This is a genomic window from Treponema primitia ZAS-1 (assembly GCF_000297095.1).
Taxonomy (GTDB): Bacteria; Spirochaetota; Spirochaetia; order Treponematales; family Breznakiellaceae; genus Termitinema; species Termitinema primitia_A.
Genome location: NZ_AEEA01000058.1, coordinates 55,838 through 171,180, shown reverse-complemented (window position 1 = coordinate 171,180; position 115,343 = coordinate 55,838). Strand labels below are relative to the sequence as shown.

Here is a 115,343-nt window from a genome sequence, read left to right as displayed (position 1 = left end):
GCGGCTTCTACGCGAAGATGGCGGAGCTGCAGCGGCTGGAGCAGGGAGAGGGCCATGGCTGATTATTTTGAAAGCGAAGATGTGGTGAAGGGCTACGACAGCGGCCTGGTCCGGCGCATCATGGGCTACATAAAACCCTACCGTCTTTTGAGCTTCGCCATGCTTTTTACCCTGGCCCTTTCTACCCTGGGCGAATTGGGCATCCCCGTTATCCAGCAGCGGCTCATAGACGATTCAATCCTGGCCCGGTCCCTCCTCCTTCGCCAAGACGGAAACAGCGGTCTCTCTCCGGAGGCGCAAAGATCCTTGGAGCAGCTCAATAATACTAAGCGCAGTATTGCGGTTGGGACAAATCTCTTTATACCCCAGGGCCGGTCTTTCCTTGCCGGTCCGTCCCGAAGCATCACCGCCGCGGCGGAGGGGGAACTGCGGTCTGCGGGTATCCTGGACAGCGGCCAGTGGTATGCCTTTACCCTGAAGCCGGATGATCCCGCCATGGCGGTAATGGAAAGCCGGGGTGAACTTTTCCTCCGGGGCAAAACACCCGCCGGCGCTGAAACTGCGGCCATAAGAACCGCCGACCTCTACGCCCTGCCGGTTGACCAAATCCGGGCAGTGCGGAGCAGGGACTTTTCCCGCATACTCCTTACGGTAACGGAGATGTTTATCATCCTTACCCTGGTCTTTGTCTGTACATTTTTCCAAACCTGGACTACCTCCCTCATAGGACAGCGGGCCATGAAGGAAATGCGGCTGGCGCTGTTTAAAAAAACCGCCTCCCAGTCCACCGCGTTTCTGTCCCGGCATCCGGTGGGCAGGATCGTTACCCGGCTTACCGGGGATGTGGAAACCCTGAACGAATTTTTTACCACCGTCCTCGTGGCCTTCCTCAAGGACCTTTCTGTAATGATTGGGGTACTGGCGGTCCTTATTATGCTTTCCCCCAAACTGGCCCTGGTGGTTCTTCTGCTCCTGCCCCCGGTACTGGGGATCACCGCGGTGAGCCGCCTAAAGGCCAGGGACGCCTTCCGGCAGCAGCGGGTCGCATCTTCCCGGGTAAACTCCTACCTTTCGGAGCGTATCTCCGGAATCCAGGTGGTGCAGCTTTTCCGGGGCGGAAAAAAAAGCGGCAGGGAATTTGCGGAACGGAATAAGGAACTCCTGGACGCCAACCTGGGAGAAATGTACGTTTTTGCTACCTTCAGGCCCCTGGTAGAATTCCTCTCCACCCTTACGACAGCGGCGGTGATCGTGGTTGGCGCCAACATGGTCTTTAACCTTTCCCTTTCCCTGGGGGTGCTCATTGCGTTTATCAATCTGGTGGCCATGTTCTACGCCCCGGTGATGGATATTTCGGAAAAGTATACCCTCCTCCAGTCCGCCATGGCCGGGGGGGAGCGGGTCTTTAAGCTCCTGGATACGGACGAACACATCCCCAATACGGGAACCCATTCCGTTGAAGGTTCCATACGCGGGGATATTGCCTTTGAAAATGTGCAGTTTTCCTACAAAGACGGGGAAGCGATACTCAAGGATCTGAGCTTTACGGTGAAGGCCGGTGAGATGATAGCCATTGTGGGCTATACCGGCGCGGGGAAAACTACTATTACTAATGTGCTTGCCCGGCTCTGGGATATCAATTCCGGGCGCATTACCCTGGACGGCATCCCCATTACCGACATCCCCCTGGGGGAGCTGCGCCGCTCGGTGCTTCCGGTTTTGCAGGATGTGTTCCTGTTTTCAGGCGCCGTGGCGGATAACATACGCCTGGGGCTGCCCCTCACGGACGAGCAGGTGGAAGAAGCCGCCAAGGCTGTCCATGCCCACGAATTTATCTCCCGCCTCAGTGAAGGCTATCAGACCAAGCTTTCCGAAGGGGCCGCCAATATATCCTCGGGCCAGCGGCAGCTCATCAGCTTTGCCCGGGTCATTGCCCACAACCCCGCAGTGGTTATCTTAGACGAAGCCACCAGTTCCGTTGATACGGAAACGGAACATCTGATCCAACTGGGCCTTCAGCGGGTCCTGGCAAACCGCACCTCCATTGTCATCGCCCACCGGCTCTCCACCATACGCCACGCCAACCGTATCCTCGTCCTTTCCGGCGGCCGCCTGGTAGAGCAGGGGACCCACCGGGAACTGATAGCCCAAAATGGCTTGTATGCGGGGCTGTACAGGTTACAATACGAAGGGGATTAACCGCGGACCTCACGGATGAAGAAGGAAGAACTGACAGGCGGTTTGGTAAAGACAGTGGGAGGGATGCCCCCGTTATTCTTAATTTAGAACTGGCAGCCCAGCCCCGAAGACCCTATACTTAAACCATGCGTGAACTACTATGGGTTGCCGCCGGTACGGGCTTCATTTTTTTCATGACCTGTCTGGGCTCAGCTATGGTTTTCCTCTTCCGCAAGCAGACCGGCAGGATCCTGCAGACCCTGTTCCTGGGATTCGCGGCGGGCATCATGGTTGCCGCAGCGGTGTTTGGCCTCCTGGTTCCGGCCATTGCGGAGGCGCAAGCCAAAGGCGGGGTAGGGTGGGTTCCTGCCGCCGGCGGCTTCATTATCGGGGTCCTTTTTCTGTTCCTCCTTGACCGCCTGATCCCCCATTTACACCCCGAAACCAACACCCGGGAGGGACCTTCTTCTTCCATGAAGCGGACCACCCTGCTTGTTTCTGCGGTAACCCTGCACAATATCCCCGAAGGGATGGCGGTGGGCCTGTCCTTTGCATTAGCGGCCCAGCATAGCGAGGATCCCTCCATGTATATCTCCGCCATTGCCCTGGCCCTGGGGATTGGTATACAAAACTTTCCCGAAGGCGCAGCGGTGGCCCTCCCTTTAAGGCAGGAAGGGATGAGCAGCGTTAAAGCGTTCTTTGTGGGTTGTCTTTCGGGGGTGGTGGAGCCCATCTTCGGTCTTCTCACGGTATTCATTGCGGCCCTTATCGCACCCTACATGCCCTGGCTCCTGTCCTTTGCCGCGGGGGCCATGTTTTATGTGGTGGTGGAGGAGCTCATCCCCGAGGCTCACCTGGGGGAACATTCCAACGCCGGAACCATGGCCGTTATGGCCGGTTTCCTCTTAATGATGATCCTCGATGTGGCCCTGGGGTAGTTTCCCCGTTACCCGTTGATACCCTTTACCCGTTCCATTTTTCCCCGGTAAAAGGCGGAACTGCCCCCCCGCCGGGTAATTTCGTTCTGCATGATCCGCCGTACCGCTTCGGCAAATTCCCGCACCGAAGTTTTTTCAATTTCCCCCGCTTCGTTCCGCCGGATGTATTGTGAAGGATAAACCGGGTCCAGGGTCACCAATGTTTCCTTGGGCCGCTTTCTGCTCCAAAACGACGGAGCTTTAAAGAGTCCCTCGGACATCACCGTTACCAGGGGGACCACCGGAAGATCCAGTTCCGCAGCGATAAGGAAGGCCCCGGGCTTAAATTCATTGATTTGCTGGTTATAGAGGTAACATTCCCCTTCGGGGTAGAAATGGATAAATTTCTTGTACCGGAAAGCGGTATCGCAGGTCTCCAGGATCTGTTTTAAACCCCGGGCTCCCGGCGCCAGGGGAATACCGCCAAGCAGCCGTGTAAAGGTACCCACCACCGGGGCTTCTACGGTCGCTTCCAGAAGGGTATGCCAGGTACGGTAGGGAAGAATCATACCGGCAACCATGAGGGGGTCCAGGGGGGTGGTATGGTTCGATACCAGGATAGCCCGCTTAAGGCGAAACAATTTCACCCGGTTTTTCCAGGCGGTAGAATAGAGCAGGGAATTAATGAATTGAACCAGCGGCCAAATGATACTAAAAACCAGCGCCGAGGCAATACGAAAGGGAAGGGATGTATTGATTAAAGGTCTGCCCCGTTGATACCGCATGATCTCCCTTCGCAGCCGGGCTGCTAACCAACCAACCGGTCTTTCCAATAAAAACCCTGGCCGGAAACGGTCTTAAACCAGGACCAGATTATCATGTAAAAAAGGTTCAGGAAAATGCAGGGCCAAAGAAATCCATAGTACCAGGGCTGCTGCCGGTCAAGGAAAAGCAGGGTCCAGGTCAGGGTGTAGATAAAATCAATGGTGATAAAGTTCAGCGCCCAATGGCTGCCCCGAACAAGGCTGACAAAAAACATAGGAGCGGGAAGGAAGAGGAAGAGCAGTACCAACACCGCTACTATCGAAACAATGACCGGGTTTTTTCCAAAAAAATCGTAGATATTTTTGCCGATCCCCTCTACCGCCGCGGTGTATCCCGGGTACATCCGGCATTGAATATGGCCTTTTATGTCCAGAAAAAAGGTCTTGTACCCCATTTCTTTGACATACCGGGCCAGGTATACATCCTCGGTGGTCTTGTGTCTCAGGGGCTCATAACCGCCGATTTGGTCAAAAACCTCTTTTTTAATGGCAATAAACTGCCCAACGGCGGTGGAGAAACTTCCCATTTTGGAAAACTTGTTCATCCAGAGGGGAATAATAAAGCCGGTCATAAAGAACAACAGGGAGCCGACTATCGTCTCTCCAAAGGATTTAAAAACCTGTCCGGTAAAACCGGAGATTAAATCCGCCTGGAGGGTAAACATATTGGTCACCGTCCAGGAAACACTGGTAGGGCTGTGGACCGTGTCCGCATCGGTAAACATAAGGATTTCCCCCCGTGCTTCCCGGGCTAACTGCTGCATAGCATAGGGCTTACCGAACCAGCCCTCGGCCAGGGGCATACCCTGATAGATATGTATCCGTGTATCCTCCCGGGCCATCTTCTGTATCAGTTCCAGGGTACGGTCGGTGGAATTATCATCAATTATCAAAATCTCATAATTCCGGTACGTCTGTTCCCGCAGAGAATTGATACAGATTTCTACATTATGTTCCTCATTCCGCATGGGGACCAGGACCGATACCATGGGCCCGTCGATCAATTCCGCGGGCTTGGTATTTTTCCGTATTTCCAGGATATTCGATGTGGCAAGTACGAAAAAATAGAGGGCGAGAACCCCAAGTATGGGAAAATACAATCTGATGGCAAAATCCAATACAGGTTGAAGCATAATTCCTCCTCAAAAATTAAAACTTCATCAGCAAACTACGAATAAGCACTGACGTTAAGGGTCAAATTTATCTCATCTATACATAACACCGGTGAGGTGCAGAATTTTACCGGGCAATTTGGTTTTGCAGGATACATATCAAGGGTTTTTTAATCCATGACAACTTTCTTATGATAAATCAATTTAGTGACATTGATCTAGCCTTCGTTTTTCGAAACTAGCCAATGCGCCCACTTGACTATCCAAAGCCCTTTGTAGTATAAACTACTATTACTCGTATTTTGAAGAAAGGATGACATATCATGTACGCTTTGGTTGAATTTAAGGGAAAACAGTACAAGGCCGAGAAAGGGGCCATATTAAAGGTTGACAAGATCGACGCCGAACCCGGTTCCGCAGTGGATATCGATTCGGTGCTTTTGGTTGCCAATGGAGCTTCAGAAGTGACCGTGGGGGCGCCCTATGTAAAGGGCGTCAAGGTGTCCGCGGTGGTGGAAAGCCATGGAAAGGACCCTAAAATTATCGTTTTTAAGTATATGCCTAAGAAGGATTACCGGCGTAAGCAGGGGCACCGTCAGCAGTATTCTATCATCAAGATTGAGGATATTATCGGGGCCTAGCCCTCGAACCAAGGGTTAGATGATACGTGTCGAGGCGGCTTTGGATAAGGCGGGACTACTGAGGTCCTGCCGGGTCGAAGGCCACGCCGGGGCGGGGCCGAAGGGCGGCGATATCGTATGCGCCGCCGTATCGGTCTTAACCAGGACGGCCTTGCAGGTCCTTTCCCAGCGGGAGGGGATCACGGTTCGGGGGGAAGCCCCTGAACGGGGAATTGTCAGAATAGAGATCGATTATACCGGCCAAGGGAGGGAGTTCCTTTCCGCAGCCGGCGCCTTCCTGTTGGAAGGGTTAAAATCGGTCGCCGGGGAATACCCGGATTATTGTACCATGCATATATCAACGGAGGAATGAAATGGCTCGGAAAAGGGGCGGCAGCGGCGCTAAAAACGGAAGAGATTCGAATCCCCAATACCTTGGGGTTAAGGCATCCGATGGGAAGCCGGTAAAGGCGGGAACCATTATCGTACGGCAGCGGGGAACCAGGGTTCATCCCGGCGCAAATGTGGGCTGCGGAGGGGATTTTACCCTCTTTGCCCTGGCCGATGGGACCGTGACATTTACTACCCGCCGGGGCCGGAAACTAGCCGGGGTAGTACCTGCGGTAGTGGAATAGCAGCCGGTAACCCTCTTCTGAGATTTTCTCAGACGGTTCCCGGATTGTCGGAAATGCGGATTGGAGCTTCGATGACAATGATGAACGCGCGGCGTGCCGGGGGGTACGCCGTTTTTATTTATGATTGATAAATTTGCCGATGAGGCGTTGATCGAGGTTTCCTCCGGCTCGGGAGGTAACGGCTGCGTAGCCTTCCGGCGGGAAAAGTACGTCCCCCTGGGCGGGCCCTCCGGTGGCGATGGCGGCCGGGGCGGGGCGGTGGTCTTTGAGGTCCGCCGTAACCTGCGCACCCTGGTCCATCTGCGCTACAAGCAGAGTTTCAAGGCCGAAAACGGCCGGGACGGAGAGGGCTCCCAGCGTTATGGCCGCAACGGGGAAGATACGGTGATACCCGTACCCCCGGGAACGGTACTCAAGGACGCGGAGACCGGGGAGATTATCCGGGATTTTGGCCGCCAGGAAGGGTCCTTCCTGTTCCTCAAGGGGGGCAACGGCGGCTGGGGAAACATCCACTTCAAGTCTTCGGTAACCCAGGCGCCCCGGAGAGCCCTGCCGGGAAAGCCCGGCGAAAAGCGGCGGCTCCGGGTGGAGATACAGGTTCTGGCGGATATCGGCCTGGTGGGCTTCCCCAACGCGGGGAAATCATCCCTCCTGGATCGGTTCACCAATGCCCGGCCTAAAATTGCCCCCTACCCATTTACCACGAAGATACCAAACCTGGGGGTGCTTACCCTGGGAGACCGGGACATCATCCTGGCGGACATACCGGGACTCATCGAAGGAGCCTCGGAAGGGGTCGGCCTGGGAATACGGTTCCTCAAGCATATTGCCCGTACCGCCGCCCTGGTTTTTCTTATCGACCTGTCCCAGGATAATTACCTCACCGCCTTTGATATTCTTTACAAAGAACTGGATGCCTTTTCGCCGGAACTGGTCAAGAAGCCGCGGCTCCTGGTTGGAACTAAGACCGATCTGGGAAATGGCGGGGATATTTCTACGGCGGAACGGCTGGGGGAACTAAGGGCCCGGTATCCCGAAGAGACGGTGCTGGGGATTTCGGTGTTTTCCGGGGAAGGGCTGGAGGAACTGGCCGCCAGCCTGGGACGATTGGCCGCCGCCGGGGAAAAGGAAAATTGAAATTCGCGATTCTGGGGGGCAGCTTTAACCCCATCCACATGGGCCATCTTTTTCTGGCGGATGCGGCCCTTTCCTCCCTGGGGTATGATAGGGTCATTCTGGTACCCGCCTATACTTCCCCTTTTAAGCTCGATGCCCAGGGCGCCTCCGCTAAGGATAGGTTGGATATGCTTATCGCCTCCATACCTGCGGATTCACGGCTTACTATTGAAGACGGTGAAATCCGGCGGGAAGGGGTTTCCTACACCATCGATACTATTAAGGATATCCTGGAACGATACCGGCCCGAGGGAAAGCCGGGACTTATCCTGGGGGACGATCTGGCCCGGGATTTCCACAAATGGCGGAGCGCCGCCGAGATCGTATCCCTCACGGATATCATCATTGCCCACCGGCTTTCTGCGGAGGATCTGCCCTTTCCTTTTCCCCATAAACGGCTGGGAAATGAAATTATGGAGCTTTCTTCGGGGAAGGTCCGGGATCGTATCCGGAACGGAGAAGCCTGGAGCTATCTGGTCCCCCAGGGGGCGCGGCTCATTATTGAAGACCGGCTGTTATACGGCCTGGGCGAACCGGTAAAGAGCCGGGACGGCATCTCCCTGGAGCTTATTGCGGGTATAGAAAATGCGGTACATACCATGATAAGCCCCTCCCGGTTCCTCCATTCCCGGAATGTTGCCCTCCTTGCAGAGGATCTTTGTCGGCGCTTCGGCATAGATCCCCCCTCGGGTTATCTCGCCGGAATCGCCCACGATATGTGCAAGTCCTTTTCGGAGGAAGAATTGATTCGCCTGACTAAGCAGGACGGCCAATCGGTATCCAAGCTGGAGAAAAAAAAGCCCTCCCTGCTCCATGCCCGCTCTGCGGCGGTATTGCTTAGGGAACGCTTCGGCATACATAATAAGGATATCCTTGAGGCAGTACGGCTCCATACCATGGCGGACACCGAAATGGGCCCCCTGGCAAGGGCGGTGTTTATTGCCGATAAAATTGAGGTTTCCCGGGAACATGTAAGTCCCGGCCTTCGGGACTTCCGGAGTTTTGCCAGCCTGGATGCTCTGTTTGCTGCGGTTCTGGATGAAACCGTGGCGTATCTTCGCTCCCGGGAACTTAGCCTTTCCAAGGGAACTCTACGCCTATTAGAAGTCATTAAAGGAGAGGCTTTTGAGAAAAACAAAGGCTGACGCCAGTGCTTTTCTTTTGGTATTGATCCTTCTGCTCCTTGGGGGAGGGATTTCCTTCATCATCCTGGCCATGCGATTCGACCCGATTGAGGAAGCCCTTTCGGGGGACCGGGTAATTTCGACTCTTTTTATTATTGAGGGGAACAAAAAACCCCTGAGTTCCTATGTTCTATTCTATTATCCGGCAACCCGGCGGGCGGCTGTCTTTGATATACCCGGTGAAGTGGGACTGATTATCCCGCGGATCAATCGGGTGGACCGGATTGATACCATGTACGAGCCCCAAAGGATAAGCTTATTCGAAGGGGAAGTAGAAAAATTTTTAGGGATCGAGATAAATTTTTCTGTCGTGATAGAGCTGGAGAGCCTGGGTAAGGTGGTGGATTTAATTGAAGGGGTGGAACTGTTTATCCCTGCACCGGTGGGAATATACGAAAAGGGAAATACGGTCCTCTTCCCCTCCGGTGTAACCCGGCTGGATGGGGACAAATCCCGAAGTTACCTCACCTATGAGCTTCCCGAGGAGGATCGGGAACTGGCCCACTTCCGCCGGCAGCGTTTTTTCATTGGGTTTATTAAACGGCTGGGGGAAAAGGCCGAATACCTCAAGAAAACAACCGTGGCCCAGATATACCGGCCCCTGCTAAAAACGCCCATGGATCCCCGGACCCGGATCCGGCTTTTTGACGAGCTGGCCAAGATTGATATGGATCGGGTAAACATTCAGTCCGTGGGGGGTATTACCCGGGAGGTTTCGGGGCAGGTACTCCTCCTTCCCCTCTATGACGGCAGCCTTATCAAGGAAATTGTCCGCCAGTCCCTTGCGGCTCTGACGAGGCAGGGTGAGGGGACGCTTTCCGAGCGGGTCTTTACCGTGGAGATCCTGAACGGAACCGCCACGGCGGGACTTGCGGGAAGGACTGCGGATCTACTCCGGGGTTTTGGGTATGATGTTATTACCATCGGGAATGCGGACCGTACTGACTACGAAATTACGGAAATAGTGGATCGGTCCGGTTACGAGGACATGGTCAGGACCTTTGCGGATATCATCCGGTGCCGGAATATCCGGCGTGATTCACTGATGCCGGAAAATATTGAACTGGGGATAGAGATAAATATCCAGAATCTGGAGTATCGTTCGGATTTTACCCTCATTATTGGAAAGGATTTCAATGGAAGATACGTTTCGGGCGGATGATAAAAGCGCCGCCCTTGAATTGGCTGCCCTTCTTAAGGAGCACCGTGGGGAAAATGTTATTGTGATGGATCTGCGGGAGATCAACTACTGGACCGATTTTTTTGTGGTAGCCACCGTATCCAGCAATACCCATTTACAGGGTTTGCAGCGGCATATCAAGGATTATGCCCGTGAAAAGGGCATAGAAATACTCCGGCGGCATCGAAAAACCAGCGCCGATGACGAATGGAATCTCACGGATCTGGGAAACATCGTGATTCACCTTATGTCGGCGAAATCCCGTTCATTTTATGAACTGGAGCGGCTTTGGAGCGCTGCGGTGATAATAAGCCCCTAGCCCCAGCTATTCGTCAAAGTCGTCATCGAAATCCATGTCTTCTTCATAGTCGTCAAAATCATCATCGTCGTCATCGTCGTCATCAAAATCGTCGTCGTCATCGTCGAAATCGTCATCGAAGTCATCTTCAAAATCGTCTTCCATGTCATCAAAATCGTCTTCTTCCTCCAGATCGTCGTCGTCATCGTCATCCAGGGCAAGGAAGGAGGGAAACCTGTCATTGTACGTACTGCTTAGAACCATAGCATTCTCCGTTAGAATATGTGGATTCCCTTGAAACATAAGGGGAAGGTTCAGTATCTGTCAACTGGTTTTTGTTATGTATTGTATTTTTTTTTTGTATCCCCCGAAAAATACCATTATTTGATAGAAAATTGCCCCATAGACTCTTGACATGATCAACTCCCTGTAATACACCTTGTATTACAGGAGAAGAATGTCATGACCAGCGCCAGGTTACCTGAAGAACTAGAGCAGCGTCTCGATATCGCCGTCAAGGCAAAACATGTTACCAAGACCGAATTCGTACGGGAGGCGGTGGCTGTCTATCTAGCCCGGGAAGAGGCCGAAAAAAGCTCCTGGGAGCTTGGGGAATCCTATTTTGGAAGATACGGCAGCGGAGACGGCGGTCTGTCCGCAAACTATAAAACCCATATAAAGGAAAAGCTCCATGCTAAACACCATCCTCATTGACGCGGGCCCCCTGATAGCCCTCTTTGACAAGGATGATACCTACCACGAACCGGTAATAAACTTCCTTCGCGGCAAAAATTACCGGTTTATCAGTACCTTGGCGGTACTTACCGAAGTTTGTTATATGCTTGATTTCAGTATCAAGGCCCAGATGGACTTCTTTGAATGGGTAAACCGCCATGGCCTTATCCTCCACGAAATCCCCCAGGAAGACCTTTTACAAGTATCATCGCTAATCAATCAATACCATGATCTACCAATGGATTTTGCCGATGCAACCCTGGTGATAGCCGCAGAAAAGCGGGGCATCAGGTCCATCATCAGCATCGACTCTGATTTTGACATCTACCGCCTGCCCGGGAAGCGGATGATCAAAAACGTATTTACCCAAGAATAACCACGGACGATAATGTAAAATAGTATACTTGACTTTTTTCAATCCGCTTATTATGCTATTAAAACTTATGGGGGTGTAGTGAAGCTGGTTTATCACGCTGGCCTGTCAAGCCGGAGATCGCGGGTTCAAGCCCCGTCGCTCCCGTCGGACCAAACGGTCCGCTAGCCCGTCCTATGGGACGGGTTTTTTTTCGGGTAATAGCGCAGCTGGTAGCGCGCTTGGTTCGGGACCAAGAGGTCCCCGGTTCAAATCCGGGTTGCCCGACAAAATAAATTCTTATCCACAAAAGGCCGGATTTGAACCGGGGACTTGGGCCGTTCGAAAGGCGAGAGCCTTTTGAATGGTCGCGAAGCTGGAAACCGTCGGCGTCAGCCGCAAATCCGTGCCTTCCCCTAAATCAACTTATTCCAATTTGAAGGCGCAATCCCGGTCTTATTCTTAAAAAGCCGGGAAAAATAGTACTGATCCTCAAACCCCAGACTATAGGCCACCTCTTTTACCGACACATCCTTCTGCTCAAGCAAGCTTTCGGCCTTAAGTATCTTTATATGGATAAAATACTGATAGGGCGTCATGGACGTATAGGTTTTGAATATTTCATTCAGCTTAGAGGTGCTTACCCCAATCTGCTCGGAGATATCCGATAGGTTGACGGCGCTAAAAATATTCGTTTCCATAAGATATTTCGTCTTTTCCACTATCTTTTGGTACGAATTTGGCTGATCCTTCCGCCGTTCCCGGGTCAGGATCTCCGCAAGCAGGGAAATAATCCCCGAACAGGCCTTTAACTGAAAGAGGGGTCGCTGGTTTTTGACCTCATCAATGATCTGGTTAAAGGTGGATATCATAAAATCATAGAGACCGACTTCAAAAAAGATCCGTTCCTTGGACAGAACGCCCTTCTCCATCAATTTGATAAAATATTCTCCCTGGAAACCAGCCCAATATTCATGCCACCCGGTCTCAAACACCGGTTTGTACCGATGTTTCATCCCCGGAAGGAGGATAAAAGCAGAACCAGGCCTAAGGGTATAGGAGGTCTCCCCAACCTCAAGGATGCCCTGCCCGGCGGTGATGTATATTAGCTGAAATGTGGGTAACACACGGCCTTCCGCGACCGACCGGAATAGGGCGGGATGGTCGTTTTTATAGGGGGGATACACGGTATTCGGGGGCGCCTCCATGCTGCCCACATTGGTGCATACCATCCCCAGTTTCTCGTCTTCTTCGCTGTAGGGGAGGTAGTGCCAAAAGGGCCCCCGGGCATTGCCGGATTTTGATTTCACTATTCTATAATACTGGAAAAGATGGTTTTTTTCCATCCTCACAGGAGAAATATCCATTTACGCCATGAAAAATCCGGGAGAAACTAAAGATTAACGCTCATTAAGGAAGGAAGCTATGGAACGATTTGCGTGGAAGGCTAAACTACTCCCGGGGGCTAAGGCGGAATATATTCGTCGGCACGATGAGATTTGGCCGGAAATGACCGAACTCCTAAACAATGCGGGGATCCACAATTACACCATCTGGTGTGTGGGGGACGAGCTTTTCGGCTATTATGAGGCCGAAAAGGGGGTTGATTTTGCCGCAAAAGCGCAGGCAGGGAGTCCCGTGGTTGATCGCTGGAATGAGCATATGAAGGACGTGATGCGCATGGAAATTGATCCCCAAACCGGAACCGCATACCAGTTGGAACAGGTTTTCTTTCACCGGTAATTTTTTCAAACTTTAATTAAGAGGTAGGAATGAGCCAGATAGCCCTGGGTTTATCGTCGATTGTAAAGACCTTTCCCGGAATCGTTGCCCTGGATGACATGAATTTTGAGCTCCGTGTCGGGGAAATTCATGCGATCTGCGGGGAGAACGGCGCGGGGAAATCCACCCTGATGAAGGTGGTCTCCGGGGTTCACGCGCCGGACCGAGGAACTATCTCCCTGTTCGACAGGGAAGAAAAGATTACCAGCCCCCTGGACGCCTTTTCCAAGGGCATCGCCATTATTCACCAGGAAACCAGCCTGTTTGAGGAAATGACCGTCCTGGACAACCTCTTTCTGGGCCGGGAGATCATTAAAAAGGCGGGGCCCTTTACGGTGCTGGACTATAAGGCCATGGCGGAAAAGATGGGGAACATCCTCAAGGGTCTGCATATTTCCATTCCGGTGGATGAAAAAATCAAAAACCTCGGGATGGCCCAAAAACAGATGGTGGAGATTGCCAAGGCGCTGACCTTTGAATCCCGGATTTTGATTCTGGATGAACCTACCGCCTCCCTGACCCAGGAAGAAGTGGATGCCCTCTTTACCATTATCCGGGGCTTGCGGGACCAGGGGGTCAGCGTGGTGTACATAAGCCACCGGCTGGAAGAAATTTTTACCCTCTGCGACCGGGTCACGGTGATACGGGACGGGCATTATATTTCTACCCGGAAGGTTTCGGAAACCAATAAGGACGAACTGGTGGCCGATATGGTAGGCCGCAGCATGGACAGCTACTACCCCAAGGCGGAGGTGGAAATTGGGGGGGAGCTCTTTTCCGTAAAAGGTCTTGGGGCACAGGAACTGCTCCACGATATCAACTTTACTATCCGAAAGGGAGAAATACTGGGCTTTGCGGGTCTGGCGGGTTCCGGAAGAACGGAGCTGGCCCTGACCCTCAGCGGCTTTACCCCCCCGGTACGCGGAGAAATTACCCTGGAAGGCCGGCCGGTGCGTTTTAAGAATTATCGCCAGGCTATGGAACAGGGCCTGGTGTACGTATCCGAAGATCGGGGCAAGTACGGTATAATTGTTAACATGAGCGTTAAGAACAATATTGTCATGCCCCAGCTGGAACGGATAGCCCGTTGGGGAGTAATAAACCACGAGCAGGAATATACGGTGGCAGAAAAGATGCGGGAAAGCATGGGCATTAAAGCCCCGGACACGGACTTTCTGGTGATGAACCTTTCCGGAGGCAACCAGCAGAAGGTGTCGGTCAGTAAAGCTTTGGCGCTAAGCCCTAAACTGCTTATCCTGGACGAGCCGACCCGGGGGGTCGATGTGGGCGCCAAGGCGGAAATTCACCGTATCATCAGCAAGATGGCCGTTTCGGGCTTAACAATTCTGATGATCTCCAGCGAACTGCCGGAGCTCATCGGTATGTGCGACCGTATTTATGTGATGAAGGACGGAACCATTGCGGGATGTTTTAACCGGGACCAGTTTTCCCAGGAAGAAATACTGCGCATCGCCCTGGCTTCCGAAGGAAAAAAAGAGGCAGCCCTATGAAGCAAAAGATTCATTTTTCCGCCGAAGCCTATCTGGGCTTGTTTCTTTTGGGGATACTGGTGCTGTTGGCAATTTTTACCCCCGGATTTTTCGCTACCAACAATGTGATGAGTATGCTCAACCGGTTCAGTTATATTCTCATTGCCGCCATCGGCATGAACCTCATCATTCTAACTTCCAATATTGATGTTTCCGCAGGGAATCTGATATCCGTGGTCTGTCTTACCATTGCTGCCCTGGGGAAATTGAACGCGGGGCTCCCCATCCTGCTGCCCGTGGCCATGGTCATGGGGGCTTTACTCAGTTTGATAAACGCCCTGTTCATCACCAAGTTCCGTATCCCCGCCATAGTGGCGACCCTGGCGACGGCACAGCTTTTTTCCGGCGTGCTGCCCCTGATCGTGGAGGGTTCCCTCTACGATCTGCCCCGCAGCTTTACCTGGCTGGCCTTTGAAGCCAAATTCCTCGGGGTAATACCGGGGAGCGTGCTTATCATGATCGTGATTACCATCATAGCATTGCTGTTTATGAAGTACTCCCGGTTCTCCAAAAAAATCTACGCCATTGGTAATAATGCCGAGGCTGCCCGGTTGACGGGAATCAATGTTAATAAGGTTGTGTTAGTCGCCTATGCCATAGCCGGAGCGCTCTTCGGGGTGTCCGCCACCATTATTGCCACCGCCAGCCAGCGGGTAACCACCACCATGGGCACCGGGCTGGAGATGACCTTTATTGCGGCGGTTGTCCTGGGGGGTACCAGCGTTGCCGGGGGCAGCGGCAAGGTACTGGGAACCGTGTTCGGCGCAGCGGTGCTGTCGGTCATAGCTCCGGCGGTGAACTACCTGGGGATCAGTTCCGATTGGTCCGATGCGATCATGGGCGCCATCATCATCTTTGCGGTTATCGTAAGCGCCCTGCGCCTGGAAGGGCGGAAACAGGCGGCGCCCGCAGCAACAGGGGGGGCTTCCCTATGAAGCAGAAAAAACTCAAGTTTACCTTTACCTGGGCGCTCATAATACTTCTGTTGGCGCTCTTTGTGGGTATTGCCTGCATCAACAATGTTTTTCTTTCCTTCGACTATCTTGTGGGGGTTATGCTCCGCAATATTGTTGAAATCGGTATGATGGCCCTGGCGGTTACCCTTATTGTTATTACCGGGGGGATCGATCTTTCCGTGGGGTCCATCATGGTCCTATCCGCCATGATAGGCGGCATTGCGGCGGCCAAGGGCGGAAATGTCCTGGGGGTTTCCGCGGCGCTGCTCACCGGGATTGCCTGTGGGTTCTTTAACGGCTTTTTAATTGCCCGGATAAAAATTTCACCCCTGGTGACCACCCTGGCCACCATGTATTTGTACATGGGACTTGCCCGGAGCTTCTCCCACGGGGACAGCGTCTATTCCTACCCCGCAAGCCAGTGGCTGGGTACCACCGATGTGGGCGGCTGGGTTCCGGTGCAGATATTCTTCTATCTAATACTGGCGCTGGTGTTTTGGTTCATCCTGGCAAAGACCACCCTGGGCCGCAAACTTATCGGCATCGGGCTTAACGAAAACGCCACCATGTTCAGCGGCGTAAACACCCGCCGGGTAAAGATGATCATCTACGTTGTAAGCGGCCTGATCTGCGCCTTTGCGGGGCTTATCTGGCTGGGCAGGTTTACCAGCATCAAATACGATGCCGGTACCAGCCTGGGTTTAAAGGTTGTTACCATAATTGTGCTGGGGGGTACCAGTATTATGGGCGGTATCGGGGATATGAAGGGCACCATCCTGGCGACCCTTATCATCGCGGTTCTTAACAGCGGCCTTACGGTGCTTAATATTCCTATCGCCGCCCAGACCATTGTGCACGGTCTTATTTTGGTAATAAGTCTGGTAAGTTACTTCATCCTGAATAACAGGGTGACCAGGAGCCGCATTGTGAAAATAAAGCCCCAGACCGGGGCAGTATAAACAGGTATTTTTGGCGGCGCTGTGCCGCTGATTATAAAACTAGTTCAGGAGGAAGATTATGAAGAAAGGTTTGGGAGCAGTATTGGTACTGTTCGTAGTGTGTTCGGCCATAGTGTTTGCAGGCGGCGGCAGTGATTCGTCATCGGGAACGCTCAAGATCGCCATGATGCCGAAGTTCAAGGGCGAAAACTATTTTGACGCCGTTAAGATCGGCGCCCAGGAAGCGGTTGACGAACTTAACAAAAGCGAGAAGGTAGTAGATTTCCTGTACGACGGTCCGTCCCAGGATCAGGCCACCAATCAAAAACAGGTGGATATCCTTGAAGGATGGATTGCCCAGAAGGTCAATGTTATCCTCGTTTCCCCCAACGATCCCACCGCCATTGCGCCGACATTGAAGAAGGCCCAGTCCCGGGGTATTAAGGTGCTTACCTTTGACGCCGATGCACAGGCGGACGCCCGGGATCTGTTTATTAACCAGGCCGTCTCATCGGGCATTGCCCTGGGTCTTGTCAAAAGCGCCGCGGATAACCTGAAGCTTAAGGGCTATGGCCCCAGTGCTCCGGTGAATGTGGCCCTTGTTTCTTCTGCAAAGACCGACGCCAACCAGCAGGAATGGCTTGCGGAGATCAAGAAGCTTCTGGCCACCAGTGATTACAATTGGTTGAAAATCAAGAATGAGGACTCCGATGTGTACTACCCCGGCCCGGACGAGACCGCCACCCAGGCCCAGAGCGGTACCCTGATTGGCCGGCTTGGTCCCGGCGCGGATCAGATCCAGGTAGCCATTGGACTGACCTCCATGGCGGCCCCGGCCCTGGGTTCCCAGTATGAAGCGGCGTCGGTAAAACCGGATGTTACCAAAACGGTTATCACCGGCTTGGCCACGCCGAACGCGCTCAAGTCCTATATCAAAAGCTCCTCCAATCCCCTGGATGCGGGAGTTCTGTGGAGCTGCATGGACTTAGGCTACCTTGCCATACAGAGCGGCTATCAGCTGGCGAAGGGAACCATCACCGGTTCCTCAGCATCCCTGACCGCCGGACGCATTGGCCAGCGGGACATATCAAACAAGACCATAATCCTCGGTCCTGCGTTGATATTCGACAAGAACAATGTGGATCAGTATAACTATTAATTATTCTGCGTAACAGAAGGGCCTGTCCGTATTTCGGGCAGGCCCTTCCCCTCGCTGCCCCAGGAGGATAGCCCGATGAATTCCAAAGAAAGAGTTTTTTCCGCATTCAAAAGAGGAGGCCGGGGTTCCCCTCCGGACCGTGTTCCCTTTCAATTTGATCTGTGCAGAAGCCTGACGGATCACTTTGGTAAAAAACTCGGCATAAGCCCAAGCTATACTCCGTCTTACTACGAAGATTTGAGTTATCGTATTTCTGCGAACGAAATCCGCACAAAAATGGGCAGCGATTGTGTGGTGGTGGGCGGGCAGGTTGCAAAGGGCTTTACCCCGAAACCGGTCAGGGATGATATTACGGCCAATGAATTCGGTATGCACATGAAGCCCACGCCCCTGTATGTGGAGGTGGTAAAGTGTCCCCTGGAGGAAGCGGAAACCACGGCGGATGTGGAGGCCTACCCGTTCCCGGACCCCCATGCGCCGGGCCGAATGGAGGACGCCAAACGGGATATTGAAAAGTTCGGGAAGGATTATTTTATTATCGGGGATTGTGAGCTTTCCCTCTTTGAGCTTGCCTGGCATTTAACCGGGCTTGAGAAGTACCTTATCGGCATGGCTTCTGAAGATGAATGGATAGAAACGCTGAATGACAAGGTTGAATATTTTACCACCGGCATTGCGGAACAACTTGCCCGCGCCGGGGTGGACGCGATCTGGTTTGGGGAAGATCTGGGCAGCCAGATTTCAACCCTGATTTCTCCGGATATGTGGCGGAACGTTTTCAGGCCGCGCCACGAGCGGATCATCAAAAGGGTACGGGCCATCAATCCTGATATCCTGCTTATTATGCACAGCGACGGCGCCGTCGCCCCCTTGCTTGACGATTTTATCGAAATGGGCATTGATATTTACAACCCCGTTCAGCCCAATGTTCCCGGATCGGACCCCCAGGAACTGAAGAACAAATACGGCGGGCATATCAGCTTTTTCGGCGGCATAGACCAGCAGCGGCTGCTGCCCGAGGGGGATCTCAAGAAGATCGAAGCGGATATGCGGAACCGCGCCGCGATTCTGGGTAAAAACGGCGGCTACCTCATGGCCCCGGCCCATATCATTCAGGCGGACGTGGCCCCGGAAACCGTGGAAGGTATGCTCCGTATTGCCGCCGCTCTCTGAGTGGTCCAATTCCGGTTCTTTTTGTAAGCTAGTATACATTCATCCCCCTTTCAGGTATAAATTCCTAAGCAAGTGTATTTTAAAGGAGTATATATGCCCACTTTCAATATTCAGATCCTAGTCGGCATGGGCGCTTATCTGGTGGCAATAATTGTCATCGGGCTATGGTTTGCCCGGCGGAGTAACAGCAACCCCGAAGAGTTTTTCCTGGGGAAACGGGGACTTGGGCCCTGGGTCGCCGCCATGAGCGCCGAAGCTTCTGACATGAGCGGGTGGCTTCTGATGGGGTTACCGGGGGTGGCCTATTTTACCGGGATGGGGGAAGCCTTTTGGACCGCCGTGGGCCTTTTTATCGGGACCTGGGTTAACTGGCAAATCGTAGCTAAACGGCTCCGGTCCTATTCCCAGGTGGCAAATAACGCCATCACCCTGCCGGATTTCTTCAGCAACCGGTTCCACGACAAGAAGCGTATCCTCATGTCCATCGCTGCGATAATGATCCTGGTATTCTTTTCAATATACGCGGGGGCGCAGTTTGTGACCTTCGGGAAGCTCTTCGTCAATGTGTTCAATGCGGAAAATTACTTTACCGTCATGGTTATACTGGGGGCGGCCCTGGTTATGCTTTACACCCTCCTGGGGGGCTTTCTAGCGGAAAGTACCACCGACTTTATCCAGGGCATTATGATGATCTTCGCCCTGCTCCTGGTGCTGGGTTTCGGGTTCTTCCATGCAGGGGGCTTTGCGGGGGTTTCGGAAAACCTCGCGCATTTCCCCCGGTTTACGGATATTTTCGGTATTTACGAGCCGGGAAAAGGTACCGGGACGGATTATTCCTTCCTGAATATCCTGTCCTGCCTGGCCTGGGGACTTGGGTACTTCGGTATGCCCCATGTATTACTCCGGTTTATGGCGATTAAGAAATCCTCCAAAATACCGGAATCCCGGTTTATCGCCGTAACCTGGTGTTTCATCTCCCTCGTTGCGGCGGTGGCTATCGGCATTGTCGGCCGGGCCTATCTACCCGGTTTGCTGACCACCGCGGGAGACGCGGAGACCATTTTCCTCCACCTGGCGGAAGAATTCTTCCCACCCCTGCTGGCGGGCCTGGTAATTTCGGGGATCCTGGCGGCGTCCATGAGCTCCTCCGACTCCTATATGCTTATCGCCTCATCAGCCCTGGCAAACGACCTTTTCAAAGGGCTCTTTAAGAAGGACGCCGGGGAACAATTGGTGATGTGGGTGGCCCGGATCACCATGCTGCTGGTAACGGTTTTCGGGGTGTCCATCGCCCTTTCGGGGAACCAATCGATATTCAGGATCGTGTCCTACGCCTGGGCAGGTCTGGGCGCCACATTCGGCCCGCTGATTCTCTTTTCCCTTTTCTGGAAACGGACCACCCTGCAAGGCGCCATCGCGGGGATGCTTACCGGCGGGATCATGGTGTTTGTGTGGAAGGAAGGGATCAGCAAAATCGGCGGAGCCTTCGCGGTATACGAGCTTCTCCCCTCGTTCATACTTTCCGGTCTGGTTATTTTCCTGGTGAGCCTTGCCACCCCGAAGCCTTCCGATGAAATTGAACAGGAGTTTGAGGCTGCCAAGACCGCCGAATTCTGATACCATGGCAAGGGGAATACTAATCGCCGGTAACGAATCTACGCTCTCCGCCGCAATTGCTGCGGAGGCCGGCAAGCGGGCCGAGCGCTTTGCTGCGGCCCTTTTCCCCAATCGTCTTTCCTATCCGCTGGAAAATTTCCAATCAAAAAACCAGCAACCTTCCTCCCTAGTCTGGAACCCCGGAAGCCCCGTTTCCACCCGCGCCATGGTGCTGGCCGCAGAAAATCAGCTTGGCCGGATCGACGACGCAGTTCTTGTGTGCACCCCTCCGGCGGTTCGGAAGAATGCGGGGGATCTAAAAAGCGCCGACATTGAGATCATTGTAAACGATCACATCAAGGGCTGGTTTTTTCTGGTAAAGGAACTAGCCGTGATTTTTAAGGCCCATCAGGCAGGATCCCTTGCGCTGGTGCTTTCCGATACCGTAAACGGCGGAGGCCGGGACGACACGGATCTTATCGGCCCTTCGGTATCGGCATCCTTCCGTTCCCTTGCACAGGGGCTCATGGCCTCGTCCCAAAATGAACCCTATGGGGTGTACGGCTTCTCCATTCCTGCGGGGACCTATCTTGGAACAGAGGACGACAATAATGTTGGCGCCTTTGTGTTTAAGACCCTGGAGGATGGCAAGCGGAATGTTGGGAAGTGGCATAAATTTGGCGGGAAGCTGACGTTTCTTAAGCATTAATCGTGTTTTATCTTTTCCACTGTTTTGTTGGCAAAAACGGGCGGAGGAGGGGAATCCCCGGCGCTCGTGCGCATGTAGAATTCACTTACGGAGCCCCTTCGGGTCTCCTCCAGTGAGGAATTCCATATGCACTCGGTCGGGGATTCCCCTCCTCCGCCCGCCTGTGTCAGTAATACTGTGGGGAAATGATTGTGGGGGTGTAGGTAAATGGAGTTAGGCGCAATAAAAAAGCCGAAAAACTTATTGGCATAATGTTACCTGTGATATAGATTAATTTTATCGGAATGACAAGGGGCAAAAAATGGCAAAGCAATTTTTTTCACATAGGGAAAATTGGCAATAAATTAGTATCAATCCCAGTTAAAAAAGACGGAGAGGCGGCTTTGCCGGCCCCCACCACCCATTGGGCAATATCATTTTTTTCATAATTTTGGAAGTTATTGACAAATTTTCCGTAAGTATTACAATATACTCATGTTTCAGACAATAGCTCACGGCTCACGGCTCACGGCTCACGGCTCACGGCTCACGGCTCACGGCTCACGGCTCACGGCTCACGGCTCACATTATACTTTAGCAAAACCCCAGCGTGTCAAGTACCCAATAGTTAAATCCCCATTCTCATGTAAACTCATAGCGGATATAGGCAAATTCACTCCAAAGGGGAGTTTCTACGCCCTAAAGGGGGAACCCCTTTGCCTTAAAGAGAAGCCCCGGGTATCGGTATTGATCCTATACACAAAGGTGTTCTCCGCTTATGCGGAGAGCATACATAATTTTGACAGCAGGGAAAGACCGCAGGAGTTTTCACTATGAAGAAAAATCATTTTTTTGAGGTAATATCGGCAATAGTGCTGATATTGGGTTTTCTGGTTATCGGTTGTGATAACGACACCGGTGGCGGTGGGCGTATCGACAGCGCTATTGTGGGGAAATGGCATTCGACGCAGACTGCCGCTGATAGCGGTACAAGCGTTGTGTTTGAAATTACATCTGACGGTCATATAACCGGCGAGGCATTCAATACGGAAGTCAAAATCACCACATCGTCAGGGCGAATCAAGGCAACTACTAAGGTAAACGGAAAAACCGTTGACGGGGGATCGGCCGATTATGTTGTCCAGGGTACAACATTGAAGTTTTCCAATGCGAGCGCTGGCGGAGGTTACTTTACCTCGTTGATCGCCGGCCAAGAGTTATCTATCGACTTATATGGTGATGGTAAATATCATAAGAGAGCTGGGAATGGAACCGGTGGGAGTGGAACCGGTGGGAGTGGAACCGGTGGGAGTGGAACCGGTGGGAGTGGAACTGNTGGGAGTGGGACTGGAGGAACCGGTGGGAGTGGGACTGGAGGAACCGGTGGGAGTGGGACTGGTGGAACCGGTGGAACCGGTGGAAGCAGTATCGGTTGTAGTAGCCTAACTTCAGGTACAAAATGTACCGCCCAGTCTAAATGTAGTAGTCAGTTTCTGTGTCTTACTGGTCAAGGCAGTGACAACGACTGTACTACCTCTTGTTCTTGCCAATAGATTACGTAAACATATTGTGAGCGCAAATGGGTCTGGCGCTTTTGAACATTAACAAACATACGACAGGGACAGTTGCTATGCAACAGACCCTGCCGTATGTTTTGTCTATATAAATATGTTGCATATCAAGATGATTCCGTCCGTGGGGTACATACTTCGCTGCTTGCGGCGGGGTTCTTCATTGTCTGTCACGAAATAAAAAAGCGTAATGCAGAAATATTAACCGAAGTATCGCACGCCGGCTTCGAAAATCCTCTGGTACTTATTTCCCGGTATATTGATATGCACATACTCTCCGCAGCGTTCCGAGTGGGCCATCTTACCAAGGATCCTGCCATCAGGACTGGTGAGTCCTTCGATGGCGAAATCCGAACCGTTGGGGTTGTCCGGTTCGGCCATGGTAGGATTCCCCCGCTCGTCGGTGTAGCAGAAGGGGACCTGGCCTTTGGCGAAGAGCGCCCTGCCTTCTTCTTCTCGAATAACGATGCGGCCTTCGCCGTGGCTTACGGGGAGGATGTGGATGGTTCCCGGCTCTTCCAGGACGCACCAGGGGGATGTGTTGGAAATAATTTTAGTGCGGACCATACGGGAAACATGACGGCCTATGCGGTTGAAGCTCAGGGTGGGCATGGAGCTTTCCGCATCCAGATATTTGCCGTAGGGGACCAGTCCCAGCTTGATCAGCGCCTGGAAGCCGTTGCAGATACCCAGGATCAGGCCGTCCCGCTTTTCCAGCAGTGTTGTTAACTCCTCCGCAATGGCGGGGGAACGGAATACGTTGGCGATAAACTTTCCCGATCCGTCAGGTTCGTCCCCGGCGCTGAAGCCTCCGGAGATGGCCACGATCTGGGCTTCCCCTATGGCAGCCGCCAGTTCCCGCCTGGATTCCAGGATGTCCTCCGAATTCCGATTCCTGAAAATAACCAGCCTGGTTCGCGCTCCGGCTTTGCGGAAGGCCCGCTCCATATCCCACTCACAATTCGTCCCGGGGAATACGGGCAGTACAACCAGGGGCCGGGCGGTTTCGGCCGCCTTCCCGGCAGCGCTTTTTCTGTGCCCTTGATCTGCTTTGCCCGGCTGTCCGGCGGAAGCTTTCCCGCCTTGGATAGCCGCTTCCAGGGCCTCGTCACTTGCAGGTATGGAACCGGCAGGCGAGGCCGGGGGGTCGGCAACCGTAGCGCCCGAGGAGGTTTGGGGGAACACCTGGGCCAGGGTACGCTCGTAGACCCGGCGCAGTATCGCCAGGGATTTTTCGGCAGACTTCTCAGCAGAATTTTCGACGGACGGATCCTTTTGGGCTATGCGGCCGCAGGTGTCCCGGCAGGGTCTCCCACTTGGATCCGCCCACCGGAAGACCGGTTCCGGCACGGTATGGGCCGCTATTGCCCAGCAGGGCGCGGTTCCGTCCACGGAGATTCCCCACAGTAATACTGTGGCTTCGCCCAGGGTGGCGTCGGTGATTTCTACCAGTACCGAACCCTGATGCAGGCCCGGGGATACCAGGGATAGAGCCGCGGCGTTCACCTCAAGGCCGACCATATTTCCAAAGGCCATGAGGGCCAGGGCGGCGCTTACTCCGCCGGGCCCCACGGGATAGGCGGCGCAGACCAGACCCTTGGCGGAAAGGGCTGCCAGGGCGTTCATGTTGGCCTTGAACACATCCCATTCCCCTGTTTGATACAGGAGGATCACGGCGTTGCCGGGCTTACCGCTCAGGGCGCCGGAACGGACAGCGGAGGCCGGGGCAGTTCCGGCGGCAAAGGCGACCAGGGTAGGGGGGACCGCCAAGTCAATATGGTTGGCGTCGTCCCTATAGCTGCCGGACATGGAATCCTTGCCGCCTATGGCGGGAACACCCAGGGCCAGTTCAGCCTCCAAAGCGCCCAGCAGGGCTCCCAGGACTTTGCCCCAGGATTCAGGCGCATCCATCCGTTCAAAGTACTCCTGAAGGGAAAGCCGGGCAGTCCATGGATTGCCCCCCAGGCAGGCGTATTTGGCCAGGGCTTCCCGGATTGCCCCCTTTGCCCCTTCGTAGGGGCTGCACAGGGCCAGATCCGGATCGTAACCAAAGCTCATGAGGCCGGCGGTGAGGCTCTCCTTGTCCGGCGAGGGGAGCAGCGCCGCCATACCGCACTCCGGGGTACCCTGTTCTGCCCCGCCCCAGGGGTAGAGCGCCGAGGCCGCCCCGATAGAACCGTCGAACCGTTCCTGCAGGCCCCGGCGGCTGCCGGTACGGAGGGAACCCAGTTCCCGCTCCAGGCTGTCCAGCAGGCTCTCTGCCGGTTCCTGCAGCGGAGTTCCATTCCGGCGGGTTTCAATCAGCGCCTTGGCCGAACGGGGAGCGCCGTTGGAGTTGAGGAAGCGCCGGGAAATATCAACGATGGTTTTTCCCCGCCAACTCATCCTGAGCCGGGGACCCGTATCGGACGCCGCCGGGGTAAAGGCCGATTCGTCCTCATCATCACCTGCGGTGATGACAGCGATGACCACGGCGTCCAGGTTTTCCGCTGCGGCGTATTCGATCAGCCTGTCGGCGTCTTTAGCGGCAACCACCAGGGCCATCCGTTCCTGGGATTCGGAGATGGCCAATTCTATACCGTCCAGACCGGCGTACTTCTTAGGCGCCCGGTCAAGGTTGATGTCCAGGCCGGCGGCCAGTTCCCCCACCGCCACCGCCACTCCGCCGGCGCCAAAGTCATTGCAGCGTTTGATCAGGGCGGTGACATTGGGGTTGCGGAAGAGGCGCTGGAGTTTCCGCTCCTCCACGGCGTTCCCCTTCTGAACCTCCGCGCCGGCGCTTTCCACCGACTCGCCGGTATGCACCTTGGAGGAACCGGTGGCGCCGCCTATGCCGTCCCGGCCGGTCTTACCGCCCACCAGGATCACTAGATCCCCGGCGGTGGGTTCCTCCCGGCGTACCCAGGCTTCGGGAACCGCCCCGGCAACTGCGCCCAGTTCCATACGCTTGGCGAGGAAGCCGGGGTGGTAGAATTCCGATACCTGCCCCGTGGCCAGTCCTATCTGGTTACCGTAGGAGGAGTAGCCCGCCGAGGCTTCCCGGGCGATTTTCAATTGGGGGAGTTTCCCCGGCAGGGTTTCCGAGAGACTGCTCCGGGGATCTGCACCCCCGCTTACCCGCATGGCCTGGTACACGTAGGCCCGGCCGGAAAGGGGATCCCGGATGGCCCCGCCAAGACAGGTGGCGGCGCCGCCGAAGGGTTCTATTTCCGTGGGATGGTTATGGGTTTCGTTCTTAAAGAGGAAGAGCCAGGGCTCGGAACTTTTTTCTCCGGCCGCACCGCTAAATTCAGCTTTGACCCGGATGGAACAGGCGTTGATCTCCTTGGATTCGTCCAGATCCCCCAGAAGGCCCCGCTTTTTCAGGACCTTGGTTCCGATGGTAGCCAGATCCATCAGGGTCCGTTTCCGATTTTTCGCCCCCTCGCCGTAGACTTCCCGGCGGGCTTCCTCGTAGAGGGCAAGGGCTCGTTTCAGGGCCGGAGCGGAGGATGCGGCGTCATCAATGCGGATATCTTCCAGGGCGGTGGTAAAGGTGGTATGACGGCAATGGTCGGACCAGTACGTATCCAGGACCCGTACTTCCGCCAGGCTGGGGTCCCTGCCTATGCTGCGGAAGTAGTCCCGGCAAAAAAGGAGATCCTCCGCGGACATTGCAAGGCCGTATTGTTTGGCAAGATCCGCCAGGGCTGGTTCGGCGGCGGTGGAAAAGCCCGTAAGAACCGGCACGTCTCCGCCTTCCACTCCGGCATCCTCCAGGCTCTGGGGCAGTTCCAGGGCGGCTTCCCGGGAATCCACGGGGTTGATCAGGTATCGCTTAACCGCTTCCAGGGCGGTATCGCTGATGGCGTGTTCCCCGGCCTCAAGGATGAAAATACGGGCGGTCCGCACCACCGGCCTAATCCCCACCGCCAGTTCTACACACTGTTCCGCCGAATCGGAACGCTGGTTGTATTGGCCGGGTACATACTCAATCCCAAAAACCGCGCTTCCCTTCGCCGGAACATCTTCGCCGTAGAACACCGTATCGCACTGGGGTTCGGAAAAGACCAGGTTCACCGCCAATTCGAACTGTTCGGCGCTGAGCCTGGCAGCATCGTAACGCTGCAATAGCCGGATCCGCCGCAGTCCCGCCAATTCGGGGTACTGGACGCCCAGAAAACCGGCGATATCCGACTGCAAACGCCGGGCCTCAATATCAAACCCTTCTTTTTTTTCAACAAACACCCGTCTGATGAGGGTATCTCCATTATTCGGCATGAACGCTCCTCAATACGGATCTATTTTAGCCCAGGGACGCAGTTTTCGTTTCCAGCTTTTTCAGGGCGCCGAAGCCCGGGTCTGCGTTGAAGGACCAAGTTCCTTTGCTTCCTGCGCAAACCAATTTGGAAGCCCCCGGTTCAATGGTCCGTATACCTTCGTCCAAAGCGGATTCATAGGGGGCAAAGAGAGTGCCGTAGCGGAGAACCCGTTCGCTCCGGGCGGGGATGATCACCGTAGTGGGCGCGCCTAGCAGGGTTTTTACTTTGCGGGAGTATTCAAGGCCATTGGCGTAGGCGCTAATCGCATTTTCCGTACCAAGACAATAGGTCTGATCCGTGCCGCCCTCATAGGCGGCCCAGGGGGTAAAGCGGCGTCCGCCGTATTGCATCCAGAGTTCATTAAAGCGAAGGATAATATCCTCCGGTCCGGCGGCTGCCTGACCGGTAAAAAAGCAAATATAGGCCAACTTGAGCGCCGGGTTCACCAGGGCGGACCAGCCGAGCTTCGCCGTGGCGGGGATGACCCCGGCGGTAAAATCCGTATACCCCAGGGGGCTGGGAACCAGGGAAATATCCGCTGTACCGCCCTTGGCCAGCGGGGCCTTATCCAGTGAGGGGAATTCCTTCCCCAAGGCAAGCCGGGTAGTGGCGTCAAACTCCCCGCCTGCGGGCGCCGTGGCCCACCGGTCGGCGGCGCCGCTGAGACGGCAGCCCGCCTGGAGGAACGGGGCGCCCACGGTATTATGCCAGGCAGCGGCAATTTCGAGATCCCGGTCTCCCCGGTTTATAACCCGGATAGCGGTGTAATGAACCGCCTCTGCAGGAAAAAGAGCGTCAATTTTTTTAAAGGACAGGGGCATCTTTGGGTCCGGGCTTTCCAGGGTAGAATACGCCCAGGCGGCGCCGGATTCGGCATCAATGCCGCTGTTCACGAAGCGCCAGGTTTCATTGGCGGTCCAGCCATGGGCAGGCAGGGCCACCCCATCAACGGTGTGGTCCGGGCCGAAATTTGGCAGGCAGGGAAAATTACCGGCAATATTGTTCACCAGGCCATCCCTCCCCGGATTGCTCCGGAACCAGGGAACCCAATGGGCGTTAATTGCCTGATTTTCCCCGTGGTACGAAAATTCGGGAACCACTCCCCCTTGATCATCCACCAGGATACGGGAGTGTCCATTTTCCAGAACTGTTGCGTCCCGTTTGCCCCATTCGGCAACCCGCGTTACAGAAACTGTGCCCTTGCTTTCCGCCATATCAAACCTTCCTTACGGGAAGAATAGCCTAAGACGCCTATCCAATGCTACACCTGCTCGGGCCACACGGACTAAAAGGATAAGGAAGAGAAACCACAGAAAATGACGCATGTAGTTGGTGGTTAAATTTCTCATTGCCCATTATAGTGATGTTTTCAGGGCACAAAGGAAATGGAGGAAGACGAAGAGGACGGCCCCGGAGCTAAACTTCTTATCCCCTTTAATTCCCCTTTCTGTCCTTTGTGGTTATTGAATCTTAATAATACGGTAAAGCCACCCAATTGACGGTTACCGCATAAGATGATAGGGTTTAACACTGTCTAAATTCAGCGTTCAATATAAGAGGTTTAACCGTTATGGCTCCCAGGCAAAAAAAACAGCTTGTCCATGAAGATAATTCTACCAAGGGGGAATGGATCCGCCGGTTTAAGGCAAATCCCTTTGTTTTTATCGGGACTATCGTCGTTCTGATCATTGTTATCGTCGCCTTTGTGGTGGTACCCGCTATAGTCCCCGAGGCAGGCGGACGATCGGTGGATCTCAACTTTGGTTCCTACGACAAGATTCCCATAAGTTATGTACCGGGCAATTATTTCGCCACCATGCAGGGAAATATCGCCCGGTGGTATCAGAATTACCTCAACGAATCTAATGCCCAGACCATAAACCAAATGGTCTGGCGTCAGGCCTTTGAAGAAACGGTGCTCCATATCGCCATGCTTCAGGAGATGAAACAGGCGGGCTATGTAGCGCCGGAGGCGGTGGTGGACCGGGAAGTTGCACAGCTGCCCCAGTTTCAGGAAAACGGCCGGTTTTCCGTAGCCCGGTACCGGCAGATGGACAAAATCTCCCGGCTGGACCTGTGGCGGGAAGTACAGGAGTCCATCGCCAAGCAGCATTACCTGAATGATGTTATGGGCCTTAGAATACCCTCCGGCGAAGGGGCTTTTGTCGGGAATATGACGGCCCGGGTACGGAGTTTCGGCATGGCGGTTTTTCCCCTGGACAGCTACCCCAACGAAGAGGTCATTAATTATGCCCTTTCTGAACCGGATCTGTTCAGGATAACCCACCTGTCCCGGATAACCATCAATTCCAGTGAGCGGGAAGCCCGGCAGGTTCTGGATTCTATCAAAGAGGGGACTAAAACCTTTGAAGAAGCCGCCCGGGAACTATCGGCGGATAGTTATGCGGACCGGGGCGGGGAAATGGGGGTTCGTATGGCCTTTGAATTGACCAGTGATGTGCCGGATAGCCAGGAGCGGGAGACCGTAATAAGTGCCCTTCCCGGCGATTACAGCCCCGTGGTCAAGGTCCCTTCGGGATGGGCTTTTTTCCGGGCTGAGGAAGCGGTCCGTCCCCTGGATACCGTGGATACGGCAAACATTGACAAGGTCCGATCCTATATGCGCTCCTTTGAGCGTGGACGGATAGAAAATTGGCTCTTCGATCAGGCCAGCCTCTTTACCGCTGCCGCCGGGGAAAGCGGTTTTGACGCCGCAGTGGAAGAGCAGGGTGTACAGAAGCGCGATTTTGGTCCTCTGCCCCTGAATTACGGCGGGGTAAGCATGGAAAACCTTTTTACCACCCTTTCGGCCCAGTCGATTTCGGAGCTGATACCCGCGGAATCCGACGAAAAATTTTGGCGGATCGCCTTCTATACTCCCCTGGAAACTCCCTCGGAACCCCTGGTTGTGGGGGACAACGTACTGGTTTTATATCCCCGGGAAGAAACAATAAAGGAAACGGCGGATACCGAGGAGATTAATACCTTCTATTCGACCTTTGTCAGCAGCAACGCTGAAACAAGCCTGCGTTCCCATTTCCTCCATAGTGAAAGACTGGATGATAAATTCGTCGCAACATTCCTGCAGTATCTCTTTTCATTTAATTAGCTATGATTGATGAAACGCCCCGGGAGTTTGCATCTCGCCGGGGTTTTTCTGTTTCCTATAAAGGTAAGACCCTTCTCTCGACCATGGACCCCATTGCATTGGCGGATAGAACCGTGGAGGCCCTTGGGACAGGCTCTGCTCAAGGTACTCTCTACTTTTGTCCTTCCCCCCTTTTCGGTTACGGTCTCAAGCTTCTTCTTGAAAAGATACGTCCCGATTCTGCGGTCCTCTGCGTGGAGATCGATGAAAAACTGATGGCCCTGTCCATGGAGCGGATCGACGAATCCATACTGAAAACCCCCCGGTTCCGCCTGGTACAGATCGGTGATCCGGCTCTGCTCTGTACCTTTGTCCGGGAAACCTGGGGGGGCCGCAGTTTCCGCCGGGTGGAACAGCTGCGCCTAAGCGGCGGCTGGCAGCTACACCCGGAGATCTACGACCGTCTGGCGGACGCGCTTCGGCGGGATATCGCCGTGGATTGGGGCAACGCCATGACCCTGGTAAAACTGGGCCGCCGATACGCCCGGAACGCCCTGCGGAACCTGGTCCTGCTTCCCCGCTCGCCCCCAATGGCGGCCCTCAATTTTGGCGCCCCGCCGGTCCTGGTCCTGGGCGCCGGCCCTTCTCTGGATGGCGTTTTGGATGGGCTTTCCGCCGTCTTCGGAGATCTTTCACAGGGCGCCCGCCGGCCCTTCAGGATAATCTGTGTGGATACCGCTCTTTCCCCCCTCTTTGAGCGGGGGATCAGGCCGGATCTGGTGGTTGCCCTGGAAAGCCAGCACTGGAACCTCCGGGATTTTATCGGCCTCTTTCCCTGGGAAGTTCCGGTCGCCATGGACCTTTCCGCGCTCCCCGCCACGGGAGAAATTCTTGGCGGGCAACCCCATCTCTTTTTTACACCCTGGACCAGGCTCAGCCTCTTCGACCGGCTTAAAACGGCGGGTCTCCTTCCGGAAACCCTGCCCCCCCTGGGCTCCGTGGGACTCAGCGCCACAGCCATTGCCTGCCGTCTTTCCACGGGTCCGATAATCCTGGCGGGCATTGATTTTTCCTTTACCCTGGACCAATCCCACACCCGATCCTCCCCGGCTCATCTTGAACGGCTCAGACGACAGACCCGTTTTTTCAGCCTCGTCGATCCGGCGGCGGCGTTCCGTAAGGGCTGCTTCGTTACCCCTTCAAAAACCGGCGATCCCATCCGGTCTAACCAGGCAATGAAGACCTACCGGGATCTCTTTCAGCGGGAATTTGCCGGAAACAACAGAATCCGGGACATAGCCGGTTCGGGACTTCCCTTGGGGCTCCAAACCCTTAGCCCGGAAAAGGCCTATGCCCTATTAGCCGCCGGGGAAGTCCAAAATACCGGAAACGGAAATAGGGCAAATACAACAGGCGCTATTGGAATTACAACAGAAGCGGTAACCGCCTTTGTCCGGGAAGAATTGGCATCCCTGGTACAGCTCCGCAGTATCCTTACGGGAGAAATTACCGCTTCCCCGCAGCACTTAGAAACGCTCCTGGACAAGTGCGGCTATCTCTGGGCCCACTTTCCGGACTGCGCCGGCGCGGAGGGCAGACGACCCGGGTTAAGTAATCTGGGCTTCCTCAAGCGGGTACGGGCGGAGATAGATCCCTTTGTGAAACTGCTGCAAGGCCTATAGCCGGGTGAAGACCCATGGCAGCCACGCCAGTATTACTGCGGCGGCAAGGATTATCCGCCCCACCGTTGTGGATCCCCGCCTTCCGGCAGCCGCCGTTTCCGTATTTTGCAGCGAAGTTCCCGGCGCCTCGGTTTCGCTCAGCTCGAACATTAGGTTGTCGATATCCATGGCAAAGTTTTTCCTCGTAATGGTGTGTTTCCGTTCCTGGACAAGGGCGAGGATGCGGAAGGATTCGCCCATGAGTTCCCCGAACGGGCCGGGGAGCCGCAGGTCTCCCCGTATTGCCGCCCGGGACAGCATGATCAGCCCCTCCAGGGTTACTGCCCGCTGGAGCCCCGCCAGGAGCGCCCCCTCAGTAATTCTGACTGGTCCCAGGGAAAACAGTACCCGTCCGTAGGGAACCGTAAGGTTGAAAGCCACAATCCCCAGGATGATAAGGATAGTGATAAGGGGATTATTTTTTTTACCCGAAAGCCATGCAAGAAACCAAAAAAACAAAAACTGAATTACCCGAAAATAAGGATCCGGGTTAAAGACCATGGCGGGCATCATAAGCAGCCCCGCCAAACAGAGCTCCCCACTGTTAAAGAGCTTCTCGTATGCCCCCCGCCGCTTCTCCCTGAATCGGAACCGCAAGGAGGATAAAAACCACAAAGGAACAGACGGTACAGAAGGAGAAGAGGAGGGCAGAAATTCTCTTTCCCCTTCCCCCTTCTGCGACTTCTGTACCTTTGTGGTTTGAAATTCTGCGTACCATCGTGATCGTCGTATAAAGTATTCGCAGAAGATGCCCAAGCCGAGGCCGGTGATTATTCCCATGGCCAGGAAGGGGGGGGTGATGTACCGGGCGCTCTCTCCGAAGATGAAGATCCGCGCCAGGGCAAGCTGTGCGCCGTTGGATAGGAGCGCTCCCAGGACGCTGATCCCAATCAGGCTGATCCGCTCCCGCCCCAGGAGCCGCCGGAGGCCGAACATGGAAAGGGCGGATATGCCGCCGCCGGCCAGGGAAAAGAGCAGGATGTAGGAGAAAAGGGTCCCGGTGATCAGCGCTTGGCCTATGACCTTGACCCCCAGGAGGGCCAGAAACGCCGTAAAGGGAAGTATGTCCAGGGCCAGCAAAAGGGGCAGGTTGGCAATCCCTATCCGCATAAAGGGCATAGGTTTGGGAATCAGGTATTCGATGGTAGAAAGGAAGATGCAAAAGGCGCCCAACAGGGCCAGGGTCCGCCGATGTTCCGCCTTACCAGGCGATGCTGTCAAGCTCGGTGTTTTCATCCCCGGTTCCTTCTATATATAAAAATACTTTGTTAGGCAGACACGCCACCCATTGTCCCTGGCGATGAATATGCCCGGCGGCTACACAGATCTGGTTGTTACAGGGAGAGGAGAGGATCCTGCTCCTGCCCCCGCTGATCTCCACCACCGTATCCCCCACGGGGCCGGGGATGCTTACGGTTTCTTCGGCGTCCGAGGGGAAAACCCAGGTCCGGCCCTCTCCCTGGATGAACACCTGTGCGGCGTCCCGGGGACGGCCATAGACCATGAAGGCGGAAAAAACAGTCAGGGCGGCAGAAAAAAGTATGGCGGCAAAATCCAGTGGTTTAAGGGGAAGTGTTCCCTTCATGCCGGCTCCTTGATGTACGGTATGGTGTATGATAGTCGGGTTTTATGGTTTTCTCAATAGATAAAGCTAAAATTGGGGAGCGTTATTTTTAAAAAAAAAGAAATAAATTTCAAATTGTTAGTTGACATAAACTTATATATGTTATAGCCTCAAAACATAGTTATACTTAACTAACTATAAACGTACTCAACCTTTAAGGAGGTCTTTATGAGTTTAAAGTATCTAAAGTGGGCCGTACCGGTCCTCTGCGGGTTATTGGTATTTACCGGTTGTCCGACCGATGATGTTACCAATGTGTATTATACGGATGATGTAGGCGATTTAAGCGTATCCGTGAATGGGTCCTATGGTGTGGCGCATCCGGGTAGTGAATCGATAACTAATTACATCCTATTAAATGTGAGGGGAGGGGATTATACGAAGGGCGCCTACACCCTGGACGATGCTGCGATAACGCCGACACCCGTTCTGATTGAAGGCGGAAGGACAACCCTCGTAAAAATTGCAGTGCCGGCCGGCTCTACTACAGTTGCCTTGGGCGTTGAAGTGGACAAAGAATCCATTCTGGATGAAGAAGTAACTTTTGATGCAGCCGGCGCGGCGCCGCCGGCTGTTCTGTACGGCGAAGTACCCATGCAATTCAGTGAATTTTTTCATGATATTACGGCAGATATCACGGATATTCATCCTGCAAGTACTACTTTTAACAAAGCAGACCGGGCAGCGGCGCCGCAGTTATTAATCACCGCAGGCACACGTACCGGAAATGACAGCACCGGCACTGCCAATAAGCTGCCCAAGTGGACGGACAAGGACGCATTCGATAAGGTTGACGCTATTTCCAGCGCTACCTTTGGGGATGGTGTACACTTTCCCCCAACCGCAAACCTTTCTACAAACTACTCGCCCGTGACGACTAAAGCAGATTGGCACGAAATTACGGGTATCAAAAAAGTAGACGTTGGCGTGGACTTTGATTTGTACGCCAATGCGGTGCTTTTGGATGCGGCCGACAGGTTTGTAACCACATCAACGGCGGTGTTGGAAAAAGTGGAAGCCATCACTTGGAAAGCGGAGAATAATATTTATAAGGCTAAATACTTACGGCCCGATGCGGCATGGGGTAAACGCGAAGATACGCCCAAGGCGGCGGCGGCTGGGTGGCCAACACCCGCCAGCGGTACCGCGCCTACGCCAAGCGTTTCTTACGGTGGTAACTGGGGTGATAAGGTTATATCTTATAATTTTGGTGAAAATCCTAAAGCTCCAAACGGGAACACTGTGATAAGCAATGACGTGTTCAATCTGTATTTTGAAAAAATATACGGTGGCTATGTTGAAGATTCCACAGGTCACCGGGAACCCATCGTCTGGTTGCAACAGTTGTTTTCCCATCGACCGCACACTAATCTTGAGGTCTGCATTCAACGCCCGGGTATTTCCCGAACAGACAATTTAACCCCAAATGGTACCATAAAAGTGGTGGTGTATGCCGATGGTTTGGAAGACCTTACTTTTAATGCGGCTGTAGGAGAATACGCAACCTCCTTTACAATTGAACAGGGAAGTGTCTTCTATACAACAGGTACGGGCGTCAGTGCTACTCTCCAAGAAAGTGACGGCACCGATGTTCCTAATAGGCAATTGCATGTAACTAGCTTGAGTGCGGCAGCGGTAGAAGATTTTGATACCTATGGTGGCGTACTCAGAAAAGGAAATGCAGCTCTCGCCGCAGGTACTTACACTGCTGAACTGGAAGATAACGAAATAGCCATTACGCTAAAGGATACGTTCTTTGCCGGACCTTTCCAGGGCGATTATAATTTCCTGATAAGTACCGCCAATGCCAGCGCCATATCCGCAACCGCCTCAAGGTATAAGGCAGTTCCCTTTACGGTGAACCGCCTTGCCGCCACACGCCCCCAAGTGTTGAGTATTGATGCGGGGGTAGCGGCTACTGATGCAAACACTGTAGCAACGGCTATTGTTGTGACTAAAGGTGATAAAATTACCTTTGAAAACAACGGAGTTGCACACGGTTTCGCGCTGACAGGAGCCAGCCCAAGTACGATATTGGTAAATGACACCACCACAGCATTAACCATAGCAACAGTACTGAAGCGGGATACCCCCGCCGATCCGTACTCTATCGATACCAGCAGTTTAACCGCGGGTACTCTTTACAGGCTCCACATTGTGACAGCCAACGTCTTCCGTGCGGATCGAGCCGCTCTTCCGATAGCTGATTACTACATTAAAATAAACCCGTAACAGCGGAATAGCAGAGAAGTCGTCTAGCGTCTTTTCAAAGCGGCCTGATCAGCCATCGGCATTGCCGGTACTGGTCAGGCCTTTTTTTGCTTTGGAGGTCTGTGGTTATTCCTAAATTGGAATTCCTGAGCCCGATAGGCATATTTGCATAAATTAAATAATTCTTGTATAATTTTCCGGGTGGTTGCCATTAAAGGGGTTTTCGTATGAACGGGCTTGTGCTGCTTATTATTTCCGTTGTAGTTCTCGTTTTTGCCTATCTTTTATACGGGCGCTACCTGGCCCGTACCTGGGGGATAGAGCCGTCAAAAAAGACTCCCGCCCTGGAATTTGAGGATGGAGAGGAGTACGTGCCCAGTACCCCTGCGGTGGTGTTTGGCCATGAATTTGCCTCCATTGCCGGTGCGGGGCCGATTAACGGGCCGATTATTGCCGCCATGTTCGGTTGGCTGCCGGTTATGCTCTGGTTGTTGGTGGGGACCGTGTTTTTTGGGGCGGCCCATGACTTTGTAGCCCTCTATACCTCGGTAAAAAACAAGGGAAAATCTATAGGGTATGTGATCGAAATTTATGCGGGAAAGGCCGGCAAACGGCTTTTCCTCATCTTTGTCTGGCTTTTTTCCGTACTCATAGCCGCCGCCTTTTCGGACATTGTGGCGGGAACCTTTGCGGGAATTGACGCCGCGGGCAGTGCTAACCGGACCAACGGATCGGTGGCAACCGCCTCCGGCCTGTTTATCATTGCCGCCGTGCTTATCGGCTTCCTCATCAGAAAAAGAAAGGCCTCCGATTTGGCCAGCGGTATTATCGCGGTGGATCTGCTCATCGTTTGCATAGTCCTGGGGATTTTTCACCCCGTCTTTCTATCCCAGTCAATCTGGCTCTATCTGGTATTTGCCTACATATTCGTCGCCTCCGTCGTCCCCGTCTGGCTCTTAGGGCAGCCCCGGAACTACCTCAGTTCCTTCCTGCTCATCGCCATGATCTTGGCCGCATTTATCGGGGTGATATTTACCGCCCCGGAGATAGCCATCCCTGCCTTTGTCGGTTTTGAGGTGAACGGCAGTTACCTTTTCCCCGCCCTTTTTATAACCATAGCCTGCGGGGCCATATCCGGGTTCCACAGCCTGGTCGCCACCGGGGCGGCTTCCAAGGAAATCAGTAACGAAAAGTACATGCTCCCCATTTCCTACGGGGCCATGCTGGTGGAGACCCTGGTGGCCATCCTGGCGTTAATTGCCGTGGGTTCCCTGGCCCATGGGGGTAAGTTTCCTTCAGGAACCCCGCCGGTAATTTTTGCCACCGCTGTTTCCGGTTTCCTGCACCAGATCGGCCTTCCTAATCAGATCTCCTTTACCATTGTTTCCCTGGCGGTTTCTTCCTTTGTGCTCACCACCCTGGATACCGTTGCCCGGTTGGGGCGTCTTTCCTTTCAGGAACTCTTTTCCTCGAGCAAAATACTGGCTTCCAAACCGGCGGCCTCGGTGTTTACCCTGTTACCCGCCTACCTTCTCGCGGTAACGGGGTATCAGAATATCTGGACCCTCTTCGGCGCGGCGAACCAGCTTTTAGCGGCACTTACCCTTATTGCCTGCATACTCTTCCTAAAAAAATCAAAACGCCGGAGCTTCATGCTGTATATCCCCACCTTTATTATGCTTGCGGTTACCTTCAGTTCCCTGGCCCTGACCATCAGGAGCAAAATTGTACGGCTGCAAGGCGGCAGTTTCATTTTCGCCATCGACGGTCTGCAGTTGATCATAGCCGTCCTGCTCTTTGTCCTGGGAATCATGGTGGTCATCTCCTGTACCGTAAAAATATGGGAGAAGGATGAGTCCCTTGAAGTATCCAAAGCAGAGAGAGGGGCGTAGGCATGGTATCTATCAGGGATCGGCTCTTCTTATTGTTAACCAGCGGTAAATACTCTGGTATGCGGGATGAGACGGCCATGGACGAAATAATCCGTCTGATCGTCCTTAATATTACCTATACCATCGTTACGGTCATTATCCTCGCCGTGGGTGTATCGGATATGCAGAGGGGATTCGTCGAGCAGGGGCTCATGCAGATGATCATCGGGTTTATGATCTTTGCAAACCTTCTTCTCCTGCGCACCGAATTCCCCTTCATCGTGGGGGGGCTCATTGTTACCGCCATCTTCGGCGTATTCTGCGGGGCAACCATATTTACCGAAAACAGTACCCAGGGTTTTGACAGTGTGTGGATCTATTCCTATCCCCTGATGTCCATCTTTACCCTGGGTCTGCGCCTGGGGCTTATCCCCGCGCTGCTCCTCTTTGCGGTGGCCCTTGTGGGGACCTTTGTGCCGGGATTAGCGGCGTTCAACTTTACGGTGTCCGAGGCAATGCTGATCTGCGGGGTGTATTTTTTTGTCATGATCCTGACGGTGATCTACGAAGTGGTCCGTTCCTTAAAGGACCGGTGGCTCATGCGCCAGGACAGTTACATGAACATGGTTTTTGCTAACAGCCCGGATATTATCATCCTTCTTGATGAAAGCGGCGGTTTTATTTACTGTGCGGACATATTTCTCCGGCGGATACATGTAAAAAATTTTGAAAGCATCAGGAGGCAGAATTATCGGGATGTTTTTTCCCGGTTTGGCGCAGTAAAACTGCTGGATGCCCTGGACTCGATGTTTCAGCTTTCCATAGAAGAAAAGAGCCCCACGGTAACCGAGGAAATTATCGACATTGGCGGGGACGGCAACCTGCGAAATTACGAAATACACTTTACCCCCATGTATAACAGCGCCGAAATTTATCAGGGCGCCTTTGTGCTCTTCCATGACACAACCGAAATTAAACATGCTAAACAGCGGGCGGAGGAGGCCAATGTCGCCAAGTCGAGCTTCCTGGCCAATATGTCCCATGAAATACGCACCCCCCTTAACGCTATCATCGGCATGACCACCATCGCCAAGGGGACCCACGAAACGGAGCGCCGGGATTACTGCCTTGAAAAAATTGAGGGCGCCTCAACCCATCTTCTGGGGGTGATAAACGATATCCTGGATATGTCCAAGATAGAGGCCGATAAGTTTGAATTATCCGACACGGAATTTGAATTTTCCAAAATGCTGAACCGGGTGGTCAATGTGCAGGAATTCCGGGTAGCCGAAAAAAAGCAGAACCTTACGGTTACCGTGGAGCCGGATATTCCCCAGCGGGTTATTTCCGATGAACAGCGGCTTGCCCAGGTTATTACCAACCTCCTTTCCAATGCGGTCAAGTTTACCCCCGAGGGGGGGAGCATCACCATCGCTGCGCGGAAGCTGCCGGACAGCGAGGCGGGGCTCCGCATGGAGATACCGGCGAAGTATATGAACGCAGCCTTTCCGGACCGGCTGCCCGGGGCGGAAACCGGGGAAGAAAGCGAAACTGCGCTGCGGTGTACCCTGGAAATCCGGGTTACCGATACGGGCATAGGCATCTCCCAGGAGCAGCAGGCCAATCTTTTCCAGTCCTTTCAACAGGTTGATGGCAGCATATCCCGCAAATTCGGCGGTACCGGACTGGGATTGGCCATTTCCAAGCGGATTGTGGAGATGATGAACGGAACCATCTGGATTGAGTCTGAACCGGATAAGGGCTCGTCCTTTATTTTTACCATACAGGCGGATTTACCGGCGGCGGCGCTGGTAACGAAGCTTCCGGGCCAAACCCCGGCGATCCCATCGGAGACCGGAGCCCTACCTGGGACAGCGCTTCCAGCGGCGTCTTCAGCGGAGCTTCCCGCGGAACATCCCGCGGAGCTTCCCGCGGATGATTTCACCGGCCGGCGTATACTCCTGGCGGAGGACGTGGATATCAACCGTGAAATCGTGATAACCATCCTGGAACCCACGGGGCTGGTTATAGAGGAGGCGGAGGACGGGAAGATAGCCTACGATAAGTTTAGCGCAAATCCCGAAGGCTACGATCTAATTTTTATGGATATACACATGCCCGGTATGGACGGCTACGAAGCCACCCGCCTTATCAGGGCCCTGGATAATCCCCGGGCTAAAACGGTCCCCATTATCGCCATGACCGCTAATGTCTTTAAAGAGGATGTTGAAAGATGCCTTGCCACCGGTATGAACAGCCATGTCGGAAAGCCTATTGATTTTGATGAAGTGATGGACCTGCTCCGAAAATATTTGGCCGGATGAAAAGGCTAAACTAGCTAAGGGGAGCAGTATCCTGTATACCCAGAAGAAGGTCGATCTGCTTTAGGATATAATCCTGGTACTTAGGATGGAGTTCCTTATAAAGGGATACCAATTTGGTAAATTCTTTGTCAGGATCAATACTGAACATTTCGCCTTCGCCGTTCCTGAGCCATTTCTCATTAACCCCAAAGGAAGCGCAGATCAGCTTGATAATCCGGTCGTTGACCTTCCTCTTCTCCACTTCTACCCCCGCAAGGTAGCCGCTGGAGAGAGAAATAACCTTAGAGAATTTCATTTGGGAGAGACCCAGCGCTTCCCGGGCCAGTTTGATGCGGCGGTTAACTGTAGTTGCTATAGTGCTTTTCATAACCCTTAAATACTACCATAAATCCTAATAGTTTTACAAGTGTGTTTGTATTAAGGATGCTAAATAGAATCAATAAATTCGGAAATAAAATGCAACGCCGCCCCGGCGGCAATGGAATAGGTCTTATACCGGCAAATATCAATGTAATCCGCATCCTTTTCAAAGGAATTAAGCAGGGTCGTGCGTTTTTTCAATTCCGGTATAAATTTATCGATATATTCAGCCACATAGCCCCCCAGGATGACCTTACCGTCAAAGAGGGACTGAATATCATTTAAGGTCAGGGCCAGATCGTTCAAATAGGTGTCCCAGATTTTCACCGCATTTGGGTTCTTTTCCTCCAAAAGCTGGAAAAAATCGGCCAACTTCCCATTACTCAGAGAAGATAGATTGGTTGCCGCTAAATAGGGATCCACACAGCCCTTCTGGCCGCAATAACAGGGCTTCCCGTTGGGATAAAGGGTTAAATGGCCTATTTCCCCGCTATGAAAATGACTTCCCGTAAGAATTCGGTCATTGATAATCACTATTCCGCCTATATTATTGCTCAAACTGACATAGAAGGCGCTTCCGGGATTTTCTCTGATCCAGAATTCGCCGAATCCGGCGGCGTTGGCATCATTGAGCAGGGCCGATTTATAGGGTATGTACTTTGAAAACTCCTGGCAGGTGGCGCCGGTAAATTTAAGTATTTCCCCATAAAAGACCGTCTGATTGTCTTCGGTAACCAGGCCCGGCACCCCCAAACCAACCCCTAAAATTCGCTTTTCATCAAGGGAATTCTTTTTAACCAGGTCGTTTACCACGGTTCCAAGGTATTTATAGTACCGGTCGGATCGTTCAAATTTGTACCATACCTGATTCCGGTAAATAACTTCGCCGGTTAAATCCACCGCCACCGCGATAATATAATCCCTGGTTATATCCAAACCTATGGCGATTCTGGCGTTATTCACCATACTATAGGTTTTTGCCCGCCTGCCGCCGGTATAGCCGACAGAACCTTCTTCATGTATATACCCCTCGTCTTGAAGCTTGTTGATATTCTGGACAACCGTGGGGAGGGATAAGCGCAGGTGGTTAACAACATCCTGCCTGGTCAGCCCCCGTTCCCGCCGGAACAGCTGATAGATGTTCCTCCTGTTCATCCTCTGTATACTCAAATTCGCCGAATGGGGGAGGAATTTCGTTGAAACTTGCTTGTCTTTCATTTTTTCCCTTTCGGATACTATATCGGTTTTCCCCGGTTTTGTAAAACCGTTTATAAAAACATTTTTAAAAACTTTTTGTTGACAGGTCCCGGGACCCGTGGTACCATAAATTAAAGTTGTTTTTGAAAATGGGTTCATAAAACTTTTTTAAAAGGAGATTTATATGAAACGGGAAAGAAAATTAATCGGGCTATTCATTCTTGTGGTGGCAATGGGCGCCATGTTGCTTGGTTGCAAAAAGAAGGAAGATGCCCAGATCACGGTAGGTCTGGGGTTAACGGGAATTCAGACCAATTCGATTTTTATTGATGTTCGCCGGGCCATTGAGGCCAAGTGTCAGGCGGAGGGTTACCGGCTTATAACCGCCGATTTTCTTGAAGGGCCGACCAAGGTAACCACCTTCCTGGAAAATTGTATTAACGCCAACGCCAAGGTAGTACTTTTCCAGAATATCGCGGAGGATTCCTATGCCGATCTCTTACAGCAGTTAAAAGCAAAGGGAACCATCCTGGGCTCCTATGACAACCCATCCGCAATAGCCCACTATATCGGCCGGGTTTCCAATTATGATCTGGGAAAGGTCATTGGACAGGAATGCGGCAAGTGGGTGGCGGCGAATCCGGGGAGCAAGAAGGTGGGTATTTGCGGATATCCTACTCTTGATTTTCTTGCGGTTCGTGAACAAGGGATGCGGGACGGTTTTGCCGAAACCTGTCCTTCCGGTCAGGTTGTAATCTCCGTTGAAGCTGGGTATGTGCAGCAGGGTGTAGACGCGGGAGAAAATTTCCTGCAAGCCTACCCGGATCTCCAGGCGGTGATGGGGATCAACGATTCCGGTCCCTTCGGCGTGGGGGAAGCCTATAAGGCCGCCGGTAAATCCTTTGCAAAGGATCATATCGGCCTTTTTGGCTGCGATGCCAGCGAGGATGCGATTCGCGCCATAAAAGAAAACGATATGTTCCTCTGCACCATCGATCTGGATTTGGTAAACCAGGCGACGGGGCTTTTTGAGCGCTGCCTTACGATGTATAAAACCGGTGAATTTGACGCCAGCAAGGCGGATGTTTTATTCCCTCCCCGGCCTATTTACCTGAGTAATATTGCGCTGATTGATAAGAGCGCCCAGTAAACAAGAAGGAAGGGTTGATGCAAAACAACATTCTTCTGGAGCTGCGTCATATTTCCAAGCAGTATCCCGGTGTGCTGGCGTTGGATGATATTTCCGTAAGTTTTAGAAAAAGTGAAGTTCATGCGCTGATCGGGGAAAACGGCGCCGGTAAGTCTACCCTTATCAAGGTACTGTCCGGCGCTATCAGCCCCGATTCGGGTGAAATTGAATTTGACGGAACCGTTTATACCGGCATGACCCCCCATATTTCCACGGACTTAGGCCTGGCGGTGATCTACCAGGAATTTAACCTGCTGCCCTCCCTGAGCGTGGCGGAAAATGTGTTTATCGGGAACCTCCAGGGGAATACCGTTTTTATTGACCGCAGAAAATGTGAAGACCAGACCCGGGTACTTTTTAAGCGGATGGGGATAGACATAAATCCCAGAACAGCGGTACGGGACCTGTCGGTGGCCTACAAACAGATGGTGGAAATTGCCAAGGCGCTTTCCAAAAATGTCCGGGTGCTGATCATGGACGAACCTACCGCCCCCCTTACCTCAAAGGAAACAGACATACTGCTGGAAATTGTGCGGACCCTGAAGGAACAGGGGGTAACGGTTATCTTTATTACCCACCGGCTTGCGGAGGTGTTCCAGATTGCCGACAGGGTTACGGTTATGCGGGACGGCCGTTTTATCCAGGTGACGGATACAAAAGACATAAACCGGGATGATCTGATTAAGGCGATGGTGGGTCGGCAGATCAGCGACGCCTATCCTAAGCGTAATACGCCCATCGGGAAACCCGTGCTGGAGGCCCTGGAGATAAAAGGCCCTGGGGTCGAAGGGGTCAGTTTTGAGGTGCACGAAGGGGAGATCCTGGGTTTTGCGGGTCTTGTCGGCGCGGGCCGGACAGAAACAATGCGGTTCTTATTCGGTGCGGACAGGAAAAAATCCGGAACCGTGAAACTTGATGGCAAAGAAATTTTGATAAAAACACCGGAGGACGCCGTTACATTAGGCATAGGCCTGATACCGGAGGACCGGAAACTCCACGGCGTGGTGTTAGGGTTTCCCATCCGCTGGAATATCTCTTTGGCGATACTGGAAAAGATATCCCATTTTTCTCTGCTTAATAAATCTAAGGAGAAAAAGATTGCCGACGGCATGGTGAGTTCCCTGGGAATTAAAACGCCCCATATCATGCAGCAGGCAAAAAACTTATCCGGAGGGAATCAGCAAAAGGTGGTACTGGCAAAATGGCTTGCGGCCAACTGCAAGGTGCTTATCTTTGATGAGCCGACCCGGGGAATTGATGTGGGGGCTCGGTATGAAATATACAAACTGATGAATGAATTATGCGAACAGAAAAAGGCGATCATCATGATCTCTTCTGATATGGAAGAACTGTTGGGAATGTCCGACAGAATAATAGTGCTCTGTGAAGGCCGTCAAACCGGAAGCCTTACTAAAGAAGAATTTTCCCAGGAAAACATATTAAACCTGGCTTCCGGGCAGGCATAAAAGGAGAAGCAGTACGATGGCTGTACATAAAATCAAACTCAATCTGCGTAATCAAGCGGTTTGGATTATGCTTATCGCGGTGGTATTGGTATTTTCCATCGCTATTCCGAATTTTGCCACATCGGGTAACTTTATCACGATCCTGCGGCAGGTATCGAACATCGGAATTCTGTCGGTGGGGATGACCTTTGTACTGATTGCCGGAGGCATAGATCTTTCTATCGGGGCCATGATCGCCCTAATCGGCGTGGCCAGTGCATTATTTATGACGAAATTCGGGCTCCATCCCGTGCCCGCCTGCGTCCTGGGGCTTTTGTTGGGGGTTCTTATCGGGCTTATCAATGGCCTCTTTGTTACCTACACCCGTATGCCCCCCCTTATTATGACCCTGGGTATGAGCTACGTGGTTAAGGGTATGGCCTACATCATTAACGGCGGCTATCCGGTATACGGCCTGCCGCCGGGAATTAAAGTTCTAGGCCAGGGCTATATCCTGACCTATGTGCCGGTTTGTGTGCTGATCATGGCGGGCATTATCATCCTTGGGGCCATCATCATGAATCAAACCCATCTGGGGCGGCAGTTTTATGCCCTGGGGGGGAATGAGGAAGCGGCCCGGCTTTCGGGGATCAATGTAAAACGGGTACGGGTAATTTCCTATATCATCTGCGGTTTCCTGGCGGCGGCTTCGGGCATACTGATGATGTCCCGGGTTAATTCCGGGCAGCCCCTGAGTGGAACCGGTATGGAAATGGATGCCCTGATTGCCTGTGTGGTGGGGGGAATCAGTGTCGCCGGAGGGGAAGGCCGGGCCACGGGAATGATCGGCGGCATGCTGGTCATGGGGGTCCTGGCCAATGGCTTGGCCGTAGGCGGTATGAGCGAATATATGCAGACCGTCGTAAAAGGCGGGGTGCTGATCATCGTTGTTGCGGTGGATTGCCTTTCTCGAAAACAAAAGATATAAGTATACTAAGGGGGAAAAATGAGTAACTATCCGAAAACTATGAAGGCCTTGGTCGCGTATAGCCCGACCGATTACCGTTTTGAGAAAGCGTATCCGTCTCCGGAATGCGGTGATGATGATATCATCATTAAGGTTGAGGGCTGCGGTATCTGCGCAGGGGATGTGAAATGTCAGCACGGCGCGGCCATGTTCTGGGGTGATGATGTTCAGCCCTCATGGGTACGGCCCCCCTTTATTCCCGGCCATGAATTTTTAGGGTTCGTGGTTGAAATGGGCAAGAACGTCAAGGGGTATGAAATTGGGGACCGGCTTACCGCAGACCAGATAGTTCCCTGCGGCGAGTGCCGGTTCTGTAAAAGCGGGCAGTACTGGATGTGCCAGCCCCACGGTATGCACGGTTTCCATAAGGAATTTAACGGCGGTATGGCGGAATATGTGCGCTATACGAAAAACGCTATCCTGCACAAGGTCCCCAAGGATCTTCCCCTGGATAAGGCACTGCTTATCGAACCCTACGCCTGTTCCAAACACGCCGTTGACCGCGCCAAAATCCAGTGTGAGGATATCGTTGTAATCTCCGGCGCCGGTACCCTGGGGCTGGGTATGGTAACCTATGCGGCCATGAAGAACCCCAAGGCCCTCATCTCCCTTGACATGGTTGATGAGCGGCTTGCCAAAGCTAAGGCCTTCGGCGCCACCCATGTATTTAATCCCGGCAAGATAGATGTAATAGCGGAGATCATGAAAATGACCGATAACTACGGCTGTGATATTTATATTGAGGCCACCGGCCATCCCTCCAGCGTTATTCAGGGCCTGAGCGCTATTCGTAAGCTCGGGACCTTTGTGGAATTCAGTGTGTTCTCCGGCCCCACCAGTGTGGATTGGTCCATCATCGGCGATCGTAAGGAGCTGGATATCCTGGGTTCACATCTTTCCCCCTACTGTTTCCCCTTTGTTATTGATGGTATTGCCAAAAACACCCTGAAGACCGATGGGATGATAAAGACTACCTTCAAGTTGGATGAATGGGAAAAGGCCTACGATTACGCCACCGGTAAACATGGGGACTTCAAAGTAGCATTTATTCCCTGAGGGGGTTCAGCGTGGCAAAATATGTAGTTGGTCTTGATAACGGCGGTACCATGATAAAGGCTGCCGTTTTTGACCTCCAGGGAAAAGAAATTATCACCAAGGGGATACACACCCCGGTTCAGAGCCCCGCGCCGGGATTTACCGAACGGGATTCAGAAGAACTGTGGCAGCATAACTGCGCCTGCACAAAGGAAGCCCTGGCCGCCGCGTCCATCGATCCTGCGGACATCATCGGGGTTTCCGTATGCGGCCATGGTAAGGGGCTGTATACCTGGGGGAAAAACGGTAAGCCCGCCTATAAGGGCATAGTTTCCACCGATGGCCGTGCCTGGGCCTATCCTGAAAAATGGTACAAGGAGGGGATAGTGCAGAAATACTACCCCCGGCTTTGCCAAAAAATTCTCGCCTCCCAGGAAATATCACTGCTGGCCTGGCTGAAGGATAATGATCGGCCGGCCTATGACAATATCGCATGGGTATTTTCGGTAAAGGACTACATACGTTTCAGGCTGACCGGGGAAGCGTATTCCGAGGCCACCGACTTCTCCGGTTCCGGGCTTATGAACATCATTGACGCGCGCTTTGATAGGGATATGCTGGAAGGCTTTGGTATAGGCGAGGTGTACGATAAACTCGCCCCCATACGGTACTCCTACGAAAAGTGCGGCAGCATAACTGCCGGCGGCGGCGGCCTTGACGGGGCTGCGGGAGGGTACGCCGGTGGCGGGGGGCATGTTCGACATCGATTCCTGCGCCGTGGCCATGAACGTTACCACCCCGGAGGAGTTCTGCACCATCGCCGGTACCTGGAGTATCAACGAGTACCCCTCAAAGACGCCGGTAACCGATGGCAGCATAGCCATGAATTCCCTCTTTGCCATCCCGGGATATTTTCTGGTGGAGGAGTGCAGCGCCACCTCCGCGGGGAACCTGGACTGGTTCACCGAACATTTTATCGACAAACATGAAATACCCGAAGGGAGAAAACTCTACGAGTATCTTGACGGGGAAGTTGAAAAGATCAAGCCCGAAGACAGTGATGTATACTTCCTGCCCTTCCTGTACGGCTCCAACGATAATCCCCTGGGCCGCGCCGCCTTTGTGGGGCTCAGTTCCTACAACGAAAAGATACACAGCATACGGGCCATATACGAAGGTGTCGTTTTTTCCCATAAAACCCATATTGACCGGCTGCTCAAAACCCGCAAGCCCCCAAAGACGATACGCATGGCCGGCGGAGCGGTAAATTCCGTGGTGTGGGTACAGATGTTCGCCGACATTCTGGGTTATCCCATTGAGACCATCGCGGTTAAGGAACTGGGCGCCCTGGGCTGCGCCATGGCGGCGGCCATAGCGGCGGGGGAATTCAAAGATTATGGGGAAGCGGTAGCTTCTATGGTAAGGGTAGATAGGACGGTAAACCCGAATCCCGATAGGGCCGCGATATATAAGAAAAAATATGAAAAGTATTCCGCAATACGCGATGCCCTGGGCGGCGTGTGGGATATTTTTAAGTAGGAGCGCAATAAACTATGCTGGAAGAACTAAAAGAAAAGGTGTGTGCGGCAAATAAAAAGCTGCCGGATTATCATTTGGTTACCTTTACCTGGGGTAATGTGAGCGCCATAGATCGGAAAGCCGGTCTCGTGGTTATTAAACCCAGCGGTGTTGAATACGATGATATGAAGGCCGAACACATGGTGGTGGTGGACCTGGATGGCAAGATTGTTGAGGGCAAGCTGAACCCATCGTCGGACACGGCAACCCACCTGGTCCTTTACAAGGCCTCCCCCGATATAGGCGGTATCGTCCATACCCATTCAAGCTATGCTACCATATTTGCCCAGGCAAATCTGGATATCCCTGCCCAGGGTACTACCCAGGCGGATTACTTTTACGGCGACATACCCTGTACCCGGCAAATGACCGAAGCGGAAATAAACGGCGCCTATGAATACGAAACCGGAAAGGTGATAGTTGAGACCTTTGAAAAACGGAAACTTTCCTTTGCCCAAATACCTGCGGTTGTTGTGGCAAGCCACGGCCCCTTTGCCTGGGGGAAGGACCCCTTTGAAGCGGTCCACAATGCGGTGGTGCAGGAAGAAGTTGCAAGGATGGCCCTGTTTGTATTACTGCTTGACCCTAAGGGCGGCAAAATCCAGCAAACCCTGCTTGATAAACACTATCTGCGCAAGCACGGTGCAAACGCCTACTATGGGCAGAGGTCCGGCGGGGAACATGCATGAAGCCCTACCAGATAGGTATTTATGAAAAGGCTATGCCCAAGGAACTATCCTGGAAGGAAAAACTCCAAACCGCCAAATCCTTTGGGTATGATTTTTTAGAGATAAGTATCGATGAAACCGACGAGAAACTTGCCAGGCTGAAGATGTCTGCGGCGGAGAGGCTGGAACTGCTGAGCCAAGGCTGCGAAATAGGACTCCCCATACGGACCATGTGTTTAAGCGGCCACCGGAAGTATCCCCTGGGCAGCGAAAAGGCCGCAGTAAGAATGCGGAGCCTGGAGATCATGGAAGATGCAATTAACTTTGCCTGCGATACGGGGATCCGGATTATCCAGCTGGCGGGCTACGATGTGTACTACGATTCCTCCACACCCCGGACAGAGGAGCTTTTCTACGACGGGCTCCTCCAATCCGTACAAATGGCCGCTGCCAGGGGTGTTATCCTTGCCTTTGAAACCATGGAAACCGAATTTATGAACACCGTGGAAAAGGCCATGCAGTACGTAAAGCGGATCGATTCTCCTTACCTCAAGGTATATCCTGACTGCGGTAACCTTACCAATGCGGCGGAGAGCTATGGAAAAGATGTAATAGAGGATCTGCGCAAGGGCAGGGGATCCATCGCCGCTCTGCATCTAAAGGAAACGGTCCCCGGTAAATTCCGGGAGATCCCCTACGGAACCGGCCATGTTAATTTTGCCTCCATTATCAAAACCGCCCTGGAACTCAACGTCCGCACCTTTGTTACCGAGTTCTGGTATACCGGCGAGGCGGATTTTCGGGAGACCATCAAAACATCCAAATCTTTTATTGACCGGCAATTTACCAATTAAGCGGGGGGCCTATTCAAGGGGCTATGTCCCATACCACACCCTGTCGGGAGGCGATGGTCCGCATCTCCCCCAGGGTTTTTTGATTTACCGGAATAACTCCGTTAATGCGGGCGGCCATGGTTTCCCTGGCCTTTTCGCCGTGGGTATAGATACGGTCCTTTCCGTCCACCCTTGGGGAAGAACGTAATTCTTCTAAGAAAACGGACAGGGCACGCTTCTGCTCCTGCTTATTACCAAAGATGCCGTAATCAATGGCGGCAAAATAATGGCAAATACCGGTTTCCCCGGGTTTTATGTTTATATGATTCGAGGTGAGTCCCCCGGAAAGGATGCCGCAGCAGATATCCACCATGGTGGCCAGACCGTAACCCTTATGTCCCCCCCCTATTTCGGAACTTCCCCCCAGTGGGGCGATGCCTCCGCCGAATTTTCCGATGATGTTTCTGACAACTTCCCCGGCGTCGGTGGTAGGATGCCCCTTGGTATCCACCGCCCAGTTATCCGGTACGGGCTTGCCGCTTTTTTGGTATACCTCCATGGTCCCCCGGGTTACCATGGTGGTGGAGGCGTCAAAGGAAAAGGGCAGGGGATCCGCGGGCATGGCAAAGGCGATGGGGTTTGTTCCCAGCATGGCCCGCTTACCGTTGGTGGGTACACAGATCGCCTCGGTATTGGTCATGGTTATGCCGATAAAATCCGCCTCCAGGGCGAGCCCGGTATAATACCCCGCTATGCCATAGTGATTTGAATTACGTACCGTAACCATGCCGATTCCGGAATGGGAGGCCTTTTCAATGGCCAAGTCCATGGCCCGGACCGCCGTAAGCTGCCCCATGGCTTTATGACCATCCATTACGGCAGAGACCGGGGTTTCATGGATGATTTCCGGTTTTGCCCGGACCGTAACCATACCGGTTTTAATCTCCTCGTCATACCGGACCAGCCGGTGTATGCCGTGGGATTCTATCCCGAACAGATCGGCCCGCAGGAGTATCTCCGTAATGGTTTTGCCTTCCTCCGCGCTGAAGCCGTAGCTTGGGAATAGTCTGCTGCAAAAATCCCACAACCGGGGATAGGGAATTTCGGTATACTCCGCCATGATGGTTCCAGCTACTTATCATAAAGTAACAGGCCAGGGCTGTCAAACTATTACCTTGACAATAGGGCGATTCGGCTTAATAGTGTTATGTACGAATGAGCTCCGCCTATCCCCGTCGTCTAAGCCAAGGTTTACTGCTCCTCTACGAAGACCGTGATCTCCTGGTTGTGGATAAACCGGCGGGGCTGCTCTCCATTGCCGCAGGCGCCGAGCGGGACAAAACAGCCTACTGGATACTTTCGGAATACCTCCGTAAAAAGGGGGAGAAACGCCGGCCTGCGGTGGTACACCGGCTGGACCGGGAAACCTCGGGGGTCATGATCTTCGCCAAGTCTGATACGGTTAAACGGAAGCTCATGGAACATTGGGATGCGACCGTACTGGAACGGTGTTACATAGCCCTGGCGGAGGGCGAATTGAAAGAAGCCCAGGGCTCCATAGACGCGCCCCTGGGGGAAGACCAGCGGGGTAGGGTGGTAGTGGTTCCCGGCGGGCAGCGGGCTGTTACCCATTGGAAGGTCCTTAAAACCGGCCGCCGCTTTTCCCTGCTTTCCCTGGAACTGGAAACCGGCCGGCGCAATCAGATCCGGGCCCACCTTGACTGGCTGGGTCATCCCGTGGCGGGGGATAAAAAATACAGGGCAAAGACCGACCCCCTGCACCGGCTCTGCCTCCACGCGGAACGCATCGTTTTTCATCATCCCCATGACGGACGTGTCCTGGAGTTTGAAGTAAAGGCGCCCCTTACGTTTCAGCAAGCCCTGAAGACGGATTAAATATTTCTAGGAGTAGTCCCATGGAAACCCGAAAAGTTTATTACGAAATGCCCGCCGCCGAATCTTTTGCCGCCAATATTCTGGAACTTCGGCCCTATACGGATAAGACGGCGCTGATCCTGGATGCCACGATATTTTACCCCGAGGGGGGCGGACAGCCGGGCGACCGGGGGACCATCAATGGGATTCCGGTGCTGGATGTTCAGGAAAAGGATGATGAAATTTTCCATATAGTAAATAATGGGGATGGGCAAAAGCTCAGTCCCGGACCGGCGGAGCTGATCCTTGACCGGGCACGGCGCCGGGATTTTACGACACTCCATACCGCCCAGCACCTTCTTTCGGGGACCATACTCCGTATGACCGGCGCGTACACGGTTTCCATGCACCTTGGGGATGAGGTCTGTACAATTGATGTGGATACTAAGGAAATGACCGATGAAACCCTGATTGCCGTGGAAGAGGCGGTGGCGGACGCCATTGAAGGGGATCATCCGGTGATTATCCATCTTTGTCCGCCCGAAAGGGTTGAGGATTTTCCCCTGCGGAAGATCCCCCCCAAGGGGGAGGATGTGATCCGGGTGGTGGAGATCCGGGGGAATGATTTTTCGCCCTGCTGCGGTACCCACCTGGCCGCCACCGGCGATATCGGGATGCTCCGTATCTTGGGAGCGGAAAAGTACAAGGGCATGATCAGGGTCAGCTTTATTGCCGGGCGGCGGGTACTCCGGGACAGCCGGCTCCTGCGGCATAACGCGGAGATAGCCTCCCGGGCTCTCAAGGTCCCGGTGACGGAAACCGGCGCCGGGGTGTTGGCCCTGCTGGAAAAGACTTCGCTTTTGGAACGGAGACTGAAGGACCTGGAAGAGGACGCCGCCCTCCGCCGGGCTAAAGCCCTGATCGCGGGGAAGCCGGGGTTTGAAGCCCAGGCCGGTGAAGGGAAGGTACTGACAGAGTGCTTAAGCGATACGGATATGGAGGAGGTCCTGCGCATAGGCCGGGCTGCCCAAAAACTAAGCTCCGCAGTGTTGGTGCTTGCCTCCCCTGGTGACCTTAAATTCGCCGGTCTCTGTTCAGTTAAAGCCCTGGACATCCGGCCCTTGTTAAAGGATACAATGGAAAAGCATGGCGGGAAGGGCGGCGGGGGGCCATCCTTCTTTCAGGGCCAGTTTTCCCGGGCGGAGGATTTAACCGCCTTTCTAAAATCAATCCCCCAGGAGGCAGCGATATGAGTATTTCCACCGGTCTTGGCGATGACGGCAGTACGGAACTCTTTTTAGGAACTTCAGTTCCGAAGGATCATCCCCAGGTTGAATTTATCGGCGTCCTTGATGAGCTTAACTCTTTTTTAGGGGATGCGAAGGCCGCCGCGCACCTGGAACGGACTAAAACCCTTATCGAATCGGTTCAACGGGACCTTTTCGCCGCCCCCGGGCTGCTGGGCTCCTCCAAAGCGGAGACGGCTATTGACCCGGAATGGCTCACCGCGTTGATCCACGAGATTGAGGAACAGTACCCCATGCGGGGCTTCATCATCCCGGGGAAAAACCCCGCCTCGGCGAAACTCGACATTGCCAGAACCGTATGCCGCCGGGCCGAACGGCGGCTGGTAACCCTTAACCGCCAGGAACCGGTCTCGCCCCATCTGCTCCGTTACATGAACCGCCTGTCGGATCTGCTCTTCATGCTCGCCCGTTCCGAGGAGCACGGCGAAGAAGAATAGGAAGAATTTTTAACCACCAAGGACTCGAAGGTACAGAAGGCGAATAAGGGGGGATAAAAAAACGGGGTTGTCCGGGAATCATCCCAAACAACCCCGTCTGCAGCTTTTAAAAAAGTTCTACCGGAACTGCGAAGAATTCGCGCTGGTCACTACGGTGACGCCGGAGTCTACATTCTTATCGGCAATGGTTCCGCCGGTATAATCGGTGTAGGCGTTCTTTACCCCTAACTCACCCATCATTCCGGGATTCTGGGCCATGGTACCGATAATTACTCCCTGGTCGATCAGGTCGAGTACGGATCCGCCGGTATCAAAACCAACGCCCAGTACCTTTCCACCGGCTTCTTTGATAGCATTGGCGGTACCTACGGTGGCGCCTTCATTGGCGCCGAAAATACCTACCACACCCTGGGTGATGTAGTTGGAGGCAATTTCCTGGGACCTTGCGGGGTCGCCTTCAGCATACTGGGTGGGGAGGATAGAATAACCCTTGCCTTCAAAGGCAGAGCGGAAACCCTTTTCACGGGCTACGGTGGAAGCGGTGGCAATGTTTACATTGACGATACCGAGATTACCGCTGGTTACGCCGTTGGCCTGGAGCTTGGCAAGCAGCTGCTCGCCTGCTGTTTTACCGGCGGCTTCGTTGTTGGTCGTGATCGTCGCGATGGCGCCGGACCAGCTTGCGGGGGCGTCAACAAAAATAAACTTAACCCCCTGTTTGGCGGCAGCCGCGATAGCGCCGTTCTGGGCTTCCGTGTCGTTGGCGGCTAACAGGATGTAGTTAGCGCCGTTGGCTGCAGCGTTTTCGATCTTGGTGATCTGGGCGTTGTTGTCCTTCCGCTCCGGCGAATCAAAAAGATATTCGATTTTGTCCGCGCCGATCTCTGCAATCGCCTTCTTACAGCCCGCATCGATAAAATTCCAATACGCATCCATCTGGTCCATGGTGATTAAGTAAATCTTAACCTTTTTTGAACCCGCGGCGCCGCTCTCGCTTCCGCCCTTGGCAAACACACTACCCGCTGCTATCAGCAGAACGAGCGCCGCAATTACCGACCTTTTAAGTAATTTCATACTCTTCCTCCAAAACTTGATTTTATTTCAAGGCATACTGCCTGAAACTGCTTACTTGCTGCGCCGCCTGATAACGACATCGGACAACACAGAAATTATAACAATAATACCGACGGTTATATTCTGGATCGCTACGGGGACATTTGCCAGGGAAAGGCCGTTCGAGAGGGTCGACCAGATGGCCGCTCCTACTATGGTTCCCACCAGCAGACCCTGTCCGCCGAGGGTACTTACCCCGCCAATGACGCTTGCGGCGACCGCATACAGCTCGTAGGTGTTTCCGGCGCTCATATCACCGGTACCGCTCTGGGCTGTTTGAATAAGGCCCACAACCCCGGAACAGAGGGCGCTGACCACATAGGCCACCAGGGTAACCTTCAGTACGCTTATACCGGACATCTTGGCTGCCTCAATATTGCTGCCCACCGCATACAAATGACGGCCGGTCTTGGTACTGGTAAGAATAAAGTTAAAGATGATCCAGAGTACCAAGGCAATGACCATGGTGGAGAATAAAAACCCAAATAGTTTGTGGTAGTAGAAAAAATCCCGAAAGACCTCTACCTGGGACTTTAAAGAAGCCGCAGCGTCGGAACTTATCAATTTATAATTCTCGGTGGAGTCAATGGCCCGGGTATTGCGGCTGCCATTGCTAATCTGGGCTATACCCCTGGCTATGGTCATGGTACCGAGGGTTGCAATGAAGGGCGGAAGTTTGAATTGGGCAACGAGGAAGCCGTTGGCAACGCCGATGACGAGACAGACAATGAGCGCAATAGCCGCGGCAAATAGGGGCGGCACCGTCTTGGTCATAAGGGTTGCAGAAATCATGCAGCTCATACCAAGTACGGATCCTATGGAAAGGTCAATGTTACCGGTAATCAGCACAAAAGACTGGGCGATCCCGACAATAATGAAAGGCGCGATCTGCCTGAGCAGGTTCTGAATATTTCTTGGACCCAGAAAGTTGTTGTTCAAGGTCTGGAAGATAATAAGCAGCACGATCAGAAAGCCCGTTACAACGATAACCTGTCCTACCCCGCGTGCGCGGAACGTCTTTTGAATGCTATTCACACTAATGCCCATACTGTTTCCTCACTTTTTCCCAATTTTAATAATCCCTACGCTATCTTTTTTTCGAACCGTGTCGCCAGGTCCAATATGGTCTCCTGGGTGGCTTCCGCCCTGGACATTGCCCCGGTTATTCTGCCGTCGCACATAACGATGATCCGGTCCGAGATTCCCAATATTTCCGGCAGCTCTGAGGATACGAAAAGGATACCGACGCCGTCCTGCTTAAGCCGGTTAATGATATTGTAAATTTCTATTTTGGCGGCAACATCAATACCCCTGGTGGGTTCGTCAAAGATCGCAACCCGGAAGCTCCTGGACATCCATTTGCCTACCACGACTTTTTGCTGGTTCCCGCCGGACAGATTTGCCGCATCGCTTTCCAGGCCGGACAGCTTTATCTTCAAATCGTCCACCGCCTTAAGGGCCATCCCCTTTTCCTTGCCCTTGTTTACAATCCCCAGGGCGTCGGAAAGCAGATCCAGGTTCGGCATACCGATATTGCTCTTTATGGAAAGCTTGGTAAAAAGCCCGTCCTTCTTGCGGTCCTCCGGGATAAGCACAATCCCCGAACGAATGGAGTCTGCGGGCTTGTTAATGGTGATACTCTTGCCGTCAAGGATAATCTCCCCCGACTGTTTTGGGTCTATCCCGTACAAAGCCCGGGTCGTTTCCGTTCTCCCTGCGCCCATGAGGCCGGCTATTCCTACGATCTCCCCTTCATGCAGTTCAAAACTGATGTCCCGGACCAGCCGGCCGGCATTGAGATTTTTTACCTCAAGCACGGTCTTCCCCACCGGGCACTCGACCCGGGGGAACTTTTCTTTAATGTCCCGGCCGACCATGTGGGAAATCAACTGCGGCTGGGTAGTTTCTTTGAAGTCCGCGGTGATGACATAGGTCCCGTCCCGGAGCACGGTAACCCGATCAACAATATGCTGCAGTTCTTCCAGCCGGTGGGATATGTAAACAATCCCGTGGCCTTTTCCCTTGAGAGTTTTGATTATCTTAAACAGTTCTTCAATCTCGGTCGCCGTAAGGGCCGAAGTAGGCTCGTCCATGATAAGCACCCGGGCGTTTTTCGAAAGGGCCTTTGCAATCTCTACCATCTGCTGCTTTGAAACCTGCAGGTCGCCCACGAGCATTTCCGGGTTTAAATCAATATTAAGGCTTTTGAGAAGTTCCCTGGCCTTTTCGTTGGCGGTCCGCTTGTCCAAGAGCCCGTGTTTGGTCAGTTCTTTGCCGAGGAATATATTTTCCGCAACCGTGAGGTGGGAACACAGGTTCAGTTCCTGATGGATAATCGCTATACCCAGTTCCGCCGCTATTTTTGGGTTGAGGGCATCAACGGTTTCACCGAAAACCTTGACCGTACCGGAGTCCTTGGTATAGACCCCGCTGAGTATTTTTACCAGGGTGGACTTTCCCGCCCCATTCTCCCCCAGAAGCGCATGTACTTCCCCAGCCTTGAGATTGAAATGGACATCCTTGAGGGCTGGAACACCGGAAAATGCCTTATTTATATTTTCCAGTTCAACGATATAGTCACCCATTATGCCTCCCACTGTCGTATTCCCCTAATCTAACCGGACAAAATGAAACCGGTTTCATTTAGGGCTTAAATTTCAAAAATTCGATAAAATATAAAAAATGATACCCCCTATTTGAGGTTTTGTCAATTAAAATCTTCTATAATGCTTTAACTTGATAGATATTGGAAAAGGTGACATGCTGGTTATACATGAAACCCATGACCATTGCCGATATTGCCCGGGAGGCCGGAGTTTCCAAAGCCACGGTTTCCCGTGTTTTGTCCAAGTCCTCTCTGGTACATGAAAGGACCCGGAAAAAAGTCTCTTCTATTATAGATAAGTATGGTTATACTCCCAATATCCTGGCCCAGGGCCTCGCGGGGATGCCCACCAAAACCATCGGCGTGGTGGTGGATGAATTCCCCAATAATTTCTATATCGATTTGGCCGACGGTATCGACAGCGTTATCTCGGTAAATGATTATTTTTTTCAGGTCATGAGTTCCCACTGGATCCCTGAGCGGGAATTACAGGGGGTTCGTTCTCTGATAAACAACCGGGTGGACGGTATTCTGATAACCCCCGCGGCTTCGGATTCCGCAACCGTGGAGGCGCTTAAAAAATCAGGTATTCCCTTTGTGCTGATGAATTGTCGGTCCGATGACCCCGAAGTTTCCTATGTGAGCTGCGATAACTACAAGGGCGGAGCCCTGATGGCGGAACACATCAATTCATTGGATCATGAGCAGATTATCCTGGTTTCGGTATTTGACCACGAATCCGTTCGGGACCGTATTAAGGGTTTTGATGATCATCTCAGGGCCGGCGCGGTACGGACTACCCGATATTCCGACGCCAAGACCTACCAGGACGGATATGTACTGGCCGCGCAGATCGCGGAATCCGATTCCATTAAAACAAAAAAAACCAGCCTTTTTGTGACCAACGATTATGTGGCCATCGGCTTTATCACTCGGTTTCTGGAAATGGGTATCGCCATCCCCGAACAGGCTGCGGTGGCAGGTTTTGACGATATCCGTCTTTCCGCTCTCTGCCAGGTTCCCCTTACGACCGTTTCCCAGCAGGTATTTACTATGGGCCGAACCGCAGCGGAGGATCTTATGAATATCATAAAAAAGAACGGAACCCCCCCCTTCAGGCGGACTCTTGACCCCCATCTTATTATCCGAAAGTCCACCGGCAAGTGAACTCAGCCGGGAAATACTTCCTCTTCATGTTATAAACACCGGCGGGAGGAGGGAGGGGCATCCCCGGCCGAGCACATAGGGAATTCCCTGCTGGAGGAGACCCGAAGGGGCTCCGCAAGCAGACTCTACCTGCGTGCGAGCGCCGGGGATGCCCCTCCCTCCTCCCGTCTTTGCCGATTTGCATATTTTGTGAAATTATTTACGAAAACCCTGTTGCTTTTTATTTTGAGATTCGTTATTGTATATGTTAACGACCGTTCGGTAACATACGGTAATACCAATGAATAAAACAGATATAATAGAAACAGCGTTCCAGGTATGGGGCCGGGAACTGTTTAAAACTACCAGTCTTTCTCAAATTGCGCAAGCCCTTGGGGTTACTAAGCCGGCTTTGTATCGTCATTTTGAGAGCAGGGGCGCCCTTCTGGATGGTATGTACGGGTATTACTGCGATCACTATGTGGGCTTTATGAAGGCGTCCTACGAGAAGGCGGTGGAAAGCCGGGATATTAACCAGGGGATACTCCTCATGGCCCGGAATTTCGCCGAATATTACGCTCGGCATAAGTATATTTTCATTTTTTCTTTAATCGAGGTCTACGGCGATAAAAACCGGGATAAGGATATTTTGCGGCAATTCGCGATCCGCGGAATGGATGTAAAGAAACACTGGTTTTTCCTTGAGGCAGGGGATGATCATCCCAGCAAAGCCCAGTTGATTGTTACTGCCATTTTCTTTTTGGTTACCCTTTTTCATAAAAGCAGGCACGGAAAAACCGGGGAACCTACAAATGAAGAAATCCAGCAGTTTATTTCCTTTGCCGAGGGGGTTATTTCCCATGGGCTTGGTTTTGATAAAAACCTGGTGAATGCCCTGGATTTTGAAAAATTGGAGAAGTCCGGCGGCCATCAGATTCCCCCGGAGGGGGAGAACGAAGGGCTGCTCAAGGCGGTTGCCGGGGCGGTTGCCGAGGCGGGACCCTGGAACGCTTCCATGGATATGGTTGCCCAGCGTTCGGGGCTCTCCAAAAGCGGCCTCTATGCCCACTTCAAAAGCAAGGCGGATATGCTGGGCCAAATGTTTATCGCCGAATTCGATAGGATAGTGGATTACGCTGAGTTGGAGCAAAGCCGATCCGAGCTGCCGGAGGAGCAGTTTTACCTGGCCATAGCGGCCATAGCCAATTATCTCCGGTCCCGGCCGGAGATCCTTATCACCCTGGATTGGATCAGGACCCGGCGGCTGGACCTGGGGGTTACGGTGCCGCCGCGGATTTATCGGATCTTTGCGGATATCAAATTGGAAGGCGCCGGGGAGAACCCGGGCGGATTGGCACTTTCAGGGGAAACCCTGTCCCAATGGATACTCTTTCTCGTCGTTAACACCCTTATGAGGAGGCCCGAGAGGTTCTCTTTTTCGGATGTGTCTAATACAAGTTTTCAAATTCTATATAAATTTATTGTTTTAGGAATAGAAGGATGGTAAAAAATGAACCAAAAGCAGTATATTCTAATGTATGGTAAGAAACGGCAAGAAGCCGTAGGAAGCCGCGCGGATAGCGGGCTTGAAATACAGGTTAGCCTTGCGGATTCGGTGTTTAAGCACGTTCCCCAGGTTAATAGAGAAGGAGTCCTAATATGAAACACCCCTGTCGTGCCGGTCCCTGCGTCCGCCGCCTTTTGCGGCTGCCGCATTCCCCCGGCTTGGTTCTAGCCTTTTTCCTCTGTGCCGCAGCGGCCTTTGGTCAAGCCGGAAATTCCGCTGAAAGCCCGGCAGCGGGCCAAACGGTCCGGCGTATCACCCCGGACGAGGCGGTTGAGCTGGCTGTACAGAACAACCTTAGCTTGGAATCTTCCCGGGTAGCCCTGGATACCAAGAAGCGGCAATTCAGTCTGGTATGGAATCAGTTCCTACCGGAGTTTGATGTGCGGGGAACCCTTAGCCGGAGTAACGAGGAGGCTTCTCCGCTTCAACCGGAGCTGTGGAGCTTCAACGGGAACCTTTCTGCATCCCTCAACTTCAGTTTTGCCCTGATCGAAGGTATCAATAGCGTTAAGGTGAATTATCAAAGTGGACTATTAAGCTTTGCCAAGGCCCGGGCGCAGATGGAGCGGGATATACGAAAGTCCTACTACCAGATGCTCCTGCTCCAGGAGAATATCGCCCTGCTGCAGGGAAGTTTTGCTAATGCGGAGCGTCAGGTTACTATGGCTCAGGCGAATTATCGGAACGGTCTCGTTCCCCAGCTTACGTTGCTCCAGGCCCAGGTATCCAGGGATAATTTGAAGCCCTCCATCGACCAGATGGAAAATGGATTGAAGGTTGCTATGGCCAACTTCGCCATGAGCCTTGGCTTGGATTACGATACCCAGTTTGAGCTTGTACCGGTGACCGGTGACCTTAATTATATCTCCCTGGATGTAAAGGATTTGATTACCAAGTCCGCCAACGGGAAGCCGGATATTTTGGAACTGCGGCAGTCCGTTCTTGCCATGCAGAGCTTAAGGAAAGTTCAGGCGCTGCAGCTCTATACACCGTACATCAATTTTGCCTGGAATTATTCTCCCACCTTACTTGGACCTTGGGACAACAGCTGGGGTGACGGGGATAACTGGATGGATCGGGGCGCCTTTTCTATCACCCTGGGTATGAGCCTGAACAGCCTCTTTCCCTTTACCAAACAAGGGCAGGGGCTAAAGGATACGGACAATAATTTACGCGCTCAGAACATCTTGCTTGCCCAGGCCATACGGGGGACGGAGATTGAAATCTACAATACCGTTTTCTCCCTGGAACGGGCGCAGATCTCCGCAGAAACCCAGGCCCAGACCGTAGCTTTGGCGGAACGGAGCTACCAGCTGACCGAAGAAGCGTACCGGGCGGGGCTCCAGGAATTGCTTCAGGTGCAGAATGCGGATCTGGCCCGGCGTCAGGCCAGGGTGCAGATGCTGGAACAACAGTTTAACTATCGTACCGGTCTTATCGACCTGGAATATTCCATAGGAGTTCCATTCGGAACCTTAAGTAATGGGGGAAACACAAAGTGAAAAGAATACAGTATAGGGGCGCCATCGTTGTGGCGCTTGTTGTCATAGCCATGGTTTTTTCGGGATGCAGCCAGATCAAGGCCTCTCAGGATAAGAAAAAGGCAGGTCCCGGGGGTGCAGCTGCGGCGCCGGCGGTTCCGGTATTTGCGGTGAATACCACCTTGGCGGTTCAGGGGCAGATCCTGGATTACCTCGCCTTATCCGGGGATATCGTATCCGGTACGTCGGTGGACACCTATTCCGATGCCGCCGGGAAGATAACCCGGGTTTACGTTGCCGTGGGTGACCGGGTTAACCGGAACGATCCGGTGGCGGCGGTGGACCCCTCCAAGCCGGGGATGACCTACCAGGCTAATATCGCCCGGGCGCCCATTGCGGGGATTGTAACATCCCTGCCCGCCCAAATGGGGATGACCATAAGCCAGGCGGTGCCCCTGGCAAGGATCGCCGGGGGGAATGCCCTGGAGATCAAGCTCTATGTGGCGGAACGGTTTATTTCCAAGATAGCCCTGCGGCAGCCCTGTCAGATTACCCTGGACGCCTGGCCCGGGGAAGTTTTCCGGGGCAGTGTTACTGAGATATCTCCGGTGGTAGATGCCGCTTCCCGAACCATGGAGGTGCGGATCAATGTGGAGAACCCCGGTTCAAAACTGAAAGCGGGGATGTTCGCCAAGGTACGGGTCATCACCGAAGAAAAAAGTAATATTGTGAAGATCCCCGCCGGCGCCATGCTCCAGCGTTCCGACGAAAACTATGTGTTTACGGTGGCCACGGATCCTACGGACCCCGCTTTCCGCATTGCCCGGCGTCAGGTAATAACCCCGGGTATTCTGGTGGACAGCGTTCTGGAAGTGCAGCAGGGGCTTACCCCTAATCAGGAAATTATCGTCCGGGGCCAAACCCTTCTGGAGGATGGTTCACGGATCAACGTGATTGAACAGGTTGCGCCCTTAAGCGCCGCCAATTAAGGAGGTCATTCATGAGTATGGCTAAAATGGCGGTCGGAAGGCCGACGACAATATTTATTATTTTTGCGCTTCTCATTGGGCTGGGTGTCTTTGCCATGGTAAATATGCCTATCGACCTGCTTCCTGAAATAAACCCCCCCTATCTGATAGTATACACATCCTATCCCGGGGCTGGCCCCGAAGAGGTTGAACGCAGCGTAACCCGGACCCTGGAGGCGGCGCTATCCAGTGTGTCCGCCCTTGAAGAGCTGACATCCACTTCATCCAAAGGTACCAGTATGGTGATCATGGAGTTTACCTACGGCACCGATTTGGCGGATGCGGCCAACTCCGTCCGGGACGCCCTGGAACGGATCAGAAACTATATGCCCACCGGGGCGGATACTCCCATGATGTTTAAAATGGATCCTTCCATGCTGCCCATCATGGGGCTCCAGGTTACGGGGAACCGTTCCCCGGAGGAACTGCGGGAGATTTCCGAGGACACCATCATTCCCCGGATAGAGCAGACTCCCGGTGTGGCCACCGCGTCGATAAACGGCGGGCGGGAAAAGATCATCCGGGTGGAGGTGTCCCAAAACAGGCTTGAAGCCTACGGCCTTACGGTAACCCAGATCCAACAGATGCTGGCGGGGAACAATGCCCAGGTATCCGCAGGGTCCATCACCGAAGGGGGGATGAACTATATCCTCACCACCATGGGTGAATACACCTCCCTGGAACAGATTCGTAATACGGTCATCTCCTACAAGGGCGGGGGCGTGGTAAACGGCCAGGTGGAGATGCCCCGCACAATTTATCTTAGGGATATTGCCGATGTCTTCGAGGGTTACAAGAGCCAGGAATCGGTAGTATTGGTGAACGGCCAGCCTTCGGTGATGCTCATGGTCCAGAAACAGAGCGGAAAGAATTCGGTGCAGACCGCCAAGGAACTGCGGGCCCGGCTGGTCAAGATCGCCGGTGAGCTTCCCCAGGATATCAAGATAACAGAGAACTTTAACACCACGGATCAGATAGAAAATTCCCTTAATGAAGTAACAAGCAGCGCCCTATCCGGGGCGGCCCTGGCAATTATTGTGCTCTTTATATTCCTCCGGTCCATAAAACCGACCCTGATCATCGGCATCAGTATTCCTGTTTCCATTGTTGTTACTATCATGTTGATGTACTTCTTAGGCCTTACCCTGAATTTAATGACCATGGCGGGGCTGGTCCTGGGTATAGGTATGCTGGTGGATAACTCCGTTGTTATCCTGGAGAATATCTACCATTACCGGGAAAAGGGAGCAAAACTTCAGCCTGCGGCTATTTTGGGCACATCGGAAATGATCGTTGCCATTGCCGCTTCCACCCTGACCACCATCTGCGTATTTGCCCCCCTGGTCATGTTCCAGGGCCTGCTGGAAATGGCCGGCGAAATGTTTGCGGGCTTGGCCTTTACGGTGGTAATATCCCTGACCATCTCCCTGCTGGTGGCAATCTTCCTGGTGCCCGTGTTGGGCAGCCATTACTTCCCCCTGGTAACCCGGAAGCAGAAACCCCTGAGTAATCGTTTCCTCGCTTCCATTGACAAGGCCTTCGAGAATTTCTTCACCGGCCTTGACAATGCATACCGTAAGGCGGTAGATCGGGTGCTGCGGCACAAGGCCATTGTGATAGGGTTCCTGGTCCTGCTTTTTGCCGGAAGCATCATGCTTATCCCCAAAATAGGCTGGGTTTTTATGCCCGAACAGGACGCTGATTCGGTAAGTATTACTGCCACCCTTCCCATGGGAACCCCCCTGGTGGAAACCGAGGCAACCCTGCAGAAAATGCAGCTCATTGTGCAGCGGGAAGTACAGGGCTATGACCGGATCGTTCTGAACGCCGGAGGCGGCAATATGTTCGGCGGTTCCTCGACCAACTCGGGTTCCCTGCGTATCAACCTTCCGGATTTTGAGCAGCGGATCGACAGCGCCGAGAATATTAAAACCAAGATGCGCGCCCACTTTAACGAATTTCCCGGGGTTTCCTTTAGTTTCTCCGGCGGCGGATTTGGCGGCGGCGGCGGTATGGGCGGCAGTAGTCCCGCAGTTGACATCATCCTCCGCACAGATGACCTCGTGAAGGGCAAGGTCTTGGCTGAACAAATTGCACAACTTCTTCGGGATAACGTTCCCGAGGTAAAAGAACCCCAGGTAAGCCTGAAAGACGGACTGCCCCAGATCGAGATTGAACTTGACCGGGACCGGATATACTCCATGGGTCTTAATGCGTACACCATTGGTAATGAGATAAAAGCCGCAGTGGACGGCATCACCGCCACCCGGTACAAAGACAATGGCATCAATTACGATGTGGTGCTGGTTCTGGCGGAAGCGGACCGGAGTACCCGGCCTGCACTGGATCATATTTTTGTGAACAGCCAGATGAGCGGCGGGCGGGTGCCCCTTTCCAACTTTGCCACCTATAAGGAAGGCACCGGCCCTATGTCAATCAACCGTGAAAACCAGAGCCGGGTCATCCATATTACTGCCAGCGGCGCTCCTGGGGCTAAGCTTAATACCCTGGATGAGAAGGTCCGCAACTTGGTTCAGTCGTCAATACCCGCCGATGAGGATGTGGTCATTGAATACGGCGGGGGCAACTCGGAGATGATGAAGATGATGGGTAATTTCTTGCTGATCGTCGCGGTGGCCATTTTCCTGGTCTTCGGGGTTATGGCAAGTTTGTTTGAATCCTTCAAGGATCCCTTCATTGTTATTCTTACTATTCCACTTTCCCTCATCGGTGTGGTGGCAATTTACTTCATCTCCGGCGATGTCTTTAACATCCTTACCGCAGTAGGACTGTTAGTACTGGTAGGGGTTATTGTTAATAACGGTATCGTCCTGGTGGACTACACCAACCTGCTGCGCAAGCGGGGGTACTCTTTGCACGATGCCTGTGTGGAAGCCGCAGGGAACCGGCTCAGGCCCATCCTGATGACCACCCTCACCACCATCCTGGGACTGGCCCCCATGGCATTCGTCCCCGGCGAAGGTTCGGTAATGACTGCGCCTATTGGCAAAACTGTATTGGGGGGCCTTGCCTTCGGCACTCTCATGACCCTGTTCCTCATGCCCACGGTGTATTACATCATGAATAGGCATTCGGACGAACAGGCAGCCCGTGCGGAAGCGCGCCGTAACCGGATTGCCCAGGGTTTAACCCGGAGACAGGCTAAAGCCCAGAACGCGGCAAGGACCGCCCTGGAAATCCTGCCGGATTCCAAGATTCAGACCCAGGAGGCCGGAGTATGATCCGGATAGAGATAATAGCGAACCACTCTGTTGAGGAGAACATTCTGGAAGCTTTTGCTTTGGAGAATGTAGGTAAGTACTACACCAGATATCCCAATGTTATGGGGGTCGGCAGATCCGGCCCCAAGATGGGGGACGCCATTTGGCCGGAAGAAAATTTTGTTCTGGTGGTATGGTGCGAAGAAGATGAAGCCCGCGGCATAGAGCGGGCGGTTGCCCAGGTTAAGGAGCGTTTTCCCGGCGAGGGAATAAAGCTCTTCGGCCTCCGTTCCGCCGACTCCCAGCCCCGGGAAGCTTTGCCGGCTCCGGCCGAAGAAGCCCCGCCCCCGGAACCGGAGGGCGCCGAAGGGCTGGCGGGCTTGGCCGGGTTGGAATAAATAGAAATGCTAGGTGCCGGATCCGGTTAGTTCCCGGATCCGGTTATCAAGCTCCGTGTCATACCGTAATTCCAGAAATTTGTTCAGAAAGAGTACCGCACGGTCCTTATCTCCGGTGTAGTATTGATACAGATCCGCAATAAACAAATACAGGTATGGAGCCTTTTCCTGTTCCGTTAGCTTAATCAGAATACCCAGCGCATTATCATATTCGCCCCTGTGGAATGCCATGATACCCCGGAGGTATTGGATGGACGGGTAATCTCCGTGGGCATACTCGGTTCTGGACAAAAGTGATTCGGTCTGTAACCAGTCCTTATCCCGCAGGGCCTGTTCCGCCAGGTTTAAAAGCTGATCCACATGGTATATGTTGATGTATAGTACATTTTGGGGATCCAGATAATCAATTTCCAATTCTACCGCTTCATAATTCTCTTTACAGGCCTTGATGCGGTACTCTTTACCGGGCTTCAAACCGGGCAGGGAAAAATGGCCGTTAATATCGCTGATGGCGCTGAATTTATCTCCCGCATATATTTTAACTTCCTTGACCGGCTTGTTATCTCCATCGTAGATCATGCCGTACAGACCGGCCGCTGTTCTTTTCTGAATGGGACTTGTTGCACAGGAAAAGAAAACTGCCATAATGATGCTTAAACAGATTAAATAATTTTTCATGCTAATTTCTCCTTATAAAATATTGTGTACCGTCAATATTAATCACAGAATATTCTGCGTCTGCCGATACCAGACCTGCGTTTATTGAAATGATCCTACCGGATTCCCTGTCTTTTAGGTATAACCACTCCTGGTTATCGGTTTCACGTATTAAGCCAAGGTAGCTGAATTTTTCTTCTCCCGGGATTGGTATAGGATCGGTGTTTCCATCCCCAGGAACCGGATTCTCCGGCACAGGAGTCTTCGATGCCGGTTTATTGATTGGTGGACGAAAAATAAGGGCAAGCTGGTCCGCTCCGGTTTGTGGCTGCTTCTTTTCCGGTATATCCGGCAGGGTAACAGGAATAATTACATTCTCCGCTAATTCTTCCCGTGGGATGGGCGGCCTGTTTTGGGAAGCATAAAATAGGGCGCCCAGGGGAAACACCGGAATTCCAAGGGCAAGTATAATTTTGGCGATAAACAGTTTACGGTACATGGTTAAACCTCACAGTGGCGTTGATTTTTGAAAAACCGGAAGTCGGTTTTATGCTGATATAGTTCAGGGGGAGTTGGATTTTTGGCGCCTCCTTCAAAAAGTTAAAGAAATTAACTCCTTCGCCGTTCAGGATAAATTCGGATGCTGAGATTCCCTCCTTTCCGATAGTTCTGAAACGTTCAACTTCTATTTTATGATTCCGCAGTAAATCGCGTATCATACCAATGTGTTCTTCCGGGCCCTGGGGATCCTTGGTTTTAAGCCCTTCCCCGGAAATTTCCCGGTTCCGCAGGTTTTTTACTTGATTATCCAGATCGGAAAGATAACTTAGTGGAAGGACGTGTGTTTCATTTAGGATATTACGGTATTGATCCATGGACTCCAGGGTACTGCGGATTTCCAGAATTTTACCAATAAAGATAATAATAAAAACTACGGAAATGATCAGCCCAAAAAAAGAAATTAAGAAATCAGCTTTATTATTTTTCATGATCCTTTACCCTCCCTGAAATAGTGAATTGTTCCATCGAATTTTTTAATGGCGATGCCTGATGGATGGTTAATCCGCTGAAATAACCCGATGCCTGCATCGATTGCAATACGCCGATTGAATCGGGTCCCTCGGCTTCCATATTGAAATTTTCCTCCTGTATTGCCAAAGATCTTATCCAGGTACCGGAAAGGCAGTCTCTGATTTTTGAAATAATCTCGTAGGGATAAAGATCCTGCACCTGGGGTTCCCGTGTTTGATGTGATAGTAGTTCATTTATTTCCCCTTCCAGCCTTTTTACTTCATTTTGTCTCCGGTTTTGTTCCTGATAGTAGTTTTCAAGCCGGGAAAGTTCCGTGTTTTTTTCTCCGGAAATTAAATGCAGGGATAATAATAAGGAAATGCAATTAAGGGCTGCCAGTAACTTAATGTCCCTTTTCCGGCGGATTAGGGTGCGGCCTTTGTTGTCGCTAAAGATTCCCAATATTTTTATTTTTTTCTTTATACTAATTTCGTTAATGTCAATGTCAATTAGCCGCTTAAAAAGCTGATTCAATGCTTTTTTTGTATTCCTATTCTGTTCTTCACCGGAACCGGCAATGATAAGAAGCGCCGGTATGTCCCCGGACTCAGGACCGTCCAGGAAGGGAGTTATCAGGGTGAGGGGAAGCCCGTCGGCTCCCATTGGGCAGGATCCATAGCGGCGGATCACATCATCTTCAAAAAAAGCGGCTTCGATCCACTGGGGGGTGCAGAGGATGGTCAACATAGTTTTTTCATTAAAATTATGCATACCCTCTGCCATAAGGGCAATTCCGGGAATAAGGGGACGTTTGAGATTTCTGTAAATTTCATGTACCGGACGGGAACACACAAATACCGCTACGGTGTTAAACTGCCGGATTCTGTCCCGTTTTTGGGGGCGGTATAATGTATAGTCCATAATGGTGTCCGCCGGTGTTCCGGGATACAGCGCCTTTAGCTGGTTACCTATCTCCCCTTCAATGAATGTCTCTTCCGGAAGCGGACCCTTCGGGGTTGATGGAAGTTCCAGTATATATACCGGAACTTCCAATGGGGAAATCAAAAAAGCACGATCGTTACAAATAGATAGGGGCGGCATTATTTAAACCTCCGTTCAATGATTTTATATTCCGGTTTAGAATCTACCGGATACGCCCCTGGGGGCAGCCTGCATACCACGGCGTTGAGGGAATGACTTTTCTGGTCTCCGGTATTTGTTGCTATTGCGATTTCCCAAAACCATGTTATAGAACCAAAATAATAGAAAAGTGGATTTGATTTATCGATTCCAAGAATTGAACACATATTTTCTGCGCTAAGACCTTCCGTTTGCCGCAGATATACTATGTCGCCTGCAATTTGTTCCGGATGCCGAATATGGTAATCCGGATAGGCGAGAAGTTCTTCCAGGATCAGGGGTTCCACAAAGTTAATATTCATCAAGGGTTCAGCGTTAATAAAGGGATAGAGTTCCCTAAGAGATACCCCAAGAAATGCCGAAAGATTTTCCCGATCCATGAGCCGCTGGTCCATGAGGAGTATGCGTATTTTTTCACGGAGCGCCTCCCCTTTTATGGGGTCATTCGTAAGGGATGTCCCCAATTGCCGGGCTGCGAACTCGTCGGTAAGGTTGATATTCGCCCAGCCATAGGGCGAAAAATATTTTTTAAATAGGCTCTCTTCAAAAAAATCCTGAAAAGTTTCGTACCCAAGGAAAAGCCCGAAATCCTCCCGAAATTGCTGTAATTCATCCGCATTTTTTTCCGGGCGAAAAAGAAGGGAGAGCCGGGTTTTATCAAAAATATTTTTTCGTACTAAATTTGGGTTAATCCTGTCTGAAATTGGCGCCAGGGATACGGTATAACCCCGTATATTTTTTCCGTTCCATGCCCAGACCGGATCATCAAAGCTATTTACCCCCGGACTTGGATCGGATAAGAGGGTTTCCATAATATCTTCCAGAAACGTATCCATTTCAACCCTAATGGAAGTATTAGTCTTTTCCCGGCCTTCAATTGTAATTGTTGAAGAAATATAAATGGCTGCCCCAAGTGAAAGAACCGACAGGAAGAATAGGGAAAGGAGGAATATCATTGATACGAATCCTGCTTCCCAAGTGTCAATTAATTTTTTCATGGAAGGCCTCTTATGAGAGAAGAAGTTGAGAAAGCCGACATGGTATGGTAGGTTTTCTGCCTATGTAAATAGATAACATCGATACCGTAGGGAATATGCTGTTCATCCCGGAGTATGGAGAGGTTCGTTCCGTCGAGTCCGGAGATCAACACAATCCTTTCTTTTTTTCTTTTATCCTCAGTCTCCATAATCAGGGCATCCTTTTCTGTCAGGAGCCGTATATAGCCGTTCCGTTCTCCCTGGTACCAGGAGATCCGAACAGAAGACTCGCCGGCTTCCAGGACAGGCAATTCCCAGTAGGGGACAGCCACTGCGCCGATCCTGTCGCGGATTAGCGAATCGGCTCTGAGAAGTTTTATCCCAAATAGAGCCCTGTCCTTTGATTTTTCCAGGGCTGCAGCTGATGAAGTCATGGAAATAGTAAGGATGGTCATAATAAGACTTACCACGCCAAGGGCAATTAATGTTTCTACCAGGGTAAACCCTGCCTGGGAATTATTTTTCATACGATTTTCCTATATTGTTGTTTCTTTCTTCAATAATACTAATGCCATCTGCAATTATTTTTGAAGAATAACTCACGACAGTTGAAACGCTGCTTGAGATTAGTAGGAGTATCAATGCTGCTGTAAATAGGCAAAATAGGGCGTCCAATAATACAAAGCCGCCTTCACTCCCATGAACAGATATCCGCGTCATTTCCGGTTCCTCCTTCCTTTCCATCCCTGCCGAAACAACGGATGCCATAGGGCATATCATTGTATCCCGGGATGATATATTCATATTCATTACCCCAGGGGTCTCTGGGAACAGGTTTGTTAATATAGGGTCCGTTCCAGGCAGCCAATAGGCCGCCGGAATCCGGCTTTTCCCAGAGTGCGCCCAGACCCTGGGTATCCGGGGGGTAGTGGCCGCAGTCAAAAAAATAGGCGTCCATACCCAGGGTGAAGGTTTCTATCTGGCTCCGGGCGGTAACCATCTTTGCCCTGTCGAGGTATTTTACCGCGGTAAATCCCACGGAAGATGTTAGGATCAGGATGATACCGATTACAATCAAGGTTTCGATAAAGGTCCATCCGCCCTGGGGGTCTTCCTGAAGTTCTTTCTCGTTCATACTATTCCTCCTGTTTATAAAATAGTTCCGTATACTGAAAATAATGGGAGTAATATTCCTGCTACTAAACCGAGGATTAGTATCCCGATAAGCGCAATCAATGCGGGCTCTATAAGCAGGATGAATTTGGCGGTCCTCCGGTCAAGCTCATCCTGAAAATAGGAACGGATCTGGGCGAATACCCGTTCGGTTTTCCCCGCCCGCTCCCCAAGGGCGATCCAGTGCCCCAAGCAAGGGGGAAAAATGTTATTTTCCAGGAATGAGCGGGCCAGACTCCCTCCGTTTAATACCCTTTCCCGTACCTGGAACAGGGACTGACGGTAGAGTTTGTTGGAGACCAGGCCCGCTGCTTCCAGGATGGCGTCCTCCACGGATATGCCGCCCCCGGTTAGTACTTCCATGGCAAAGGTAAAGTTAAAGCTTTCCCAGGATGTGACAAACCCTCCTATCAGGGGGATCGTTAATAATAGGCGATCAATAAAACTATTAGGATCCGCATAGGATGCTTCCATCTTACGGAGTATTCCCAGGACGCTCGGGAGAAAAACGGCGATGGATGCGGGGATGATAAGTCCCAGTTCTATGGTACGTACATTGCGGCGTATACTGTCTCCCGCGTTTCCTCCAAAGCCGGAAAAGATGAGTTCCATTTTTGGCATTACAAAAAAAATCAGACCCAGGGTTCCAAGAAACGCGACGATAAGGACAAGTACGGGGTATGCCAGGGCGCCTGAAATTTTGTCCCGTAATTTTTTTCGGTCCCTGAGGTAATTACCAAGCCGGGGAAATATCCGTTCCACCGAACCTACCGCATCCCCAACTTTAACCATCCCCCGGTAAATCGGAGGAAAGATATCATCCATACATTCCACGGCCTGGGCAAAAGAAGCGCCCTTGTGGATGTATCCCAACAACGCTTTCCCCAACGCGGATGTGGCGGAATCACTGTTAATAATGACGAAGGCTTCCAGGGCATCCCTGATGGATAAGCCCGATTCCAGGAGTAATTCCATCATCTCCGTAAATTCCAGAACCGTTTTTTCATAATTTTTTTTCATTGGTAGTATTATCCCCCTCTGCGGAAAGTACGATTTCCCGTTCCACTTCTCCAAGGGTGGTGATCCCCAGAACGGCCTTTTCCAGACCGTCCTCCAGCAGGGTTCTCATGCCCTGTTTGCGGAGATACGCAGAAAGGACGTTAATGTTTGCCCGGTTAAGGATCAATTCTTCCAGTCCGGCGTCGGTGGTGAACGATTCGGACGCCACAATTCTTCCGGCAAAGCCCGTGTGTCCGCAGGCGGGACAGCCCCGTCCCTGGTAGAGTTTCTCTGCGGTGATTCCCGCCGCCTCCAGGAGCCGGCGCTCCTCCGGCGCAGCTTGACGCTCCTCTGCGCAGTGGGGGCAGATACGCCGGACCAGGCGCTGGGCCGCCGCTCCACGGAGTACCGATGCGATAAGGTAGGGCTCAATGCCCATGTTGATCAGCCGGGGTATGACAGAGGCGGTATCATTAGTGTGGAGGGTAGACAGTACCAGGTGTCCCGTTAAGGCAGCCCGGAGGGTAATCTCCGCAGTAGCGGAATCCCGGATCTCCCCGATCATGATCACATTGGGATCCTGGCGTAGGACCCGCCGGAGTAACACATCAAAACCAAGGCCGATCTGTTCGTTGATCTGTATCTGGTTAACCCCCTCCACTAGAAATTCTACGGGGTCCTCAATGGTTATTATTTTTAAGGTATCCGACACAAGTTCCCGCAGCATGGCGTTCAAGGTGGTGGTTTTACCGCTTCCCGTAGGACCGGTTAGGAGGATCAGCCCATGGGGCATCCTGAGCAACCGGCGTAGGATAGCAAGCTGTGTTACGCTGAACCCCAGTTCTTCCAGGGAAGAAGCCGAAGCCTTTCTCCCCAGGATACGCAGGACAATTGATTCACCACCGGCCACCGGTACAATGGATACCCGGAAGTCCACCTGGTCATCCCCAAGTTTTACGGTTATCCGCCCGTCCTGGGGCTGCCTCCGTTCCAGGATATTCAGGTTGGCCATTATTTTTATCCGGGAAGAAATTGCCGGGAAACGGCCGCCCTCCAGGGTCTTTACGGTTCGCAGAACCCCGTCCTGCCGGTAACGGACACGGAGCCCTTCCCTGGTAGATTCCAGATGTATGTCCGAAGCGCCGCAGCGTATCCCGTCTATGCAGATGGAATTAACCAGGTTTATAATCGGGGCGTCATTGGCCAGTTTGTCCAGCAATACCCGGTCATCCACGGCGGGGGTTCTTTTTTCATCCGCCGCCGCTTCTCCCATTCTGTTTCCCAGAAAGGCGGAAAGTTCCGCAGCATCCATGGGTATAAAAACTACGGGCTTTTTATGAAAATTACGAAGGCTGTCCTTTATGGCCGCATCAGCCTTTTCTGTAAACCCAACTTCCACAAGGTTTTCATCCTCCCGGAGTTTGATCAATCCCCGAGCTTCAATAAATTCTATCGGATACTGGGAGGCGCCTTCGGGGATGGGGCCGTAGTCATCCATGCTCATCAGTTTCATTTAAGGTACCCCTCTACAAGATCGTGATAGTACCGTTCCATCCTGAGGGAGCTATCCTGTTCTTCATATGTAGTATCCCGGGAAAGATAGGGGACGATGTAGATGACAATCTCTGTTTTCTCCTTTGTATCAGTCTGATCCCTAAAGAGTCTTCCCAAAAAAGGAATGTCGCCTAAAAGGGGTATCTTCTTGATATTTTTGTTGATATCCTCCTTCATCAGGCCGCTCAGTACCACCGGTTTTCCTGAGGGTGTACGGATCTGGGTATTCACCACCCGTTCAGAAGTTGTCGGCAGGGCAGTTGAATCGTTTGAAGCATTGTTATTCTGCTTTGACACCGTGGCATTAACAGAAATGGTGATCATATCATCACCGGAAATCCAACCGTTCAGGGCAACGATGAGCCCCGAGGTAATTTCCCGGGTTACGCCGGTACGGGAAATATTTCCCGTATCGGCGTCTACCTCAAATTCCTGGTAACGGTAGGTATCGGTGTTCTGGAACTTAATTTCCTGGCCCGAGAGGCCGTTCAGGGTGGTATTGGCGTATACTTCGGCGGTATTGTCGCCGAGCTGGACGCTCAGGTTTGTGGCGAACTGGTAACCAAACTGGGCTACCACATCAAAACTCAGGTTCATAACATTGGAAAGGTTCCCAAGGAAGGATGTGCTGCTGTCTTCCCCGGCAGGACTGACTTGGAGACCCCGGCTTATGCGGGCTTCCTTGTTTTTCATGTATTCGATAACAAGCAGTTCATAACGGATCTGCGGTTTAGGCCTGTCGATAATCGTAAGATCCTTTAGGAAAAGTTCCCGCTTTTCCTTGGGGCCGGTATAAAAAACAAGGTTGGGAAATCCCGAATCGGCAAGTTCTTCCTTTATCACCGAGGGAGGAAGGGTTTTGATAAGTTCATCGGTCTTTATATATTTCAGGGTGATAGGATAGTTTTCCCCGGGTCTATCGACCCTTTCAATAAAAGTGATAACCGGTTTTATTTCTTCCAGGGTGCCGGTAACAATGGCAGTATTGGTTTTCTTATCAATTTTGATATTGTTCCCTGTTCCCATATCTGCGGGCAGCAAAGCCGGGAGTTCCTGAGCTTGGATATAACTTAAAGGAATAATTCTGGTTTCCCGAAACTTTTTGATAACATCCCTGCGCTGCAGTTCTACAATATAGTAGATATTATTGTGGATCGCATAATCCGCATTTCCCTGTTCAAGGATAATACGCAGCAGGGTATCAAAGTCTTTACCCGTATAGTAGAGATTTTCCAGCGTAGTATCTGTCTTGGTGAGGACGGCGTATTCCCGTTCAGCTTTTTTGAACAGTTCCGGGAGGAGTTCGAGAAACCGCGCGCTTTCCAGGGAGAGCGAATAGGTGTCCCCGTCCCGGTTTATCCCACGGGCGAAGGAAGCGGATATCCTTACGGCGCCGGCCCCGGTGTGACGGATATAGTAGTAGGCGTCTTTTTTTTCGAGGGTAAACTCCTCCAGGCGCTGTATAAGAATATCCAGAACCCTAGTCGGGTCAAGGCCGTCTATATCCACCGAAAGGTTTATACGGGGCAGGGGATCATGGAGGATCGTGGTATTCCAGATTTTTGCCAGGGTCCGTATCAGATTTTCCACCGCCACATCCCTGGCCCGCATGGTAACCAGCCCAGTCGATTCATCCAGGGTTCCCTGTATGCGGGAGACACGAAAGGTATTTCCATCCCGTGTATAGAAAAGATTGTATGATGAAAGGAAAATTTCCAGGGAATCCTCAAATTCGGAATCGGTAAAATGGAAGGATGCGGCGCCTCCCACGGTTTCATCCGCAATAATGGAGGTCCCCGAGATTTCCGCCAGGGCCATAAGGATATCCGTTATCTGCTGGTTCCGGAAATCCATACTCTTCATCCGCTGCCCGTACAGTCCCTGGCTCAGGAATAGTACCGCCAGGATAAGAAAACAATTCTTTTGATTCATAGTGTCACCCATATCCTCTTTGATATTTGTCCGGCCTTATAATTCCGCCGGAATAACCCCTTTAGGGTGAGAATGTTGAATTTTGCTTTAGTCATTTGAAAAAAAAGTTAAAAAAAAGTGCTTTTTTTATTTTCTTTTTTAAAAAAAGTATAGTACCTTGGAAAACAAGGAGGATGCATGACGATTCCGGTATTTCTGCTTTTTCTTATTTTTGCCCTGCCCATTTCATGGATAGATTTTCGGACCTATCGCATCCCCGACAAACTCATTTTCCCCGGCCTTTTGGCGATTTTTATTCTTCTATTAATTGTAGAAATTAATTCCCTTCCCCATAGGGTGATTGCGGCGTTTCTCAGCTTTTTTTTCTTTCTTATTACCCGCAGCATTACCAAGGGCCTTGGCTTGGGGGATGTCAAATTTGCGTTTCTGATTGGACTCTGCTGCGGTCTGCCCTGGACCTGTATCGCCTTCCTCGGCGCCGCCCTTTCGGGTATCCTGGCCGTCCTGTTCCTCCGCCGGGGCGATAAGGAAACACTCCGCCGGCCCATACCCTTCGCCCCCTTTCTGACCCTGGGGGTCATTGAAGCCTACACCGTATCGATTTTTTTCCATTTTTTCCCGGCCTACTAAAGCATTGGCGGCAGGAATACCACCTTGCCCGGCTCTTTACTACCCAGGATATCAAGGGCAAGGAGTACGACTACAGCGACCTGCGGCAAACCTGGCAAATTTCTTTTCTGAGCAAGAATCTTCATAGTGACAATGTTCTGGTCCACCGGTTCCGGTACTATGACCAGGAAAATAACTTGCCATTTGATGGGCTGACCGCTATAATTGACGTTGAACTACTGAAGGCGAAGCAGTTTCTGGCCAAACCGGTTTTGGAAATGACGACCATAGAACGGTGGGCGGTGTTTTTCCGGTATGTCCAGGATCCCACATATCGGGATTTGATTAACGAGATACTAAACTACGAGGAGGCAATATCCATGGCAGCGGAAGAACTTTTAACCGTAAGTGAGGACGAGATACTGCGGGCGCGGTATGAGTACACGCTCAAGAACGAACTGGATTGGCAGAGCGGCATAGTAAGCGCAAGACGGGCTGGATATAAGCAGGCTGCGATGGAATATGAAGGGAAACTTCAGGCTTTGGAACAGAAACAGCAGCAGGCGGAACAGGAGATAGCGGAACTAAAGGAAAAACTCCGCAGACCGTAGCCGGATAAAAGTGGTGACTGTCACCTTTTCTGATGAAAAGCCCGGGGAGTGCCCGGGCCTTCGTTTTCTAGCATAGGTTGTATATATTAGGCGCCCATTACGTGCGAGCGCCGGGGATGCCCCTCCCTCCCCCCGTCTTTGCCCGTGTCGTCCGTGGTTAAATTTAGAATTCAAAAAAAAATCACTTTTTTTCACTTTTTTCATTTTGACTAATGCAAAATCCATAAAAGCTCCCTAATGCCTGGGAAGGGGAAAAACTCATACCCTTAACAAATTTTAAATCCGGGCCGGAGGTCCGTGTTTGGGAGGCTGATATGAAAGGATTTATTGCGGGCTTTGTTTTTTTAATCACCGGTCTGATAGTGGGCGGACAGGAAAATGCCCTCATAGCATTGCCGGTGGGTTCCCGGCCGGAAAGCGGAGACGTTACCGCCCTGGAGCTGATTCAGGATTTTCGCGGAGGAATGTATATCCTCTCTATTACTGACGGGGAATTCCGGATTTTAAAAGGCGGTCAAGGGGAGGAACTCAAACCGTATATAATAGATGGTTTTGATGGGAATCTGCTTAAGGCCCGGGATCTTGCCATGGTAAGCGGAGGTCCTGAACAATACTCGGCTTTTATTGGAACCAGGGACGGCGTAGAGGGGATTTACCTTTTCGGCCTTTCCTATATGGGTGAATTGGCTTATTACCCCCTTAGGGAAACAGAAAGTCCTGCTGGCATTGCTGCTTATTCTCTTATCTCCTCCAATGACCAAGGACTCCTGATTTTTATCCTTACAGACGGCAGGCTTAATTATATTTCAGGAGGCGGCAGGAACGATAGGATAACGAGCTCCCGGGAGATTTCCCTTCGATCCGAGAAGGTGGAGGATTTTGAGGTTTTTCATGACTGGGGGCGAAAAACAAACTACGGATGGTACAGGGTATTCCGGGAGGATCATTGGGAAATAAACTTCTTTTTGATCGGCGAACAGGGGCTGCTGATCCGGGAAGAAACCGGACCGTATGAGACAATGCCCCGGATCGAACACCGGGAATCTCAGGATGGGAATCCGGCCTTTACGGTACTGGATAATAAAAGTGTATCCGTATATCAGATCAGCGGCGGGGGCTTTGTTCGGAGCTTGGATTTTGACGCTCCCCTGAAGGTACAACGGTATATTCCCGGTCTGTTGATAGGCGATACGGATACGGGAGAAATTATTTATGGAGTATCCTTTGAACAATCCGGTATTCCGGTATTAAAGCAGTTGTTTTCCCTGCCCGGCGCTTCTCTTATTGATATATTTTCTACCGGAACTAATCAAATTTCTCTTATATATTATCACGATCGAACCTGGCGTTTTGCGCTCATTGACTTAGCGGAGGGGCTTAAAAAAGAAGGCCCGATACAAACCCTGAATGAACCGGCCCGGATGTTCTATACGGCTGGGTTTCTATCTCCCCGGTTTTGCGTCCTGAAGGGCAATGAGGAAAATGGCATCCTGGCTTTTTTCCGGTTTGAAGATGAGAACTGGAAACTTTTACGGGAAATACCGGCTCCGCGGGGATCATTCTTCCAAGGAGAGAAAAATATCCTGCTCAATCCATTCTATATGGAAAATGAAATTATCACCATGATTTCCCCGGATATGCTTGTACTTATTGATGATAAAAATGGAAAAGAACAATCACTGGATCTCGGTACATATACCTGGAGCCGCAGAATTAATGGGGTTATTTACCTGGCGGTATACACGGGAAATGAAATTACCCTGTATCGCATGGAGGAGTAGAAAATGAAAGATACGTTTCGATCTGTCATTTTTATATGGCTTCTCCTTTTTGGCTCCCTGGTTTCAACCAGGGCTGATCAGTGTGTTGTTGATAATTTTTTTGATAACTATTTAGTGCTTAATGTTACTGTTGCAGGTGAGGCCTATTTTTATAAAGGTAAATATGATGTTTATTATAATGCTCCCCGCAGTAATATATCTCTGGCTATAAGTGCGACGCTAAAGATAAGTAAGGCGTACACCATACCTGCAACGATAGAGATATTTGATCGCGATACCGGCCAGTGCGTGGAAACGTATTATCATACCGGCGATGCTATCAATTATTCATTTCCTTCTTTGCCAAGGCACGCATTTCTTAGAATTTTTCTTGCACCCAAGGCAGATTTATATAATTTCAGTACTTACGGTTTTTCTTATTATATAGATTGTGATACCAGCGCCCCATCTGTTACTGCGGAGTATAAAGGTTCCGTAATAAACGATACGCTTATTACTAATACTACATCGGAAAAAATAAAATTGATCGCCACTGATGATTTATCCGGGGTAAACGAAAAATCATGGATGATCAAGGATAGTAATTTGGAATGGTTGGAGTACTCTGAGCCGAATGTATACCCCATAGAAGGAATTCATAACTTTAGAATCAGTGTCATGGATAATGTAAATAACATGACATCAAAAACTATTATGGTAATAGCTGACATGACCGGGCCGGTGGTAACTATCACGGCAAATCCACCAAACGGATGGACCAACGGATCCGGGGTGGAACTGACTGCTGCAGGATATGATCCGCTGTCGGATGTAGACCCAAAAACATGGCAGTTCTCAACAAATTATGGCAGTTCGTGGAGCCCCGAGGGTGAGCTTAATAACCAAGTGACCATTACTAAGGAAGGATCTACCGAAGTCCGGTTCAGAGTAAAAGACAAGGTCGGGAATATTGGAAGCGGATCCATTATTTGCGGGGTTGATAAAAGAATCCCAACTGTGCGTGTAGTATCGGGAAACATAGGTGATGCATGGAGCGCTAATCCCCAGGGGGGAACCCTGGTATTTTCTGCAAGCGACTTGCTTCCCGGGCTGGCAAGAATTGAATATTCCCGGGACGATGGCGCTTCATGGACCTCCTTGAGCGTTGACGATCCTTCGCCAAGGGTAACTATCATCGAGGAAGGAAGGAATAGGGTTATTTTCAGAGCCATAGACAAGGCTGGTAATGAGGCAATGGTTGAGGGGAATATTAATATAGATACCCGTCCGCCGGAATATACCCTTTCCATTGACGGGTGTGCCCGCAAAGAGAGTAATGGTTGGATAATCCCGCTAAGGGTATCGGATATTTATGATGCGAGCAGCGGCTTTAATTATGATTCATTGAAATATACCCTGGACGGAGGGTCGCCAACCAAGCTTTCAGGTTCCGTATCAGGATCGGTATACAACGCGCCCATTCTCGCCCCTTTCCTTTCGGGGCGTGACCATAGCTTGAAAATATCAGGGGCGGATAGACTTGGAAATACCCGGGAACAGACCCTTGCATTTTCTTCCGATTTGACAGCCCCGGTTATCCGGGCCGGATCGACACTGGGGAAAACTGCAGAGGAGTGCTCCTGGACTAACCGGGATCGTTTTGAATACCTTATTACGGATACGGAAAGCGGGGTAAAGACGTATTCAGTTGAATTAAGCGTCGTACTTCCCAACGGGTTCTTATCCGCCACTAACGGGTATACCGTTACGGAAAGCGGAGTTATTTTTAAAGGTGAGGCTCCGGATGGGATATACAACGTATTGATTAAGGCTGTGGACAATGCAAATAATATCGGTGAAGAGGTCTTCTTCTATAAGTTGGACAGGCACCCGCCGGAGATAAGCCCCCTATTGATAAAATCCATCGCCGCCTATGTAACGATAACCGGGACAGATAAGGCCAGCGGCCTGGATAAAAATTGCTGGTCCGGTTCAACGGGTGGTGTTTCCGGTACCGCCGGATATACCATTGAACTTCCGGAAGGTTTACACGAGCGGACATTTACCCTGCGGGATATTGCGGGTAACAGTACTACCAAAAAAGTTACTATTTATGTAGATCAGAGTCCACCGGAAATAACCCTGCATTTACCGGAATATGGGGCTGCTGAAAAACTCCCGTTAACAATTGATGCAAGGGATAATCTTACGGAAATAAGCGGCCAATGGTACATACTTGATGGTGTGAAAACAGTCCTGGATAAAGCTCATTGGAAATCCATCGACATTCCTCTTAATTCTTATGCCGAAGGATTCCATACCATACGTTCCGGCGCCGTGGATGAGGTAGGCAATTCTGGGGAAAGCGGGGATTATCAATTTATCATAGACAGAACTCCGCCGGAATTAAGGAGCTTTGAATTACGGGATGCCGTAAACAGGGATCGTATTATCGGAAAGGATGATTACATCGGCTACGGCTCAGTCCTGGTAAAAATTACCGGTGAGGACCGGTTTATCCATAATTCAGAGGCGAAGAGCGGGGTTATCAAATCCTATTTTTGGGATGTTAAACAGAATGCCGTCCAAGCGCCGGTTTTTGTATCCCAAAGGCGGTCCGCTGAAAATGAATTTACCATAGGAAATCTAAATGAGGGCCTTAATTACCTCCATATCCGCGCCGAAGATGGCGCCGGGAACCTGAGTAATATCCTGAATTTTACCGTACTACAGGATCAACGCATCCCCGGTTCTCCCATGATACGGAGTACCACCCACGCGGAGGCGAATCGATCTGAACAGGCAAGTTCCTTGTCCCGGGCGGAATTTAATTTCTCACCTGCTTTCGAAATGAAATCGGGCATCAGTGGGTACCAATGGAAGGTAGAAAAGCTGCTTATTCAGAATGGTTACGAAGGATCTCCGGAATTTGTACGGGAAGGGCAAATTACAGAAATAGATCAGGAGGGAAAGGGGCAGCTTTCTATTGAATTGGATGATAATGGGGAAGACGAATTCTACAATTTATTTGTGCAGTGTATTGGTGGGAACACCAAGACCGGTTCCTGGGCAAAATACCGGTTCAGGATAGATACTGAAGCGCCGGGAGAACTGCGGATCCAGACGGTTCCACAGGCGGATAGTTCACGCTGGTATAATCAATGGAACGTCCTGATACGGTGGAATAAACCTTCGGACATGACCGGTGTTTCCGAATACCGGTATATTCTTCTGCCGCAGGATGAACCCTTGGAGGAGCCCTGGGGGGATATTTCTTCCTGGAATCCTACCACAGATATGGAGGTCCAGATGGATCTCCGTAATATCCTTGGCGGGAAAAAATCCGGGAGAGTACAAATTGGAGTCTGTGCCATTGATTATGCAGGAAACCGGAAGTTTGGTGTAAAATCATTTGGATACGATTTTGCTCCCCCGGAATTTGGGAGCAATTACCTCACCATCACCGATGCTGAAGATTATATGGGCAAAGGCAAGAGCATAAGCTGGGAAGGATTAGGAGATGGCGAATCGGGTATAGATCATATTACCATACTGGTCGCCGATGAGGATCGCATCCGCACCTATACTGTCGGACCTGAAGCAGCCGGGTATATCGTTACTCCCCTGGATGAAGACCGGGTATATACGGTAGTGGTTCGGGGGTATGACGGCGCCGGGAACCAAGCGGAACTCTATGCCGTTTGTGCTACCGGTAGTGCGGTGATCCCCGATGCCTATTCCATACCCTATTTGGAAAATATTAATGGATATCAGCTTTCCGGAAAGAAGCATATTAGCCCGGAGGGGATTTCCTTTGAAGATATTACCCTACAGGTTCCTGATACACTTGCAGTCTATACAATTACCGTGATTGAAGGACTTGAGGTCCGGAATCCGCTGCGGGAAATACTCCTTGAGGAACTAAACGTAAAGGACGGTGTCATTGAAAAGGGACAGACCGGTCAAGGAAGGTATGGGCTCAGGTCCGGCGAATTTACCCTGGAAGGAGAACGGTTCAGTTTAGACCGTACCGGGGGAATGAGTCTTGGGGAAGCGGTTTATACCCGGCCTATGGTTATTGCCGGGCTTCAACAGGAAAGAACAATAAACTTGGGATCCGTCACTATAGGATTTCCACCGCTTATCCAGCTTAGCTCAGGGAGCGCTGCTATTGGCGTTCCGGTACACATCACTAGTACTGCAAAAGAAAATCCCGGATTTACATTGACAGGGGTTGAGTCCCTGGCTTTACGGAACGGAAAGGAATGGTTTGACGGGAATGATATTTCCTTTAACAAACAGTATTTGGCCAGCCGTTTAATTTATCTGGAATCGCCCGTAGAAGGGGGTAGTGTCAGGCTTAAGGATAGCTCTATGGAAGAGGGGAGCCGGAATCTTAGCGCTCGCCTGGATATACCGGCAGCAGAATCCTTGAACCTTACCCTTGGGAAGGCGGTGTACACGGTGAAAAAAGGGGGGATCCGGGGCAGTTCTTTGGAGATTTACGAGGCGGCTTTATCACTGCCTGTCGGATATGAACCCAGAGAATTGATGATACGGAATTTTACCATCGACAGCTGGAATGGCATTGTGCATCATGGCCCGGATTTTTTTGCAGAAAATATTAAGATTACCAGTCCCAGCGGTGTGGTATTTGAAGGGACAAAGATCGAATTTGATATCCAGGGGAATCTGCTTGTATCGGGGATTATCAGTTCGGAAATTTATGGCGCCTATAGAACGGAAAATACAATTCTTACTAACAGTGGTATTGATTGGGAGACCGGAGCAGAGATAACAGGGTTTACCACGGACATTCATGGGTTTTTGGTAAATGCAGGAAAGGCATGGTTAACCACGGCGGGTATACTTATCTCTGAAGGAATAATTGACGTTTGGGATAATCAACAGGTAATAACCGGATTAGGTCTGGGGAATAACAGAAAAGATGAAGTCTGGCAGAATGGAATAATACGGGATGTGTTTTTCGGTGACCCGGGATATGGCAGCCAAATTCAGATTAACGCGGGGAAGATCACCGCCGACGGGTTTTTGGGTAATGCCTTTCTTCCACTTGGAAATGGTATTACGGATCAGGCAGGTGGAGGATATTGGGATTTCCCCGGGGTACAGCTTAATCCTAACGGCGCCATAACCGGAGAGTACGAGGGTGAAAAACTATTTATCATAGCCGGTAACCTTATTACGGCGGAAAATATCAGCTTTGATGGCGGGCAGATACTAATAGGAAAGGGGAGAATAGAAGGAGTTCTAAACCTGAATCCGGGGAATATTACTTTTACGGGAATGACTCTTGATTACCGGGGTATATCAACGGAAGGTTTATCCGGGAGCAGCTTTAAATATTATGCTTCGGGCTGGGAGATCCGGTATGAAAGCCTTGCCTTTGACGGACTGGGCATAAAGGGACGGGGATCACTCCGACTTCCGGAAAAACTGGGAGGGCTTAGTATTGAGTTTCCGGAAGCCAGAATTTCTGCGGATGGTCTTCTTACAAGCGGTACGCTGGACGGGATACAGGACATTCTACGCTTTCAAAATGTACCCCTCTCCGCAGATGGGGTTTCACTGAAGGTTCTGAATGGAAACTATGTTTTTGAAATAGCCTATCCCCTTGTTTCATTGAAGGAGATCAACGGTCCGGATATTCTTTTTGGCGGCGTTATTTTTGATCCCGATGGCATGGTTCTTACAGGAAATAATGAAGAGCGGCGATTTAACCTTACCGCATCCAATGGGTATGTGATAGGGGTGGAAAATTCCAGAATTGAAAATGACGGTCTTATTCTGGACGGGGTTCTTTTCCTGCAATGGCCTGGCCAGAACATTGCAATTCCCGGGGGGAAATACAGGATACTTCCGGATTACCGCGTAAGCGGAACCGCCTTGAATACGGAACTTGTATACCAATTTGGCGATTGGTCCATAAGGGGACGGGATATCAAGTTTGACGTTGACCGAATACGGATTGGAACTAATCGGATCCTGTTCCGGGAAATAGAAATCGATATCGGAGAGATTCCCCTTAGTATTGACGGGCAGCTTTTGCAGCAGGTAGTTCAAACACAGGATCTTAGGATTTCTCTCCTTGGTACTGTAGCGAAGATAAGCGAAACACGGTTCTCCGATAAGGGGATTGAAGCTGGGATGATTATTGTTTTGCCTGCCTACCTGGGGGGTAAGTCCTTTACCTTTGATACAGTGGGTTTTAAACCCGACGGGGGATTTTGGATAGAAAAAAAGATAGATCAGCTTGATTTTACCGCCCTTAATTTTACTTTTAGTATAAAGAGCGTCACCCTGGATAAACTTGGTCTTCATGCAGAACAGGCATCTATTGTTCTTCCGGAGTCCATGGAAAGGGTAAGCATTAGTGTCCACGACCTGCGGATAGCAAATACCGGTACAGTTAGTATAGAGAATACCGAGATAAGTCCTTTTACACTCTGGAATATGCATTTTACTCTGAATAATTTTTCTATTGTTAACGAAGAAGTAAACTTCTCCGGTAGTATTCGCCTTCCCGAAGTCATGCCGGGAGAATTATCAGCCAGGGAAATACAGATCCGGGATTTCAGGGTAGATCTTGGCGGCGGTATACTGTCCTTGGATGTGTGCCTGAATGGAGAGTATACGGTACCCTTCACCGGCGTCTGGAATCTCCTATTTCGGGATGTTAGGGTTATCTATTCTCAGGGGCAGCCATGGATAACAGCAGAGTTAGTAAAACTGGTATTCCCCCTGGAATATATGGTTCAGAATGCACGTGTTGATCAGGTTAAATTTAACCCGCTAACCGGGGAATTTGCCTTTTCCGATATTACTATTAGTACGAATATTTTCATGAATTTCCTAGGGGTTGATTTCTCCCTGAATGAGGTACAAATCCAATCAGGATTGGCTATTAAATTTATCGGATCCGCCCATTTCGCCAACCCGGAATTTCCGGCCTTTATCGCCGGAAAAACAGCGAAGGTCAACAGTTTTGAAATACGTTCCGATGGAAACCTTGGGACCATAGACATTTCTTTGGATGGCCTTGAAGGAGGCATTATCCCCGGGGTGGACGGTATAGTATTGAAGAAAGGGCATGTTGCCCTGCGTAAGGAAGGGGCGAAATCCCTGACAATGGACATAGGGGGTAATATCACCTTGAACAGCTCTATGCCTGCGGGTTTAGTGGGAGCTGCCCTGAAGATCGAAACTTTTACCTATGATATCGCCGCCATGGAAATTACCCGGTTAAAAGCTTCTGTGGTTTTACCAACCGCCAATTCCCTTGGAAATCTATTTACCAAGCTCTCCATAGGCATTGACTGGAACGAAAAGAAACAAACAGGATTTTTGAATCTATCGGGTAATCTGATTCTTCCGGCTTGTTTTCCTGCATTTCTGTATGCGAAGGAAGTCAAGATCAGTAATTTTAAAATAGGTTTTGATGGCGCCATACAGTCCTTCTCGGCGAAATATTCCACAGAAAAGAACAAACCCTATGATGCATTTCAATGCGTGCAGTTATCCGATGTGGTCATCGAGATATCTTTGAAATCCGGGGTGATGGAATTCGATCTGGCGGGAACGGTGATACTTCCGGCAAATAAATTTCCCCAGGGTATAGGAGGACTGCGGACTTCCATAGCTATGAAATTTGATACTGTATCGGGTTTAAAATCCGCCGCTGCTTCTGCGGTCCTGCCGGCTCAGAAATTATTCGGTTCCATGGAATTACGAAATGGCATGTTGGGTATTTCTAAACCGGCGGGAAAACCCCTGGAAATATCCGTTGGAGGAGAGTTGGTGTTTCCGGATTTCTTTCCCGTAGGCCTGCGGGGACTTGCTGTGGGGATACAGAAATTTACCATAAATACCTACGGTGAAATACTTGATGTAAATATCGCCGCCTCCGGTATAACGGCTAAAATATTCGGAATGGTAGATCTGTCCAATGGAAGTATAAATTTTAGGAAAGGTTTGGGGCAGGAATTTTTAATTAATATAGGAGGTAGTATCCAGTTTAGTAGTACCGGACTGCCGGATGGTATACGGAATTCGTCAATGGTTATTAGGACCCTGGAATTATCCACCCGCGATGGATTGATGGCCTTTGATGCGGGTCTTGGATCGGAAATTGTTTTTTCCATCCTTGGTGGGATCCGGGTAAACTTCAACAGGTTGAACCTCAGTGAATCCGGGATAAGTATCAGTGGCAGCGCTAAACTGCCATCAAGCTATCCAAAGGGATTAGCCAATACCGAGATAACTATGAGGGCCCTTAAGCTGGGATGGAATGGTTCCATACAGGATATCAATGGTGGCATTGGGGCGTGGTACATGACTCTTGTGGGATTTACCGCAACTATTGAAGAACTTTTCTTTGAAAAGGATGCTTCGGGACAATTTTTGATAAGCCTCAAGTCCTGTAAAATACAGCTGCCCCAGGGATTCGGCGATTTTGGCGGCCAATATATCGGTATTAAAAATGCTAAAATTCGGCCCAGCGACGGCGCTTTTCTTGGGGATATAGAGATGTCAAAGGTAGAAACTGAAATTGCCGGGTTTAAACTGGTTATGGAGAAACCGGCGCTTGAATTTTCCGAAAACCTGATTAGCTTTTCTAAGGTAAGCCTAAAGTTCCCGGATTTTATTGGGAAGGGAGATATTACCCTGAACAAAGTAAAACTATCCGCCTCTGAGGGTTTACAGATTTCCGGAGGTGCATTTAAGCTGCCAAACTTCAGTGTAGGGACTTTGACCTTTAATGATGTAAAAGTTAGTTTTGCTAGTTATACTACAGGATATACCCTGGAAGGCGGCGGTTCGGTCATTATTCCCGGAGCGGGAAATATCACCGCTTACCTTGGTTTTGCAACAATAAGCCCAACCTATTCTATAGGCCTAAAACAGGCTTATTTTTCGTATGTGCTGGCCACCGGAGGGATACCCCTGGGCAATTCCGGCTTATTTCTTAATGGTATTAGCGGCGGTATTGCTTATGGCCCCCCCGATGAGGTACCCCAGCCGGGTAAGGGTTTATTCAACGATATGGGTCCCCGGATTGCTGTGGGACTGCACGTGGGTGATGCCTATGGCGGTACTATTCTTGATATGACTCCCGCCGCCTGGGTTGATATAAAAAACGGTACCTGGGCCTTTGAGGGTAAAGCTATGATATTGAAGGGAAAACTTGATATCAATGCCAGGTTAAGCGCCGCAATGGGATCGAAGGGATTTGTGGGAGAAGTGTATGTGAAGCTTGCCTTTGTCGAAGGAGGTGTTACTGTTTATGTCTTTGATAAATCCGGAAGAACGATTTTCTCCGGCCAAGGAGGAGTAAAATTCGGTATAAGCAAGGGCGCTATTATTAATACCTCGCTTATAATGGTTCCTGAAAGCAATACCTGGCTAGTGGAGGTAAACGCCGAATTTGGACAGTTTAGTAACGGGAAATCGGGATTCAAGGGAACGGTAGAGTTACCGGTTATTGGTACTGTGGGTGTTTTTGTAGGACCGGGACAGTTTGATTTTGGTTCCCTGTCGAGCTACAAAATAGAAAAGCCGAGTTGGATCAAGGATATCCGGAGCTTTGGAGATCAGGACATCAATTCTCTGGATCGCAGTGATCGGAGTGGTAATGAGGATGTCAGCTATCGGTTCTTTATTCCGCCAAAGGGTAAGGAAATTACAGCGCCTCTCAGTATGCTCTATGAGGAATATAACGGAACAGAAAAAATCCCGGACAGCGGCCTTGATCGGCTCATCGTTTTGCTTGAGTATATCGAAGGGGCGCCCCAATTAACAGTAAGTTCTCCATCGGGAATGGAATACCGTGAAGGGTATGAGGGAACCGAAACGATCGTTGGGAAAAACGGTATTGTTTTAGTTATCCATTCTGCAGAAGCGGGGATCTGGCAGCTGCGGGTAAGCGGGCTTGAGGAAGACGCCTATCAATTAAGCGCCTTGGGCAGTATGGCCATGCCCATGCTTGAGCTTCACGAACCGGCGGTTACACCGGAAAGGGTAAACGGTACAGTACGGGTCCGGGGAATAACAGAACAGGGGAAAACGGGAATCCGTATTTTTGCCCGGGAAGAGATGGAACTTCCGGGACTGGAATTGGGAACCTATGCTATCGATCCCAATGGCCAATTTGACCTGATGGTTCCGGTACAGGATCTTTACGACGGTGAATACTTTATCTACGCGCAGCTTGAAGGGCCGGAGGACTATCTATCCCCTGCGGCCTATGCACCGGGGAAAATTTTGCTGGACAGGAGCGCTCTACCCATGCTGGCGCCGGGTGAATTGCGGATCGCAGAAACGGATCCGGAAATTCTGACGCTTCATTGGCATAATACCAATGGCGGACGCACCGAAGGATATAAAGTAAAAATCCGGGAAAATGGCGGCGAAACAGAATCTATTGTATACGTAGGTAATATAACTGCCCTCAGCCTTCCGGGGTATACGCCGGATCAGGAAATATCCTTTGCCGTTACCGCTCTGGATAATAAGTACCAAGCGGGGCCATGGTCGGATGAGATATCTTTCCGGCCCGGTCAGGAAAAACCAGTTTTCAATCGTCCGGTTGCCCTGGCAGAACGTTTCCGGGAACATGGTTTTATCGGCAATTTTATTGAAGGTATCCTGAGGGCCAGGATCGAAAATTTTCATGAAAGCACCGATGCTTCCGGGTATATAGGGGTTCGTTATACCGGTCCTGAGCAAAATCAATTCCTTAATATGCATTTTGCTTCCCCCGTTAAGGTAAGTGAAACAACCGTGGAGATACCTTGGTATATGGGTGTTTCTGAATCTATGGGGCCCGGTCTTTATGAATACACTTGCGAATTTTTTAATGAAGCTAATAGCGCTTTGAACAGCCCCTTTACGCTGGCAGTGGAAATTAGCTGGCCCGTACCTGAGGTGACCGCTGTGGAGCCCTCTGAAATAAACGGCGTACGTGAGAATATCCTTACCGTATATGGAAGTGGTTTTGTACCCGGAACCAGGGTATTCTGGGGGGATGAAGAACTGATAATCCTGAATGATGGAACCGATACGAGTTCAGGAACAATGCGGGTAATACTGCCGCCCCGATCGGGAATCGGGCTAAAACAAAACAGTACGGAGGAAGGCAAAATTATCATCCAGGGCCCTGGTGGTGAAAGGGCTCTTTTCCCCATAACAGTATTACTACCTGGTTATAGGGTCTCTCTTTATACCCGGACCGCTGAAACCATTCCCGGCGGGAAAGTAGATTATGCCCTGGGGATAAGTCCGGTGAACGGATTTGAGGGGGCCGTGTCTTTCAAGGTGTTGGATAAACCGGAGGAACTGGAAATTGTCCTCCCGGTAATTACCGTAAACGCGATAGAAAACATCGCAGAAAATTTTACAGGGCTAATAGGGATTTATGTCAGGGAAAACACTAAGGCCGGTTCTTATAGTTCCCGCATTGAAGGAGAAGGGGGCAGGGTCTTTGAATTAGTTACCAATGTACGGGATATTCCACCCGTTCCCGCTCTTACCAGCGTAGTTCCCCGGGCAGCCTATACGGGCGATGAAGTCCATATCTACGGATATGGTCTTGGATCACAGGGAACCCTGTTCCTCAATGGGCAGGATGTTCCGGTTTCCCGGTGGTCCGATGGGGAATTGATTTTTGTTGTTCCCGACAACGGACTAAGTGGTAAAATTCATGTGCTTTCTTCGGGGGGTGAAAGTAACGCCCTTGCCTTTACGGTAAAGGATAGGGGCTTTGATATGCATCCCGGTACGGAGCGGCTGGAATTAAACGCCGGAGAAGAAAAGATTCTTCCCATAGTGATAACGGGATATGCGGATACGGTTACGCTAAGCGTCGTCTGCGAGCCCGGAGCGCCGTTTACGGCGTTCCTTGACCGGGAGGAGCTGAAACCCAATGAACGCTTAAATTTGCGTATCCGGGCGGAATCTTTTGCGGGGAACGGCGTTTGGAATATTGTCATTCATGGCACAAGCCGGGGTTTTGAATCTACTGCGGAAATAACGGTACACATAGGCAGCTCCTTCAGTATTACTACTACCAATCTTCCCGATGGGTTGGTGGAAGTCAGCTATTACGGTGAGCTTTCAAGCCGGAACGCCGGGGGAGAAGTTGAATATCACGTGAAACAGGGCAGCCTGCCCCCGGGACTTACCATGACCCCCCAGGGGATAATAAGCGGACGGCCCCTGGAACAGGGTCAATATCAGGTAGATATTGAGGCACAGGATCGGATGGGCTGGAAGGACGGACGCTCCTTTACCATAACGATATGGGAAGAAGTTTGGGGGCAGGAAGGAAAAGACGGTGGAAAGACATGGTCGGTAAGAACGGATCTTCCCGCCAATGATGATACCGCCTGGATCTATGAAGGGAAGGACCCGGTTATACAGATCCTGGGGGCGGAGAATAAAATTATTGCTCTTGGCCGTGAAAGTCTTAGCATTCTAATGGCAGGAGACGGAGGCCTGGTCTGGAATATTAAAGGCGCCTATAAAAAAGTACTCTACGCAGGTGGCAAACTCTATGCCTTAACCGAGGAAGGACTTCTTGAAGTCCGGAATCCTCATAGCGACGCCCTGCTTTGGTCCCGGGAGGAGATTCAGGCAATCAGTACCGATGGTACTACTATTATTGAAGAAACAAAGGATCGGCGCTTCTTTAGAAACGCAGAACGGGGAACTTTAATTGAAGAACAGAAGAAGGGTACAGAAACTAAGCTTCCGGTACTATGGCGATACGGTACCGCCTATGCAATAGACGATACTAAACTGGTTCCCCTTTACGGCGTTGGTAAGCCCTGGGATGCGGGGGAGAAGATCCTTGCCGCTGCTGCGGATATCCGCGGCGGTGCGGTGATCACCGAAAATTCCCTGGTCCTCTTTGACAGGGAAATGAAGGAAACCCGGCGGATTTCCTATGCCCAGCATTCAGGGATCGCACTATCCCTGACCGATGAAGGGGTATCGGTATTGGATAACGGGATCCTCCGGTCCTATGATCGGGAGGAGCTGACACTCCAATGGACACGCCGCATAGACGGCGCTGTTCCGGCAAACGGTTTGGAGAAAACAGTAATTGCCGGCCGGGATGGTCTAATGGTTTTGAACCGGTATACGGGCGCTGTGATTTGGCAGGACGAGAAGCCGTATAGCAGTTTTGCTCTCTACCATGAACGGATTTTTGCCTCTGGTACGGATGGTACAATCCGGGCCTTTAACGGCGCTGCTAATGTTTATGGGCCGGTAACAGAAATACGGATCGAGGGCGACGAGGGCGATGAGTTTGATGGTTGGTATACCTGGACGCCGGAGATTGAAATTACCGCCGTCGACCGGGAAACCTATGTCGCCGGGATCCTGATGCAGCTTGATGACGGACCCTGGGAAGATGACCCGGCGCCGTTTTTACCGGAAGACGGGGAACATCGTATCAGAGCCTACGGTGTGGACAGCCGCGGCCTTAGGGGAGTGGAAGTTCAGCGGCAGTTTAAGATTGATACGGGATTACCGGAAAGCGTTCTTACCCTGTCCTCCGAAGAGCCGGAAAGCGGCTGGTATAACCAAGCTCTTACGCTCACCCTGGATGCCTGGGATGATGTGTCCGGGGTTGACTGGATTTGGACTTCGATTTCAGCCTACTCAGGGCCAATATATTTGGCGGCTCAGGGGAGGCACAGCTTCTCCTGGTATGCCCTGGATAAAGCGGGAAACCGAGAAGAAACACAGCGGCGGAATATTAGAATTGATCTTGAGCCGCCCTATGCGGAGGCTTCGGCGGTTTATGACCAGGCCATGGCCGAACTGACTATTACTGCCCGGGATCTCTTGTCGGGTACCGCGTTTATTGAATACCGGATCAACAGCGGCGGTACGGAACAGTACCGGGAACCGCTGCTGTTTACGGAACCGGGAACTTATCAAGTCAGCTACCGGGCAGGGGACCGGGCGGGAAACATTGGCCTCTGGCAAACCAGTAACGTGGTGATTGCACCGAATATTAGCGAGGCAGTTCTTATTAACTCGCCGTTGATAAACGGTATGCCCAGATCGGTGATGAGCCATGCCCGGAACGGAATGCCCCTGATAGACGCCGTTGATGACGGGACCATAGCAAAACTTCCTTCCTATACCTTGGGAGCAGAGTATATACTCTGGGAAGAGGGGGATGCGGAACTTGACGAAAGCGTCCGGATCCGTTTTCAGGTAAAGCGGAATGCGGTGGTCTATATTTTCCTGCCTCAGAATGCTGCAGCGCCCGGTTCTTGGGCTTTTGTGGAGGATAGGGTGGGGATCAACCTTCAGTACTATCCCGGCGGCGCCGCAGTCTATATGAGGCGCTACGGTCCTTCCGGCTGGGTAGAAATATCCGGTACCCCCAGCGGCATTATTCAGCCCCTTATCATGGTACAGGAGAAGGGAAGCGTAGGCGCAGATATACTGATTAACCGGGAAACCGCGGAACTCCCCGTGGACAGCTTTACCCTGGAGGCCTTGGTCCAGCCTTGGCAGTACAGCCGCCGCTTGCCCCTGCGTAAAAGATGGTTTGTAAATACCGGCGATGGCTGGACGCCCCTGGAGGGAAACCGTTACGAACCACCCCTTGATTTCGGCGAAGAAGCTGTTGAAAAGGATATTTCAGTTCCATTACGTTTCAGGCTGGAGCTCTACACACCGGATGGCGAGGTGGAGTACCGGATAGAAAAGGTGTACGGTATCTCAACTGATTTCTCAGTTATTGATCCAGCACAAATTTTTTAATAGCCTGGCCGACACCGCCCTTTCCGCAGTCGCCGGTGATTTCTCCGGCGACTGCTTTCAGTTCTTCGCAGGCATTGCCCATGGCGATACCCAGGCCGGCGGCGCAGATTATGTCGATGTCGTTCCTGCTGTCGCCGATGGCTATACTGTTTGCACGGGGGATGCCCAGGGTCTCAAGGACTATGGACATCCCCTTTGATTTGCTTTCCCCAAGGAGTATCCCCTCAAAGTAAACCGGGGGAAAGGTATTAAGCTGGAAATACTCGCTTAAAAAATCCCGCTCCTTTTCGCTTATATCTCCCTGGATGGTTAATTTTGATATTATTGCATCGGAGTATTTGGTAAGAAAATCATCCTCCTTAGTTACGGAAAATATTTTTTTATCAGTATTGTAATGTTCCGGAAGTTTGATCCCGTAAACTCCGTTTGTCCCTTCAAATACGCAGAATTTATCTAATTGAAAATAGAGGGCGCATATGGCGGGGAGAAGTTCCTGGGGTATCCACTTGTGATAAACGGCATGGTCTCCGATTATCACCAGGGCGCCGGCGCCGGCGATGATGCCGTCCAACCATGGGGCATCCTTTAATATCCCGGGAATATGGGCCAGACCCCGGCCGGTGCTAAGAAATATTTTATGGCCCCGGCGGTGAGCCTCCTCGATCTGCTCAACATCATCCGGGAAAGGGCCGGTTTCATTGGTAACCAGGGTTTCATCTATGTCCAGGAAGATCGCTTTTGCTGAATTTTTCATACCTATCCTTCTATTTTAATCATATCTTCTTTAAGAATATCCTCAAGCCGTACAACTTCATAATCCGCATTCTGCCGGAGTGCGGGAATTCTTTCGGGCCAAATGTGGGAAATATACTCGGTGGTGAGTATCGTAGTTATTCCGGCCTCCCGGGCTCCGCGCAGTTCTTCGTGTCCGCCGTCTCCAACGTAGAAACACTGCGCCGCTTTAATTCCCAGCCGGTCCAGGGCAAGACGGAATATCCGCGGGTCCGGTTTGAGGAGACCCTCGTAGTAGGAAAAAAGTACCTGATCAAAGGCGGCGCTGAGGGGCGAACCTTCCCAGTGGTATACATCCGCCGCATCGGCGTTGCTTATCAGGCAGGTTTTAAAGCCCGCTTGCCGGATTTTTTCCAGAAGCTCCAGATTTTTTTTATCAACCCCGTAGAGGGCCCGCTTGATCCTTGCCAGCCGGGCATCGGCGGCGCGGCGGAGCAGCTCCTCATCAAGGTCCAGGCCCCGCAGTATATGGCGGACCATTTCGTAGGGGTCACGGATTTTCCCGCTTCCCCGTACATCATAGTCTATACCGTTCCGCCGCTCAAATTCACTGCGTTCCATCCCCAGGACCGCATATTCACTTTCCCGGGAATATTCTTCCTTCATGGGATCTATCAGGGTAAAAAAAAGATCGAAGATAACTGCCCTTGGCTCCGGCATTGGTTCCTACAGTTTTCGGGACCCCGGTTTTACCGCCGGTATGCCCTTTTTGCAGAGTTCACAGGTATCCTGTTCCCAGTTTCCCACCACAACCGTACAGGCTGCGTAGAGGGGCCAGGAAACCGGAACCCCCGCAGCCCGGCGGTCCACCACACAGGCTAAGCCGCTTATTTTTGCCCCCAGGGCTTCCAGAACCGCGGCGCTTTCCCCGGAGGATTTTCCGGTGGTAACCACATCTTCGGCGATAAGCACCCTGGCCCCGCTCTTTATCTCAAAGCCCCGGCGAAGGGTCATGGCGCCGGTATCGTCCCGCTCGGTAAAGAAGCCCGGCAGCCCCAGTTGGCGGGCAAGTTCGTAGGCTACGACGATTCCCCCCATGGCGGGACCCACAATGACGTCCACCGCAAGTTTCCCCGCCCTGATATCCGCTTTTAACCGTTCCGCTACCCCCGCCAGAGCTTCCGCCGCCCGGTCCGGGTACTGCAGGAGCCGGGCGCACTGGAAATACCGGTCCGAATGACGGCCCGAGGAGAGGAGAAAATGCCCCTCCAGCATGGCTCCGGACTCTTTTAGTAAGGTGATGGTATCTTTCATAGGTAAAATATACCCGGGAAGGGGCTTCCGCCGCAAGCTTAATTGACACAATTGACGCAGGAGAAGCCTTCAAGTATGATCTACCAATGAAGGTTTGGCTTAAACTGTTAATCGGCTCCCTCCTGGGAGTCCTCCTTGGATACCTCCTGCCTAATGACAATCAACGTATCCTTTCAATTTTGAGTTGGCTCGAAAGGATAGCTATCAGGATAGGCCGGTACGGCACGGTTCCTATCATCATTTTTTCCCTTACCATAGCGATTTACGAGCTCCGTCAGGATGGTCAGTTCTGGCGCCTTATCCTCCGTTCCTTCCTGTTGATCCTGGGAAGCGCCGTTTTTGTTGTTTCCTCGGGGATCCTGGTAACCATGATCTTCCCCCCGGACCGGATCCCGATTCAAATTGAGGAACAGGTAGAGCTTATTTCCCTGAATGTGCCCGAAGCGGCCCTAGAACTCTTCCCCTCAAATATGCTTGCCGCCCTGTTCTCCGACGGGGTCTACCTGTTACCCCTCTGCGTCTTTGCCTTTTTCCTTGGCATGGGCCTTTCCTATGACCGGAATTATACCAAACCGGTGATTTCCCTGCTTGATTCCCTGTCGCGGATTTTTTATCATGTGGCTGCCTTTTTTTCGGAAATCCTAGGGCTGATTATCATCGTCCTTGCGGCCTATTGGGCGATACGGTTTCACGGGGTCCTCCAGGCCGATGTTTTTAGGGATCTTATCCTGCTCCTGGCTGTTTTCAGCGTGGTTTTAGGCTTTGTCATCCTGCCCCTATTTCTCTACTTTATCAGGCCGAAGGTTAATCCCTGGGTTCAGCTCTACGGCTCCTTGGGTCCCGCCCTGGCTTCGTTTTTTTCCGGGGATATCAACTTTTCTATCCCGGTGATTATCAGGCATGTTAAGGAAAATCTTGGCGCCCGCCGCCGCTCCAATACCGTTACGGTGACCCTCTTTGCCGCCTTTGGCCGGGCGGGCAGCGCCATGGTAGCTGCCGCTGCATTTATTGTGATAATCAAATCCTATTCCAGTTTGGGGGTTACCCTGATGGATGTGGTTTCCATAGGCATCCGGGCGGTGCTTATATCCTTCCTCCTGGCCCGCCACTCCGGGGACGCCGCCTATACCGCCCTGGCGGCACTCTGCCTTGATTACGGCCGGGGCTATGAAGCGGGTTACCTCATCCTCAAACCCATGGCCTTCTACCTCATCGCCATCGGCGCCTTCCTGGATGTGATGATAAGCTGTTTTGCCAGTTTCGCCCTGGCCCGGGGCAGCGGGTTCCAGGAGGATCGGGAACCCCGGCACTTTATCTAGGACCGACAGGCTGCAATGGCGGTGCCGATAACACTCCTACTATTTCAAGCAAAACTGCCCGTACAACGTAAGTCCTTATGGTATAAGGAATTATTATATCTTAGAGCCGCCCGCTATTGGGGTTTTCCCTAAACTTTACGTTTTATTAAAAATCTGTTGCTTTTTAGTTTAGGATTTGTTATTCTATTTGTTAACGACCGTTCGGTAACATATAGTAATACCAATGAATAAAATAGATATAAGAGAAACAGCATTCCCTGAATATCATTCCCGTTTAACAGGGAAAAAGGAGCGCTAATACGGCAAAAATTATAATTCCGTTATTTTTAAGTATTACTGCTCTCTTGCCTTCCTGTGCCCTATCAAAGGCAATCTATCTTGGGCAGAATGATTACACATACAGAGTAGGCCCGCAAACGCCTGATAGCAAGACCGAAGATATAAACGGTGCGTTTCCTCATGCGGTATATATCAAGACAAGGACCCAGACCTTTAACACGTACCATTATTATATCCTCCATGAAGGCCGGATTTGGTATAAAAGCATAGACCCGGTGGTGGAACCAAAAAATTGGACGCTGTTTGCCAAAACCGGATTAAAAGCAGACACAATCGCGGAAATATCGGCGGATGCGGATGAACTGGTAGCGCTTTCTGTGGAAGGCAGTTTCCATCGTTACTGTTTCGACATAACTATCGCGCATAAAAGCAATGTCTGGCTTAACAAGCAGGGCTGGCCCAATGAGGAACAGCTTTTTCTTGATCAGCGTACCGGAAATAACGTATCTTGGTCATTGGGAAAGCGTAATCGCCATGTACTTTATTATGAAGACCCTTTTGGTAATCAGCACCACAACGGAACTATGGAAATCGTTACAACCTATGTACTCTTAGAGGATGGGCAAGAAATCTGTTACGGTGATACGGGGCTTCCTCCAGATTTTTCCCGGAACTATATCGGGCCGGAACGGGGGACCTTCAAGGCCTGCGCCCTTTCAGCCAGTGCATCAACCATGTTCGTCATAAATGAGGCGGGAGAGATGTACACCCGCCTTGCGGATTTTGACACCATAGGCTGTGACCCCATGCTTTTTAAGTACACCTATAGTCCCTATATATCCAATCGACCGGGAACAATTTATCGTTCCAATTTGACTGAATGGGGACTCCCCGCCGAAGACTGGCGGCCCCAGCCCCGCATTCCCCTTGCCGGGAAAGCCGCCGTCACCCGGCACATAACGATACTGCAAAACGGTCAGGGCAACGGTGCGCGGGAACTGCGCGTCGCCGGTCTCAATGAAACGGGTGAAACCGGTTATTGGACTAAGGCGATTTTTGCCGGTTCCTGGGAATTCAAAACGGCGCCGCTCTATTTTAGTGATGACGCGATTTTGCTAAGCGAATTACCCCATGGAGAACGGGGACCATCGCCGGATAAACACTATAGCGGTTTTTACTGGAATGGCAGAGAAAAGGAAACCGGATGGGAATATGCTATCCCTAATTTCAACATCCTTGAAGGGGACTGCGATATTCGTATTACCCGGCAAGGGGAGACCTGTACACTGAAACTCTATCCCGTGGAGATGTGGACCTATCTTAAACGCGATTATCTGCCCGGCAGGACCGGTTCACCTAAAATGTTCATGGTTACCCTTTCAATTCCCCCAAACGCCTTTGATGGCCTTTCCGATACCTTTACCCAGGATCTTACCGAAAAATATGCGAAGAACGATAAAAAACTTTTTCAATATACCCTGGTGGCGTCAAACCGCTATATCATCATGCGGGAAACCGGCAGCGCCGATTCCGTGTTATACTTGACCGATGGAGCCATATCAAATCAATACCCTGAATCCCAGATAATTATTCAGTATATTGAAACCTTCAAAGAAATGCAGCGTTACCGTTCACCCGAATTAACCCTTGATAATAATACCATGATAACAGTCGAAGCATTAAACAATAAAATTGCATTAAACAGGGCACTATGTGATGAACTAAAATATCAAATCCGCGCCCTGAAATGGTCCCAGCTTACCGCCTTTAATTTTAACTTAGGGTACATACCGGCCCATTATATCGCCTGGCTTACTCCATTACGTTTTATTGACGTACCGAAAATCCGCACCATTACCAATTTTGGCGATCGTGTTATTTTAGCGAATAGTGCATATATAAATACTATTTCCGCAACCCGCATTTTGGTATATGAAAAAATAGTTGAATTATTAAAACTGAGAATCCTCTCTTTTAATGAGATGGTAAAAGAGTTTTCGGAAACGCAGTCAAACGCTGCTTTCCCCCCTTGGTATTCAGAAAATATTTTTGATTACTGGGACATTGCAGGGCTGCCCCATACCATAGCGGGGACATTCTTTGTTCCGGAAAATGATCGCACAAATCGCACCCCAAATCAAGAGATACCCGCAGTTTTGTCATTCACGCAGCCCGAATCAGATCCGGGATTTTTTGGTTGGTATTTTATCATCAAGGAATCAACCGTTTCTCCGAGTGCGGGAAACAGCTTTTCCCTATATATTGATCCTCTCAAAAACGCCAAGAGGATCTATTCTCGTAAAGGTAAAACACCGCAGGAACGAAAATTACAGCTGGATTGTACCCTGTATATTCAAAGCGGTTCAGACACCCCTATTGAACAGTCTGTCATTGATCGCAGCCTTAAACCATTTATTGATGAACTTAAAGAACCAAGTATCAATGTAAGAATATCCTTTGATGGACGCATATTCGAGATAAAAGAATACCCGCCACACCATTCGAGCACAATTATTTTTCGCGGGGAATTCTGAGCCACGTAAGTCTTTATGTTAAAAGGAATTATCACACTTTAGAGCCGCCGCTATTGGGGTTTATCCTAAACTTCATTTTTTTTACAAAAATCCCCAAAAATCTCTTGACATAGAAGTTAGTCTCTGCTATCTTTCGTTTAATTAGTATGAGCTAACAGTGTGAGAGTTATCTGACGAAAGGAGCATGGTTTTGCGTAAAAAGTTAGTATTGCCTATCTTGATAGTGCTTATGATAAGTATGGTTTCTTCCCCTGCCTTTGCAGCCTTTGCATCCTGGAATGAAATAGTAGATGAAATGCGGGATGTGATAAACCAATCCTATGAAACCTACCTGACTGGGGATGCTGATACTGCCAAGGAACAGGTGGATACGGCCTATTTCGGGTATTATGAAAAACTTGGGTTTGAAAAGACCGTGATGGCCTATATTTCCGGGGCTAGGGCTGCAAAAGTGGAGTATCAGTTCAGTTTTATCAAGAAAGCCATGACCGGAGGGGCCCCAAACAATGAGGTGAGACAGGCCCTGGATCTTCTGGTGCAGTATCTCAGGGAGGATGCCAACCAGTTGGATGGTAAGGGGGAGAGCGCCCTGGGGGTCTTCCTGGGTTCCCTGCTGATCATAGTCCGGGAAGGGTTCGAGGCCATCCTGGTGGTCGGCGCCATAGTGGCTTATCTCTTAAAGAGTGGAAACAAAAAAAGTACCACGCCGGTCTACTGGGGGGCGATCCTAGCCCTGGGCCTCAGCGTAGTAATGGCCTTTATCCTGAACGCCCTTACAGGGAACGCTAGCGGTCAGGGTCAGGAGATTCTGGAAGGGGCCACCATGCTGGTGGCGGTGGCGGTGCTTTTCTACGTAAGCAACTGGATGGTGTCCAAGGCAGAGTCGGAAGCCTGGACTTCTTATATAGAAGGAAAGGTTCAAAGTTCCATAACTAAGGGCTCCATGTTCTCCCTGGCCTTCGCGGCGTTCCTCGCGGTTTTCCGGGAAGGGGCTGAGACCATCCTTTTTTATCAGGCCCTGCTGGCCCAAACCCAAAGCTACGTCAACATGGTGTGGCTCGGCCTGGGCATCGGAGCGGTACTCCTGGTGGGGATCTACATCCTCATCCGGGTGGTGAGTTTCCGCCTGCCCCTGAAGCCCTTTTTCCTGGGTACCAGCGTACTGCTTTTCCTCATGTCGGTCACCTTTATCGGTAACGGCATCAAGGAACTTCAGGAGGGGAATCTTATCGGGGTCACCCCGGTTTCCTTTGTGGGCTCCGTGGATATCCTGGGTATCTATCCTACCTTGGAAACCCTTATCCCACAGATACTGCTGCTGGCCGCCACCATCATAACCTTTGTGGCACAGCTCAAGCGGAACAAGCGTCCCATTAACAATGGTATTAACTCGGGCCGTTAGGCCATGAGGAGAAAATTAGGAAGGAGTGAGTACATGAATATCAGAAAACTGATGGTACTTCTATTGATTGCGGGCTGCACCGCCTTTGCCTTTGCCGGCGGTGGTCAGCAGGGAACAAAGCCAGCCAGCACGGTTGCCCCCGGCGAGGTTGCCGGTTTTGAAGAATTTCCCTTAGGGGATGATTTTGAATTGGGGCCCCTCAATGTGGCGGGAGTCTATTTCCAGCCTGTGGATATGGAACCCGCTGCCGCAGGACTTCCTGCGGCCCAGTCGGATATACACATTGAAGCGGATATCTCCGCCCTGGAAAACGAACTGGGCTATGGGGTCGGCGACTTTGTCCCCAACCTCACGGTCAAGTATGAGATTGCCCAGGCCAATGGCTGGAAAATCGAAGGGACTTTTATGCCCATGAATGCCAGCGACGGCCCCCACTACGGCGCCAATGTTAAACTCAACGGCATCGGGGATTATACGGTCAAATTCTTCATCCAGAATCCCGAAGCCCAGGGCTATGTGCTTCACGTGGACAAGACCACCGGCGTACCCGGCCGTTTCTGGGGCCAGCCCCTGGTTGCTGAATGGAAAGTGGCCTACGCGGGGCCGCAGTGGTAGTAGAATTGCTTTAGGTTAGAGTATTTACAGAGGACTTTAGTACGTGATACCGTATCACCGCTAAAGTCCTCTGCCGTTTGAGTATTCGCGGGAAGAAGAAAGGGGTTTCATGTTTAGGTATCTCATTCAGGTTGTGCAGACTTCGCTGGCAACGGCGGTTCTTGCAGCTTTGTTGTTTGCAGTTCTTTTTAAAAGGGGTGATCACGACCGGAAGAAGTGGCTGGCCGCCGGAAGTATAACCGGAGTTGCCGCATCGGCGATCCTTGCGGTTTTGCGGCGAACCACCGCCCTCATTAACCGGGGTTTTTTTAATACCTGGACTTTGTCCATCGCCATAGTGACGGGGATCATCCTTATCCTGCTCCATTGGGGAGTACTGGAAAAAAACTTTCCAAAACTACACCGCCGGGCTCTGGATTATGCAAGCGCCATCCTTACCGCAGCCCTGTTTTTTTACGTTCTGCCCACAATATTCCTGTACCCAACGGAGTTCCTCCTGGCGGGGGAAAGTATCTTTAGTACGGATTTTCTTTTTAAAACCATAGGGTTCTTTGCGGGCATTGGCATTGTTTTGGTTACCGCCCTGGCCCTGTTTAACGCCGGTATGGTCTTGCCGGATAAACTCTTAAGCCTATTCCTTACTGTTGGCCTTGTGGTCAATATGGTAAATCAGTTATCGTCGATTATACAGTTCCTCTTTGCCCGGCGTATCATACCCATGATCCGCTGGCTTTTCAGAATAATTGTTGTGGCGATTAACAATAATGTATTTTTTCTTTATGTGATCATGGGGATAAGTTTTCTCCTGCCGGTCATCCTGTTTGTGAAGAGTTTTTACCCCAGTCAGAATTACCACAACCCCGCAGAACACCGGAAGATCCGGGCCGCCATGCGCGGGAACCGGCGTTGGAGTCTTGCAGTAGCCCTGGGATTCGCAGTTTCCCTGTTTTCCCTTACGGCGCTCAAATCCTATACCGAGCGGGGGGTGACCCTCTCTCCGGCGGAGCCCATGAGCATAGTGGGGGATGAGATCATCATCCCCATTGAACAGGTCAGTGATGGGCATCTTCACCGTTTTGCGTTTACCGCTTCTGACAATACCGAGGTACGGTTTATTGTGATACGGAAAAACGAAATTGCCTATGGGGTCGGCCTTGACGCCTGTGATATTTGCGGCGCCACGGGGTACTATGAACGGAAAAACCAGGTTATCTGCCGGCTCTGCGATGTGGTGATGAATATTTCTACCATCGGCTTTAAGGGGGGCTGTAACCCGGTGCCCCTAGCCTATGCCATTCGGGGGGGATCGATGGTGGTTCGTACCGGGGATCTGGAAAATGAAAAGGGGCGGTTTAAATAGTATGTTCTGGAGAATGGTACGAAGGGCGCTTTTCCGGCAGAAGGGAAAAATGCTGATGATAGCTTTTACCGTTGCCCTTGGGGCGTCTTTGGCCACAGCAATGCTGAACGTGATGCTTGATGTGGGAGACAAGGTAAACCAGGAGCTTAAAACTTACGGCGCCAACATCAACGTGGTACCCCGTGGCGCATCTTTGCTGGACGATCTCTATGGAGTCAGCGATGGCAGCGGTATATCGGACAAGTATTTACAGGAAGCGGAGCTGGGCAATATTAAAACCATATTCTGGGCCTTTAATATTGTCGACTTTACCCCCTACCTTAATACCCGGGTGAAGGTCAACGGTAATACTGAAGAACTTAAGGTGGTGGGAACATGGTTCGGTCATCACCTGGATCTTCCTACCGGAGAATCCCTGGACACGGGAATGCGGAATATGAAGGCCTGGTGGGATACGGGCAGCGGCGGCTGGATCAACGACGGGGATGACGCTTCGGTCATGGTGGGACGTCTGGCGGCAAGGCGCTACAATATCGCCCAGGGAGATACCATCACCCTCAAGGGCCTAAACGGGACTGAAACCTTTCTGGTGCGGGGAATATTTAACGCCGGCGGGGACGAGGACGGGTGGATCTACACCACCCTGGCAGCCGCCCAACGCCTGGCTGGCAGGCCCGGCTTGGTGAGCAGTGTTGAAGTCAGCGCCCTGACCACCCCGGATAACGAACTTTCACGCCGGGCAGGGCAGGATCCAAACAGTCTTTCTATCAAGGAATGGGAGACCTGGTACTGCACCGCCTATGTGAGCGCCATCTGCTACCAGATCGACGAGGTGATAAGCGATGCGGTATCCAAGCCCATACGCATGGTGGCGGAATCCGAAGGGGCTATTCTGGAAAAGACCCAGCTCCTGATGCTCCTTATTACAATACTGAGCCTGGCCGGTTCCGCCCTGGGTATTTCCAACCTGGTTACTACCAGTGTTATGGAACGGGCTAACGAAATAGGCCTCCTCAAAGCGGTGGGGGCATATAACGGCCCGGTAACAGCACTGGTACTGACGGAGATCATTATTACCGGAATCATTGGCGGGGCGGCGGGTTATTTTGCCGGACTGGGTTTTGCCCAGATCATCGGTCAGTCCGTGTTTAGCCAGTCCATAGATATAAAACCCATGGTGATACCCCTGGTAGGGGTTCTGGTGCTCCTGGTCACCCTGGCGGGGAGTGTCCCCTCAATACGGCTGCTCCTGTCCCTGCGCCCTGCGGAGGTTCTCCATGGCAGGTAAACGGCAGCGCTTTTTTATCAAAATGGTGGTCAGCTCCATTATCCGGCGCAGGTCCCGGATGTTGGTAGCATTGCTGGCCATTGCCATAGGCGCAACGATACTGTCAGGGCTTATCACGGTTTACTACGACATCCCCCGGCAAATGGGCCGGGAATTCCGCTCCTATGGAGCCAACATGGTTATTGTTCCCGGAGGAACCGAAGCGGTGTTGACCATGGAAACCGTGCGGGAGGCCGTAGCATATCTGCCTGCGGGGGAGCTTATCGGGGCTGCCCCCTACAGCTACCGGATGGTGAAGATCAACGAACAGCCCTTTATGGCCGCAGGGACGGATCTGGGCGAGGCCCGTAAGGCAAGCCCCTACTGGTTCGTATCCGGCCGCTGGCCCGACCGGGAAGGGGAAGCTCTGATTGGACAGCAGGTATCCGAGATGATCCGCCTTAATCAGGGCAGCCCATTTACCATTACCGGAACCGATAGCCGGGGGCAGGGGATAAGCCGGGAATTTACCGTCTCCGGCATAGTCCAGACCGGTGGGGCCGAGGAAGCTTTTATCTTCATGTCCCTGCCTGACTTTGAGGGTATGATGGCCGAGCAGGGTAGGATCGACGTGGTGGAATGCAGTGTCAGCTCCGCCGGCGGGGACCTCCAGGCCCTGGCGGACCGGATAAGCGCCGGTGTTCCCGGCGTTGAGGCCCGGCTGGTCAAGCGGGTTACCCAGTCCGAAGGGGCGGTGCTTACCAAGCTCCAGGGCCTGGTATACCTGGTCACCGTGATAGTATTACTGCTCATCATGATCTGTGTGGCCACCACCATGATGGCCGTGGTGGCAGAACGCCGCCAGGAAATCGGGCTGCGGAAAGCCCTGGGCGCGGCAAATTCCGCCCTGGTTCTGGAATTTCTGGGGGAGGGCGCCTTCCTGGGGGCCGTCGGCGGCCTTTTGGGATCCATCTTCGGCTTTATCTTTGCCCAGGCCGTGGCACTGAACGTGTTTAACCGGCCAATTAGTTTTATACCCCAGATGGCGCCCTTCACAATTATTGTGTCAGTTTTTATCACCGGCCTGGCCTGCCTTATTCCGGTACGGAGCGCCACCGAAGTTGACCCCGCAATAGTGTTACGAGGAGAATGATATGGATTTACTTGAGTTACGGGACATTTCAAAAATTTACGGCAACCTCAAAGCCTTAAAGGATGTCAACCTGACGGTTCGGAAAGGGGAATGGCTTGCCATCATGGGGCCATCAGGTTCCGGGAAAACCACCATGATGAATATCATAGGCTGCATGGATAAGCCCTCCACGGGAGATGTCATCCTGGACGGCGTTAATATCGCTAAGGAGAGTTCCAAAAACCTCACCACCACCCGGCGGGATAAGATAGGCCTGATCTTCCAGCAGTTCCACCTGGTAAAGTACCTGAGCGCCCTGGAAAATATCATGGTGGCCCAGTACTACCATTCCATGCCCGACGAAAAGGAAGCGATGGAAGCCCTGGACCGGGTCGGCCTGGCGGATCGTGCCAGGCACCTTCCCAGCCAGCTTTCCGGGGGTGAACAGCAGCGGGTCTGCATAGCCCGGGCGCTGATCAACTACCCCATGCTGATCCTGGCTGATGAACCCACGGGTAACCTGGATGAGGCCAACGAATCCCTGGTTCTGGAAATATTTAAGACCCTTCACCGGGAGGGCAGTACCCTGATTGTGGTTACCCACGACCCTGAGGTTGCCGAGGATGCCCAGCGCACGGTTGTGCTGGAACATGGGAGAGTCGCCAGGATTGTTAATAATACGGAAGAGGGGAATGGGAAGAAGGAGGGTTCATTATGAAAAAGTTTTTTGCCATTACACTTTGCGTGGCAGCTTTACTGCTTTTTTCCTGTGGTAAAGCTGAGTATAAAGACGGGACATACAGCGGGAAGAGCGGGACGGACGACACCGGCGCCTGGGGGGAGATCACCCTTACCCTGAAGGACAGCAAGGTTACCGATTGTGTGTTTATCACCCGTCAGAAGGATGGGAGCATAAAGGATGAAAACTACGGTAAGGTGAACGGGGAAATATCAAACCAGGATTTTTACGATAAGGCCCAGCTTGCAGTACGGGCCATGGAACAATATAGGCGGCAATTTTTAGAAAACCAGAGCCTGAAGGACCTTGACGCGGTGAGCGGGGCTACCATTGCGTACAATCAATTTATTGAAGCGGTGGAAGGTGCCCTGGAAGAAGCGGGAAAATAAGTATATACTCCGGACATCCCCTCACCGCCTCTCATATCCCAGCGCCCTAAACCCCTGTCGCTTGATGTCCCCCAGCCGGGTAAATCCCATAGGCTTCTCCCGGTCAAACCGTTCCGCCGCCGAAGAGGGCAGGGCGATCACCGCCATGCCCCCATCTGTTAGCAATGCTGCCAGTCCTTCCCAATACGCGCCCAGCCGGTTCGTCTGCGGGACCAGTTCCGGAAACAGCGCAATAAAACTGTACCCGCCCCCGGGTTGTTCTCTATTTTGGTCCGCCGCCGCGCTCAGCCTTTCCCTGTCAAGGAACAGGTCCACTGCGGGCGCCAGGATAATGCCGGACGCACCCTTTCCCCCGGAGACCCGGTCGCCCAGGGCAAGCAGGCTGTTCTGCCGAGCCGCTTCCAGGGCCAGGATGTTTCTGCCGCTCAAGACCAGCGGCCCGGTTCTAGTCTGCGACTGCGGCATCCCCGGCGGTTCCGCTCCCCGGTACCGCAGCAGCCATGCCGGGAAGTGCCCCTGGTCCGGTTCATGTACCAGGATCGGTCCTGCAGCCGGGCGTAGTGCCAGGCGTTTCACCAGCTTCGCTGCTACCTGAACTACGCCGCTTGGGGTGTCGAAGTCCGCCACACCATGGATAGCATCAATGTGGTAAGCGATGTCCTCCAACTCGAAATCCCCGGCGCATCTGAAGTAAACCCGCCGGCGCTTCAGAAAATCATCACCACTATTTTGTGGGTCTGAATTTAGTACTGAATTTAGTTCTACTCCACCACCGTACGCCAAAACCGTATGTTCCTTTCCGTTTTCTTCATGGAACAGGGGAAGTTTCAGTTCCCTAATCCGGGACCGCAGCAAATCTGAGAGGGGCTTTACCACCACCAGCATAACGGAACCTTCTTTACTGAGAAGTCCTGCGGAGCGGGCAATGAAGTCCAGCAGCACCGGTTCTCCGGTTTTGGCGGGTATGTTGGAAAGGATCAAATCCCAAGGTGGATCGGCGGCCAGGAGCGGTTCCGTATGGGCGCTTAAAACCGATGCAGGAACACCATTGCGGGTGGCATTGTATTCGGTGAAGCCCCGGGCCAGTTCGTCCCGGTCCTGTGCGCGGACTTTCAACCCCGGTTTGGAGCCCAGCGCACGGGCGGCGCAGATCCCCAGGACGCCGATCCCACAGCCCGCATCAAGCACGGTTTCCGGCAGGGGCCGTCCTTGGCGGAGATCCTCATCCCATTTTTGTGATAGTACTTTAAGCAGAAACCGTGAACCGGTATCAATATCGGTGGAGCTGAAAAGTCCCTGGGACAGGGCGAAGTTAAAATCTATGCCGCGGAACCGAAAACTAATATCCTTGGTTCCGTAGGCCTCAACAAGCGCGTTAACTATTCACCCGCTCCACGTATTCGTTGGTTTCGGTGTTGACCAGGATTTTTTCACCCTGCTTAATAAACAGAGGCACCCGGACGGTCAAACCGGTCTCGGTAGTGACGGGCTTAGTAGCCCCGGATACGGTATCGCCCTTAACGTAATTTTCCGATTCCGCCACGGTAAAGACCACCTTATAGGGGATCTTGATATCAATAACATTGCCTTCCCAGACCGTAATCTCGTAAGAATCCCCTTCCTTGAGGTAGGGCTTCTTGTCTTCCATAGTGCTGATAGGTACCTCAAACTGGTCGAAGTGCTCGTTATCCATAAAGTGAAAATTGTCCTGATCCGCATATTGAAACTGGCAGGTATGGGTATCCACTGTGGCATCCTCAACCTCCTGCTGGGTCGGGATAGTCATGGTCAGCACCGATCCGTCCTTAATACTCTTCATTTTTACCCGCGCAATGGCGGTTCCCTTCCCCGGGGTATGAAATTCCCGTTCCACCACCAGAAAAGGCTGGCCCTTTTGGAGCAAACAGCTGCCTTTGACTATATCTCCGCCTCGTATCATAAAATCCTCGCTTACATATCTAATTTTTAGTATTATATATAGTTTAGGGAACTTCGTCTAGGGAAGGGGAATATTGATGTTTGGTCTCTTTGTGCTTATCTTCTTGTTTTTCCCTGGATTTGTCGGCAAAGACGGGCGTGGGGAGGGGTACACCCGGCTTCATGTGCATGTATCGGACCTACGGTCCGCGTCTGCCTATGGAGCCCCTTCGGGTCTCCTCCGGCAGGGAATTCCATATACATGAAGCCGGATGCACCCCTCCCCCCGCCCGCCTTTATCGGCAAGTACGGGAAAGGGGGGGGGCGCGGGAAGGCCTTAACATCGTATTCCTTATTGCGGGGCCTATGCGGGTTTTTGTTACGGCCAGCTTTACATTACCGACACTAACACAGTTTCGCTCTCCACCACCCGCCCCGCACAAACCCTGCTCACCACCATATCGTACAGCGAAGTTAGGGTAAACGAAGTGAAACCCCTACGAACAGGCGCCGGTGTGGGCGGGGGTGGGGGAGCCACAGCGCGGGATATTTGGAATTCCCCGCCGGAGGAGACCCGCAGGGGCTCCGCAGGTGGACTCTACAAGCATCCCGCGATGGGGATTCCCCACCCCCGCCCACACCGGCGTTTTTTCACACAACTTGTATACTCCGATTACCCCAACAGCTCCTCTAACTCCCCCACAATCCTCCCAAAAGCCAGACAAGCATCCTCAACCGGCCCCGGCGTAGACATATCAACCCCCGCCACCTTGAGGGATTCAATCGGGAACCGTGAGCCGCCGGATTTGAGGAAGCTGAAGTAATCTTCACGCTCCCGGGCGCCGCCGGAAAGAACACGGTTTGCCAAAGCCAGGGCGGCGGAAATTCCGGTGGCGTATTTGTAGACATAGAAGGCGCGGTAGAAGTGGGGAATGCGGAGACCCTCAAGATCGCTCTCGGCCTCAAAGACCATGGCGGGACCGAAGTATTTGACCAGAAGCTGGCGGTATTCGGAGCGGAGGAGTTCCGCGGTTAAGGGCGTCCCGCTTTCTTCAAGCTCGTGGCTGCGTTTTTCAAATTCGGCGAACATGGTCTGACGGTAGAGTGTGGAAAGTATGTCATCCGCACGCTTGTTCACCAGGTAGAGTTTCAGTTCCCGTGTGTCCGCATGGTCCCGTAAATAGCGGAAGAGGAGTTCCTCATTAAAGGTGCTGGCTACCTCTGCTTCAAAAATGGTGTAGCCGTAGTGCATAAAGGGGTTGGACGCCGCGGAATACCAGGAATGCATGGAGTGGCCGCCCTCGTGGGCCATGGTGAATACATCCCGGAGAGAATCTTCCTTGTAGTTCATCAGTATATAGGGGTCCCCTATGTAGCCGCCGGAGGAAAATGCGCCGGCCCGTTTGCCCTTGTTTTCATAGCGGTCCGCCCAGCGGCCTTGAAGACCGGTGCGGAGGGTGTTGACATATTCATCACCCAGGGGCGCCAGAGCAGCGGCGATTAGTTTTGTTGCTTCTTCCCAGCTGGTCCGCTTTGAAACGTTTGCAGTGATGGGTACGTAGACATCGTAATGCCGCAGTTCTTCTACCTTAAGCGTCCGCTTCCGCAGGGCGTAGTAACGGTGCAGTGGTTCAAGGTTGGCGTTCACCGTGGATACCAGATTGTCGTACACCGCCTGGGGAACATTGTCCGGGAAAAGGGCCTCGGCCAGGGCGGAGGGGTAGCCGCGAATACGGGCGTGGATCACATCGTTCTTTACCGAACCGCTGTAGAGCGCAGCCAGGGTAGTCTTGTGGGCTTCAAAGTGATGGTAGAATTGCTGATAAGCCCGGCGGCGGAGTTCCCGATCCGGGTTCTCCATAAAGACCGACCAGGTGGACTGGGAGAGGGGCCTCTTGCCATCCGGCGTGTCCAGCTCGCCAAAGTCAAAGTCAACGTTGGTGAGCACCGAAAATGTTTCCGAAGGAACCGCCTCTCCTTCGGCGTGGAGGGCTATGATCCGCTCCTCCTTATCGCTGAGTATATAGGGCTTGTAGCGTAACAATTTTTTAAGGTAGATACCGTATTCGGCCAGCCGGGGATGTTTTAGAAAAGCTGCCATAACCGTTTCGCTGATAGCCTGGATTTCCGGCGTGTCCCAGGAGGCGGCTGCGAGGGTCTTGGCTTCGGCCATGGTAAACCTGCCGTTCATGGTCCGGGCGGCGTTGTCCCCCTCGTCTTCGGTCTGCCGAAGACTGCTGTACGTCCCCAGGCGCTCCCCCTGCAGCCAGAGGTCCCGGGTAAAGTCCAGGTAATCCGCCAGGCTTTCTGCGGATTTGCCCAGGGTACCGCGGAAACCGGGTATTTTTTCCGCCAACTTTTCGTATTTCTCAAGGTCCTTGCCCCAATCTTCGTCGTTGGGGTAAAGCTTGGAAAGGTCCCAGGTATCTTCGCGTTTAACTTCGGAACGGGCGGGTATGCGGGAATCGTTGTTGGTCATAGTGTCTCCTCCGCCCCATTATACCGGGCCGTATGGGTAAAAACAATGCAGCAATGTGCCGATATTGATATATGAAGACTTTCCTTTTTCCAATCCTGCTGTGTTTTGCCGCCTGTGCCACCAAGGCGCCCCCGCCGGAGCCTCTTAAATTGCCGCCCGCCTTGTCCCTAAGCTTTGACCGTATCGAAGCGGCGGGCCGCGATGATATCACCCTGGTATTAAGGGTGGATGCGGAAAATCCCCGTGCCGCGATCATGGATATCAGCCTTGAGGGATGGGAACTCGTTCTAAACGATCGGCCGGTTAAAAACGGTGTGGACCTGAGCTTGGACGGCCTAAGTCTGGCGGCTCTTTCCACGGGAACTATTCCGGTACGGATTAGGCTGAACGGGGAGGCCCTTGCCCAGGCGGACCAAACGGGTCTCACGGAATATGGCGCTGGTATACGCCTGAATCTGGCGGTACAATTTCAGGACGGTGAAAATTTCCGGAAAGCCCTTGACGGCGCCATTACTTTCCCCCGGATCAGGCAGCCGGAGTTTAGCATCACTACCCTGGCGGTGGTGCAGGCGGAACTTATCAATACCCGTTTCAGGGTAAAGCTGCGGATCGATAACCCGAACAATTTCCCCCTGGAACTTTCGGCCCTGAACTACGAACTATACGGCGCAGGCCGGTTTTGGGCGGACGGTAATGAAACGAAGGTGATGGAGATACCGCCCCTGGGCTTCACGGAAAAAGATTTGTTTTTGCTGATGAATTTTATGAATATGAAGCGGGAAGTCCTGGATCAGGTGATTGCCCTGCAAACCGTACGGTACCGCTTTGCCGGAGACGTCATGGTCAGTACTGAAATAGAATACCTGCCGCAGTTCACCATGCACTTCGACCGCAGCGGGAACTCGCCGGTGGTTCAATAAGGTGATATGGTATCGCCGCATTCAGTTCTTGACTATTGTGTACTAAACGTATTTATATTACCCAAGGAGTATTTGATGAAACACAGATTTATTATTTTACCGATAGTCATTGCCTTGACGTTTATCGGTTGCGCTACCACCGCAACAAATAACGTACTTTCCGGCGGAGATCTTTATCAGGCAGCGGTGATTGACGCAATGGTAGCGGAACCGGACGAAATATTTCCGCTTGTAACCCTCAGCCAGGAAGACCCGCTTACGACGTGGCGGGATGGTAAGGTACTGTTCCTTACCTACCACCGGTACCCCGAGTCTTACATTGCCGGAGAGGACTATGAAACGAAATACGGCGAAGTGTGGGTATTCACCGACAAGGAAACAGTTAAATGGTATAAGGGTAACAAGGCGGGGGTTTCCGATTGGACGCTCCGTTTTAAGCAGCTCATCGGATTACCCGAAGACGGGAAATACACCCACGTTACCGCAATGTGGGTAAACCCCGCCGATGTTCACCGGCCTGCGTTCGAGCGTGATAGTACCAAGCCGGTTAGCGAAGTTAAATTGCCCGATGATGTCGATCCGGCTTTTAAGGAATGGTTTAATGGAAACATCATCTGGTCATATTTTGATTCCGCCTGGCCGTGGACACGCTTAGGATACACCTACGATTGGGCGGACAACGGCACGGAATACGGACTCTCCGAATTCATTATCAAAAAGAACGCTACGGTTCAGGTTGAATGGACCAAGACCACCGATGAATTTGTTGCGTGGTTAAGCATCCAATAGTACACAAAAAAGCCGCAGGAAAACCCTGCGGCGAAAACTTTAACAGGCGCGATGGTATTTATTATGCGTTCAGTCTTTTCTCGATAGCGTCCAGCTCGTCGTAGAGTTCTTTAGGCATCTTGTCGCCGAACTTGGGATAGTGGTTCTTGCGGACATCGGCGATTTCCTTTTTCCAGCCGTCAATGTCCACGGAACAGAGTTCCTTCAGCACCGCTTCGCTCACGCCCTTAGGCGCTTCGATGGTTCCCGGTTTGGGGAGGTTGCCGATGGGGGTTTCCACGCAGTTATCCTTGTTGTCGCAGCGGTCGAATACCCAGGCGAGAACCCGGCTGTTTTCACCGTAGCCGGGCCACATGAACTTGCCGTCAGCGTCCTTGCGGAACCAGTTGACGAAGAAGATCTTGGGGAGCTTGTCGGCCTTACCGGCGGCTTCCGCTTTCTTGCCCAGGCTGAGCCAATGCTTGAAGTAGTCGCCCATGTGGTAGCCGCAGAAGGGCAGCATGGCGAAGGGGTCCCGCCGGACCTGGCCCACCTGGTCGGAGATGACCGCAGCGGTAACTTCGGAACCGGTGATGGAACCCATGAACACGCCGTGGGTCCAGCTCTTAGCCTGGTTTACCAGGGGAATTGTGGAGGGGCGGCGTCCGCCGAAGAGGAAGGCCGAAATCGGCACACCCTTGGGATCCTCCCATTCCGGAGCGACACAGGGACACTGCTTCGCGGGGGCGGTAAACCGGGCGTTGGGGTGGGCGATTTCCTGGCCCTTGACGGCCTTATCGTTAATGGGGGAGGGCCGTAAAGCGCCTTTCCAGTCGATCACTTCCTGGCCCGCAGCGCCCTGTCCGATTTGTTCCCACCAAATATCGCCGTCTTCGGTAAGACCGCAGTTGGTGAAAATCGAATTTTTCTTGCAGGATTCCATGGCGTTCTTGTTGGAATCGTAGTTGGTACCCGGGGCCACACCGAAGAAACCCGCTTCGGGGTTGATGGCGTAGAGCCGGCCGTCTGCGCCGAACTTCATCCAGGCAATGTCATCACCGACGGTCTCGACTTTCCAGCCCGGGAGGGTGGGGATAAGCATGGCCAGGTTGGTCTTACCGCAGGCAGAGGGGAAGGCGCCGGTAACGTACTTCACGTCACCCTTGGGGTTGGTCAGCTTGAGGATGAGCATGTGCTCCGCCAGCCAGCCTTCGTCCCGGGCCAGTACGGACGCAATACGCAGCGCCAGGCACTTTTTGCCGAGCAGGGCGTTGCCGCCGTAGCCGGAACCGTAGGACCAGATTTCACGGGTCTCGGGGAAGTGGGAGATGTACTTGTCCGCCATGGGAGCGCAGGGCCACACGCCGTTGTCCTTCTGGCCTTCGGCGAGGGGCTTACCCACCGAGTGGTAGCAGGGTACAAAGAAGCCGTCTTTGCCCAGAACATCGAGGACCTTGGTACCCACCCGGGTCATGATGTGCATATTGGCCACCACGTAGGCCGAATCGGTGATTTCAACGCCGATCTTGGCGATATCCGACCCAACGGGGCCCATGGAGAAGGGGATAACGTACATGGTACGGCCCTTCATGCTGCCCTTGTAAAGCTTGGTCATGGTTTTTTTGAGTTCCGCCGGGGCTGTCCAATGGTTGGTAGGGCCGGCGTCGCTTTCTTTTTCGCTGGAAATAAAGGTCCGGTCTTCAACCCGGGCCACGTCCGAGGGGTCGGAGCGGAAAAGCACGCAGCCGGGCAGTTTCCCCGCGTTGAGGGGGGTGGCAAGCCCTGCGGCAATATTCACCATTATCATGTGGTTGTACTCGGTCTGGGTACCTTCACAAATTTCTACCGAATCGGGGGTCATCAGGGCAACCGCATCCTCGATCCACTTCTTAAGACCCGCATGTTTTAATTCTTGAACTTTCATGGAAACTCCTCTATTTTTTCTCCGTCAACTGGAAAGGAACGCAACGCATTCCTAAAATTAAATCATTTTCTTTATTATACACAAGTAATGGAACTTGTAAAAGTAGGGGATTTTAATATATGGTTCTTTGTATGATTATCGTAGGTATCCTTGTATCCCTGGCCCTGCTGGGGGTAATCATCAGGTTTGCCCTCTCCAAACAGTCCGAAAAGCTGGTTAAGCGGGCCGCCGTTATTGCCCTGGCCGTCATTGGCCTTGCAATCGTTATTTGCCTGATCATGATCCTCACCGGACCTAAGCCGGTAGAAGAGGAACCGGTATTTTCCGGCCTCCCCCTGGCAGAACCGGTTCAGGTAGCCGACTCCAACATGGTGTACGCCCTGCTATTCGGGATTATCATGCTGCTTTTTTTGGGGCTTATCATCTTCCTATCCACGCGGGACAAAAAAACAAAACGGAAAAGCTGATCCCAAATTTGGAATTGTTCTGGTTTACGCTACCAGATTGACAATAGCTCCGGCGGGGCTTGAAGGCGCAGGGCTATAGGGCATGGCGGTCGCGGCTGCCTGGGCTTGTCGTATCTGTCCCCGGTACTGGTCGATCAGCGCATCAATCTGCTCGTCTGAAGGATCCGTATCCAGGGCCGGTTCGGGCCGTTTCTTAATCTGGGCCAACTGCTCAATAAGCACATCCAGGATTTTCAGCCTGCTGATGGCCACGCCCCGGGTTCCCTCAGGGGCGGGAGTCCCGGAAACATGCTTAAAGTGGGAGTAGATATAGCTTGAAGGAGCCACCGGCAGGGACATTCTTCCCCCCCTGGATGCGCTGATTGCATAGCCAATGCTGGGAATTGCGGTGTTGGTTGAAACCCCCAAACTCATACCTTTCTCCTTCTCTTTAAATATCGGAGGGGGAAAAATTAAAGATTAGTCTTTTTGTCAAAGACCCCGGTTCAGACGGTTCCAGTCCGTAAGACGCCGGTCCAGGGAGCGGATATCCCCGCGGTTTGTGGCGCGGATCCGTTCGTGCAGGTAGGGGAGTATGACCCGTTCTTTCAGGGAACTCCAGTTTCGGGGCAGGATATTCGGCGGAGAAAGGAAGCTCCCCGGGGGCATATGGCCCAGAAGAGCGGGGTAGAACTGGGGAAAAACATGTTCCGTCACGGTTCTAAGGGCGGAAAAGCCGTTTGCTATGCCGAACCGGGTCTCGTTAAGTCGGTTGTTCTTCCCCACTTCCAGGATCAGGCGCTGGGTGTCTTCCCGAAAAAACCACTGGGTAAAGGCTTCCGCAGCCGTTCGCGCCCGGCTATTCCGGTAAATGCCGTAGTAAACCATATCCTCCGAGATGGGAATAGTATCTTCTCCGGCTATCCAGCGGAAATCCAGATTGGTCCACCGCTCCTGGGGCAGAGTAAAAAGGTCGGAACTGAGCATGTAGAAGAAGAGTATCCGCCCGGATATAACCAGCTTTGCCGGAGGATCGTAGAAGTATTTGAATGAAAAATCATCCTCCGCCTGAATACCCATATTAGCCTCATGTATCCAGGATTCGATATAGGCTAAGGCCTTTTCCAGGGCCGTATTATCCCAGTCCAGTGGAGCGGCCTCCCTGAACGAGGCGCCAAAGAGAACCGCACTTACAAAGAGGAAGTCATCATCCCAGGCGGGGGAAAAGCCCATCTGGGAATAGACCCCATTATTTATGACATTGAAGGATTTCCCCAGGTCCTTTATTTCCTCCAGGCTAAGGGT

General features: G+C 51.9%; 90 protein-coding genes, 2 tRNA genes and 1 pseudogene (2 of these 93 running past the window's edge). 60 read left to right on the top strand and 33 right to left on the bottom strand.

The genetic code is table 11. The features are described 5' to 3' along the window. From TPRIMZ1_RS0111560 to TPRIMZ1_RS0111550, 3 genes are all read left to right on the top strand, one after another. Positions 1-62: the end of an ABC transporter ATP-binding protein gene (locus TPRIMZ1_RS0111560; protein ID WP_026043681.1), read on the top strand. Its footprint begins 1,783 nt before the window's first position; 62 of the gene's 1,845 nt are visible here — the last part of the coding sequence; its start codon lies off the left edge, out of view; its stop codon occupies positions 60-62. After that, entirely contained in the window at positions 55-2,199 is a 2,145-nt protein-coding gene (locus TPRIMZ1_RS0111555; protein ID WP_010259598.1) for an ABC transporter ATP-binding protein, read from the top strand. The genes TPRIMZ1_RS0111560 and TPRIMZ1_RS0111555 overlap by 8 nt, the downstream gene beginning before the upstream one ends. 125 nt (positions 2,200-2,324) lie before the next feature. Beyond that, the gene (locus tag TPRIMZ1_RS0111550; protein WP_010259596.1) at positions 2,325-3,116 is read left to right on the top strand and encodes a ZIP family metal transporter; all 792 of its coding nucleotides are present in this window, start codon (positions 2,325-2,327) and stop codon (positions 3,114-3,116) included. 8 nt (positions 3,117-3,124) lie between these two features. On the opposite strand, the gene TPRIMZ1_RS0111545 is transcribed toward TPRIMZ1_RS0111550, so the two are convergent. After that, positions 3,125-3,880 (bottom strand): lysophospholipid acyltransferase family protein, encoded by a 756-nt coding sequence (locus TPRIMZ1_RS0111545; protein WP_010259593.1) that lies wholly within the window; start codon positions 3,878-3,880, stop codon positions 3,125-3,127. Between the two features lie 23 nt (positions 3,881-3,903). Then, entirely contained in the window at positions 3,904-5,052 is a 1,149-nt protein-coding gene (locus TPRIMZ1_RS0111540) for a glycosyltransferase (RefSeq protein WP_010259591.1), read from the bottom strand. A gap of 302 nt (positions 5,053-5,354) precedes the next feature. On the opposite strand from TPRIMZ1_RS0111540, the gene rplU reads away from it, so the two are divergent. The 7 genes from rplU to rsfS all read left to right on the top strand — a co-directional run bounded on the left by rplU (position 5,355) and on the right by rsfS (position 10,145). Next, positions 5,355-5,672: a 50S ribosomal protein L21 gene (gene rplU, locus TPRIMZ1_RS0111535; RefSeq protein ID WP_010259589.1), complete on the top strand. Its 318-nt coding sequence runs from the start codon at positions 5,355-5,357 to the stop codon at positions 5,670-5,672. A gap of 19 nt (positions 5,673-5,691) precedes the next feature. Then, positions 5,692-6,024, top strand: a complete 333-nt coding sequence (locus TPRIMZ1_RS0111530) for a ribosomal-processing cysteine protease Prp (RefSeq protein WP_010259586.1) — start codon at positions 5,692-5,694, stop codon at positions 6,022-6,024. 1 nt (position 6,025) lies between these two features. Then, positions 6,026-6,286, top strand: a complete 261-nt coding sequence (gene rpmA / locus TPRIMZ1_RS0111525; protein WP_010259583.1) for a 50S ribosomal protein L27 — start codon at positions 6,026-6,028, stop codon at positions 6,284-6,286. Positions 6,287-6,409: 123 nt separating this feature from the next. Further along, positions 6,410-7,423 carry a GTPase ObgE gene (gene obgE / locus TPRIMZ1_RS0111520; protein ID WP_026043680.1) on the top strand — a complete coding sequence of 338 codons (1,014 nt, stop codon included), beginning with the start codon at positions 6,410-6,412 and terminating at the stop codon, positions 7,421-7,423. After that, complete coding sequence (gene nadD / locus TPRIMZ1_RS0111515) at positions 7,420-8,607, top strand: nicotinate (nicotinamide) nucleotide adenylyltransferase (protein WP_010259577.1); 1,188 nt, start codon at positions 7,420-7,422, stop codon at positions 8,605-8,607. The genes obgE and nadD overlap by 4 nt, the downstream gene beginning before the upstream one ends. Then, complete coding sequence (locus TPRIMZ1_RS0111510; protein ID WP_010259575.1) at positions 8,588-9,808, top strand: LCP family protein; 1,221 nt, start codon at positions 8,588-8,590, stop codon at positions 9,806-9,808. The genes nadD and TPRIMZ1_RS0111510 overlap by 20 nt, the downstream gene beginning before the upstream one ends. After that, positions 9,783-10,145, top strand: a complete 363-nt coding sequence (rsfS, locus tag TPRIMZ1_RS0111505) for a ribosome silencing factor (RefSeq protein ID WP_010259573.1) — start codon at positions 9,783-9,785, stop codon at positions 10,143-10,145. Before TPRIMZ1_RS0111510 ends, rsfS begins: the two co-directional genes overlap by 26 nt. Before the next feature lie 6 nt (positions 10,146-10,151). On the opposite strand, the gene TPRIMZ1_RS20715 is transcribed toward rsfS, so the two are convergent. Next, positions 10,152-10,388 carry a hypothetical protein gene (locus tag TPRIMZ1_RS20715; protein ID WP_010259571.1) on the bottom strand — a complete coding sequence of 79 codons (237 nt, stop codon included), beginning with the start codon at positions 10,386-10,388 and terminating at the stop codon, positions 10,152-10,154. Positions 10,389-10,586: 198 nt separating this feature from the next. Here TPRIMZ1_RS20715 and TPRIMZ1_RS0111495 point away from each other — a divergent pair, with 198 nt between their 5' ends. The 4 genes from TPRIMZ1_RS0111495 (at position 10,587) to TPRIMZ1_RS0111480 (ending at position 11,499) form a co-directional block, all read left to right on the top strand. Then, the gene (locus tag TPRIMZ1_RS0111495; protein ID WP_010259569.1) at positions 10,587-10,838 is read left to right on the top strand and encodes a ribbon-helix-helix protein, CopG family; all 252 of its coding nucleotides are present in this window, start codon (positions 10,587-10,589) and stop codon (positions 10,836-10,838) included. Further along, on the top strand, positions 10,816-11,235 hold the full coding sequence (locus TPRIMZ1_RS0111490; RefSeq protein WP_010259567.1) for a type II toxin-antitoxin system VapC family toxin: 420 nt from the start codon (positions 10,816-10,818) through the stop codon (positions 11,233-11,235). Before TPRIMZ1_RS0111495 ends, TPRIMZ1_RS0111490 begins: the two co-directional genes overlap by 23 nt. Positions 11,236-11,304: 69 nt before the next feature. Further along, positions 11,305-11,379: transfer RNA gene (locus TPRIMZ1_RS0111485), tRNA-Asp, on the top strand. A gap of 47 nt (positions 11,380-11,426) precedes the next feature. Next, positions 11,427-11,499: transfer RNA gene (locus TPRIMZ1_RS0111480), tRNA-Pro, on the top strand. Positions 11,500-11,627: 128 nt separating this feature from the next. Here TPRIMZ1_RS0111480 and TPRIMZ1_RS0111475 read toward each other — a convergent pair. Further along, a complete protein-coding gene (locus TPRIMZ1_RS0111475; RefSeq protein WP_100217078.1) occupies positions 11,628-12,521 on the bottom strand; it encodes a helix-turn-helix domain-containing protein in 894 nt (297 codons plus the stop codon). Between the two features lie 115 nt (positions 12,522-12,636). Here TPRIMZ1_RS0111475 and TPRIMZ1_RS0111470 point away from each other — a divergent pair, with 115 nt between their 5' ends. From TPRIMZ1_RS0111470 to TPRIMZ1_RS0111435, 8 genes are all read left to right on the top strand, one after another. After that, positions 12,637-12,954: an L-rhamnose mutarotase gene (locus TPRIMZ1_RS0111470; RefSeq protein ID WP_010259563.1), complete on the top strand. Its 318-nt coding sequence runs from the start codon at positions 12,637-12,639 to the stop codon at positions 12,952-12,954. Between the two features lie 29 nt (positions 12,955-12,983). Beyond that, entirely contained in the window at positions 12,984-14,504 is a 1,521-nt protein-coding gene (locus TPRIMZ1_RS0111465) for a sugar ABC transporter ATP-binding protein (RefSeq protein WP_010259560.1), read from the top strand. Next, complete coding sequence (locus TPRIMZ1_RS0111460) at positions 14,501-15,478, top strand: ABC transporter permease (protein WP_010259558.1); 978 nt, start codon at positions 14,501-14,503, stop codon at positions 15,476-15,478. Before TPRIMZ1_RS0111465 ends, TPRIMZ1_RS0111460 begins: the two co-directional genes overlap by 4 nt. Beyond that, entirely contained in the window at positions 15,475-16,458 is a 984-nt protein-coding gene (locus TPRIMZ1_RS0111455) for an ABC transporter permease (protein ID WP_010259556.1), read from the top strand. The genes TPRIMZ1_RS0111460 and TPRIMZ1_RS0111455 overlap by 4 nt, the downstream gene beginning before the upstream one ends. 58 nt (positions 16,459-16,516) lie before the next feature. Beyond that, on the top strand, positions 16,517-17,596 hold the full coding sequence (locus TPRIMZ1_RS0111450) for an autoinducer 2 ABC transporter substrate-binding protein (protein ID WP_010259554.1): 1,080 nt from the start codon (positions 16,517-16,519) through the stop codon (positions 17,594-17,596). Between the two features lie 75 nt (positions 17,597-17,671). Then, on the top strand, positions 17,672-18,769 hold the full coding sequence (locus tag TPRIMZ1_RS0111445) for a uroporphyrinogen decarboxylase family protein (RefSeq protein WP_010259552.1): 1,098 nt from the start codon (positions 17,672-17,674) through the stop codon (positions 18,767-18,769). A 93-nt stretch (positions 18,770-18,862) separates the two neighbouring features. After that, the gene (putP, locus tag TPRIMZ1_RS0111440) at positions 18,863-20,386 is read left to right on the top strand and encodes a sodium/proline symporter PutP (RefSeq protein ID WP_010259550.1); all 1,524 of its coding nucleotides are present in this window, start codon (positions 18,863-18,865) and stop codon (positions 20,384-20,386) included. Then, positions 20,358-21,074, top strand: coding sequence for a hypothetical protein (locus tag TPRIMZ1_RS0111435; protein WP_232616819.1), 717 nt, complete (start codon positions 20,358-20,360; stop codon positions 21,072-21,074). The genes putP and TPRIMZ1_RS0111435 overlap by 29 nt, the downstream gene beginning before the upstream one ends. Before the next feature lie 1,751 nt (positions 21,075-22,825). On the opposite strand, the gene TPRIMZ1_RS0111425 is transcribed toward TPRIMZ1_RS0111435, so the two are convergent. Both TPRIMZ1_RS0111425 and TPRIMZ1_RS0111420 read right to left on the bottom strand, forming a co-directional pair. Then, positions 22,826-26,884 (bottom strand): phosphoribosylformylglycinamidine synthase, encoded by a 4,059-nt coding sequence (locus TPRIMZ1_RS0111425; RefSeq protein WP_010259545.1) that lies wholly within the window; start codon positions 26,882-26,884, stop codon positions 22,826-22,828. 25 nt (positions 26,885-26,909) lie between these two features. Further along, entirely contained in the window at positions 26,910-28,139 is a 1,230-nt protein-coding gene (locus TPRIMZ1_RS0111420) for a hypothetical protein (protein WP_010259544.1), read from the bottom strand. A 356-nt stretch (positions 28,140-28,495) separates the two neighbouring features. Between TPRIMZ1_RS0111420 and TPRIMZ1_RS0111415 the strand changes: the two genes are divergently transcribed. Both TPRIMZ1_RS0111415 and TPRIMZ1_RS0111410 read left to right on the top strand, forming a co-directional pair. Next, positions 28,496-30,034, top strand: a complete 1,539-nt coding sequence (locus TPRIMZ1_RS0111415) for a peptidylprolyl isomerase (RefSeq protein WP_010259543.1) — start codon at positions 28,496-28,498, stop codon at positions 30,032-30,034. Positions 30,035-30,036: 2 nt separating this feature from the next. Next, complete coding sequence (locus tag TPRIMZ1_RS0111410) at positions 30,037-31,695, top strand: 6-hydroxymethylpterin diphosphokinase MptE-like protein (RefSeq protein WP_010259542.1); 1,659 nt, start codon at positions 30,037-30,039, stop codon at positions 31,693-31,695. Here TPRIMZ1_RS0111410 and TPRIMZ1_RS0111405 read toward each other — a convergent pair. Next, positions 31,690-32,970 carry a Gx transporter family protein gene (locus tag TPRIMZ1_RS0111405; RefSeq protein WP_038078539.1) on the bottom strand — a complete coding sequence of 427 codons (1,281 nt, stop codon included), beginning with the start codon at positions 32,968-32,970 and terminating at the stop codon, positions 31,690-31,692. The genes TPRIMZ1_RS0111410 and TPRIMZ1_RS0111405 overlap by 6 nt on opposite strands. Further along, complete coding sequence (locus tag TPRIMZ1_RS0111400) at positions 32,936-33,319, bottom strand: NusG domain II-containing protein (RefSeq protein ID WP_010259540.1); 384 nt, start codon at positions 33,317-33,319, stop codon at positions 32,936-32,938. Before TPRIMZ1_RS0111400 ends, TPRIMZ1_RS0111405 begins: the two co-directional genes overlap by 35 nt. A 207-nt stretch (positions 33,320-33,526) precedes the next feature. Between TPRIMZ1_RS0111400 and TPRIMZ1_RS0111395 the strand changes: the two genes are divergently transcribed. From TPRIMZ1_RS0111395 to TPRIMZ1_RS0111385, 3 genes are all read left to right on the top strand, one after another. Further along, complete coding sequence (locus tag TPRIMZ1_RS0111395; RefSeq protein WP_010259539.1) at positions 33,527-35,590, top strand: hypothetical protein; 2,064 nt, start codon at positions 33,527-33,529, stop codon at positions 35,588-35,590. Positions 35,591-35,796: 206 nt separating this feature from the next. Beyond that, positions 35,797-37,461, top strand: coding sequence for a carbon starvation protein A (locus TPRIMZ1_RS18875; RefSeq protein WP_010259538.1), 1,665 nt, complete (start codon positions 35,797-35,799; stop codon positions 37,459-37,461). 2 nt (positions 37,462-37,463) lie between these two features. Further along, positions 37,464-39,764: an ATP-binding protein gene (locus TPRIMZ1_RS0111385; protein ID WP_010259535.1), complete on the top strand. Its 2,301-nt coding sequence runs from the start codon at positions 37,464-37,466 to the stop codon at positions 39,762-39,764. 10 nt (positions 39,765-39,774) lie between these two features. On the opposite strand, the gene TPRIMZ1_RS0111380 is transcribed toward TPRIMZ1_RS0111385, so the two are convergent. Both TPRIMZ1_RS0111380 and TPRIMZ1_RS0111375 read right to left on the bottom strand, forming a co-directional pair. Beyond that, positions 39,775-40,131 (bottom strand): helix-turn-helix domain-containing protein, encoded by a 357-nt coding sequence (locus tag TPRIMZ1_RS0111380; protein WP_010259534.1) that lies wholly within the window; start codon positions 40,129-40,131, stop codon positions 39,775-39,777. Between the two features lie 59 nt (positions 40,132-40,190). Beyond that, positions 40,191-41,342: an ROK family transcriptional regulator gene (locus tag TPRIMZ1_RS0111375; RefSeq protein ID WP_100217076.1), complete on the bottom strand. Its 1,152-nt coding sequence runs from the start codon at positions 41,340-41,342 to the stop codon at positions 40,191-40,193. A gap of 163 nt (positions 41,343-41,505) precedes the next feature. On the opposite strand from TPRIMZ1_RS0111375, the gene TPRIMZ1_RS0111370 reads away from it, so the two are divergent. The 8 genes and pseudogenes from TPRIMZ1_RS0111370 (at position 41,506) to TPRIMZ1_RS18865 (ending at position 49,117) form a co-directional block, all read left to right on the top strand. Then, positions 41,506-42,471, top strand: coding sequence for a sugar ABC transporter substrate-binding protein (locus TPRIMZ1_RS0111370; protein ID WP_010259532.1), 966 nt, complete (start codon positions 41,506-41,508; stop codon positions 42,469-42,471). Positions 42,472-42,488: 17 nt separating this feature from the next. Continuing rightward, the gene (locus tag TPRIMZ1_RS0111365) at positions 42,489-43,976 is read left to right on the top strand and encodes a sugar ABC transporter ATP-binding protein (protein WP_010259531.1); all 1,488 of its coding nucleotides are present in this window, start codon (positions 42,489-42,491) and stop codon (positions 43,974-43,976) included. A 16-nt stretch (positions 43,977-43,992) separates the two neighbouring features. Further along, positions 43,993-44,943: an ABC transporter permease gene (locus TPRIMZ1_RS0111360; RefSeq protein WP_010259530.1), complete on the top strand. Its 951-nt coding sequence runs from the start codon at positions 43,993-43,995 to the stop codon at positions 44,941-44,943. An 18-nt stretch (positions 44,944-44,961) separates the two neighbouring features. Continuing rightward, entirely contained in the window at positions 44,962-46,038 is a 1,077-nt protein-coding gene (locus tag TPRIMZ1_RS0111355; protein WP_010259529.1) for an erythritol/L-threitol dehydrogenase, read from the top strand. Between the two features lie 50 nt (positions 46,039-46,088). After that, a pseudogene (locus tag TPRIMZ1_RS20880) lies at positions 46,089-46,661 on the top strand (FGGY family carbohydrate kinase); the annotation flags it as partial. A 109-nt stretch (positions 46,662-46,770) separates the two neighbouring features. Beyond that, a complete protein-coding gene (locus TPRIMZ1_RS20875) occupies positions 46,771-47,556 on the top strand; it encodes an FGGY-family carbohydrate kinase (protein ID WP_332829118.1) in 786 nt (261 codons plus the stop codon). A 14-nt stretch (positions 47,557-47,570) separates the two neighbouring features. Next, entirely contained in the window at positions 47,571-48,284 is a 714-nt protein-coding gene (gene araD / locus TPRIMZ1_RS0111345; RefSeq protein ID WP_010259527.1) for an L-ribulose-5-phosphate 4-epimerase, read from the top strand. Next, positions 48,281-49,117 carry an L-ribulose-5-phosphate 3-epimerase gene (locus tag TPRIMZ1_RS18865; protein ID WP_010259525.1) on the top strand — a complete coding sequence of 279 codons (837 nt, stop codon included), beginning with the start codon at positions 48,281-48,283 and terminating at the stop codon, positions 49,115-49,117. The genes araD and TPRIMZ1_RS18865 overlap by 4 nt, the downstream gene beginning before the upstream one ends. A 13-nt stretch (positions 49,118-49,130) precedes the next feature. Here the strand turns inward: TPRIMZ1_RS18865 and TPRIMZ1_RS0111335 are convergent, their stop codons facing one another. Next, positions 49,131-50,216, bottom strand: coding sequence for an Ldh family oxidoreductase (locus TPRIMZ1_RS0111335; protein ID WP_010259523.1), 1,086 nt, complete (start codon positions 50,214-50,216; stop codon positions 49,131-49,133). Positions 50,217-50,311: 95 nt separating this feature from the next. On the opposite strand from TPRIMZ1_RS0111335, the gene TPRIMZ1_RS0111330 reads away from it, so the two are divergent. Genes TPRIMZ1_RS0111330 through TPRIMZ1_RS0111320 form a run of 3 tightly spaced genes read left to right on the top strand, consistent with a single transcriptional unit; the run spans position 50,312 to position 52,715 of the window. Beyond that, positions 50,312-50,992, top strand: coding sequence for an RluA family pseudouridine synthase (locus tag TPRIMZ1_RS0111330; RefSeq protein ID WP_010259522.1), 681 nt, complete (start codon positions 50,312-50,314; stop codon positions 50,990-50,992). A gap of 20 nt (positions 50,993-51,012) precedes the next feature. After that, entirely contained in the window at positions 51,013-52,224 is a 1,212-nt protein-coding gene (locus TPRIMZ1_RS0111325) for an alanyl-tRNA editing protein (RefSeq protein ID WP_010259520.1), read from the top strand. Beyond that, complete coding sequence (locus TPRIMZ1_RS0111320; RefSeq protein WP_010259518.1) at positions 52,221-52,715, top strand: cob(I)yrinic acid a,c-diamide adenosyltransferase; 495 nt, start codon at positions 52,221-52,223, stop codon at positions 52,713-52,715. The genes TPRIMZ1_RS0111325 and TPRIMZ1_RS0111320 overlap by 4 nt, the downstream gene beginning before the upstream one ends. Before the next feature lie 117 nt (positions 52,716-52,832). On the opposite strand, the gene TPRIMZ1_RS0111315 is transcribed toward TPRIMZ1_RS0111320, so the two are convergent. Genes TPRIMZ1_RS0111315 through TPRIMZ1_RS0111305 form a run of 3 tightly spaced genes read right to left on the bottom strand, consistent with a single transcriptional unit; the run spans position 52,833 to position 56,413 of the window. After that, positions 52,833-53,789 (bottom strand): substrate-binding domain-containing protein, encoded by a 957-nt coding sequence (locus TPRIMZ1_RS0111315; RefSeq protein WP_010259516.1) that lies wholly within the window; start codon positions 53,787-53,789, stop codon positions 52,833-52,835. 51 nt (positions 53,790-53,840) lie between these two features. Then, positions 53,841-54,875 (bottom strand): ABC transporter permease, encoded by a 1,035-nt coding sequence (locus TPRIMZ1_RS0111310; RefSeq protein WP_010259514.1) that lies wholly within the window; start codon positions 54,873-54,875, stop codon positions 53,841-53,843. Between the two features lie 35 nt (positions 54,876-54,910). Then, positions 54,911-56,413, bottom strand: coding sequence for a sugar ABC transporter ATP-binding protein (locus TPRIMZ1_RS0111305; protein WP_010259512.1), 1,503 nt, complete (start codon positions 56,411-56,413; stop codon positions 54,911-54,913). Positions 56,414-56,601: 188 nt separating this feature from the next. Between TPRIMZ1_RS0111305 and TPRIMZ1_RS0111300 the strand changes: the two genes are divergently transcribed. From TPRIMZ1_RS0111300 to TPRIMZ1_RS0111270, 6 genes are all read left to right on the top strand, one after another. Further along, positions 56,602-57,600 (top strand): LacI family DNA-binding transcriptional regulator, encoded by a 999-nt coding sequence (locus TPRIMZ1_RS0111300; RefSeq protein WP_010259508.1) that lies wholly within the window; start codon positions 56,602-56,604, stop codon positions 57,598-57,600. A 280-nt stretch (positions 57,601-57,880) separates the two neighbouring features. After that, positions 57,881-59,086, top strand: coding sequence for a TetR/AcrR family transcriptional regulator (locus TPRIMZ1_RS0111295; RefSeq protein ID WP_010259506.1), 1,206 nt, complete (start codon positions 57,881-57,883; stop codon positions 59,084-59,086). 152 nt (positions 59,087-59,238) lie between these two features. Beyond that, positions 59,239-60,648: a TolC family protein gene (locus tag TPRIMZ1_RS0111285; RefSeq protein WP_010259502.1), complete on the top strand. Its 1,410-nt coding sequence runs from the start codon at positions 59,239-59,241 to the stop codon at positions 60,646-60,648. After that, a complete protein-coding gene (locus TPRIMZ1_RS0111280; protein WP_010259500.1) occupies positions 60,645-61,616 on the top strand; it encodes an efflux RND transporter periplasmic adaptor subunit in 972 nt (323 codons plus the stop codon). The genes TPRIMZ1_RS0111285 and TPRIMZ1_RS0111280 overlap by 4 nt, the downstream gene beginning before the upstream one ends. A gap of 11 nt (positions 61,617-61,627) precedes the next feature. Next, on the top strand, positions 61,628-64,897 hold the full coding sequence (locus tag TPRIMZ1_RS0111275; RefSeq protein ID WP_010259498.1) for an efflux RND transporter permease subunit: 3,270 nt from the start codon (positions 61,628-61,630) through the stop codon (positions 64,895-64,897). Then, positions 64,894-65,274, top strand: a complete 381-nt coding sequence (locus TPRIMZ1_RS0111270) for a PG0541 family transporter-associated protein (RefSeq protein ID WP_010259495.1) — start codon at positions 64,894-64,896, stop codon at positions 65,272-65,274. Before TPRIMZ1_RS0111275 ends, TPRIMZ1_RS0111270 begins: the two co-directional genes overlap by 4 nt. 9 nt (positions 65,275-65,283) lie before the next feature. Here the strand turns inward: TPRIMZ1_RS0111270 and TPRIMZ1_RS0111265 are convergent, their stop codons facing one another. From TPRIMZ1_RS0111265 to TPRIMZ1_RS19770, 10 genes are all read right to left on the bottom strand, one after another. Then, positions 65,284-65,952, bottom strand: a complete 669-nt coding sequence (locus TPRIMZ1_RS0111265; protein WP_010259493.1) for a carboxypeptidase-like regulatory domain-containing protein — start codon at positions 65,950-65,952, stop codon at positions 65,284-65,286. Position 65,953: 1 nt separating this feature from the next. Then, positions 65,954-66,430, bottom strand: a complete 477-nt coding sequence (locus tag TPRIMZ1_RS0111260) for a hypothetical protein (protein ID WP_010259491.1) — start codon at positions 66,428-66,430, stop codon at positions 65,954-65,956. Beyond that, positions 66,420-66,920 (bottom strand): hypothetical protein, encoded by a 501-nt coding sequence (locus TPRIMZ1_RS0111255; RefSeq protein WP_010259489.1) that lies wholly within the window; start codon positions 66,918-66,920, stop codon positions 66,420-66,422. The genes TPRIMZ1_RS0111260 and TPRIMZ1_RS0111255 overlap by 11 nt, the downstream gene beginning before the upstream one ends. Beyond that, positions 66,910-68,043 (bottom strand): hypothetical protein, encoded by a 1,134-nt coding sequence (locus TPRIMZ1_RS0111250; RefSeq protein WP_010259487.1) that lies wholly within the window; start codon positions 68,041-68,043, stop codon positions 66,910-66,912. The genes TPRIMZ1_RS0111255 and TPRIMZ1_RS0111250 overlap by 11 nt, the downstream gene beginning before the upstream one ends. Further along, positions 68,043-69,080 (bottom strand): hypothetical protein, encoded by a 1,038-nt coding sequence (locus TPRIMZ1_RS0111245; protein WP_010259485.1) that lies wholly within the window; start codon positions 69,078-69,080, stop codon positions 68,043-68,045. The genes TPRIMZ1_RS0111250 and TPRIMZ1_RS0111245 overlap by 1 nt, the downstream gene beginning before the upstream one ends. Continuing rightward, complete coding sequence (locus TPRIMZ1_RS0111240; RefSeq protein WP_010259483.1) at positions 69,077-69,586, bottom strand: PulJ/GspJ family protein; 510 nt, start codon at positions 69,584-69,586, stop codon at positions 69,077-69,079. The genes TPRIMZ1_RS0111245 and TPRIMZ1_RS0111240 overlap by 4 nt, the downstream gene beginning before the upstream one ends. A 164-nt stretch (positions 69,587-69,750) precedes the next feature. Continuing rightward, positions 69,751-70,194, bottom strand: a complete 444-nt coding sequence (gspG, locus tag TPRIMZ1_RS0111235) for a type II secretion system major pseudopilin GspG (protein WP_010259480.1) — start codon at positions 70,192-70,194, stop codon at positions 69,751-69,753. A 14-nt stretch (positions 70,195-70,208) separates the two neighbouring features. Then, positions 70,209-71,252: a type II secretion system F family protein gene (locus tag TPRIMZ1_RS0111230; RefSeq protein WP_010259478.1), complete on the bottom strand. Its 1,044-nt coding sequence runs from the start codon at positions 71,250-71,252 to the stop codon at positions 70,209-70,211. Further along, positions 71,236-72,744 (bottom strand): GspE/PulE family protein, encoded by a 1,509-nt coding sequence (locus tag TPRIMZ1_RS0111225; protein ID WP_010259476.1) that lies wholly within the window; start codon positions 72,742-72,744, stop codon positions 71,236-71,238. Before TPRIMZ1_RS0111225 ends, TPRIMZ1_RS0111230 begins: the two co-directional genes overlap by 17 nt. Further along, positions 72,741-74,717 carry a secretin N-terminal domain-containing protein gene (locus tag TPRIMZ1_RS19770; RefSeq protein ID WP_010259474.1) on the bottom strand — a complete coding sequence of 659 codons (1,977 nt, stop codon included), beginning with the start codon at positions 74,715-74,717 and terminating at the stop codon, positions 72,741-72,743. The genes TPRIMZ1_RS0111225 and TPRIMZ1_RS19770 overlap by 4 nt, the downstream gene beginning before the upstream one ends. Positions 74,718-74,894: 177 nt before the next feature. Here TPRIMZ1_RS19770 and TPRIMZ1_RS0111215 point away from each other — a divergent pair, with 177 nt between their 5' ends. From TPRIMZ1_RS0111215 to TPRIMZ1_RS0111195, 4 genes are all read left to right on the top strand, one after another. After that, on the top strand, positions 74,895-75,347 hold the full coding sequence (locus TPRIMZ1_RS0111215; protein WP_010259472.1) for a prepilin peptidase: 453 nt from the start codon (positions 74,895-74,897) through the stop codon (positions 75,345-75,347). Then, entirely contained in the window at positions 75,314-75,937 is a 624-nt protein-coding gene (locus TPRIMZ1_RS0111205; RefSeq protein ID WP_081503660.1) for a PD-(D/E)XK nuclease family transposase, read from the top strand. The genes TPRIMZ1_RS0111215 and TPRIMZ1_RS0111205 overlap by 34 nt, the downstream gene beginning before the upstream one ends. 314 nt (positions 75,938-76,251) lie before the next feature. Beyond that, positions 76,252-77,718, top strand: coding sequence for a hypothetical protein (locus TPRIMZ1_RS0111200; protein WP_010259467.1), 1,467 nt, complete (start codon positions 76,252-76,254; stop codon positions 77,716-77,718). A gap of 3 nt (positions 77,719-77,721) precedes the next feature. Further along, positions 77,722-92,502 carry an OmpL47-type beta-barrel domain-containing protein gene (locus TPRIMZ1_RS0111195; protein ID WP_010259465.1) on the top strand — a complete coding sequence of 4,927 codons (14,781 nt, stop codon included), beginning with the start codon at positions 77,722-77,724 and terminating at the stop codon, positions 92,500-92,502. Here the strand turns inward: TPRIMZ1_RS0111195 and TPRIMZ1_RS0111190 are convergent. Genes TPRIMZ1_RS0111190 through pyrE form a run of 3 tightly spaced genes read right to left on the bottom strand, consistent with a single transcriptional unit; the run spans position 92,477 to position 94,548 of the window. Then, entirely contained in the window at positions 92,477-93,256 is a 780-nt protein-coding gene (locus TPRIMZ1_RS0111190; protein WP_010259463.1) for an HAD family hydrolase, read from the bottom strand. The two genes, TPRIMZ1_RS0111195 and TPRIMZ1_RS0111190, sit on opposite strands and share 26 nt — an antisense overlap. 2 nt (positions 93,257-93,258) lie before the next feature. Then, complete coding sequence (locus TPRIMZ1_RS0111185; RefSeq protein ID WP_010259460.1) at positions 93,259-93,954, bottom strand: HAD family hydrolase; 696 nt, start codon at positions 93,952-93,954, stop codon at positions 93,259-93,261. A gap of 6 nt (positions 93,955-93,960) precedes the next feature. Further along, a complete protein-coding gene (gene pyrE / locus TPRIMZ1_RS0111180; protein ID WP_010259457.1) occupies positions 93,961-94,548 on the bottom strand; it encodes an orotate phosphoribosyltransferase in 588 nt (195 codons plus the stop codon). A gap of 86 nt (positions 94,549-94,634) precedes the next feature. Here pyrE and TPRIMZ1_RS0111175 point away from each other — a divergent pair, with 86 nt between their 5' ends. From TPRIMZ1_RS0111175 to TPRIMZ1_RS0111135, 9 genes are all read left to right on the top strand, one after another. Beyond that, a complete protein-coding gene (locus TPRIMZ1_RS0111175) occupies positions 94,635-95,867 on the top strand; it encodes a cation:dicarboxylate symporter family transporter (protein ID WP_010259454.1) in 1,233 nt (410 codons plus the stop codon). A gap of 554 nt (positions 95,868-96,421) precedes the next feature. Continuing rightward, on the top strand, positions 96,422-98,680 hold the full coding sequence (locus tag TPRIMZ1_RS18855; protein WP_157784222.1) for a hypothetical protein: 2,259 nt from the start codon (positions 96,422-96,424) through the stop codon (positions 98,678-98,680). A gap of 190 nt (positions 98,681-98,870) precedes the next feature. Next, entirely contained in the window at positions 98,871-100,082 is a 1,212-nt protein-coding gene (locus TPRIMZ1_RS0111165) for an FTR1 family iron permease (RefSeq protein ID WP_010259450.1), read from the top strand. 33 nt (positions 100,083-100,115) lie between these two features. After that, the gene (locus TPRIMZ1_RS0111160; protein ID WP_010259448.1) at positions 100,116-100,697 is read left to right on the top strand and encodes an iron transporter; all 582 of its coding nucleotides are present in this window, start codon (positions 100,116-100,118) and stop codon (positions 100,695-100,697) included. A 109-nt stretch (positions 100,698-100,806) separates the two neighbouring features. Further along, positions 100,807-102,057 carry a Fe-S-containing protein gene (locus tag TPRIMZ1_RS0111155; RefSeq protein WP_010259446.1) on the top strand — a complete coding sequence of 417 codons (1,251 nt, stop codon included), beginning with the start codon at positions 100,807-100,809 and terminating at the stop codon, positions 102,055-102,057. Position 102,058: 1 nt separating this feature from the next. Continuing rightward, entirely contained in the window at positions 102,059-103,345 is a 1,287-nt protein-coding gene (locus TPRIMZ1_RS0111150) for an ABC transporter permease (protein WP_026043677.1), read from the top strand. Then, positions 103,335-104,477 carry an ABC transporter permease gene (locus TPRIMZ1_RS0111145; protein WP_010259442.1) on the top strand — a complete coding sequence of 381 codons (1,143 nt, stop codon included), beginning with the start codon at positions 103,335-103,337 and terminating at the stop codon, positions 104,475-104,477. Before TPRIMZ1_RS0111150 ends, TPRIMZ1_RS0111145 begins: the two co-directional genes overlap by 11 nt. Before the next feature lies 1 nt (position 104,478). Continuing rightward, the gene (locus tag TPRIMZ1_RS0111140; protein WP_010259441.1) at positions 104,479-105,174 is read left to right on the top strand and encodes an ABC transporter ATP-binding protein; all 696 of its coding nucleotides are present in this window, start codon (positions 104,479-104,481) and stop codon (positions 105,172-105,174) included. After that, on the top strand, positions 105,171-105,584 hold the full coding sequence (locus tag TPRIMZ1_RS0111135) for an FMN-binding protein (RefSeq protein ID WP_010259439.1): 414 nt from the start codon (positions 105,171-105,173) through the stop codon (positions 105,582-105,584). The genes TPRIMZ1_RS0111140 and TPRIMZ1_RS0111135 overlap by 4 nt, the downstream gene beginning before the upstream one ends. 21 nt (positions 105,585-105,605) lie before the next feature. Here the strand turns inward: TPRIMZ1_RS0111135 and TPRIMZ1_RS0111130 are convergent, their stop codons facing one another. From TPRIMZ1_RS0111130 to pepF, 3 genes are all read right to left on the bottom strand, one after another. Next, complete coding sequence (locus TPRIMZ1_RS0111130) at positions 105,606-106,889, bottom strand: methyltransferase (protein WP_081503659.1); 1,284 nt, start codon at positions 106,887-106,889, stop codon at positions 105,606-105,608. A gap of 70 nt (positions 106,890-106,959) precedes the next feature. After that, complete coding sequence (gene efp, locus TPRIMZ1_RS0111125) at positions 106,960-107,523, bottom strand: elongation factor P (protein WP_010259434.1); 564 nt, start codon at positions 107,521-107,523, stop codon at positions 106,960-106,962. 651 nt (positions 107,524-108,174) lie between these two features. Continuing rightward, positions 108,175-109,980: an oligoendopeptidase F gene (gene pepF / locus TPRIMZ1_RS0111110; protein ID WP_010259432.1), complete on the bottom strand. Its 1,806-nt coding sequence runs from the start codon at positions 109,978-109,980 to the stop codon at positions 108,175-108,177. A 71-nt stretch (positions 109,981-110,051) separates the two neighbouring features. Between pepF and TPRIMZ1_RS0111105 the strand changes: the two genes are divergently transcribed. Further along, positions 110,052-110,900 (top strand): LEA type 2 family protein, encoded by an 849-nt coding sequence (locus TPRIMZ1_RS0111105; protein WP_010259429.1) that lies wholly within the window; start codon positions 110,052-110,054, stop codon positions 110,898-110,900. Positions 110,901-110,975: 75 nt separating this feature from the next. After that, positions 110,976-111,689: a hypothetical protein gene (locus TPRIMZ1_RS18850; RefSeq protein ID WP_010259427.1), complete on the top strand. Its 714-nt coding sequence runs from the start codon at positions 110,976-110,978 to the stop codon at positions 111,687-111,689. A 61-nt stretch (positions 111,690-111,750) separates the two neighbouring features. Here TPRIMZ1_RS18850 and TPRIMZ1_RS0111095 read toward each other — a convergent pair whose 3' ends face one another. Then, on the bottom strand, positions 111,751-113,592 hold the full coding sequence (locus TPRIMZ1_RS0111095; protein ID WP_010259425.1) for a phosphoenolpyruvate carboxykinase (GTP): 1,842 nt from the start codon (positions 113,590-113,592) through the stop codon (positions 111,751-111,753). A 119-nt stretch (positions 113,593-113,711) separates the two neighbouring features. Here TPRIMZ1_RS0111095 and TPRIMZ1_RS0111090 point away from each other — a divergent pair, with 119 nt between their 5' ends. Further along, the gene (locus tag TPRIMZ1_RS0111090) at positions 113,712-114,059 is read left to right on the top strand and encodes a hypothetical protein (protein WP_010259424.1); all 348 of its coding nucleotides are present in this window, start codon (positions 113,712-113,714) and stop codon (positions 114,057-114,059) included. Between the two features lie 24 nt (positions 114,060-114,083). Here TPRIMZ1_RS0111090 and TPRIMZ1_RS0111085 read toward each other — a convergent pair whose 3' ends face one another. Both TPRIMZ1_RS0111085 and TPRIMZ1_RS0111080 read right to left on the bottom strand, forming a co-directional pair. After that, the gene (locus TPRIMZ1_RS0111085; protein WP_010259420.1) at positions 114,084-114,473 is read right to left on the bottom strand and encodes a hypothetical protein; all 390 of its coding nucleotides are present in this window, start codon (positions 114,471-114,473) and stop codon (positions 114,084-114,086) included. 57 nt (positions 114,474-114,530) lie between these two features. Beyond that, positions 114,531-115,343, bottom strand: the 3' portion of a protein-coding gene (locus tag TPRIMZ1_RS0111080) for an ABC transporter substrate-binding protein (RefSeq protein WP_010259416.1). The gene runs 450 nt beyond the window's last position; only the last 813 of its 1,263 coding nucleotides appear in the window; its start codon lies beyond the right edge, outside the window; the stop codon is at positions 114,531-114,533.

Coding starts and splice junctions, on each gene's coding strand:
- TPRIMZ1_RS0111150 (WP_026043677.1), top strand. CDS start 102,059: ATGTTCTGGAGAATGGTACGAAGGGCGCTTTTCCGGCAGAAGGGAAAA.
- TPRIMZ1_RS0111285 (WP_010259502.1), top strand. CDS start 59,239: ATGAAACACCCCTGTCGTGCCGGTCCCTGCGTCCGCCGCCTTTTGCGG.
- TPRIMZ1_RS0111145 (WP_010259442.1), top strand. CDS start 103,335: ATGGCAGGTAAACGGCAGCGCTTTTTTATCAAAATGGTGGTCAGCTCC.
- TPRIMZ1_RS0111305 (WP_010259512.1), bottom strand. CDS start 56,413: ATGGGTGACTATATCGTTGAACTGGAAAATATAAATAAGGCATTTTCC.
- TPRIMZ1_RS0111550 (WP_010259596.1), top strand. CDS start 2,325: ATGCGTGAACTACTATGGGTTGCCGCCGGTACGGGCTTCATTTTTTTC.
- TPRIMZ1_RS0111175 (WP_010259454.1), top strand. CDS start 94,635: ATGAAGGTTTGGCTTAAACTGTTAATCGGCTCCCTCCTGGGAGTCCTC.
- TPRIMZ1_RS0111530 (WP_010259586.1), top strand. CDS start 5,692: ATGATACGTGTCGAGGCGGCTTTGGATAAGGCGGGACTACTGAGGTCC.
- TPRIMZ1_RS0111095 (WP_010259425.1), bottom strand. CDS start 113,592: ATGAAAGTTCAAGAATTAAAACATGCGGGTCTTAAGAAGTGGATCGAG.
- TPRIMZ1_RS0111540 (WP_010259591.1), bottom strand. CDS start 5,052: ATGCTTCAACCTGTATTGGATTTTGCCATCAGATTGTATTTTCCCATA.
- TPRIMZ1_RS19770 (WP_010259474.1), bottom strand. CDS start 74,717: ATGAATCAAAAGAATTGTTTTCTTATCCTGGCGGTACTATTCCTGAGC.
- TPRIMZ1_RS18850 (WP_010259427.1), top strand. CDS start 110,976: ATGAAACACAGATTTATTATTTTACCGATAGTCATTGCCTTGACGTTT.
- TPRIMZ1_RS0111105 (WP_010259429.1), top strand. CDS start 110,052: ATGAAGACTTTCCTTTTTCCAATCCTGCTGTGTTTTGCCGCCTGTGCC.
- TPRIMZ1_RS0111140 (WP_010259441.1), top strand. CDS start 104,479: ATGGATTTACTTGAGTTACGGGACATTTCAAAAATTTACGGCAACCTC.
- rsfS (WP_010259573.1), top strand. CDS start 9,783: ATGGAAGATACGTTTCGGGCGGATGATAAAAGCGCCGCCCTTGAATTG.
- TPRIMZ1_RS0111265 (WP_010259493.1), bottom strand. CDS start 65,952: ATGAAAAATTATTTAATCTGTTTAAGCATCATTATGGCAGTTTTCTTT.
- TPRIMZ1_RS0111490 (WP_010259567.1), top strand. CDS start 10,816: ATGCTAAACACCATCCTCATTGACGCGGGCCCCCTGATAGCCCTCTTT.
- rpmA (WP_010259583.1), top strand. CDS start 6,026: ATGGCTCGGAAAAGGGGCGGCAGCGGCGCTAAAAACGGAAGAGATTCG.
- TPRIMZ1_RS0111470 (WP_010259563.1), top strand. CDS start 12,637: ATGGAACGATTTGCGTGGAAGGCTAAACTACTCCCGGGGGCTAAGGCG.
- TPRIMZ1_RS0111415 (WP_010259543.1), top strand. CDS start 28,496: ATGGCTCCCAGGCAAAAAAAACAGCTTGTCCATGAAGATAATTCTACC.
- TPRIMZ1_RS0111330 (WP_010259522.1), top strand. CDS start 50,312: ATGAGCTCCGCCTATCCCCGTCGTCTAAGCCAAGGTTTACTGCTCCTC.
- TPRIMZ1_RS0111090 (WP_010259424.1), top strand. CDS start 113,712: ATGGTTCTTTGTATGATTATCGTAGGTATCCTTGTATCCCTGGCCCTG.
- TPRIMZ1_RS0111335 (WP_010259523.1), bottom strand. CDS start 50,216: ATGGCGGAGTATACCGAAATTCCCTATCCCCGGTTGTGGGATTTTTGC.
- TPRIMZ1_RS0111325 (WP_010259520.1), top strand. CDS start 51,013: ATGGAAACCCGAAAAGTTTATTACGAAATGCCCGCCGCCGAATCTTTT.
- TPRIMZ1_RS0111250 (WP_010259487.1), bottom strand. CDS start 68,043: ATGCCGCCCCTATCTATTTGTAACGATCGTGCTTTTTTGATTTCCCCA.
- TPRIMZ1_RS0111135 (WP_010259439.1), top strand. CDS start 105,171: ATGAAAAAGTTTTTTGCCATTACACTTTGCGTGGCAGCTTTACTGCTT.
- TPRIMZ1_RS20715 (WP_010259571.1), bottom strand. CDS start 10,388: ATGGTTCTAAGCAGTACGTACAATGACAGGTTTCCCTCCTTCCTTGCC.
- TPRIMZ1_RS0111555 (WP_010259598.1), top strand. CDS start 55: ATGGCTGATTATTTTGAAAGCGAAGATGTGGTGAAGGGCTACGACAGC.
- TPRIMZ1_RS0111200 (WP_010259467.1), top strand. CDS start 76,252: ATGAAAGGATTTATTGCGGGCTTTGTTTTTTTAATCACCGGTCTGATA.
- TPRIMZ1_RS0111185 (WP_010259460.1), bottom strand. CDS start 93,954: ATGCCGGAGCCAAGGGCAGTTATCTTCGATCTTTTTTTTACCCTGATA.
- TPRIMZ1_RS18865 (WP_010259525.1), top strand. CDS start 48,281: ATGAAGCCCTACCAGATAGGTATTTATGAAAAGGCTATGCCCAAGGAA.
- TPRIMZ1_RS0111240 (WP_010259483.1), bottom strand. CDS start 69,586: ATGAAAAATAATTCCCAGGCAGGGTTTACCCTGGTAGAAACATTAATT.
- TPRIMZ1_RS18875 (WP_010259538.1), top strand. CDS start 35,797: ATGAACGGGCTTGTGCTGCTTATTATTTCCGTTGTAGTTCTCGTTTTT.
- TPRIMZ1_RS0111450 (WP_010259554.1), top strand. CDS start 16,517: ATGAAGAAAGGTTTGGGAGCAGTATTGGTACTGTTCGTAGTGTGTTCG.
- TPRIMZ1_RS0111465 (WP_010259560.1), top strand. CDS start 12,984: ATGAGCCAGATAGCCCTGGGTTTATCGTCGATTGTAAAGACCTTTCCC.
- efp (WP_010259434.1), bottom strand. CDS start 107,523: ATGATACGAGGCGGAGATATAGTCAAAGGCAGCTGTTTGCTCCAAAAG.
- TPRIMZ1_RS0111275 (WP_010259498.1), top strand. CDS start 61,628: ATGAGTATGGCTAAAATGGCGGTCGGAAGGCCGACGACAATATTTATT.
- TPRIMZ1_RS0111215 (WP_010259472.1), top strand. CDS start 74,895: ATGACGATTCCGGTATTTCTGCTTTTTCTTATTTTTGCCCTGCCCATT.
- pepF (WP_010259432.1), bottom strand. CDS start 109,980: ATGACCAACAACGATTCCCGCATACCCGCCCGTTCCGAAGTTAAACGC.
- TPRIMZ1_RS0111460 (WP_010259558.1), top strand. CDS start 14,501: ATGAAGCAAAAGATTCATTTTTCCGCCGAAGCCTATCTGGGCTTGTTT.
- TPRIMZ1_RS0111385 (WP_010259535.1), top strand. CDS start 37,464: ATGGTATCTATCAGGGATCGGCTCTTCTTATTGTTAACCAGCGGTAAA.
- TPRIMZ1_RS0111230 (WP_010259478.1), bottom strand. CDS start 71,252: ATGAAAAAAAATTATGAAAAAACGGTTCTGGAATTTACGGAGATGATG.
- pyrE (WP_010259457.1), bottom strand. CDS start 94,548: ATGAAAGATACCATCACCTTACTAAAAGAGTCCGGAGCCATGCTGGAG.
- TPRIMZ1_RS0111420 (WP_010259544.1), bottom strand. CDS start 28,139: ATGGCGGAAAGCAAGGGCACAGTTTCTGTAACGCGGGTTGCCGAATGG.
- TPRIMZ1_RS0111400 (WP_010259540.1), bottom strand. CDS start 33,319: ATGAAGGGAACACTTCCCCTTAAACCACTGGATTTTGCCGCCATACTT.
- TPRIMZ1_RS0111445 (WP_010259552.1), top strand. CDS start 17,672: ATGAATTCCAAAGAAAGAGTTTTTTCCGCATTCAAAAGAGGAGGCCGG.
- TPRIMZ1_RS0111425 (WP_010259545.1), bottom strand. CDS start 26,884: ATGCCGAATAATGGAGATACCCTCATCAGACGGGTGTTTGTTGAAAAA.
- gspG (WP_010259480.1), bottom strand. CDS start 70,194: ATGAACGAGAAAGAACTTCAGGAAGACCCCCAGGGCGGATGGACCTTT.
- TPRIMZ1_RS0111245 (WP_010259485.1), bottom strand. CDS start 69,080: ATGAAAAAATTAATTGACACTTGGGAAGCAGGATTCGTATCAATGATA.
- TPRIMZ1_RS0111270 (WP_010259495.1), top strand. CDS start 64,894: ATGATCCGGATAGAGATAATAGCGAACCACTCTGTTGAGGAGAACATT.
- TPRIMZ1_RS0111160 (WP_010259448.1), top strand. CDS start 100,116: ATGAATATCAGAAAACTGATGGTACTTCTATTGATTGCGGGCTGCACC.
- TPRIMZ1_RS0111405 (WP_038078539.1), bottom strand. CDS start 32,970: ATGAAAACACCGAGCTTGACAGCATCGCCTGGTAAGGCGGAACATCGG.
- TPRIMZ1_RS0111320 (WP_010259518.1), top strand. CDS start 52,221: ATGAGTATTTCCACCGGTCTTGGCGATGACGGCAGTACGGAACTCTTT.
- TPRIMZ1_RS0111370 (WP_010259532.1), top strand. CDS start 41,506: ATGAAACGGGAAAGAAAATTAATCGGGCTATTCATTCTTGTGGTGGCA.
- TPRIMZ1_RS0111545 (WP_010259593.1), bottom strand. CDS start 3,880: ATGCGGTATCAACGGGGCAGACCTTTAATCAATACATCCCTTCCCTTT.
- TPRIMZ1_RS0111365 (WP_010259531.1), top strand. CDS start 42,489: ATGCAAAACAACATTCTTCTGGAGCTGCGTCATATTTCCAAGCAGTAT.
- TPRIMZ1_RS20875 (WP_332829118.1), top strand. CDS start 46,771: ATGTTCGACATCGATTCCTGCGCCGTGGCCATGAACGTTACCACCCCG.
- TPRIMZ1_RS0111455 (WP_010259556.1), top strand. CDS start 15,475: ATGAAGCAGAAAAAACTCAAGTTTACCTTTACCTGGGCGCTCATAATA.
- TPRIMZ1_RS0111225 (WP_010259476.1), bottom strand. CDS start 72,744: ATGAAACTGATGAGCATGGATGACTACGGCCCCATCCCCGAAGGCGCC.
- TPRIMZ1_RS0111300 (WP_010259508.1), top strand. CDS start 56,602: ATGAAACCCATGACCATTGCCGATATTGCCCGGGAGGCCGGAGTTTCC.
- TPRIMZ1_RS0111155 (WP_010259446.1), top strand. CDS start 100,807: ATGTTTAGGTATCTCATTCAGGTTGTGCAGACTTCGCTGGCAACGGCG.
- TPRIMZ1_RS0111355 (WP_010259529.1), top strand. CDS start 44,962: ATGAGTAACTATCCGAAAACTATGAAGGCCTTGGTCGCGTATAGCCCG.
- TPRIMZ1_RS0111315 (WP_010259516.1), bottom strand. CDS start 53,789: ATGAAATTACTTAAAAGGTCGGTAATTGCGGCGCTCGTTCTGCTGATA.
- TPRIMZ1_RS0111395 (WP_010259539.1), top strand. CDS start 33,527: ATGAGTTTAAAGTATCTAAAGTGGGCCGTACCGGTCCTCTGCGGGTTA.
- TPRIMZ1_RS0111260 (WP_010259491.1), bottom strand. CDS start 66,430: ATGTACCGTAAACTGTTTATCGCCAAAATTATACTTGCCCTTGGAATT.
- TPRIMZ1_RS0111195 (WP_010259465.1), top strand. CDS start 77,722: ATGAAAGATACGTTTCGATCTGTCATTTTTATATGGCTTCTCCTTTTT.
- TPRIMZ1_RS0111360 (WP_010259530.1), top strand. CDS start 43,993: ATGGCTGTACATAAAATCAAACTCAATCTGCGTAATCAAGCGGTTTGG.
- putP (WP_010259550.1), top strand. CDS start 18,863: ATGCCCACTTTCAATATTCAGATCCTAGTCGGCATGGGCGCTTATCTG.
- TPRIMZ1_RS0111380 (WP_010259534.1), bottom strand. CDS start 40,131: ATGAAAAGCACTATAGCAACTACAGTTAACCGCCGCATCAAACTGGCC.
- TPRIMZ1_RS0111495 (WP_010259569.1), top strand. CDS start 10,587: ATGACCAGCGCCAGGTTACCTGAAGAACTAGAGCAGCGTCTCGATATC.
- TPRIMZ1_RS0111410 (WP_010259542.1), top strand. CDS start 30,037: ATGATTGATGAAACGCCCCGGGAGTTTGCATCTCGCCGGGGTTTTTCT.
- TPRIMZ1_RS0111375 (WP_100217076.1), bottom strand. CDS start 41,342: ATGAAAGACAAGCAAGTTTCAACGAAATTCCTCCCCCATTCGGCGAAT.
- TPRIMZ1_RS0111255 (WP_010259489.1), bottom strand. CDS start 66,920: ATGAAAAATAATAAAGCTGATTTCTTAATTTCTTTTTTTGGGCTGATC.
- TPRIMZ1_RS0111295 (WP_010259506.1), top strand. CDS start 57,881: ATGAATAAAACAGATATAATAGAAACAGCGTTCCAGGTATGGGGCCGG.
- TPRIMZ1_RS0111190 (WP_010259463.1), bottom strand. CDS start 93,256: ATGAAAAATTCAGCAAAAGCGATCTTCCTGGACATAGATGAAACCCTG.
- TPRIMZ1_RS0111310 (WP_010259514.1), bottom strand. CDS start 54,875: ATGGGCATTAGTGTGAATAGCATTCAAAAGACGTTCCGCGCACGCGGG.
- rplU (WP_010259589.1), top strand. CDS start 5,355: ATGTACGCTTTGGTTGAATTTAAGGGAAAACAGTACAAGGCCGAGAAA.
- araD (WP_010259527.1), top strand. CDS start 47,571: ATGCTGGAAGAACTAAAAGAAAAGGTGTGTGCGGCAAATAAAAAGCTG.
- TPRIMZ1_RS0111085 (WP_010259420.1), bottom strand. CDS start 114,473: ATGAGTTTGGGGGTTTCAACCAACACCGCAATTCCCAGCATTGGCTAT.